The sequence below is a fragment of the Thioalkalivibrio sp. AKL8 genome (assembly GCF_000380525.1).
Lineage (GTDB): Bacteria > Pseudomonadota > Gammaproteobacteria > Ectothiorhodospirales > Ectothiorhodospiraceae > Thioalkalivibrio > Thioalkalivibrio versutus.
The window spans coordinates 1-111,592 of the sequence record NZ_AQYF01000008.1 but is presented as its reverse complement, the minus strand read 5'-3'; the positions used below and the strand labels follow the sequence as shown (position 1 = coordinate 111,592).

110 protein-coding genes, 1 tRNA gene, 1 pseudogene and 2 riboswitches (1 of these 114 cut by a window edge) are annotated in these 111,592 nt (G+C 67.5%); of the genes and pseudogenes, 73 read left to right on the top strand and 39 right to left on the bottom strand.

Going from position 1 to position 111,592, the window contains the following annotated elements:
- From glyA to G335_RS0107800, 9 genes are all read left to right on the top strand, one after another.
- Positions 1-995, top strand: the 3' portion of a protein-coding gene (gene glyA, locus G335_RS0107845) for a serine hydroxymethyltransferase (protein ID WP_018169395.1). Its footprint begins 265 nt before the window's first position; only the last 995 of its 1,260 coding nucleotides appear in the window; the start codon falls outside the window, past its left edge; its stop codon occupies positions 993-995.
- Between the two features lie 33 nt (positions 996-1,028).
- Positions 1,029-1,610 (top strand): transcriptional regulator NrdR, encoded by a 582-nt coding sequence (nrdR, locus tag G335_RS0107840; RefSeq protein WP_018176383.1) that lies wholly within the window; start codon positions 1,029-1,031, stop codon positions 1,608-1,610.
- Positions 1,610-2,785, top strand: a complete 1,176-nt coding sequence (ribD, locus tag G335_RS0107835) for a bifunctional diaminohydroxyphosphoribosylaminopyrimidine deaminase/5-amino-6-(5-phosphoribosylamino)uracil reductase RibD (RefSeq protein ID WP_018176382.1) — start codon at positions 1,610-1,612, stop codon at positions 2,783-2,785. The genes nrdR and ribD overlap by 1 nt, the downstream gene beginning before the upstream one ends.
- Before the next feature lie 362 nt (positions 2,786-3,147).
- Positions 3,148-3,831 carry a riboflavin synthase gene (locus tag G335_RS0107830; RefSeq protein WP_018176381.1) on the top strand — a complete coding sequence of 228 codons (684 nt, stop codon included), beginning with the start codon at positions 3,148-3,150 and terminating at the stop codon, positions 3,829-3,831.
- Positions 3,832-3,855: 24 nt separating this feature from the next.
- Positions 3,856-4,962, top strand: coding sequence for a bifunctional 3,4-dihydroxy-2-butanone-4-phosphate synthase/GTP cyclohydrolase II (gene ribBA / locus G335_RS0107825; protein ID WP_018169399.1), 1,107 nt, complete (start codon positions 3,856-3,858; stop codon positions 4,960-4,962).
- Positions 4,963-5,060: 98 nt separating this feature from the next.
- Positions 5,061-5,540 (top strand): 6,7-dimethyl-8-ribityllumazine synthase, encoded by a 480-nt coding sequence (gene ribE / locus G335_RS0107820; protein ID WP_018169400.1) that lies wholly within the window; start codon positions 5,061-5,063, stop codon positions 5,538-5,540.
- Between the two features lie 48 nt (positions 5,541-5,588).
- Positions 5,589-6,125 carry a transcription antitermination factor NusB gene (nusB, locus tag G335_RS0107810; protein WP_081620882.1) on the top strand — a complete coding sequence of 179 codons (537 nt, stop codon included), beginning with the start codon at positions 5,589-5,591 and terminating at the stop codon, positions 6,123-6,125.
- A gap of 25 nt (positions 6,126-6,150) precedes the next feature.
- On the top strand, positions 6,151-7,137 hold the full coding sequence (thiL, locus tag G335_RS0107805) for a thiamine-phosphate kinase (protein ID WP_018176378.1): 987 nt from the start codon (positions 6,151-6,153) through the stop codon (positions 7,135-7,137).
- A 20-nt stretch (positions 7,138-7,157) separates the two neighbouring features.
- Positions 7,158-7,679 carry a phosphatidylglycerophosphatase A gene (locus G335_RS0107800; protein WP_018146099.1) on the top strand — a complete coding sequence of 174 codons (522 nt, stop codon included), beginning with the start codon at positions 7,158-7,160 and terminating at the stop codon, positions 7,677-7,679.
- A 454-nt stretch (positions 7,680-8,133) separates the two neighbouring features.
- On the opposite strand, the gene codB is transcribed toward G335_RS0107800, so the two are convergent.
- Positions 8,134-9,396 carry a cytosine permease gene (gene codB, locus G335_RS0107795; protein ID WP_026304788.1) on the bottom strand — a complete coding sequence of 421 codons (1,263 nt, stop codon included), beginning with the start codon at positions 9,394-9,396 and terminating at the stop codon, positions 8,134-8,136.
- Positions 9,397-9,441: 45 nt separating this feature from the next.
- Entirely contained in the window at positions 9,442-10,020 is a 579-nt protein-coding gene (locus tag G335_RS0107790; RefSeq protein WP_018146097.1) for an NAD(P)H-dependent oxidoreductase, read from the bottom strand.
- 149 nt (positions 10,021-10,169) lie between these two features.
- Between G335_RS0107790 and G335_RS0107785 the strand changes: the two genes are divergently transcribed.
- Both G335_RS0107785 and G335_RS0107780 read left to right on the top strand, forming a co-directional pair.
- Positions 10,170-11,117: a sodium-dependent bicarbonate transport family permease gene (locus G335_RS0107785; RefSeq protein WP_018176376.1), complete on the top strand. Its 948-nt coding sequence runs from the start codon at positions 10,170-10,172 to the stop codon at positions 11,115-11,117.
- Between the two features lie 4 nt (positions 11,118-11,121).
- Complete coding sequence (locus G335_RS0107780; RefSeq protein ID WP_018169410.1) at positions 11,122-11,412, top strand: P-II family nitrogen regulator; 291 nt, start codon at positions 11,122-11,124, stop codon at positions 11,410-11,412.
- Between the two features lie 193 nt (positions 11,413-11,605).
- Here G335_RS0107780 and G335_RS0107775 read toward each other — a convergent pair whose 3' ends face one another.
- The 7 genes from G335_RS0107775 to dksA all read right to left on the bottom strand — a co-directional run bounded on the left by G335_RS0107775 (position 11,606) and on the right by dksA (position 18,653).
- On the bottom strand, positions 11,606-11,830 hold the full coding sequence (locus G335_RS0107775; protein ID WP_018146094.1) for a hypothetical protein: 225 nt from the start codon (positions 11,828-11,830) through the stop codon (positions 11,606-11,608).
- A gap of 342 nt (positions 11,831-12,172) precedes the next feature.
- The gene (gene thpR / locus G335_RS0107770) at positions 12,173-12,694 is read right to left on the bottom strand and encodes an RNA 2',3'-cyclic phosphodiesterase (protein WP_026304787.1); all 522 of its coding nucleotides are present in this window, start codon (positions 12,692-12,694) and stop codon (positions 12,173-12,175) included.
- 4 nt (positions 12,695-12,698) lie between these two features.
- Positions 12,699-14,060 (bottom strand): sigma-54 dependent transcriptional regulator, encoded by a 1,362-nt coding sequence (locus G335_RS0107765; RefSeq protein WP_018169413.1) that lies wholly within the window; start codon positions 14,058-14,060, stop codon positions 12,699-12,701.
- Positions 14,057-16,984, bottom strand: coding sequence for an ATP-binding protein (locus G335_RS0107760; protein ID WP_018169414.1), 2,928 nt, complete (start codon positions 16,982-16,984; stop codon positions 14,057-14,059). Before G335_RS0107760 ends, G335_RS0107765 begins: the two co-directional genes overlap by 4 nt.
- Positions 16,974-17,147 (bottom strand): hypothetical protein, encoded by a 174-nt coding sequence (locus G335_RS14265; RefSeq protein WP_018146090.1) that lies wholly within the window; start codon positions 17,145-17,147, stop codon positions 16,974-16,976. Before G335_RS14265 ends, G335_RS0107760 begins: the two co-directional genes overlap by 11 nt.
- Positions 17,148-17,239: 92 nt before the next feature.
- Positions 17,240-18,187 carry a tRNA glutamyl-Q(34) synthetase GluQRS gene (gene gluQRS / locus G335_RS0107750; RefSeq protein ID WP_018169415.1) on the bottom strand — a complete coding sequence of 316 codons (948 nt, stop codon included), beginning with the start codon at positions 18,185-18,187 and terminating at the stop codon, positions 17,240-17,242.
- Positions 18,188-18,200: 13 nt separating this feature from the next.
- Positions 18,201-18,653, bottom strand: coding sequence for an RNA polymerase-binding protein DksA (gene dksA / locus G335_RS0107745; protein WP_018146088.1), 453 nt, complete (start codon positions 18,651-18,653; stop codon positions 18,201-18,203).
- A gap of 168 nt (positions 18,654-18,821) precedes the next feature.
- On the opposite strand from dksA, the gene G335_RS0107740 reads away from it, so the two are divergent.
- A complete protein-coding gene (locus G335_RS0107740) occupies positions 18,822-19,592 on the top strand; it encodes an HAD family hydrolase (RefSeq protein WP_018169416.1) in 771 nt (256 codons plus the stop codon).
- 13 nt (positions 19,593-19,605) lie between these two features.
- Here the strand turns inward: G335_RS0107740 and G335_RS0107735 are convergent, their stop codons facing one another.
- On the bottom strand, positions 19,606-20,313 hold the full coding sequence (locus G335_RS0107735; RefSeq protein ID WP_018169417.1) for a MarC family protein: 708 nt from the start codon (positions 20,311-20,313) through the stop codon (positions 19,606-19,608).
- A 297-nt stretch (positions 20,314-20,610) separates the two neighbouring features.
- Here G335_RS0107735 and cysM point away from each other — a divergent pair, with 297 nt between their 5' ends.
- The 10 genes from cysM to kdsB are packed head-to-tail and all read left to right on the top strand — an operon-like array spanning position 20,611 to position 29,691.
- Positions 20,611-21,522 carry a cysteine synthase CysM gene (gene cysM, locus G335_RS0107730; RefSeq protein ID WP_018169418.1) on the top strand — a complete coding sequence of 304 codons (912 nt, stop codon included), beginning with the start codon at positions 20,611-20,613 and terminating at the stop codon, positions 21,520-21,522.
- Entirely contained in the window at positions 21,519-22,325 is an 807-nt protein-coding gene (locus G335_RS0107725; protein ID WP_018176374.1) for a 3'-5' exonuclease, read from the top strand. Before cysM ends, G335_RS0107725 begins: the two co-directional genes overlap by 4 nt.
- Positions 22,325-23,653 carry a 23S rRNA (uracil(1939)-C(5))-methyltransferase RlmD gene (gene rlmD / locus G335_RS0107720; RefSeq protein ID WP_018176373.1) on the top strand — a complete coding sequence of 443 codons (1,329 nt, stop codon included), beginning with the start codon at positions 22,325-22,327 and terminating at the stop codon, positions 23,651-23,653. The genes G335_RS0107725 and rlmD overlap by 1 nt, the downstream gene beginning before the upstream one ends.
- Before the next feature lie 27 nt (positions 23,654-23,680).
- Positions 23,681-24,319 carry a MotA/TolQ/ExbB proton channel family protein gene (locus G335_RS0107715; RefSeq protein ID WP_018146082.1) on the top strand — a complete coding sequence of 213 codons (639 nt, stop codon included), beginning with the start codon at positions 23,681-23,683 and terminating at the stop codon, positions 24,317-24,319.
- Positions 24,316-24,744: a biopolymer transporter ExbD gene (locus G335_RS0107710; RefSeq protein WP_018650355.1), complete on the top strand. Its 429-nt coding sequence runs from the start codon at positions 24,316-24,318 to the stop codon at positions 24,742-24,744. The genes G335_RS0107715 and G335_RS0107710 overlap by 4 nt, the downstream gene beginning before the upstream one ends.
- Positions 24,734-26,515: a lipid A export permease/ATP-binding protein MsbA gene (gene msbA / locus G335_RS0107705; protein WP_018176372.1), complete on the top strand. Its 1,782-nt coding sequence runs from the start codon at positions 24,734-24,736 to the stop codon at positions 26,513-26,515. Before G335_RS0107710 ends, msbA begins: the two co-directional genes overlap by 11 nt.
- Complete coding sequence (locus tag G335_RS0107700) at positions 26,505-27,641, top strand: glycosyltransferase N-terminal domain-containing protein (protein WP_018176371.1); 1,137 nt, start codon at positions 26,505-26,507, stop codon at positions 27,639-27,641. Before msbA ends, G335_RS0107700 begins: the two co-directional genes overlap by 11 nt.
- A 2-nt stretch (positions 27,642-27,643) precedes the next feature.
- Positions 27,644-28,666, top strand: a complete 1,023-nt coding sequence (gene lpxK / locus G335_RS0107695; RefSeq protein WP_018146079.1) for a tetraacyldisaccharide 4'-kinase — start codon at positions 27,644-27,646, stop codon at positions 28,664-28,666.
- Positions 28,667-28,669: 3 nt separating this feature from the next.
- Positions 28,670-28,864, top strand: a complete 195-nt coding sequence (locus G335_RS0107690; protein ID WP_018169424.1) for a Trm112 family protein — start codon at positions 28,670-28,672, stop codon at positions 28,862-28,864.
- 8 nt (positions 28,865-28,872) lie between these two features.
- A complete protein-coding gene (kdsB, locus tag G335_RS0107685; RefSeq protein WP_018169425.1) occupies positions 28,873-29,691 on the top strand; it encodes a 3-deoxy-manno-octulosonate cytidylyltransferase in 819 nt (272 codons plus the stop codon).
- Positions 29,692-29,754: 63 nt separating this feature from the next.
- Here kdsB and G335_RS0107680 read toward each other — a convergent pair whose 3' ends face one another.
- From G335_RS0107680 to G335_RS0107660, 4 genes are all read right to left on the bottom strand, one after another.
- Complete coding sequence (locus G335_RS0107680; RefSeq protein ID WP_018169426.1) at positions 29,755-30,615, bottom strand: PA4780 family RIO1-like protein kinase; 861 nt, start codon at positions 30,613-30,615, stop codon at positions 29,755-29,757.
- A gap of 476 nt (positions 30,616-31,091) precedes the next feature.
- Entirely contained in the window at positions 31,092-34,544 is a 3,453-nt protein-coding gene (locus tag G335_RS0107670) for an AAA family ATPase (RefSeq protein WP_018169427.1), read from the bottom strand.
- 7 nt (positions 34,545-34,551) lie between these two features.
- Positions 34,552-35,832 (bottom strand): metallophosphoesterase, encoded by a 1,281-nt coding sequence (locus G335_RS0107665; RefSeq protein ID WP_018169428.1) that lies wholly within the window; start codon positions 35,830-35,832, stop codon positions 34,552-34,554.
- A gap of 84 nt (positions 35,833-35,916) precedes the next feature.
- A complete protein-coding gene (locus G335_RS0107660; protein ID WP_018169429.1) occupies positions 35,917-36,663 on the bottom strand; it encodes an HAD family hydrolase in 747 nt (248 codons plus the stop codon).
- A gap of 127 nt (positions 36,664-36,790) precedes the next feature.
- On the opposite strand from G335_RS0107660, the gene G335_RS0107655 reads away from it, so the two are divergent.
- From G335_RS0107655 to G335_RS14490, 3 genes and pseudogenes are all read left to right on the top strand, one after another.
- Positions 36,791-37,375 (top strand): cytochrome b, encoded by a 585-nt coding sequence (locus G335_RS0107655; RefSeq protein ID WP_018169430.1) that lies wholly within the window; start codon positions 36,791-36,793, stop codon positions 37,373-37,375.
- Between the two features lie 13 nt (positions 37,376-37,388).
- Positions 37,389-38,984 (top strand): hypothetical protein, encoded by a 1,596-nt coding sequence (locus G335_RS0107650; protein ID WP_018169431.1) that lies wholly within the window; start codon positions 37,389-37,391, stop codon positions 38,982-38,984.
- A 363-nt stretch (positions 38,985-39,347) separates the two neighbouring features.
- Positions 39,348-39,552: pseudogene (locus G335_RS14490) on the top strand (hypothetical protein).
- A gap of 305 nt (positions 39,553-39,857) precedes the next feature.
- Here the strand turns inward: G335_RS14490 and fabA are convergent.
- Both fabA and G335_RS0107640 read right to left on the bottom strand, forming a co-directional pair.
- Positions 39,858-40,370 carry a 3-hydroxyacyl-[acyl-carrier-protein] dehydratase FabA gene (gene fabA, locus G335_RS0107645; RefSeq protein WP_018146069.1) on the bottom strand — a complete coding sequence of 171 codons (513 nt, stop codon included), beginning with the start codon at positions 40,368-40,370 and terminating at the stop codon, positions 39,858-39,860.
- Positions 40,371-40,462: 92 nt separating this feature from the next.
- Positions 40,463-40,777 (bottom strand): hypothetical protein, encoded by a 315-nt coding sequence (locus G335_RS0107640; protein WP_018146068.1) that lies wholly within the window; start codon positions 40,775-40,777, stop codon positions 40,463-40,465.
- 200 nt (positions 40,778-40,977) lie between these two features.
- Here G335_RS0107640 and G335_RS0107635 point away from each other — a divergent pair, with 200 nt between their 5' ends.
- The 9 genes from G335_RS0107635 (at position 40,978) to mnhG (ending at position 49,369) form a co-directional block, all read left to right on the top strand.
- Positions 40,978-42,312: a hypothetical protein gene (locus G335_RS0107635; protein ID WP_018169433.1), complete on the top strand. Its 1,335-nt coding sequence runs from the start codon at positions 40,978-40,980 to the stop codon at positions 42,310-42,312.
- A 110-nt stretch (positions 42,313-42,422) separates the two neighbouring features.
- On the top strand, positions 42,423-43,124 hold the full coding sequence (locus tag G335_RS0107630) for a TIGR04211 family SH3 domain-containing protein (protein ID WP_018169434.1): 702 nt from the start codon (positions 42,423-42,425) through the stop codon (positions 43,122-43,124).
- Positions 43,125-43,379: 255 nt separating this feature from the next.
- Positions 43,380-45,680, top strand: a complete 2,301-nt coding sequence (locus tag G335_RS0107625; RefSeq protein WP_018169435.1) for a putative monovalent cation/H+ antiporter subunit A — start codon at positions 43,380-43,382, stop codon at positions 45,678-45,680.
- A complete protein-coding gene (locus G335_RS0107620) occupies positions 45,677-46,102 on the top strand; it encodes a Na+/H+ antiporter subunit B (RefSeq protein ID WP_018146064.1) in 426 nt (141 codons plus the stop codon). The genes G335_RS0107625 and G335_RS0107620 overlap by 4 nt, the downstream gene beginning before the upstream one ends.
- Complete coding sequence (locus tag G335_RS0107615; protein ID WP_018146063.1) at positions 46,102-46,449, top strand: Na+/H+ antiporter subunit C; 348 nt, start codon at positions 46,102-46,104, stop codon at positions 46,447-46,449. The genes G335_RS0107620 and G335_RS0107615 overlap by 1 nt, the downstream gene beginning before the upstream one ends.
- The gene (locus G335_RS0107610) at positions 46,446-47,951 is read left to right on the top strand and encodes a Na+/H+ antiporter subunit D (protein ID WP_018146062.1); all 1,506 of its coding nucleotides are present in this window, start codon (positions 46,446-46,448) and stop codon (positions 47,949-47,951) included. The genes G335_RS0107615 and G335_RS0107610 overlap by 4 nt, the downstream gene beginning before the upstream one ends.
- On the top strand, positions 47,948-48,421 hold the full coding sequence (locus tag G335_RS0107605; RefSeq protein ID WP_018169436.1) for a Na+/H+ antiporter subunit E: 474 nt from the start codon (positions 47,948-47,950) through the stop codon (positions 48,419-48,421). Before G335_RS0107610 ends, G335_RS0107605 begins: the two co-directional genes overlap by 4 nt.
- A gap of 281 nt (positions 48,422-48,702) precedes the next feature.
- A complete protein-coding gene (locus G335_RS0107600; RefSeq protein WP_018146060.1) occupies positions 48,703-48,978 on the top strand; it encodes a cation:proton antiporter in 276 nt (91 codons plus the stop codon).
- Positions 48,971-49,369: a monovalent cation/H(+) antiporter subunit G gene (gene mnhG, locus G335_RS0107595; RefSeq protein ID WP_018146059.1), complete on the top strand. Its 399-nt coding sequence runs from the start codon at positions 48,971-48,973 to the stop codon at positions 49,367-49,369. The genes G335_RS0107600 and mnhG overlap by 8 nt, the downstream gene beginning before the upstream one ends.
- Positions 49,370-49,508: 139 nt before the next feature.
- On the opposite strand, the gene G335_RS0107590 is transcribed toward mnhG, so the two are convergent.
- A complete protein-coding gene (locus G335_RS0107590; RefSeq protein WP_018146058.1) occupies positions 49,509-49,958 on the bottom strand; it encodes a hypothetical protein in 450 nt (149 codons plus the stop codon).
- Positions 49,959-50,210: 252 nt separating this feature from the next.
- Between G335_RS0107590 and G335_RS0107585 the strand changes: the two genes are divergently transcribed.
- Genes G335_RS0107585 through G335_RS0107575 form a run of 3 tightly spaced genes read left to right on the top strand, consistent with a single transcriptional unit; the run spans position 50,211 to position 53,009 of the window.
- Positions 50,211-50,894, top strand: a complete 684-nt coding sequence (locus G335_RS0107585) for a metalloregulator ArsR/SmtB family transcription factor (protein ID WP_018146057.1) — start codon at positions 50,211-50,213, stop codon at positions 50,892-50,894.
- Between the two features lie 38 nt (positions 50,895-50,932).
- Complete coding sequence (locus G335_RS0107580) at positions 50,933-51,667, top strand: MBL fold metallo-hydrolase (RefSeq protein ID WP_018169438.1); 735 nt, start codon at positions 50,933-50,935, stop codon at positions 51,665-51,667.
- Positions 51,668-51,689: 22 nt separating this feature from the next.
- Positions 51,690-53,009, top strand: coding sequence for an MFS transporter (locus tag G335_RS0107575; protein WP_018169439.1), 1,320 nt, complete (start codon positions 51,690-51,692; stop codon positions 53,007-53,009).
- Between the two features lie 29 nt (positions 53,010-53,038).
- Here the strand turns inward: G335_RS0107575 and G335_RS0107570 are convergent, their stop codons facing one another.
- On the bottom strand, positions 53,039-53,497 hold the full coding sequence (locus tag G335_RS0107570; RefSeq protein WP_018169440.1) for a DUF6231 family protein: 459 nt from the start codon (positions 53,495-53,497) through the stop codon (positions 53,039-53,041).
- A gap of 105 nt (positions 53,498-53,602) precedes the next feature.
- Here G335_RS0107570 and G335_RS0107565 point away from each other — a divergent pair, with 105 nt between their 5' ends.
- From G335_RS0107565 to G335_RS0107545, 5 genes are all read left to right on the top strand, one after another.
- Positions 53,603-54,085 (top strand): Crp/Fnr family transcriptional regulator, encoded by a 483-nt coding sequence (locus G335_RS0107565; RefSeq protein ID WP_018146053.1) that lies wholly within the window; start codon positions 53,603-53,605, stop codon positions 54,083-54,085.
- A gap of 24 nt (positions 54,086-54,109) precedes the next feature.
- Positions 54,110-54,901 (top strand): YdcF family protein, encoded by a 792-nt coding sequence (locus G335_RS0107560; RefSeq protein ID WP_018176368.1) that lies wholly within the window; start codon positions 54,110-54,112, stop codon positions 54,899-54,901.
- Positions 54,901-56,979 (top strand): hypothetical protein, encoded by a 2,079-nt coding sequence (locus tag G335_RS0107555; RefSeq protein WP_018176367.1) that lies wholly within the window; start codon positions 54,901-54,903, stop codon positions 56,977-56,979. Before G335_RS0107560 ends, G335_RS0107555 begins: the two co-directional genes overlap by 1 nt.
- Before the next feature lie 88 nt (positions 56,980-57,067).
- Complete coding sequence (locus G335_RS0107550; RefSeq protein WP_038096101.1) at positions 57,068-57,697, top strand: YdbL family protein; 630 nt, start codon at positions 57,068-57,070, stop codon at positions 57,695-57,697.
- Positions 57,698-57,735: 38 nt separating this feature from the next.
- Positions 57,736-59,103, top strand: a complete 1,368-nt coding sequence (locus G335_RS0107545) for a YihY/virulence factor BrkB family protein (protein WP_018176365.1) — start codon at positions 57,736-57,738, stop codon at positions 59,101-59,103.
- A gap of 19 nt (positions 59,104-59,122) precedes the next feature.
- Here the strand turns inward: G335_RS0107545 and G335_RS0107540 are convergent, their stop codons facing one another.
- Entirely contained in the window at positions 59,123-59,554 is a 432-nt protein-coding gene (locus tag G335_RS0107540) for an SRPBCC family protein (RefSeq protein ID WP_018176364.1), read from the bottom strand.
- Positions 59,555-59,711: 157 nt separating this feature from the next.
- On the opposite strand from G335_RS0107540, the gene G335_RS0107535 reads away from it, so the two are divergent.
- The 3 genes from G335_RS0107535 to G335_RS0107525 are packed head-to-tail and all read left to right on the top strand — an operon-like array spanning position 59,712 to position 64,516.
- Complete coding sequence (locus tag G335_RS0107535) at positions 59,712-60,170, top strand: hypothetical protein (protein ID WP_018176363.1); 459 nt, start codon at positions 59,712-59,714, stop codon at positions 60,168-60,170.
- Positions 60,171-60,224: 54 nt separating this feature from the next.
- Complete coding sequence (locus tag G335_RS0107530) at positions 60,225-61,352, top strand: efflux RND transporter periplasmic adaptor subunit (protein ID WP_018176362.1); 1,128 nt, start codon at positions 60,225-60,227, stop codon at positions 61,350-61,352.
- On the top strand, positions 61,349-64,516 hold the full coding sequence (locus tag G335_RS0107525; RefSeq protein ID WP_018176361.1) for an efflux RND transporter permease subunit: 3,168 nt from the start codon (positions 61,349-61,351) through the stop codon (positions 64,514-64,516). Before G335_RS0107530 ends, G335_RS0107525 begins: the two co-directional genes overlap by 4 nt.
- On the opposite strand, the gene G335_RS0107520 is transcribed toward G335_RS0107525, so the two are convergent.
- From G335_RS0107520 to metG, 12 genes are all read right to left on the bottom strand, one after another.
- Complete coding sequence (locus G335_RS0107520) at positions 64,494-64,919, bottom strand: DUF1841 family protein (RefSeq protein WP_018169449.1); 426 nt, start codon at positions 64,917-64,919, stop codon at positions 64,494-64,496. The two genes, G335_RS0107525 and G335_RS0107520, sit on opposite strands and share 23 nt — an antisense overlap.
- 29 nt (positions 64,920-64,948) lie before the next feature.
- Positions 64,949-65,596, bottom strand: a complete 648-nt coding sequence (nth, locus tag G335_RS0107515) for an endonuclease III (RefSeq protein WP_018176360.1) — start codon at positions 65,594-65,596, stop codon at positions 64,949-64,951.
- A gap of 66 nt (positions 65,597-65,662) precedes the next feature.
- Entirely contained in the window at positions 65,663-66,100 is a 438-nt protein-coding gene (locus G335_RS0107510) for a hypothetical protein (protein ID WP_018146042.1), read from the bottom strand.
- 107 nt (positions 66,101-66,207) lie between these two features.
- Positions 66,208-66,909, bottom strand: a complete 702-nt coding sequence (locus tag G335_RS0107505; protein WP_018176359.1) for an electron transport complex subunit E — start codon at positions 66,907-66,909, stop codon at positions 66,208-66,210.
- On the bottom strand, positions 66,906-67,622 hold the full coding sequence (gene rsxG / locus G335_RS0107500; RefSeq protein WP_018176358.1) for an electron transport complex subunit RsxG: 717 nt from the start codon (positions 67,620-67,622) through the stop codon (positions 66,906-66,908). The genes G335_RS0107505 and rsxG overlap by 4 nt, the downstream gene beginning before the upstream one ends.
- Entirely contained in the window at positions 67,615-68,676 is a 1,062-nt protein-coding gene (gene rsxD / locus G335_RS0107495) for an electron transport complex subunit RsxD (RefSeq protein ID WP_018176357.1), read from the bottom strand. Before rsxD ends, rsxG begins: the two co-directional genes overlap by 8 nt.
- Positions 68,676-70,346 (bottom strand): electron transport complex subunit RsxC, encoded by a 1,671-nt coding sequence (rsxC, locus tag G335_RS0107490; protein ID WP_018176356.1) that lies wholly within the window; start codon positions 70,344-70,346, stop codon positions 68,676-68,678. Before rsxC ends, rsxD begins: the two co-directional genes overlap by 1 nt.
- Before the next feature lie 32 nt (positions 70,347-70,378).
- Entirely contained in the window at positions 70,379-70,963 is a 585-nt protein-coding gene (rsxB, locus tag G335_RS0107485) for an electron transport complex subunit RsxB (protein ID WP_018146037.1), read from the bottom strand.
- A complete protein-coding gene (gene rsxA / locus G335_RS0107480; protein ID WP_018146036.1) occupies positions 70,960-71,538 on the bottom strand; it encodes an electron transport complex subunit RsxA in 579 nt (192 codons plus the stop codon). The genes rsxB and rsxA overlap by 4 nt, the downstream gene beginning before the upstream one ends.
- A 165-nt stretch (positions 71,539-71,703) precedes the next feature.
- Complete coding sequence (locus tag G335_RS0107475; protein ID WP_018176355.1) at positions 71,704-72,411, bottom strand: hypothetical protein; 708 nt, start codon at positions 72,409-72,411, stop codon at positions 71,704-71,706.
- Complete coding sequence (mtnB, locus tag G335_RS0107470) at positions 72,411-73,031, bottom strand: methylthioribulose 1-phosphate dehydratase (protein ID WP_018176354.1); 621 nt, start codon at positions 73,029-73,031, stop codon at positions 72,411-72,413. Before mtnB ends, G335_RS0107475 begins: the two co-directional genes overlap by 1 nt.
- Positions 73,032-73,132: 101 nt before the next feature.
- Positions 73,133-75,172 carry a methionine--tRNA ligase gene (gene metG / locus G335_RS0107465; RefSeq protein WP_018176353.1) on the bottom strand — a complete coding sequence of 680 codons (2,040 nt, stop codon included), beginning with the start codon at positions 75,170-75,172 and terminating at the stop codon, positions 73,133-73,135.
- A 453-nt stretch (positions 75,173-75,625) separates the two neighbouring features.
- Here metG and apbC point away from each other — a divergent pair, with 453 nt between their 5' ends.
- From apbC to G335_RS0107445, 4 genes are all read left to right on the top strand, one after another.
- Positions 75,626-76,717 (top strand): iron-sulfur cluster carrier protein ApbC, encoded by a 1,092-nt coding sequence (gene apbC / locus G335_RS0107460; protein ID WP_018146032.1) that lies wholly within the window; start codon positions 75,626-75,628, stop codon positions 76,715-76,717.
- Positions 76,718-76,744: 27 nt separating this feature from the next.
- The gene (gene dcd, locus G335_RS0107455) at positions 76,745-77,311 is read left to right on the top strand and encodes a dCTP deaminase (RefSeq protein WP_018169459.1); all 567 of its coding nucleotides are present in this window, start codon (positions 76,745-76,747) and stop codon (positions 77,309-77,311) included.
- Between the two features lie 31 nt (positions 77,312-77,342).
- Positions 77,343-78,248: a carbamate kinase gene (locus tag G335_RS0107450; protein WP_018176352.1), complete on the top strand. Its 906-nt coding sequence runs from the start codon at positions 77,343-77,345 to the stop codon at positions 78,246-78,248.
- A gap of 95 nt (positions 78,249-78,343) precedes the next feature.
- On the top strand, positions 78,344-78,562 hold the full coding sequence (locus G335_RS0107445) for a hypothetical protein (RefSeq protein WP_026287977.1): 219 nt from the start codon (positions 78,344-78,346) through the stop codon (positions 78,560-78,562).
- Between the two features lie 32 nt (positions 78,563-78,594).
- Here the strand turns inward: G335_RS0107445 and G335_RS0107440 are convergent, their stop codons facing one another.
- The 3 genes from G335_RS0107440 to fnr all read right to left on the bottom strand — a co-directional run bounded on the left by G335_RS0107440 (position 78,595) and on the right by fnr (position 80,458).
- Positions 78,595-79,164 (bottom strand): DUF2058 domain-containing protein, encoded by a 570-nt coding sequence (locus G335_RS0107440; RefSeq protein ID WP_018169462.1) that lies wholly within the window; start codon positions 79,162-79,164, stop codon positions 78,595-78,597.
- Positions 79,165-79,236: 72 nt separating this feature from the next.
- The gene (locus tag G335_RS0107435; protein ID WP_018169463.1) at positions 79,237-79,734 is read right to left on the bottom strand and encodes a DUF2390 domain-containing protein; all 498 of its coding nucleotides are present in this window, start codon (positions 79,732-79,734) and stop codon (positions 79,237-79,239) included.
- Positions 79,727-80,458 carry a fumarate/nitrate reduction transcriptional regulator Fnr gene (gene fnr, locus G335_RS0107430; RefSeq protein ID WP_026313073.1) on the bottom strand — a complete coding sequence of 244 codons (732 nt, stop codon included), beginning with the start codon at positions 80,456-80,458 and terminating at the stop codon, positions 79,727-79,729. The genes G335_RS0107435 and fnr overlap by 8 nt, the downstream gene beginning before the upstream one ends.
- A 291-nt stretch (positions 80,459-80,749) precedes the next feature.
- Here fnr and G335_RS0107425 point away from each other — a divergent pair, with 291 nt between their 5' ends.
- The 17 genes from G335_RS0107425 (at position 80,750) to cobJ (ending at position 101,859) form a co-directional block, all read left to right on the top strand.
- Positions 80,750-81,988: a cyclopropane-fatty-acyl-phospholipid synthase family protein gene (locus tag G335_RS0107425; RefSeq protein WP_018176351.1), complete on the top strand. Its 1,239-nt coding sequence runs from the start codon at positions 80,750-80,752 to the stop codon at positions 81,986-81,988.
- 137 nt (positions 81,989-82,125) lie between these two features.
- On the top strand, positions 82,126-84,024 hold the full coding sequence (locus G335_RS0107420) for a hypothetical protein (RefSeq protein ID WP_018176350.1): 1,899 nt from the start codon (positions 82,126-82,128) through the stop codon (positions 84,022-84,024).
- 88 nt (positions 84,025-84,112) lie between these two features.
- A riboswitch (cobalamin riboswitch) is annotated at positions 84,113-84,360 on the top strand.
- A gap of 142 nt (positions 84,361-84,502) precedes the next feature.
- The gene (locus G335_RS0107415) at positions 84,503-86,368 is read left to right on the top strand and encodes a TonB-dependent receptor domain-containing protein (RefSeq protein WP_018176349.1); all 1,866 of its coding nucleotides are present in this window, start codon (positions 84,503-84,505) and stop codon (positions 86,366-86,368) included.
- A 3-nt stretch (positions 86,369-86,371) separates the two neighbouring features.
- Entirely contained in the window at positions 86,372-86,926 is a 555-nt protein-coding gene (locus tag G335_RS0107410) for a cob(I)yrinic acid a,c-diamide adenosyltransferase (protein ID WP_026287978.1), read from the top strand.
- A gap of 113 nt (positions 86,927-87,039) precedes the next feature.
- The gene (locus G335_RS0107405) at positions 87,040-91,593 is read left to right on the top strand and encodes a cobaltochelatase subunit CobN (RefSeq protein ID WP_026304786.1); all 4,554 of its coding nucleotides are present in this window, start codon (positions 87,040-87,042) and stop codon (positions 91,591-91,593) included.
- A 280-nt stretch (positions 91,594-91,873) separates the two neighbouring features.
- A complete protein-coding gene (locus tag G335_RS0107400; protein WP_012982206.1) occupies positions 91,874-92,317 on the top strand; it encodes a MotA/TolQ/ExbB proton channel family protein in 444 nt (147 codons plus the stop codon).
- Positions 92,314-92,604: a DUF2149 domain-containing protein gene (locus G335_RS0107395; protein WP_018176347.1), complete on the top strand. Its 291-nt coding sequence runs from the start codon at positions 92,314-92,316 to the stop codon at positions 92,602-92,604. Before G335_RS0107400 ends, G335_RS0107395 begins: the two co-directional genes overlap by 4 nt.
- 59 nt (positions 92,605-92,663) lie before the next feature.
- Entirely contained in the window at positions 92,664-93,278 is a 615-nt protein-coding gene (gene cobO, locus G335_RS0107390) for a cob(I)yrinic acid a,c-diamide adenosyltransferase (protein WP_018169472.1), read from the top strand.
- Positions 93,275-94,567, top strand: coding sequence for a cobyrinate a,c-diamide synthase (locus tag G335_RS0107385; protein WP_018176346.1), 1,293 nt, complete (start codon positions 93,275-93,277; stop codon positions 94,565-94,567). Before cobO ends, G335_RS0107385 begins: the two co-directional genes overlap by 4 nt.
- Entirely contained in the window at positions 94,564-95,418 is an 855-nt protein-coding gene (cobA, locus tag G335_RS0107380; protein WP_018176345.1) for a uroporphyrinogen-III C-methyltransferase, read from the top strand. The genes G335_RS0107385 and cobA overlap by 4 nt, the downstream gene beginning before the upstream one ends.
- A gap of 22 nt (positions 95,419-95,440) precedes the next feature.
- Positions 95,441-96,550, top strand: coding sequence for a cobalt-precorrin-5B (C(1))-methyltransferase (locus tag G335_RS0107375; protein WP_018176344.1), 1,110 nt, complete (start codon positions 95,441-95,443; stop codon positions 96,548-96,550).
- Complete coding sequence (locus G335_RS0107370; RefSeq protein ID WP_018176343.1) at positions 96,547-97,491, top strand: ABC transporter ATP-binding protein; 945 nt, start codon at positions 96,547-96,549, stop codon at positions 97,489-97,491. The genes G335_RS0107375 and G335_RS0107370 overlap by 4 nt, the downstream gene beginning before the upstream one ends.
- A complete protein-coding gene (locus tag G335_RS0107365; protein WP_018176342.1) occupies positions 97,488-98,261 on the top strand; it encodes an ABC transporter permease in 774 nt (257 codons plus the stop codon). The genes G335_RS0107370 and G335_RS0107365 overlap by 4 nt, the downstream gene beginning before the upstream one ends.
- A gap of 19 nt (positions 98,262-98,280) precedes the next feature.
- Entirely contained in the window at positions 98,281-99,675 is a 1,395-nt protein-coding gene (gene cobG / locus G335_RS0107360) for a precorrin-3B synthase (protein ID WP_018176341.1), read from the top strand.
- Complete coding sequence (locus G335_RS0107355) at positions 99,672-100,325, top strand: precorrin-8X methylmutase (protein WP_018176340.1); 654 nt, start codon at positions 99,672-99,674, stop codon at positions 100,323-100,325. Before cobG ends, G335_RS0107355 begins: the two co-directional genes overlap by 4 nt.
- On the top strand, positions 100,322-101,077 hold the full coding sequence (locus G335_RS0107350; RefSeq protein ID WP_018176339.1) for a precorrin-2 C(20)-methyltransferase: 756 nt from the start codon (positions 100,322-100,324) through the stop codon (positions 101,075-101,077). The genes G335_RS0107355 and G335_RS0107350 overlap by 4 nt, the downstream gene beginning before the upstream one ends.
- Positions 101,074-101,859, top strand: a complete 786-nt coding sequence (gene cobJ / locus G335_RS0107345) for a precorrin-3B C(17)-methyltransferase (protein WP_018176338.1) — start codon at positions 101,074-101,076, stop codon at positions 101,857-101,859. Before G335_RS0107350 ends, cobJ begins: the two co-directional genes overlap by 4 nt.
- Positions 101,860-101,872: 13 nt before the next feature.
- Here the strand turns inward: cobJ and G335_RS0107340 are convergent, their stop codons facing one another.
- The gene (locus G335_RS0107340; protein ID WP_018176337.1) at positions 101,873-102,673 is read right to left on the bottom strand and encodes a cobalt-precorrin-6A reductase; all 801 of its coding nucleotides are present in this window, start codon (positions 102,671-102,673) and stop codon (positions 101,873-101,875) included.
- Positions 102,674-102,677: 4 nt separating this feature from the next.
- Here G335_RS0107340 and G335_RS0107335 point away from each other — a divergent pair, with 4 nt between their 5' ends.
- Genes G335_RS0107335 through cobM form a run of 3 tightly spaced genes read left to right on the top strand, consistent with a single transcriptional unit; the run spans position 102,678 to position 105,168 of the window.
- Positions 102,678-103,922 carry a bifunctional cobalt-precorrin-7 (C(5))-methyltransferase/cobalt-precorrin-6B (C(15))-methyltransferase gene (locus G335_RS0107335; RefSeq protein WP_026304784.1) on the top strand — a complete coding sequence of 415 codons (1,245 nt, stop codon included), beginning with the start codon at positions 102,678-102,680 and terminating at the stop codon, positions 103,920-103,922.
- Positions 103,923-103,951: 29 nt separating this feature from the next.
- Complete coding sequence (locus G335_RS0107330) at positions 103,952-104,407, top strand: cobalamin biosynthesis protein (RefSeq protein ID WP_018176335.1); 456 nt, start codon at positions 103,952-103,954, stop codon at positions 104,405-104,407.
- On the top strand, positions 104,404-105,168 hold the full coding sequence (cobM, locus tag G335_RS0107325; protein ID WP_018169485.1) for a precorrin-4 C(11)-methyltransferase: 765 nt from the start codon (positions 104,404-104,406) through the stop codon (positions 105,166-105,168). The genes G335_RS0107330 and cobM overlap by 4 nt, the downstream gene beginning before the upstream one ends.
- A 289-nt stretch (positions 105,169-105,457) precedes the next feature.
- Here the strand turns inward: cobM and G335_RS0107320 are convergent, their stop codons facing one another.
- Both G335_RS0107320 and G335_RS0107315 read right to left on the bottom strand, forming a co-directional pair.
- Positions 105,458-106,021: a cytochrome c gene (locus G335_RS0107320; protein ID WP_018176334.1), complete on the bottom strand. Its 564-nt coding sequence runs from the start codon at positions 106,019-106,021 to the stop codon at positions 105,458-105,460.
- 34 nt (positions 106,022-106,055) lie between these two features.
- Entirely contained in the window at positions 106,056-107,171 is a 1,116-nt protein-coding gene (locus tag G335_RS0107315) for a porin (protein WP_018176333.1), read from the bottom strand.
- A 180-nt stretch (positions 107,172-107,351) separates the two neighbouring features.
- Positions 107,352-107,587, bottom strand: a riboswitch (cobalamin riboswitch).
- A gap of 211 nt (positions 107,588-107,798) precedes the next feature.
- On the opposite strand from G335_RS0107315, the gene G335_RS0107305 reads away from it, so the two are divergent.
- Positions 107,799-108,779: a cytochrome-c peroxidase gene (locus G335_RS0107305; protein WP_026304782.1), complete on the top strand. Its 981-nt coding sequence runs from the start codon at positions 107,799-107,801 to the stop codon at positions 108,777-108,779.
- Positions 108,780-108,843: 64 nt separating this feature from the next.
- On the opposite strand, the gene G335_RS0107300 is transcribed toward G335_RS0107305, so the two are convergent.
- A complete protein-coding gene (locus G335_RS0107300) occupies positions 108,844-109,293 on the bottom strand; it encodes a DUF4399 domain-containing protein (protein ID WP_018176330.1) in 450 nt (149 codons plus the stop codon).
- A 143-nt stretch (positions 109,294-109,436) separates the two neighbouring features.
- On the opposite strand from G335_RS0107300, the gene gltX reads away from it, so the two are divergent.
- The 3 genes from gltX (at position 109,437) to G335_RS0107285 (ending at position 111,210) form a co-directional block, all read left to right on the top strand.
- The gene (gene gltX / locus G335_RS0107295) at positions 109,437-110,843 is read left to right on the top strand and encodes a glutamate--tRNA ligase (RefSeq protein WP_018176329.1); all 1,407 of its coding nucleotides are present in this window, start codon (positions 109,437-109,439) and stop codon (positions 110,841-110,843) included.
- 42 nt (positions 110,844-110,885) lie between these two features.
- A tRNA-Ala gene (locus tag G335_RS0107290) sits at positions 110,886-110,961 on the top strand.
- 24 nt (positions 110,962-110,985) lie between these two features.
- Entirely contained in the window at positions 110,986-111,210 is a 225-nt protein-coding gene (locus G335_RS0107285) for a hypothetical protein (RefSeq protein WP_019568239.1), read from the top strand.
- A gap of 66 nt (positions 111,211-111,276) precedes the next feature.
- Here the strand turns inward: G335_RS0107285 and G335_RS14260 are convergent.
- Positions 111,277-111,592: hypothetical protein (locus G335_RS14260; RefSeq protein WP_196802248.1), on the bottom strand; the 316-nt coding region annotated here is incomplete at its 5' end.

The window sequence follows — 111,592 nt, the reverse complement described above, 5'->3', positions numbered from 1 at the left end:
ACTACGCCAACGTGCAGCCGCATTCCGGCTCCCAGGCCAACGCCGCGGTGTACATGGCCCTGCTGCAGCCGCATGACACCGTCCTGGGCATGAGCCTGGACGCCGGCGGCCACCTGACCCACGGTGCCAAGCCGAACTTCTCCGGCAAGATCTACAACGCGGTGCAGTACGGCATCACCGACGAGGGCCTGATCGACTACGACGAGGTCCAGCGCCTGGCCACCGAGCACCAGCCGAAGATGATCGTCGCCGGCTTTTCCGCCTATTCGCGCGTGGTCGACTGGAAGCGCTTCCGCGAGATCGCGGATAGCGTCGGTGCCTACCTGATGGTCGACATGGCCCACGTCTCCGGCCTGATCGCGGCCGGCGAGTACCCCAACCCGATCGACCACGCCCATGTGGTCACCTCCACCACGCACAAGTCCCTGCGCGGGCCGCGTGGCGGCTTCATCATCTCCAAGGGGCAGCCGGAACTGAACAAGAAGTTCCAGTCGCTGATCTTCCCGGGCACCCAGGGTGGTCCGCTGATGCACGTGATCGCCGGCAAGGCGGTGGCGTTCAAGGAGGCCCTGGAGCCGGAATTCAAGACCTACCAGAAGCAGGTGATCGCCAACGCCCGCGCGATGGCCGAGGTGCTGGTGGAGCGTGGCTTCGATATCGTCTCCGGCGGTACCGACAACCACCTGTTCCTGCTGAGCCTGGTCGCCAAGGGCATGACCGGCAAGGCCGCGGATGCCGCGCTGGGCCGTGCCAACATCACGGTCAACAAGAACGCCGTGCCGAACGATCCGCAGTCCCCGTTCGTGACCTCCGGCATTCGCATCGGCACCGCCGCGTTGACCACTCGCGGCTTTACCGAGTCCGAGTCCCGCGAGCTGGCCGGCTGGATTGCTGACGTGCTGGATGATCACGAGAACGAGCAGGTGATCGACGCGACCCGCGAGAAGGTCCTCGAGATCTGCCGTCGCTTCCCGGTGTACGGTCACGGCGAATAACCACCGCCAGTTGGCCGGCTGACGGGGCCCGGGATGCGCTGTCCGTCCTGTCATGATCAGGACACCCGCGTGGTCGATTCGCGGGTGGCCGGCCCGGAGCAGGAACAGATCCGTCGCCGGCGGCAGTGCCGTGCCTGTGGTGCGCGCTTTACCACCTTCGAGCGGGCGGAGTTCAGCCTGCCGCGGGTGGTCAAGCGTTCCGGTGAACGGGTCGCCTTCGACGAGGAAAAGCTGCGCAGCGGACTGCGCCGGGCACTGCACAAGCGCCCGGTGAAGACCGATGATGTCGAGCGCGTGATCGACGACATCAAGCGCCAGCTTTCGGCCGTCACGGCCCCCGAGGTGAAGTCCGACCGCATCGGCGAAATGGTGCTGGCGGCCTTGCACGGGCTGGACCATGTGGCCTATATCCGTTTTGCCTCTATCTATCTCAGCTTCGCCAGTGTGCAGTCCTTCCGTGAGGCGATCGAACGGCTGGAGGATGACCTCAGTCCGGAGATGCGCCGTTCGCAGATGCGCCTGATCGACGAGGAGGCGACCGGAAACGCCCCGGAATCCGCGGCGGACGGGCGGGCCACCCCGGAGACGGACGGCGGCTCGCAGGAGGGGATGTAATGGAAGCGCCGACGACCGAGCAGGTCATTGCCGACCGCCGGCACATGGCGCGCGCCCTGAAACTGGCGGATTACGGCCGCTTCACCGCGGATCCGAATCCGCGGGTGGGCTGCGTTATCGTGCGCGACGGCCGGGAGGTAGGCGCGGGCCTGCACTGGAAGGCCGGCGAGGTGCATGCCGAGGTGAACGCGCTGCAAGCGGCCGGTGAGGCCGTGCAAGGCGCGACCGCCTACGTGACCCTGGAGCCCTGCAGTCATCAGGGCCGCACCCCGCCGTGTACCGATGCGCTGATCCGGGCGGGCGTCGCGCGGGTCGTGATCGCGATGCTGGATCCGAACCCACAGGTATGCGGGGGCGGGATCGATGCCTTGCAGGCGGCCGGTATCCGGGTCGACAGCGGCGTGCTGGAGGCCGAGGCACGGGCGCTGAACCCCGGCTTCGTGCAGCGCATGGAGCAGGGGCGCCCCTGGGTGCGGGTCAAGCTGGCCGCGAGCCTGGACGGGCGGACGGCCATGGCCTCCGGCGAGTCGCAGTGGATTACCGGCGAGGCGGCGCGGCGCGACGTGCAACTGTGGCGGGCGCGGGCCGGGGCGATCGTCACCGGCAGTGGCACCGTGGTCGGCGATGACCCGCGCCTGAATGTGCGCATGAAGCCGTTTGATCTGGCTGCCCACGCCGGCTTCCCGGATGACCCGCGGTATCACGATCTGCCGACCCGGCAGCCACTGCGCGTCATCCTCGATGCGCGCCTGCGCACGCCCCCGGGCTCGCAGATCCTGCGTGACGGGCCGGTCTGGATCCTCACCAGTCCCGATGTGGTGGGCTCGCCTGCGGCGGATGCCCTGCGCGGCAAGGGTGCCGAGGTGCGGGCCGTGCCGCTGGCGGAGGAATCTGCCGAGGGCGGGCTTGATCTGGGTGCGGTGCTTACGGAGCTGGGACGGGCAGAGGTCAACGAGCTCCACGTGGAATCCGGCCCCGGCCTGGCCGGTGCGCTCGCCCGCGGTGGCTGGGTTGACGAGTGGCTGATCTACCAGGCGCCGTTGCTGATGGGCTCCAGCGCCCGTCCCCTGGTGGAGTGGCCACTGGCCCGCATGGCCGAACGCGCCGAACTCGAAGTCGTCGACACCCGCTGGGTCGGCGATACCCTGCGCCTGCTTGCCCGTCCGCGTTCCTAAGGGCTTGTTTGCATCACGAAGCGCACGACGACAGGAAGAGCGGGCAGGGCAAGTCGCAAGAGCGATCGACAGGAAGACGGGGAGGATGATGGAGCTCGAAGCGCGGCAATCCAACGCCTCGGCGCTGGATAAACCATAGGGCCCCTTGTTCGGCTTCGTTCTAAGCGCCTTCCGATCTGCAATCGCCATTGACCCTGCTTCGTGTCTTCGTGGGCTTCGTGATGGCCCTTGAAGGACTTGCGAGGACCGGCGTTGCCACTATAAACGCCCGGGTCGTGGTGCGAATTCATTAGCGTTTCCCTATGATGGGGCGCCTGTGGCCCGGCATTGTGCTCCGGACCCGACCGAACGAGTGGACATCCATGTTTACCGGAATCATCGAGACCCTTGGCAGCCTGGAGCGCCTCACCCCCAGCGGGGGCGATGTGCGCTTGCACGTCAATGCGACCGGGATGGACCTGTCGGATACCCGCCTGGGGGATTCCATCGCGGTCAATGGGGTCTGCCTGACGGTGACCGAACTGCCGGGTAATGGCTTTGCCGCCGATGTCTCGCGGGAGTCGCTGGATGTCACCACGCTGGGCCATCTCGGTCCGGGGGATCGGGTGAATCTCGAACGCGCGCTGGCGCTGGGTGATCGCCTGGGCGGGCACATGGTGTCCGGGCATGTCGACGGTGTGGGCGAAGTCGTGGCGATGGAGCCGGACGCGCGCTCCACCCGCGTGCGTTTTCGCGCGCCGGCGGCGCTGGCTCGCTACATCGCGGCCAAGGGCTCGATCACCATCGACGGCACCAGCCTGACGGTGAACCGGGTGGACGGCGCCGAGTTCGAGGTCAACATCATCCCGCACACCTGGTCACTGACCCGGTTTGCCGTGTACGCAGTGGGCACGCCGGTCAACCTGGAGGTGGACCTGATCGCCCGCTATCTGGAACGCCTGATGCTGGGCGATCGAGCGGCCGAGCCGGGTACCCAGGCGGGCGATCTGTCCGAGGCCTGGCTGGCCGAGCAGGGCTTTCCCAATCACTCCGGTTCGCGCGACTAACTGCGCGGCCGAAAGCAGGAATCTATGGAATTTTCCAATACCGAAACCATCCTGGAAGAGCTTCAGGCCGGACGCATGGTGGTCATCGTCGATGACGAGGATCGCGAGAACGAAGGCGATCTGCTGATGCTCGCCTCGCACGCGCGCCCGGAAGACATCAACTTCATGGCCAAGTACGGCCGGGGGCTGATCTGCCTGACGCTGACCCGCGAGCGCTGCAAGCAGCTGGCGCTGCCGTTGATGGTGACCGACACCAACGACGTGCACGGCACCAACTTCACACTGTCGATCGAGGCGGCCGAGGGCGTGACCACCGGCATCTCCGCCTACGATCGTGCGCACACCATCCGCACCGCCGTGGCGCCCAATGCGACGCCCGAGGACATCGTCCAGCCGGGCCACGTGTTCCCGCTGATGGCGCAGCCGGGCGGGGTGATCGTGCGGGCCGGGCATACCGAGGCCGGCTGTGATCTCGCGCGCCTGGCCGGGGCCGAGCCGGCCGCGGTGATCGTCGAGATCCTGAACGAGGACGGCAGCATGGCGCGGCGTTCGGATCTCGAACGCTTCTGCGCCGAGCATGACCTGAAGATGGGCACCATCGAGGATCTGATCCGCTACCGCATCGAGAACGAGAAGACGGTCCGGCGGGTGTCCGAGCGTCCGTTCCCGACCGAGCATGGCGAGTTTCGCCTGCTGGCGTTCGAGGACGAAGTGGACCACGAACTGCATTTTGCCCTGGTGCGTGGCGAGCCAAAGCCGGACCAGGACACCCTGGTGCGCGTGCATCTGGAGAGCACGCTGTGCGATACCCTCGGCTATGCCGGTCCGGATCGTGGCTGGCCGCTGGATGATGCCCTGCGCCGGATCGACGAGGCGGGCGCGGGCGTGGTGGTGGTGTTGCGCAAGCACGAGAGTGGCAATGCCCTGGCCCAGCGGCTGGAGAATATCGGTCAGCCCGCGCCGGAGGAACGCAGTGGGCGCGAGAACTCCGCCGAATGGCGCATGTACGGGATCGGCGCACAGATTCTCGCCGACTGCGGCGTCGGGCGCATGAAGCTGATGTCCGCGCCGAAGCGCTTCCACGGCCTCGGTGGCTTTGGCCTGGAGGTCGTGGACTACGTCCACGAGTAGCCCCGATGGCGGGAGCCGCGGTGCTACACTAGCGGCTCCCTAGCCCGATCGACTTACTGGACCGACAGGTCCGTCATCTGCCCAACCGGAAGCTCATCATGTCCGAGATCAAGACCCTGGAAGGCGTATTCACCGACGCCGCCGACCATCGCTATGGCCTGCTGCTGGCACGCTTCAACAGCCTGATCGTCGAACGCCTGTTGGAAGGGGCCGTGGATACCCTGAAGCGCCATGGGGTGCAGGAGACGAACCTGACGATCGCCCGTGTTCCGGGTGCCTATGAACTGCCACTGGCGGCGCAGGCCATGGCGCGTTCCGGGCAGTACGACGGTGTGATCGCCCTGGGCTGCGTGATCCGTGGTTCCACCCCGCATTTCGATTATGTCGCTGGTGAGGCGGCCAAGGGACTGGCCCAGGTGCAGATGGCCGAGGACCTGCCGATCAGCTTCGGCGTCCTGACCACCGACTCCATCGAGCAGGCGATCGAGCGCGCCGGCACCAAGGCCGGCAACAAGGGCGCCGATGCCGCCATGGGCGCGATCGAGATGGTCAGCCTGATGCGCCAGCTGCGCGGCTGATGCCGCAACGTTTACCCAGTGCTATCCGCTCATCCAAACAGGTCTGCCGTGACTGAACCCTCAGATCCCCGCCCCGAAGGTGGTGCCCCGCGCAAGGATGCCGATGCCGGCAAGTCCTCTCGGGCCCGGCGCCCGCGCAGCACGCCCGAGCAGCGCGCGCGGCATGCGCGTTCCTTCGCGCGCCGGCGCGCGATGCAGGCGCTTTATTCCTGGCAGCTCACGGGCGCCCACCCGAAGGATATCCTGGCCGAATTCCGTGACGACGAGGAACACGCCAAGGCGGATGCGGAGTACTTCCGCGAACTCCTGATGGGCGTGACCGGCGCCCGCGAGGCCCTGGATGCCCGCATGGAGCTCTACCTCGGCCGTCCGCTGGATCAGCTCGATCCCATTGAGCACGCCCTGCTGTGGCTGGGCCAATGGGAGTTGGCTGAACGCATGGAGGTGCCCTACCGCGTGGTGATCAACGAGGCCGTCGACCTGGCCAAGCGCTATGGCGCCGAGCAGTCGCATCGCTACATCAACGGCGTGCTGGACCGGCTCTCCGCCGACCTGCGCGGCCCCGAGCGTTCCGCCCCGCGCTGACCCCGGGCGGGTCAGCACCACGGCCATGGCCGGCCCCGAGTCCGAATTCGATCTGATTCAGCGCTACTTCGGCACGCCGAGCGCGGGCGCGGTTGCCGATGGCGTGCGTCTGGGCATCGGAGACGATGCCGCCCTGCTGGCCGTGCGTAGCGGCCACGAATTGGTCGTCACCGTTGATACCCTGGTCGAGGGCACCCACTTCTTTCCTGATCACCCGCCGGCAAGCGCCGGCCACAAGGCCCTGGCCTCCAATCTCAGTGACCTGGCCGCGATGGGGGCCGAGCCGTTGGGCGCGGTGCTGTCGCTGACCCTGCCGCGTGTGGATCATGACTGGCTGGCGGGCTTCAGCCACGGCTTTCTGGCGCTGGCCGAGGAGGTCGGGATCCCGCTGGTGGGCGGGGATACCAACCGGGGTCCGCTGGCGATCAGCGTGACGGTCCTGGGCGAGGTGCCCGTCGGCCAGGCCCTGCGGCGGGACGGTGCCCGGCCTGGCGATCGCCTGGTGGTTTCCGGTGCGCTGGGCGGAGCGGCCTGCGGGTTGGCCCACGAGACGCAGCGGCGTGCAGAGGGGAGTCCCGTAGACGCCTCGAGCCCCGCCTGCGCCCGGCTGTTCTGGCCCGCGGCGCGCCTGAGTCTGGGCCGTGGTCTGCGCAACCGCGCACGGGCCGCCATCGATATCTCCGACGGCCTGCTGGCGGACCTGGGCCATCTGTGTGCCGCCTCGGGTTGCGGTGCGCGAGTCGACTGGCCCGCCGTCCCGCGCGACCCGCTGCTGGCGGAGGGTTCCGAGCAGCATGCTCGCGCCTGCGCACTGGGCGGTGGCGAGGACTACGAGCTGCTGTTCGCCCTCCCGCCGGGGGAGTCGCTGGACCTGCTCGCGTTCAGCGTGGATGTCCCGCTGACTGTGATTGGCGAGTGCACCGAGGGTGCGGGTGTGGTGGTGGAGGATGCAAACGGGCAACGGCTGGACGTGGCGCGGGCGGGCCACGATCATTTCGCGAACACAGAATAAAGAATAGGGACAGGGGAGCCATGTCGGAGCAGAAGATCCGTAATCCGAAGATGCCATCGGTGAAGACCGTGTTCGGCGATCCCATTCACCTGTTGGCGTTCGGCTTCGGCAGTGGCCTGTCGCGCTGGGCACCGGGCACCACCGGCTCGCTGGGTGCACTGGTGCTGTACTTCGCGATCATGAATTTCCCGGAGTGGGCCTATCTTGCGATCACCGTGGTCGTGGTGATGGCCGGCTTCCATATCTGTGGCGAAAGTGCGCGCAAGCTGGGCGTGCACGATCATCCCGGCATCGTCTGGGACGAATGGGCCGGCATGCTCATCACGCTGGCGTTTGCCCCGGCGGGGCTGATGTGGGTGGTCGTCGGCTTCCTGTTGTTCCGGGTGTTCGACATCCTCAAGCCCTGGCCGGCGAACTACTTTGATGAAAAGTGGCACGACGGCCACGGGATCATGATGGACGACGTGGTGGCGGGCCTGTACGCCGGCTTCGCGCTGGTGATCCTGGGTGGGCTGTTCCAACAGCTGGTGGTCGAGGCTTAAGGAGCGCTGAAACGTGTTTCCCTGGACGTGATGGACTTGGCAGAGTCACATGCTGCCGGGAACCATGGGTACGCGCGGACGCCTCAGGGGCAGGCAACGACGCAAGGAGTGAGTGGCATGAAGTCCCTCTTTCGTTCCCTGGCGCAGGTTGCGGTCATGGGCGCCGTGCTGGCGTTCGGTGGCGCGCAGGCTCAGCCGTCGGGCGGGCCGCCGCCCGGGTCTCCGGGCGCCAGTGGAGACACGCCCGCGGCGGGCAATGGGCCGCCCGGGCATGGTGGGACCCCGCCGGGGCAGCGGCGCGGCGACTCGCGCCCCGATCGGCGCCTGGATCTCCCGCGGGCGCCCGGTTCATCCTCGGCGCCGACTCCCGACGATCCGCCGCTGCCGGACCCGTCCGACCCTCCGAAACCGCCGACGCCACCGGCACCGAACCTGCCAGGGCTTTGATCAGGCTTTAATCCGCACTTCCCTGGCGCGGGCGCCACGCGGCGGGTGAGGCGGGAGCCATCAGGACGGCATAGGCTGCCGTTGCCACTATGACGCCCAGCAGAGGAGGTACCACGGGTGCGTAGTACGCCGCGGCGGATCCCGCCGCGTACGCCAGCAGGCCGGGCCAGTGGAACCCGGGCAGGCGGGCCGAGCCCAGGCGGGGGTATTGCCCGCGATGGCGCAGCCAGAAGTCGGCGACGATTACGCCACCGAGCGGCGGGATGAAGGTCCCCAGCAGGATCAGGAACGGCACCAGATAGTCATGCATCCCGGCGACCGCGAGGGCCGTCCCGATTGCGGCCCCGAGCATGGTGACCAGCCGCCGGCGCTGGGTGCGCAGCAGATTGCAGCCGGCCACGCCGAAGTTGTAGATGGTGTTGTCCTGGGTGCTCCAGATGTTCAGCAGGAGCATCAGTACCGTGATCGTCACGAAGCCCTGCGCCAGCATCACGTGGACGATGTCGGCCTCGTGGTAGATCAGGGCGCCGAGCGCGCCGGTCAGCACCATTAATCCGTTCCCGAGCACGAAGGCCGCCAGGGTCGCGATGACCGCAATGCGCGGGGTGCGGGCGAAGCGGGTCCAGTTGGTGGCGAGGGTTGCACCGCCAACAAAGGTGCCGATCACGATGGTGAGGGCGGCGTGGAAATCCATCTCGGTGCGCGGGTCCTGACCAAGCAAGCCCCCGGGGCCGCCGGCGTCGCCGATCCCGATGAATAGCGTGAACAGGATGAACAGGAGCATGACCGGTACCGCGACGCGGGAAAGCCAGTCGAGACCGCGATAGCCGATCATCGCGGTGATGCAGAAGGCGAACCCGAACAGCACCATCAGTCCGACTTCCATCGGTTCCGGCAGTGCGGTGGTCTCGACCAGGATGATCGCGACGGTGGCCGTGCCCCAGGCGTACCAGCCGATCTGGGTGAACGCGAGGATGATGTCGGAGAGTTTGCTGCCCCATTCCGCGAAGCAGAAACGCCCCATCAGGACCGTGTGCAGTCCGCTCTTGCAGCCGATGTAGGCGAGCGTGGCCGCGTAGGTCCCCAGTAGCAGGTTGCCCAGTGCGATCACCAGCATCAGCTCGCCGAAGCTGAACGCCAGGCCCAGCGACCCGCCGGCCCACAGGGTCGAGGTAAAGAAGGTGAACCCGAACAGCACCACGGCCATGGACCAGAAGCCCTTGCGGGCATGGTCCGGTACTTCGCTTAGGGGGTGGTCGTTGTGATTCACGCGCACGGCCGGTCGGAAGACCGCACGAGTGTACCGGCCACAGGGTTACCGTGCCGCGTGTCCGAGCTCGCGCATCTTCTTCAGCCAGCGTTCGCGGGCGGCGGCATCACCGCCGTTCTGCCCGATCAGGGTGTGGCGGATCGGGCCGAAGCCGCAGAAGCGGAAGATGTTGCGTTCCAGGCTCTTCAGGCTGTGGGCCCCATAGAACCAGCGGTAGGCCAGCGCCGGCATGCCCATGGTGACCACGATGCGGACCGAGCGGCCCTTGAGGCGCGTGTGGCGCAGGCGGTTCATGTCGCCATCGCCGACGAATGCCGGGCGCAGGGTCTGTTCCAGGAAGCCCTTGACCAGGGCCGGCATATCGCCCAGCCAGAGGGGATAGATCAGGACGATGTGGTGGGCGACCTCGATCAGTTCCTGCGCCTCGAGGATCGCGGGCGGAACGGTCTCGTCGACAAACTCGGCCTGGTTCTTCAGCAGTGGAAAGTCGCGGTGGGCAATCGTCAGGGTGTCCACCGCGACGCCGGCCTTCTCGGCCCCTTCGCGGTAGGCATCGGCCAGCGCGTGGTCGAGGTGGCCTTCGGCCGGGTCGGGGTGGCCCTGCAGGATAAGGATGCGCGTCATGCAGCTGTCCTCGTGCCGGGAAGACTTCTCTTCAAGCCTAGATTAGATGACGGGGCTTGTTGCCACGCAATGGTTTTCTGTCGGGCGGGTCTCGCCTACGATTAGGGTGCGAGTTGCAGCGCATTGCGGCTTCAGCACACGGAGGCGAGATGGCATTCGATCCGGTTGTACTGTTCTTCCTGCTGGGCGCCATTGCGGGCCTCGCCAAGTCGGATCTGAAGATCCCGATGGCGATCTACGAGGCGCTTTCGATCTATCTGTTGCTGGCGATTGGCCTGATGGGCGGGGTCAAGCTGGCCGAGAGCGAGCTGTTGCCCTTGCTGCTGCCGGGGTTGGCGGTGCTGGCGGTAGGTTCGTTGATCCCGCTGATCGCGTTCCCGGTTCTGCGCTGGGTGGGGCGCATGCCGCGGGCGGACTCGGCCTCGATCGCGGCGCACTATGGCTCGGTCTCGGTGGTGACCTTCTCGGTCGCCGTGGCCCTGCTGGCTTCGCGCGGGATTGATTACGAGGGCCACATGGTGGTCTTCCTGGTGCTGCTGGAGATGCCGGCCCTGATCATCGGCATCCTGCTGGCGCGCATGGGCAGCAAGGGCCCGACGCGCTGGGGCAAGACCATGCACGAAGTGTTTTTCGGCAAGAGTATCTTCCTGCTGGCCGGCGGCCTGGTGATCGGTTTCATCGCGGGTCCCGTGCACATCGAGCCGCTGGAGCCGATGTTCTTCGACCTGTTCAAGGGCGTGCTTGCGCTGTTCCTGCTGGAGATGGGGCTGGTCGCCTCCAGTCGCATCGCCGACGTGCGCCAGTACGGCTTCTTCCTGGTGACCTTCGCGATCATGATGCCGATCGTCTCGGCCGTGCTGGGTACGCTGCTGGGGTATGCGCTGGGCATGTCGATGGGCGGTACGCTGTTGCTGGCGACCCTCTATGCGAGTGCCTCCTACATCGCCGCACCGGCGGCCATGCGTATCGCGGTGCCCCAGGCCAATCCGGCGCTTTCGATTGGCGCCTCGCTTGGGGTCACGTTCCCGTTCAATATCTTCCTGGGTGTGCCGCTCTATTTCTGGATGGCCCAGACCCTTTATTCGCTGGGAGGCTAGCGCGATGGAATCCGATGACATGCATCTGCTGACGGTGGTGGCCGAGGCGATCCTGGAGGAGATGCTGATCGACGAGGTGCGCGGCATGGGTGCGGCCGGCTACACGGTGACTGACGCGCGCGGCTGGGGCCGGCATGGCAAGCGCCGGGGCAACTGGCGCCAGGGTGGCAATATCAAGGTCGAGGTGGTGGCTTCGGCCGAGTTGTGCGATCGCATCGCAGCCCGGTTCAAGGAACAGTACGAGGCGGACTATGGTTTGTTGATGTTCACCGTCCCGGTGGCGTTGAAGAATTAGGGACGCACCGGGTCCGGGGAATCGAGTTTCCATGGAGTGAAGTGTTTCGCGGAATTTCCGGGAACTCGACTGTCACCCTTGGGGCGCGCGGGGTCTGGCTGCTATCAAGGGGGCCTGAATAAACGCCGTTACAGCCCGCAGGAGGCTCCCAATGACGAGATTTCGCAGCACGGCCCTGGCCATCGCGCTAGGTTCACTGTTTGCCGCCGGTTCGGCATACGCGCAGGCCCCGCAACATGGGGACCCACAGGGCGGAATGGGCCAGGGTATGCCGCCCGCCGAACAGGGTGCCCCGCCGGCCGGTGGTCAGCAGGTCCCGGGCCAGGGCGGCATGCCGCGCGGCCAGGGTCAGGAGCGTGGGCAGGGCATGCCTCAGGGGCAGCCGCCGGAGCAGCCCGGCCAGCGCAGGCAGGGGCAACAAGCTCCCGGGCAGATGGAGCGCGGTGGCCAGCCGGCACCGGGGCAAAGCGGAGCGCCGACTCCGCCCCAGGGGCAGGGCCAGCCGCCTCGGGGACAGGGTCAACCTCAAGGGCAGGGGCAGCCCCAGGATGCGCCCCCGCTGGGACAGCAGCGCCAGCCCCGGGGCGAGGATGCACCGCCGCTGGGCGAGGGAACACCGACGCGACCGGGTACCGGAACCCAGCCAGCCGATCCGGCAGACCCCGCCCAGCCAGCCGACCCTTCGGCAACGGATAACCTTCCGCCCCTCGATTGATCCGACTCTCGCGGCCGCCACTGGCCTGCCGCGCGGGTGGGCTGGTCAGGTCCGGGCGAGGATGCGGTAGGGCCCGGGATGGCCGTCTTTTCCCGACTCGATCAGCGCAATCGTGTCCGCCTGCCAGCGCAGGGGCGGTTCGATGCGTTCGGTGTCGGGGGGCGCGGCGTGGCGTCGCAGGGACACGTGGGGTCGGAAGGGGCGCGGCGGACCGAGGTCGATACCGCAGTCGTTGCACAGGGCATGTGCCTGCTCGGCGAGGTTGGCCAGTGCGGCGGGCGGCTCGGCAGGAGCGGCCCAGGTGATGCGCGGCCCGGTGAAGTGACCCAGATGGTCCAGGGTCAGGTCGATCGGCGCGCAGGCGAGTTCCGTGATGCGCCCGGCCAGACAGTCGGCCTGTCCGACCGGGATCGTTCCGGCGAAGGCCAGCGTCAGGTGCAGGTGATCGCGCGGGACCGGTCGGCCGGGGCCGTCGAGTTCCTGGCCGAGGCGGGCTAGTGTGGCGCGTGTGGGGTCGTCGGGCCACAGGGCCAGAAAGACCCGCCGGGCTGCGGGGGATGCGGCCACCGATTCAGCCGCGCGGGCGGGGGAGATTCTCACGCTGACGGCGTTCCCACAGGGTCTTGCGGCTGATGCCGAGGGCCCGGGCCAGCTCGGTCTCGGTCATGCTGCCCTGGTTTTCCTGCACGAAGTGCCGGAAATACTCGTTCAGGCTCGAGCCCTTGCCCTTGCGGGTCGGAAACGCGGGGTTGGGGATCTCGTCGTCCCGGGCCGGGGTGCCCGTCGAGAGTCCCATGTGGTCCGCTTCGATGCAGCCATCCGGGCTCAGTACCCACCCGCGTTCCAGGGCGTTCGCCAGCTCGCGCACGTTGCCGGGCCAATCTTGCGACTCCAGGGCCTGGCGTGCCGCGTGTGACAGTTGTGGCACTGGCCCCGAACCGGCCAGTGCCTCGAGGAAATGCCGTGCCAGGGGGATGATGTCCTCGCGCCGTTCGCGCAGGGGCGGGATGGACAATTCCAGGACCCGCAGGCGGTAGTAGAGATCGGCACGAAAGGCCTGTTCCTCGATCATGGCCTCGAGGTCGCGGTGGGTGGCCGCCAGCAGGCGTACATCCACCTTCAGGTTCTCGTTGGACCCGACCGGGCGGAGCTCGCCATCCTGCAGGACCCGTAGCAGGCGGGCCTGGGCCGCGGGTGCCAGTTCGCCGATCTCGTCCAGGAACAGCGTGCCGCCGTGCGCGCTCTGGATCAGGCCGGTGCGCGCCTTGACCGCACCGGTGTAGGCACCCTGGGCGTGACCGAACAGCTCGGCCTCGACCAGACCCTCGGGGATGGTGGCGCAGTTGACCGCGACGAACGGGCCGCTGGCGCGCGGGCTCAGCTCGTGCAGGGCGCGCGCGGCGAGCTCCTTGCCGGTACCGGACTCGCCGCGCAACAGTACGGTGGAATGGGTCATGGCCACGCGCCGGATCTGATCACGCAGCTGCTGCATGGCCGCGCTGTCGCCGACCAGGCCCAGCCCGGGGCGGGGAGACGCATTGCTACCCGCCTCGGCCGTTTCCGGGGCGGGGCGGTCGCGCTCGGCGCGTGCGCGCAGCGCGGCACGCAGGGTCAGCAGCAGGGCGTCGTGATCGAAGGGCTTGGCGATGTAGTCGGCGGCCCCTTCCTTCATCGCGTTGACCGCCGAGGGGACCGATGCGTAGCTGGTCATGATGACCGTGGGCGTGCGGGTGAACTCCGGCAGCAGCTCGATGCCCTCGCCATCCGGCAGGCGCAGATCCACCAGTTGCAGATCGTAGGGATCGGCGGCTGCGAGCGCCCGCGCCTCGGCCAAGTTTTCGGCCACGCCGACCTCGAAGCCGTGATGCTCCAGGAACCGCCGCACGGCGCGGCGGATCGGGGCTTCGTCGTCAACGAGCAGGATGCGGGTCATGAGTCGTCGCGTGGCAGAGTCAGCAGGAATCGAGCACCGCCCTCGGGGCGGTTGGCGGCCATCAGGGTACCACCGTGGTCGCGCACGATGCTGTAGGCCACTGGCAGCCCCAGGCCGGTGCCCTGGCCGGCCGGCTTGGTGGTAAAGAACGGCTCGAATAGCCGTTCCAGGCTGGATTCGTCGATTCCGGGGCCAGCGTCGTCGATGGTGATCTGGACATGCCGTCCGTGGAGTCGGGCCGCGATGGTGACGGTGGCGTCCTCGGGCGAGGCCTGCTCGGCGTTGGTCAGCAGGTTGATGAACACCTGCAACAGCGTGGCATGCGAGCCGCGGACGTGCAGCCCCGCGAGACCCGAGGTCGTGAACTGCAGGTCGTTGCGCCCGGCCAGGCGCATCAGGCGGATGGCCTCGGCCACGAGATCGTCCAGCGCGATGGTCTCGAAGTGTCCGGCCGAGGGGCCCTCGTCGGCATGGGCGAAGGTGATCAGCGACTGCACGATGGCGTTGATGCGTCGGGTCTGGGCCAGGATGTCGTCGGCGATGCCGTGGATCTCCTGCGGGTCGTCCTCCAGGGGCAGGGTCTGCGCCAGGGAGGCGATACCGGTCAGTGGATTGCCGATCTCGTGCGCGACCCCGGCGGCAAACCGGCCGATGGAGGCCAGGCGATCGCCGTGGGCGATCTCGGACTCGAGCTGGGCGCGTTCGGTCACGTCCTCGATCAGGACCACGCGGCCTTCCACCTGACCCTGGGCATCCTGCAGTTCGGAGCGGTGCAGGTTCAGGCGGCGGTTGCCGGCAGGCAGGTCCACGTTCAGTTTGTACCACTGGCGGTCCGGGCTCTCCAGGAAGGCGGTCAGCAGGCCGCTCCACGGACTGTCGAGCTGACCGATGTTCTGACCCACGGCGTCTTCCGTGGCGACCTGCGTGAGCTGCGCCAGGGCCTGGTTCCAGCCGGTGATCTCGCCGGTATTGGTAAGGCTGGCTACCCCCAGCGGGAGCTCGTGCAGGATCTGGCGATGAAAGCGGCGCAGGGCGTCCAGCTCGGCCGCCAGGCCGGACAGCGGCAAGGGGCGGGTCTCCAGCTGTTCCTCGATCCGCCGCAGGCTTTCGCTCAGGGTGTGGCGCCCGGCGGCATCCAGGCGCAGGTGCTGGTCGACGATCATGCGAGCCAGTACCGGCCCCAGCAGGCCGGAGAGATTGCGCTCGATGCGCTCGCGGAGGTGGCGCAGATCGCCGCGCGACCGCGTATGGCGTGGCAGGCCGAGATCATCCAGGGCGCGCTGGACCTCGTGGCGCGCGGTGCCCGGGCCCAGGGTGGCCGCCAGCGCGGTCTCCATCTCGGTGACGTCGCCCGCCAGCGGCAGGCCCGCGCCGGGGGCGGTGGATTCGTTGGGGCAGCAGGCCCGGCCGGCCTCGGCCTCCTCGGGGTTGGGCCGGGTCAGCAGCGAGCCGACGACGAACAGGACCGCGTTGACGCCCAGGCTCAGCATCAGCGCAAAGGTCCACGGGTCCAGCATCTCCGCGTGCAAGAGGCGTTGCGGGTCGGGCAGGGCGGTCGCGATCCCGGCATCCGACAGCAAAGGCATGACGAGGGTGAACGCCCAGCCGGCAATCCCGGCTCCTAGGCCCAAGAGAAATCCGACCCGGGTCGCCTGTTTCCACAGCATCAGGCCGATCAGGCCCGGCAGAAGTTGCGCCACCGCAGCAAACGAGATCAGCCCCAGCTGCGCCAGGCCCTCGACGACCTGCAGCAGGCCGTAGAAGGCATAGCCGAGCCCGATGATGAACACGATCCAGATGCGCCGCCCCCAAAGCAGGCGGGTGTAGAGGTTGGCGCTGCGCTCCTCTTCGTGCAGTCGGGTCAGTGGCGAGAGGTAGTTGGTGCCCATATGGGCGAGCGCCAGGGTGGTCACGATCATCATCGCGCTGGCGGCGGACAACCCACCGATGAAGACCAGCAGGGCGAGGCTGGGCGACTCCAGCAGCCCGGCGATGCCGATGGCGTAATAGTTGGGCGAGATGCCAAGCCCGGCTGCCTCCCCGGCCCAGTAGAGCACCGGCATCGGCAGGTTCAGCAGCAGCAGGAATGCGGGGAACGCCCAGGCCGCGGTGTTCAGTGCCTGCGGGTTGATGTTCTCGGTGAACAGCATGTGGAACTGGCGTGGCAGCAGGAAGGCGGCCGCGAAGGCCAGGATCATCATCGCGAACCAGCCGCCCTGGCGCACCGGCTCGTACAGCGCATCGACCGCCTCGGGATGGGCGGCCAGCCAGTCGTTCAGCCCGCCGAGGCCGCCGAACACGGCGTACAGCGCCACGGCGGCAATCACGAGGATGGCGAGCAGCTTGACGATGGACTCGAAGGCGATGGCCAGCACCAGACCGGCGTGCTTTTCGCGCGGGGCGATGTGGCGGGCGCCGAACAGGATCGCGAACAGCGCGATGGTGCCGCTGAAGGTCAGGGCGAGCAGATGCGGCGGGGTCTCCGCGGTCAGCACGGCGGCGGACTCGGCCACGGCCTTGATCTGTAGCGCGATGTACGGGAGTACCCCGGCGAGCATGAACAGGGCGACCACGGGCCCGGTGAAGCGGCTGCGGTAGCGAAAGGCGAACAGGTCGGCCAGCGAGGTCAGCTGCTGCTCGCGGGTCAGGCGCAGGAGGGGGCGCAGCAGCCAGGGGGTGGCGGCGAAGGCCAGGGTCACGCCGAGGTAGATGGTCAGGTACAGGTAGCCCTGGTCGGCGAGGAAACCAAGGTTGCCGTAGAAGGTCCAGGACGTTGCGTATACCCCCAGCGACAGACTGAACACCCAGCCATTGGCCGCCAGTCGGCCTACTCGGGGGACGCGGTCGGCCAGGAACGCTATGCCGAATAGCAGGGCGAGGTAGGCCACCCCGACCGCGTAGATCAGACCCAGGCTAAGGGTCACGGCGCCCGCTCCGGCTCAGTGCCGCGATGGCTACGACGAACAGCGCCCAGGCCGTGAAGGGCCACCACCAGGCAGGACTCAGGTAGGCAACCCAGAGGACCAGCGGGCTCAGAAACAGCAATGCGCCCAGCAGGGCGATCAGGATGGCGCGAGGGGCGTCCATCGTCAGCCGCTCGCAAGCACCTTGCGGTGCGCGGGCGAGCGATCCTGCGGGGCCGTCCGGGTTGGCGCGCGGGTGGAGAGCATGCGGCGAGTCTACACCGCGCGCGCGGCCCCGGGCAGTGCCGCCGGCAATGGCAGGTGGTCGCCGAGGGTGTGTCCCTGCAGGCGCTCCAGGGCTTCGGCCAGCTGGGCCTCCGGTGCGTCGGGTGCCTGGGCGTCGCCCGGGGCCAGGCCGATCACCGTCAGGGTGTCGGCCAGCTGCCGCCGGGCGGTATCCGCGTGGATGCCCTCGGCTCCGGTGGCCTTGGCCAGCTTGTCGCCGCCGGGCGCGACAAGGACCGGGTGGTGGGCATAGGCCGGTGGAGTGGCGCCCAGCGCCTCGTAGAGTTGCATCTGGCGCGGGGTGGAGCCGAGCAGGTCGATCCCGCGCACCACGCGGGTTACGCCCAGGTCCAGGTCGTCCACCACGGTGGCGAGCTGGTAGGCGACGATGCCATCCGCACGGCGGATCACGAAGTCGCTTCCGAGTGCCTCCAGATCGAAGGCGACCGTACCCAGAAAGCGATCCGCGATCGTCCAGTAGCGAGTGGTCGCCCGGGCACGCACGGCCCGTGGCTCGCGTTCGGGCGGCAGGCCGTGGCGACAGGTCCCTGGATAGATCGGCCCTTCCCAGCCCGGCCGCCCGCGCGCGGCCAGGTCCTTGCGGGTACAGCCGCAGGGGAAAGCCAGGTGCGACGTCAACAGGGTGTCCAGGGCGCGCTGATAGGCGGGACCGCGTTGGCTTTGCCAGGTGACGGGGCCATCCCAGACCAGGGCGAAGGCCTCGAGGGCATGGAAAATGGCATCGGCCGCCCCCGGGCGAACCCGGGGGGCGTCGATATCGTCGATTCGCAGATGCCAGCGGCCGTCGGTACTCCGGGCATCGAGCCAGGAGATGACGGCGGCCAGCAGGGAGCCCGCGTGCAGCGGGCCGGAAGGGGTAGGGGCAAACCGGCCGACATAGCGGTCGGCCCGGGTAATCCGTTCGGGCGTGACCGTCACGGCCCGGCCGGGATCAGGCGCGCTGCTTTTCCTTGATCTCGTCGAGCTGCTTGCAGTCGATGCACATGGTGGCCGTCGGGCGGGCCTCCAGGCGGCGAATGCCGATCTCCACGCCGCAGGTCTCGCAGTAGCCGTAATCGTGGGTGTCGATCTTGCGCAACGCCTCGTTGATCTTCTTCGACAGCTTGCGTTCGCGGTCGCGGGAGCGCAGTTCCAGGCCGAACTCCTCTTCCTGGGTGGCGCGGTCGGCCGGATCGGCAAAGTTGGACGCGTCCTGGCGCATGTGCCCCACGGTGCGATCGACTTCCTCGGCCAGCTCCTGGCGCCATGCCCGCAGCAGGCTGCGGAAATGCTCGAGCTGATCCGGATTCATGTAATCTTCGTCCGGCTTCGGCTCGTAGGGCGCAATGCCCCCGGCGACCATGTGCTGGGTGGAGGGCTTGTCGGTCTTTTCGTCAGCAGCCATGCGGGCTTTCTCCGGCTGGAAAAATGAGGCGCACTTAGTACCAGAGTCGGGCGGGCCGGGCAAGTCCCGTGCCATGACTGTTGGTGCCTGGTCTCGGCTGGATGCCGGGAATGTGCCGGCTCGCGGCCGGTTTTTCAGCGAGATACGGGAAAAGGCGGAAATAACGGGATGACGGAATTGCAGGCGCTGATTTTCGATGTGGACGGCACATTGGCGGACACTGAACGCGACGGTCATCGCGTCGCCTTCAACAAGGCGTTCGCGGATGCGGGCCTGGACTGGGACTGGAGCATCGCGCGCTACGGCGAGTTGCTGCGCGTGACCGGCGGCAAGGAACGCATCCGCCAGTACCTGTCCGAGGACCATCCCGAGGTCCTGAACGAGCCGGGGATCGATGCGCGTATTCGCGAGCTGCATGCGGCCAAGACGCGGCACTACGTGGCCCTGCTTGAGACCGGCGCGATCCCGCTGCGGCCGGGGGTGCGCCGGTTGCTGGACGAAGCGGAGGCCGAGGGTCTGCGCCTGGCGATCGCCACGACCACCACACCCGAGAACGTCACGGCCCTGCTGGAGGCCACGCTCGGAAGCGAGGGCCCGTACCGCTTCGAGGTGATCTCCGCCGGCGACATCGTGCCGGCCAAGAAGCCGGCTCCGGATATCTTTACCCATGCACTGGAGGCGATGAACTTGCCGGCGGAGGCCTGTCTGGCCCTGGAGGACTCCGACAACGGCGTGCGTTCCGCCCGCGGGGCGGGGCTGGAGGTCGTGGTCACGACGAACGACTACACCCGCGAGCAGGCGTTTGATGGCGCCTTGGCCGTGCTGGATGGGTTCGGTGAGGCGGATCAGCCCGCGACGGTCCTGGCCGGTCCGGCACTGGAAGGCTCGGTGGTGGATATCGCGACCCTGCGCGCCTGGGTCTCCGGGGCGAAGGGATAGCCGGCGCGCCGGCTCAATCGTTTTCGCGCGGCGGCAGGCGCGGGTCCTCGATCTCGGTCCCGTCGAGCATCTGGGTATCCAGCAGGAAGCCGACGGCGGCGTCGCTGACCCCGTTGATCACGAACTGCACGGCCAGGACCGCGAGAATCAGACCGAACACCTTGGTCAGGATGTCCTTGCCGGTATCCCCGAGGAATTTCACCAGATAGCGCGAATGGACCATCGCGTAGTAGCACGCGACCATGCAGGCCAGCACCGCCAGGAACACGAGGACCAGGTGATAGATGGTGGGGGCCTCGCTGGTCAGGATCATGACCGTCGCAATCGCCCCGGGCCCGCTCATGAACGGGATGGCTAGCGGGATGACCGAGATGTCCTCGGTCACCTGCCCCTTGTCGGCCTTCACCTCCTCGGCGGTCTCGCGCTCGCTGGCCGCCTTCTGCCGGATCATGCCGATCGCGATGCCGAACAGGATGATGCCGCCGGCGATACGGAACGCCGCCAGCGTGATCCCGAAAAGCTGGAAGATCACCCCGCCCAGCAGGGCAAAGGCGAACAGCAGGGCCGTGGCGACCTTGACCGAGCGCAGGGCGGTGGAGCGGCGCTTCTCCTCGGAGGCGCGCGGCAGCATTGCGGTGAAGATGAACGCGGTCGTCAGTGGATTCACGATGACGAACACCGCGAGGAAAGTGACGATCAGGTATTCGAGCAATACGAGCATGGCTCTAGCTTAGGCAGAATGCCGTACCTTTGCGATGTGCAGCGTGGAGTCGCCACTGACATTGTTGCGAGCACCGTCATTGCAAGGCCCCGCAGGGGCCGTGGCACAAAGGCGCGAAGCGCGTTGAACGGCCACAGGCTGGCCTGAACGGCGAGCGTAGCGAGTAATCTCTGGAATGCCGCACGCCGTCGGAATCCGGTGATTTCAGAGGGGGATCGCCACGTCGCGGTGTTCCACGCGATGACGGGGCGAGCATGCATGGGCATGGATCGGGTCCGATCGTTATACTCTGCGCGCATGAAGAAACGCCTGCACCCGGAATCCTTCCCGACCCTCGAGCACTTCGTCGGCAATACGCCGCTGGTGCGCCTGCAGCGCATGGCGGCGGATCTGCCGTCCACCGTGCTGGTCAAGCTCGAGGGCAACAACCCCGCCGGTTCGGTCAAGGACCGGCCCGCGCTGAACATGATCCAGGCGGCCGAGCGCCGCGGCGACATCCAGCCCGGCGATACCCTGATCGAGGCGACCAGCGGCAACACCGGCATCGCGCTGGCGATGGTCGCGGCGATGAAGGGCTATCGCATGATCCTGGTGATGCCGGACAACATGTCGGCCGAGCGCCGCGCCTCGATGAAGGCCTTCGGCGCCGAGCTGGTGCTGGTCTCGCGCGAGGAGAGCATGGAGGGCGCGCGTGACCTGGCGGACCGCATGGAGGCCGAGGGCAAGGGCCGGGTGCTGAATCAGTTCGGCAACCCCGACAACCCGGATGCGCATTACATCGGCACCGGGCCGGAGATCTGGCGCGACACCGAGGGCACGGTGACCCACTTCGTCTCCGCGATGGGGACTACCGGCACCATCATGGGCGTGTCGCGCTATCTCAAGGAGCGCGATCCGGAGGTGCAGATCGTCGGCGTGCAGCCGGCCGAGGGGGCGTCCATCCCCGGCATCCGGCGCTGGCCGGAGGCCTATCTGCCGACCATCTTCGAGGCCTCGCGGGTGGACCAGACCGTGGACGTGACCCAGGAGGAGGCCGAGGAGACCATGCACCGGCTGGCGAGTGAAGAAGGCATCTTCGCCGGGGTCTCCTCCGGTGGTTCGGTGGCCGCGGCGTTGAAGCTGGCGGCGCAGACCGAGGGTGGGACCTTCGTCGCGATCATCTGTGACCGCGGCGACCGCTACATCTCCACCGGCGTGTTCCCCGCATGAGTGCCCCGGTCCTGATCTTCGATCTCGAGACGGTCCCGGACATCGAGGGCGCGCGCCGTCTGCACGACTTCGAGGGGCTCGCCGATCACGAGGTCGCCGAGGCGATGTTCGCGCTGCGCCGTGCCCAGACCGGCTCCGAGTTCCTCAAGCATCCGTTGCATCGCATCGTGTCGATCGGCGTGCTCTATCAGGGCGGCGATGCGCTGAAGCTCTCCGCCTTCGGCCGCGAGGGCGAGGACGGCCAGACGCCCTCCGAGGCCGAACTGCTGCGGCAGTTCTTTGACGTGATCGACAAGCGCACGCCACAGCTCGTTAGCTGGAACGGCGGCGGCTTCGACCTCCCGGTGCTGCATTACCGCGCGCTGGTCAACGGCGTGCAGGCCCCGCGCTACTGGGAGCAGGGCAACGACGATCGCGAGTTTCGCTATAACAACTACCTGTCGCGCTTCCACTGGCGCCATGTGGATCTGATGGACGTGCTGGCGGGCTTCCAGGGCCGCGCGGTCACCAGCCTCGACATGATGGCCAGCCTGCTCGGCTTCCCCGGCAAGCTGGGCATGGATGGCTCGAAGGTCTGGCCGGCCTGGCGCGACGGGCGTCAGGACGAGATCCACGACTATGTCGAGCACGATGTGCTGAACACCTACCTGGTCTGGCTGCGCTTCGAATACATGCGCGGCAACCTGACTGACGCCGCGCTGGCCAGCCGGCAACAGCAACTGGCCGAGTACCTGGAGGGCAGTGGTGCGGCGCACCACCGTGAGTTCCTCGACGCCTGGCAGCCTGCCGGGACCGACACCTGATGGCACGCATCGACAAGACCCCGTTCGAGGCCCGGATCGAGGAGGTCACCCTGGACGGTCAGGGCGTGATCCGTCGCGAGGGCAAGGCCTGCTTCATCCACGGCGTGCTGAAGGGCGAGCGCGTGATGGCGGTGCAGACCGGGCGCAAGCGCCGATTCGACACGGCCGAGGTGGTCGACGTGCTGGAGCCGGCCGCGGGCCGGGTCGAGCCGCCCTGCGAGTTCTTTGGCCTTTGCGGGGGCTGCAAGCTGCAGCACGCCTCGGTCGAGACCCAGCGTGAAATCAAGGAGCAGGCCCTGTTCGACGCGCTGGAACGCATCGGCCACGTGACGCCGGAGGCGCACTTCGAGCCGCTGACCGCCGACACCCTGGGTTATCGCCGCACTGCGCGGCTGGGCGCCAAGCACGTGCCGAAGAAGGGCGGCGTGCTGGTCGGCTTTCGCGAGCGCGGCAGCCCGTATCTCGCCCAGATGACCCACTGCGAGGTGCTGCACCCGGCGGTGGGTGGGCGTATCCAGGCGCTGCGCGAATTGATGGACGGGCTGGAGGCGCGCGACCGCCTGCCGCAGATCGAGGTCGCGGTGGATGACGACGAGCGCGTGGCGTTGATCTTCCGCAACCTCGATCCGCTGTCCGAGGCGGATACTGAGCGCCTGTCCGACTGGGCCGAGGCCGAGGGCATCCAGGTGTATCTGCAGCCGGGCGGGGCGGACACGGTGGAGCCGCTGGCCGGGCCGATCGAGCCGCTGATCTACCGCCATCCGGACTACGGCGTGTCGGTGCCCTTCATGCCGACCGATTTCATCCAGGTGCACGCACAGATCAACCGCAAGATGGTGCCGCAGGCGCTGGAGGCGCTGGACCTGCAACCGGGGCAACGCGTGCTGGACCTGTTCTGCGGGCTGGGCAACTTTACCTTGCCGCTGGCACGGACCGTGACCGAGGGCGAAGTGGTCGGCGTCGAGGTGGACGACGCGATGCTGGCGCGGGCGCGTGCGAATGCCCGTGACCAGGGTATCGCCAATACCCGCTACGAGCGCGCAGACCTGGACGATGTCGAGGCGTTGAAGAGCGCCGCCTGGTTGCGCGAGGACTTCGACCGGGTGCTGCTGGACCCGCCGCGTACCGGCGCGGCCGCGGTGATCGAGGCCCTGGCGCCGCAGCGGATCGAACGCCTGGTCTATGTGTCCTGCAACCCGGCCACGCTCGCCCGTGACGCCGAGCGCCTGGTGCATCATCATGGCTATCGCCTGGAGCGGGCGGGGATCATGGACATGTTCCCGCACACTGCGCACGTGGAATCCATGGCCGTGTTCCGGCGCGCCTGACGCGCTTCGATATTTTAGGGGAATTGCATGCTGGAGATCGTACAAGCGGGTGGGTGGCTGATGCTGCCGATCCTGCTGTGTTCCGTACTGGCCGTGGCCATCGTGCTGGAGCGGCTGTGGACGTTGCGCCGCTCGCGGGTCGTGCCGCCGCGCCTGCTGACCTCGGTGTGGGAACAGATGCGCACGCAGGGGCTCAAGCTGGACGATATCCAGCGTCTGCGTGCGGGTTCCCCGCTGGGGGCGATCCTGGCCGCGGGTCTCGCGACCCATGACCGCGCCCGCCAGATCACCCAGGAGAGCATCGAAGAGGCCGGACGTCGCGTGGCCCACGATCTCGAGCGCTACATGAACACGCTGGGCACGATCTCGATGATTACCCCGTTGCTGGGCCTGCTGGGCACCGTGGTCGGGATGATCGAGGTGTTCACCGTGATCACCGAGATCGGCGTCGGCAGCCCGCGCGATCTGGCCGGTGGTATCTCGCAGGCCCTGATTACCACCGCGACCGGGATCGGCGTGGCCATCCCGGCGCTGGCCTTTCATCGCTACTTCCGTGGCCACATTGACGAACTGGTGCTGGAGATGGAACAGGAGGCCACCAAGCTGGTCGAGGTGATCCATGGCGAGCGCGAGGCCGGTGCGGTCGAGGGCGGGGCCAAGGCGTGAACTTCCGTACGCCAAGCCGGCAGGAAGAGCCCGGCGTCAATCTGACGCCGTTGATCGATGTGGTGTTCCTGCTGCTGATCTTCTTCATGGTCTCCACCACGTTCGATCAGCACGCGGACATCGAGCTGACCCTGCCCTCGGCCGACCGCGAGGCCGAGGCTGTGGAGCGCGCGTGGATCGACATCATCGTGGACGCGAACGGCAACTACTTCATCAACGGCCAGGAACTGATCAACCGCCGCGCGGAGACCCTGGAGCGCGTGTTGTCCGAGGCCCGCGAGGGCCGCGAGGACGACCCGGTGCTGATCCGCGCGGACGCCAATGCCACCCACCAGTCGGTGGTGCGCGCGCTGGATGTCGTCGGCCGCCTGGGTATCACCTCGGTCTCCATCGCCACCCTGGGTGACGCCGCCGATGACGACTGACGACCCGCACCCACAGCACCTCGACTCCGGCTGGGCGGTTTATCGCCGCCTGCTTGGCTACGCCTTTGTCTACTGGCCGCTGCTGGCGATTGCGACGGTGGCGATGCTCGGCATGGCGGCGACCGAAGCGGGCTTTGCCGCGCTGATGAAGCCGCTGATGGACGAGTCGTTCGCCGAGGGTGATTCACACCCGCTGATTCCGTGGATTCCGGTGGTGCTGATCGGCTTGTTTCTGATCCGGGGCGTGGCCGAGTTCGGTTCGGTCTACGCGATGCGCTACGTCGGGCGGCAAGTCGTCAAGCGCCTGCGCGAGGAGCTGTTCGAGCGTCTGTTGCACATGCCGGTGCAGCGCTTTCAGGAGCAGAGCAGCGGCGAGCTGATTTCACGCGTGACCTACAACGTGGAGCAGGTTGCGACGGCCGCCACGGACGGCTTCAGCACCCTGGTGCGTGACACCCTGACGATTATCGCGCTGCTGGCATGGATGTTTTGGCTGACCCCGAGCCTGACCCTCACGATCCTGGTTATTGCGCCGGTGATGGCCATTCTGGTGCGGGTGGTGACCAAGCACTTCCGGCGTATTTCGCATCGCCTGCAGTACAACATGGGCGATGTGACGCACGTGACGCAGGAGGTGATCGAGGGCCACCGGGTGGTGCGCATCTTCGGTGGCGAGACCTACGAGCGCGAGCGCTTCGAGGACATCAATGAGCGCAATCGCCGCCTGCACATGCGTATGGAGGGTATCAAGGCCGCTTATACCCCGACCATCCAGTTCCTGGTGGCGGCAGTACTGGCTTTCGTGATCTGGGTGGCGACCTCCGATTTCGGCGATGACACCGTCACTGCCGGCACCTTCGTGTCATTTCTGACCGCGATGCTGTTGTTGCTGAGCCCGATTCGCCGGCTTTCGATGATCAACGCGACCCTGCAGCGCGGGATCGCGGCCGGGCAGAACATCTTCGCCGTGCTGGACGAGACGCCGGAACGTGACACGGGGCACGTACCGCTGGATCGTGCCGAGGGGCACCTGGTGTTCGACGACGTCGCTTTTCGCTACGGTCCGGAAGGCCCGGACGTGTTGAAGGCGGTCTCCTTCGAGGTGAAGCCGGGCGAGAACGTCGCGCTGGTCGGTCGCTCGGGCAGTGGCAAGACCACCCTGGTCAACCTGCTGCCACGTTTCTATCACCCGACCGAGGGCCGTATTGTGCTGGATGGTCACGACCTCGAGACGATCCGTCTGCGCGACCTGCGCCGTCAGATCGCCTATGTCGGTCAGAACGTGACCCTCTTTGCGGATACAGTCGCAGCCAATATCGCGTACGGGCGGCCCGAGGCCAGCGAGGCGGAGATCCGCGAGGCTGCCCGGGCGGCGCATGCGCTGGAGTTCATCGATCGCCTGCCGGAGGGGATGCAGACCCTGGTCGGCGAGAATGGCACACGGCTGTCCGGCGGCCAGCGCCAGCGTCTGGCCATCGCCCGGGCGCTGCTTCGGGATGCACCGATACTGATCCTGGACGAGGCGACCTCGGCGTTGGACAACGAATCCGAACGTCAGGTGCAAGCCGCTCTGGACGCACTGGTGAGCACCCGTACCACGCTGGTGATTGCCCACCGTCTGTCCACTGTCGAGGGCGCCGACCGTATTCTGGTGATGGATAACGGCCGTGTGGTCGAGACCGGACGGCACGACGAGTTGATTGCCCTCGGCGGGGTTTACACGCTCCTGCACCGCCTCCAGTTCCGCGAGGAGGTGGGGGATGCGGGGTGATGCAGGAGGTTACGGCGCTCGGCGGTTTGCGGTCTGGAGCGCGACCTGGCGCGATTATCGTCGCGGTGAGGGGAACCGTGCGCGGGCCCGTCGGGGCTTCCTGACGCCACCCGACGAGCGGGGGCGGCTGGTCTGGATCAAGGCCGGCGGCACGCCCGAGGAGGTGCGCCTGGGGATCGAACTGCTCGGCGCGGTGCGCGACAAGCGCCAGGATGTACGCATCGTCCTGACCTTCGAGCAGGACTACCCGGAACTCTTTGAACGACACATGCAGCCGTTTCGCAAGGTGGGCGTGGGCTATGGCCCCTGTGACCGTCCGCGGGTGGTGCGCCGGGTGCTCGATCGTTTTCAGCCCCACGGCATCCTGCTGGCCGGCGGTCAGGCCCCGGTGAACCTCCTGCAGGCGGCCGAGGTCCCGGTGATCGCGGTCAATACCGAGCCGCCCGCCCGGGCAGTGCCTCCGGTCGTGCGCCACTGGCCGGTTGATCCGGCCGGGGCGGAGGCGTGGCCGGAGGCCGCGTTCGAAGCGGCCCTGGCGCCCGCCGACCCGCAGGCGCGATTTGTCGAGGCCCAGGCCGATGTGGTCCTGCGCGCATTGGTCGGGGGGAACGTGGAGCGCCTGTGGTGGTGGCACGGCACGTCGGAGCAGTGGCCCGCCTGGCGCACGGCCTGGCAGGCCTCTGGCCGGGGCCAGAGCGATATCCTGCTGGCGAGCCTGCGCGGGGATGCGACCGAGGCCGGGCTGCCCGGCGCGGATCTGGCGGTCTCGGCCTGGGATCGTTCGACGTTGGCGCCAGGGACTATCCTGCATCTGGATGACCGACGCTGGTTTGCCGCTGCGGCCAGTGCCGCCCATGCGGTGCATCTCGCGGCCTCGGATCGCCAGGCCTTGTGGCAGGGCCTGGCCGGCGGGGCGGCGGTGAGCCTGGGCGAGGCCCCGGCGGCGGCGTTGCCCTGCCCGGTTCTGGGCGAACCCACCGCGGTACTGGAGGCCTGGCAGCGGTTGAGCGCCGACCCGGCCGCGCGGCGTCAGCAGGGGGATGCGGCGCGGCGGCGCTTCTGGGACGAGCGGCGCCAGGTGGATGCCAATTTCGATGCTGTTCTGCAGCAGGTCTGGGACTGGTAGTCATGGGGTCGTTTCAGGCGTGGCTGAGCGCCCGGTTGTGGGATCAGTGGAGCCAGCGCGGGCCGTTCGCCGCGGCGATGTTCCCGTTGTCGTTGGCCTACGCCGGGCTTGCCGAGTGGAACCGTCAGCGGCAGGAGCAGGCGCGGCGCGATATCTCCATCCCGGCGCGCGCGGTGATCGTGGTGGGCAATCTGACCCTGGGTGGCAGCGGGAAGACACCGATGACGGTGTGGCTGGCCAAGCGCCTGCGCGCCGCTGGCTATCACCCCGGCATTGTCAGTCGCGGCTATGGCGGGCGTGGGGATGTGGCCGGGATCGCGGTGACGGCCGATTCCGATCCGGTGGTGGTGGGTGACGAGCCGTTGCTGATCGCCCGGCGCACGGGCGTCCCGGTGCAGGTGGATCGCGACCGGGTGCGCGGGGCGCGGGCGCTGACCGATCAGGGTGTGGACGTGGTGATCGCCGACGACGGCATGCAGCACCACCGCCTGCCGCGCGATATCACTATCCTGATGGTCGACGGGAGACGCCGCTTCGGCAATGGGCTTTGTCTGCCGGCGGGGCCGTTGCGGGAGCCGAAGCGGGCCCGAGAACGGGCCGATTTCGTGATCGTGACCGGTGGCGAGCCGGGTCCCGGCGAGATCCCGATGGAACTGGTCCCGTCCAGTCGGTTGCAGCGGGTGGACGGGGCGGAGGAGGCGCGCAAGCCCCACCGCTTTGCGCGGCGCGATGCCCACGCCATCGCCGGGATCGCGGATCCGGAGCGCTTCTTCCGCACCCTGGAAGCGGCGAAGATCGGTATCATCCGGCATCCGTTTCCGGATCACCATCGTTTCCTGCCGCATCAGATCCGCTTCGATGACGAATTGCCGGTTCTGATGACGGAGAAGGATGCCGTAAAATGCCGGTCGTTTGCGCAGGATAATCACTGGTACTGGCCGATCGCGGCCCGGTTGCCAACCACTTTCGAGCCGGCGCTACTCGCGCGTCTGGAGACGGTCAGTCGGCTCAAACACCTGGGGTAATGCATGGACAAGCGTCTGCTCGATATTCTGGTCTGCCCGGTTACCAAGGGTCCGCTCAAGTACGATCGCGAGAATCAGGAGCTGATCTCCGTCTCCGCCGGTCTCGCCTATCCGATCCGGGACGACATCCCGGTGATGCTGGAGGACGAGGCGCGCAGTCTCTCCGAAGACGAGAAGGAACGCTGGCGCGAGGCCTGAGCATCCGCATGACGGGCTTCGTTGTGGTGATCCCGGCACGCATGGCCTCCAGCCGTCTGCCGGACAAGCCGCTGGCTGCGGTGGCCGGGCGCCCACTGATTGCGCATGTGATCAGCCGTGCGCAGGAGAGCGCCGCCACTCGCGTGATCGTCGCCGCGGATGACGAACGCATCCTGGCGGTGGCGCGCCAGTGCGGGGTCGAGGCCTTCCTGACCGATCCCGCGCTCCCTTCCGGCACCGACCGCATCGCGGCTGTGGCCGCCGCCGAGGGCTGGGGCGACGAGTCCATCGTGGTCAACCTGCAGGGCGACGAACCGCTCACCCCGGGGGCGCTGCTGAATGACCTGGCGGCCCTGCTCGAACAGACCCCGCAAGCGGATATGGCCACCCTGGGCGTGCCGATCCGCTGCGCGGAGGATCTGGCCGACCCCAACCAGGTGAAGCTGGTGACCGACCGCAACGGCCGGGCCCTGTATTTCTCGCGCGCCCCGATCCCCTGGGACCGCGAGGCGCGCCGGGCGGGGCAGCCGCCCTCGGTCGACCATGCCATCCGGCACCTGGGGCTCTATGCCTACCGCGCCGGCTTCCTGCGGCGCATGAGTGCCGAGCCGCCCGCGCCGCTGGAACAATTGGAGCAGCTGGAACAGCTACGCGCGCTGGACATGGGGGCCTGGATCCAGGTCGGTCGCCGGGCCGAGGCGCACCCGCCTGGCGTGGATACCCCCGAGGACCTGGACCGCGTGGACGCCTTTTTTCGGGCACGGCCCGCGTGTAACGCGCAAGCGGGCTTCTACCGCCTGCCTGCGCGGAAGCCAGCTCGCAGGTGAAGGGATCGTTGCGGAGCTTCCGTTTCCGTCAGGACCCGGTTCGGGGATCGCGCACCCAGTCGCCTATTGGTTGTCGGGGTGGGTCGGGTCGAGGGCGGCCAGCAAGGCCTCGTGCTCCAGTCGCGCATCCTCGATCTCGTCGAGCACCCCATCCACGTCGGGGGTCTCTTCGCTGTGCACAAAGTGCCCCGTCAGGGGTGTTTCCGGCGTCAGGTCACCGTTGGCGAACAGGTCCCACATCTCGTGGGCGTACTGCGTCTCCAGCAGCGTGGGGTCCGCGCGGCCGAAGGTTGTGCGCATGTTGTTCACGTCCCGCTGCAGCATGCGGAATGCGCTGTTGTTGCCGGCGGCGTTGACGGCCTGGGGGAGGTCGATGATGACGGGTCCGTGCGCGTCCACCAGCACGTTGTACTCGGACAGGTCGCCATGGATCAGGCCGGCGCACAGCATGCGCTGGATCTGGCGGATCATGAATGCGAACCACTCGCGTGCTGTCTCGGGGTCCAGCTCGACTTCGTGCAGCTGGGGCGCGGTGTTGCCGTCGGCGTCCAGCACCAGTTCCATCAACAGGACGCGGTCGAATACGCCGTAGGGGACGGGCACTCGAACGCCCGCGTCGGCAAGGCGGTAGAGCGCCTCGACTTCCGCGTTCTTCCACTGCGTCTCCTCGACCTCGCGGCCGTGACGCCCACGTCGGGCCATGGCCCGCGCATCGCGGCTGCCGCGGACCTTGCGGCCTTCCTGATACTCGGCCAGTTTGTGGAAGCCGCGATGCTTGGCTTCCTTGTACGCCTTGGCACAGCGTGTCGCACCCCCGCTGCGGACGAGGTAGATGTTCGCCTCCTTGCCGCTTTGCAGCTGCCCGAGGACAGCATCAATGACGCCGTCTTCGATCAGCGGCTGGAGGATCTTGGGGATTTTCATAAGCGCGTACGGGGTTGGCGAAACGAAAGACGCCGACCTGGGGGAACCCCGGAGGCCGGCGTCGTGCGTTCCAAAACGGGTGGGTCAGGGCAGAAAGATCTTGGGTTTGCGCTTCTCCGCCTTGGCGGTGCGTTTCTCCATCAGTGTCTTTTCGGCCTTCTTCTTGCTGTCGCGCTTACGATCCATGGTCTTCATGGGGTGGGTCCTCTGGGGCGCCGGACGGGTCATCCGGCTGATTGCGTGCCCGTTTCTGCTGGCGTTTTTCTTCCTGCTTGGCGGCTTTCTTCAGCTCGCGCTGGCGCTTTTCGTATTGGTAGTTCGGTTTGGCCATAGGGCAGCAGGGTCTCCATTGGGGTGTCGCCAGCGAGGCGGGGTCACGAAGCGTTGTCTCTCCACAATAGCACCGAAACATCGCCGTGGGGGCGACCGCCCGAAGAAGGGCAAGGAGGTGCCTGGCGTTTTCGTCCCCGTGCGGTTCAGGCGGGCGGGTGCAAGCCGGCTTGCAGGGCGCGGGCCAGGGCCTGGCCTTCGCGGATGGCCCGCTCCGGTGTGGAATGGTGCGGTTTGAGGGTCGCGATCAGGCGGTGTTCGAGCTCGGTCTCGGTCAGGATTGTGTTCGGGTCGATATAGCCGTTGTCGGTGAGCCATTCGGACAGCCGTTCGCGGGCACTGCTCTGGAAGCGCTTGACCGTACCGTTCTCCAGTTCGCGCAGGAGCTGTTCGCCGTTGCCGTTCAGCTGCTTCGCCAGGTCGGAGACGGCGTCGATGAAGGTCGCACTGACCGCCTCGGAGGCCTCCAGGGCCTCGCGGTCTACCGGACGGCCGCGACCCTGGCGCCAGGCGCGAGTCCAGGCGCGGGCGGCCTCACTACGGGCCTGCAGCGTCTGGCATTCCGGGGGTTCCAGCAGGGAGTCGGCGGGGCCTTGTAGCAGGGATTCCAGCGCGCCCAGGCGATCCACCCCCAGCTCCAGCAGACGCTGCAACAGTTCCAGACGGTCCCGCAGCAGGTGAAACAGATGGATACCGGCCGGATCCTGCCAGGGGTCGATCAGGGGAATGCCCCCAATCCGCTGCGCGTAGTCCTCGGGCGCGTCGCTGCCGGGGGCGGGTACCGCTTCGGGTTCCGGAAGGCCCAGCTGCTCGTGGCTACCCAGCGCTTGCTGTCCCCAGCGGCGTGCGGCCAGGTCGATGATCTCGACGCTGGACTCCTGTGCCTGCCAGTAACGCGCGTCTTCGGGCTGGGCGGTCAGGTAGAAGACCTGGCGGCCGGCCTCGTGGGCCAGTGCCTGCAGGCTTTCGGCCACTGCCCGGAAGCGGTCCGGGTCCGCCGTGCCCAGCGCCTCGTCGAGGATGAGCGGGAGCGCGCTGCGCCCGCGTTCGGCCTCCAGCGCAAAGGCGATGCGTACGGCGAGCAGAAGCTGCATCCGCGTCCCGCTGGAGAGTTCGCTGAGCGACCGGGTGGCCCCGCTGGCGGTCTCGCGGGCGCTGAACCGGGCCGAGGCATGGGGCGAGAACTGAAGTTCGTAGTGATGCCGTGTGAAGCGCCGGAACCACTCGCGGGCCTGGCGCAGGGCGGCGGGCTGCACCGCCTGTTCGTGTTCCATCTCGACCTGGTCCAGCAGGAAGTTTCCGGCCGTGGCGAACAGGGCCTGGTCGAGTCGCTGGTTCAGGGCGTCGCGGGCGAGTTCGCGGCGGGCGCGGGCGGTTTCCAGCTGGCGTTCATGGCCGGCGCGGTCGATGGCCGCTTCGATGCGGGCGATCTCCTCGCTCAGCCGGTCGCGCTCCGCCGCCTGGTCACGCAGGGTCTGAAGTTGCGATTCCAGGGGTTCCGCGGCATCGGCCTCGACCGCCTCCAGTAGGTCCGGGCGGTCCTCGAGGTGGCGGCGGCGTTCGCGTTCACGTTCGCGCACATTACCCAGTTGCTCGCTTAGCTCCTGCCAGTCGGGCCACAGGCGTAGCCTCTCGCGCAGGGTCGATTCATCGTCATTCTCCAGGCCGGTCGCCGCGTACAGGGCGGCGATCTGCTCCCGAGTGCGGTTCGCGTCGGTTTGCAGGCGTTCGAGTTCGCGCTGGGCGGCCTTCTCCTCCCGCTGCGCGGTGTCCCGCGTCTGCAGCCGGGCCGCGAGACGGTCCAGCCGCTGGGCCAGGGCATCCGCCGAAGGCTCGGAGTCCGGAGGGGCCACGGCATATTGGGTGAGAAAGGCCATGACGGGTGCCCGGGTCGCCTCCAGCTCGGCTGTCAGGCGTTCCTGCTCCGCCCGGGCCGTGTTCACGGCCTGGCGGGCCCGGTCATGGTTCGCGGTCAGGTGGATCCAGCGCTGTAGCGAGGCATCCATGCAGGCGGGGTCGAAGCCGACCTGCCGGGCAATGTCCTTCAGACGCCCCTCTTCCCGGTCGCGGGCGGCGCGCCGCTCTTGCAGTTGCCGTTCGAGTCGGGCGCGGCGCTCCGCTGTTCGCCGCGCGCCCTCCGCGGTTTCCAGTTCACGCTCCAGGTGGGCCAGGCGCTCGCGGACCGCGTCGGCCGTCCAGTCCGTGGGCAGCGCCAGACCGGTATCGCGGAAGCGTGCCTTCGCAGCCTCGCGGGGTATGTTGTCGGTCGCCGGGCGAGCGGCGATGTAGGCGCCCCAGGCGACCGGGAGCGCGAGTACGGCGAAGGCGGGGTGTACCAGCAACGTCGCTGTGCCAATGGCGCCGCCCGCCGCGAGCAGGGCGATCCCGGCGGCGACCCGGCGCAGGCCGGTCCAGGGGGTGGGGCGCGGGGACATCAGCCAGTGCAGCAGCTCGTCGCGGCCGCGGCGCAGTGTGTCGGGGGTGGGCAGGGCGTCCTCTGTCGGAGGCAGGGAGGCGAGTTCGTCTTCCCGTTGCGCGATGCCGGCCTGCAGCCCACGCAGGGTCTCCAGGGACTGTTCCACCGAGTGGAGCGTGGCGGGGTCCAGGTCCGGAGCCGCCTCTGGCGTGCCCCCCAGTTCTTCGGTTGCCTGGTGCCGTGTCGCCTGGGCCGCGTGCAGCTCCCTTGTCGTCTGCTCCAGCCCCCTCTCCAGCTCCAGCAGCCTGCGGACCACGGGGCGTTGATCGTCCACGCAATCCGCATCCAGCTCGGGATCCGCCAGTCCGGCTTCCTCGCGGCGCTGGCGGGCGTCCTCCAGGCGTTCACGGGCCTGTTGTTGTTCGTGTTCCAGGCGCCGCAACTCGTCCTGGAGTGGGGCGAGGCGTTGCAGTTCGTCGCCGCGCAGCCGGTCCAGACCGGCAGGCAAGGCCGCCATCCGGGTCTCCAGCTCCCGGTGTTCGCGTCGGGCCCCCAGCAGGTCCAGGGCGCGTTCGTACTGATCGGCCTCGTGGGCAGCGCGCTGGGTCTGCTGGCGTTGCGCCTTCAGGTCGGTCAGGCGCTGTTCGTCGTGCTGCAGGCCGCGTTGCTGCTGACGGCGTTCGCGCAGTTCCTGTTCCGCGGCCGTCAGCGCCTGGGACTCGCTACGGGCGTGGGTCGTCTTCAGGGCCAACGCGGGATCGTCGCGCAGGGCGGGCAGGTCGTAGCCACCGGCCAGTTCGCGGGCCAGGCGCAGGCCGATCTCCTGCTCGGTGCCGTGGTCGGCGTTCAGCAGATCCTCGATGCGCAGGGTGTAGCAGTCGATGAAGCGATGATCCGGCAGTGGGGGCGCCTCGACGCGTTCGCCATTGCGGGACCAGGACAAGTCGGTCCCCAGCCGATGGGCCTGTAACGGGCCCTGGGCATCGACGAAGGTCGCCTCGATGTGGACTCCGGTCTGGCGCAGTTCCTGGGCATACAGGGCGGCTCGCAAGGCGCGCACCAGGCTCGATTTTCCGGACGCGTTGGGCCCGATGGCCACGTTCACGCCTGGCCCCAGGGCATCCAGGCGGAACCCCGGATGGATGCCCGGCAGACGGACGATATCCAGTGAGTCCAGTCTCATGCGGCCCTCACGCTTCGCTCTCGCGCTGGAGCAGCAGCCGGTCAAGGGCGTGCAGGGCGGCCGCTTCCAGGTGGCGGGCGATCGCCTCGTCATCCGGGACGTCGGGGGCGAGGGCGCGATAACGCGGGTCATGAATCACTTGGGCGAGCGGGTCGCGGGCCTTCTCCAGGAGTTCGCGGCGGGTCGCGTTGTCCGGGCCTTGCAGCAACTGCAGCTTGCGGGCCAGCAATGCGGCGGGGTCGCTGCCCGCGGCGAGTTCCGCCAGGTCCAGGGCGGGCAGGGCCTCCAGGCGCCAGTCATGGACGAAATACAAACGGCCGCCGAGGTCCTGCGGGGTGGCGCGCGGGTCGTCGGCGTACAGGCTGCGCTCCAGCGCATGGCGTTGATCGCTGCGTCCGGTCAAGCGCAGGCGGCAGCCGACGGCCGCAGGCCTGTGGCTCCAGGTCTCCAGCTCGGCATGGAGGGCTCCCAGTGCCTCGGTCACCCGGCGGTGGATATCGGCCGCTTGCTGCAGGCCATCCACGGCGATCTCGAGGGTATGCCAGGACAGCGGTGCCAATGGAATCTGTTCGATCGCGAGGTCGCCGCCCGGGGTGATTTCGAGACACCAGGGGCCATGGCGGCCGGGCTCGCCCGGATCCATGCCGGTCAGGGAGCCCAGATAGCCCATCGGTCGGGGCGCGGCGAGCGGATCGGGGCGGTGGATGTGGCCCAGTAGCCAGGCCTCAACCGGGGCGGCCTCCAGGTCGCTGCTGCGCACGGGGGCGTGCGGGCTGCGGGACTGGTCACGATCGCAGTGCAGCAGCCCGACGGTGGGGCAGTCTGTGGGGGCGGGAAAATCGCCTTCCAGCGGACTGGTGGTTACGCGCGCTTCGGGGAACGACCAGCCCGCAATCCGTACACGCTGATCATCATGGCCGCGCAGCTCGCGGGTGTCCCACTGCCCGCCGGCCCCCAGCAGCTCGAAGGCCGGCAGGGATTCGGCCAGCCGCGGCAGGACCTGGACGTCATGGTTGCCGGCGACGCCGAGTACCCGGATGCCCGCCTGGGTCAGGCGCTCGACACCCGCCCTCAGGTCGCGGTAAGCCTCGTAGAAGTCGTCCTCCTGTTCGACCACGTCGCCGGCCAGCAGCACTGCCTCGATGCCTTGTTCCACGGCATAGTCGACGCTGCGGCGCCACGCAGCGGCCGGGCCGAGGTTTGCGATGCCGAGCGCCTCGTCCACCGCGGGCGGGATGCGCGACGGCTGTCGGCCCAGATGGATGTCGCCCACGCACAGGAGCTTCATGGACGCGGGGAGGCGGTCGGGATCATGGGCGCAGTTTGGAAGAATCGCGGACCAAAGCCAATCCCGGACCGTGGCCGGGTTGGCTCAGGCTTCCATGCCGAGTTGCCGGGGCAGCTGGCCGAGGCGGCCGAGGGTCAGGCAGGGGCGGGGGTGACCGTGTTCCCAGGGGAGCGAGTCGGGGTTGAACCAGGCGGCGCGGAATCCGGCCTGTAGTGCTCCCAGGACGTCCGCGGTGCTGTCGTCCCCGACGTGCAGGATGGCGTCCGGCGTTACGCCCGCCTGTTCGCGGGCCTGGTGGAAGATGCGTGGATCGGGCTTGGCGGCCCCGGCCTCCCCGGCGGCGATGGCGAAATCAAAGTGTCGGCCCAGGGGTGTGCGAAAGACATCCGCGTTACCGTTACTGATCGCGCCCAGGCGGAAGTGGCGTGCCAGGGTTGCCAGCACATTCTGGGCCTCGGGATAGGGCGTGACCTCGTTGCGCGCCTCCCAGAACACCTGGAAGCCTTCACCCGACAGACGCTCCGGGCAGCAGCCACAGGTTTCGGCCAGTTCGCGCAGCCAGCGCTTGCGCAGGCGGGTCAGGTCGTGGCGCTCGTGGTCGGGGGCCGCGCGCATGAAGGCCGTGCGCGCCTGGATCAGGGCATCGGGACCGAAGCGCTCGCACACCTCGGGCGCCTGTTCACGAAGCCAGGCATAGAAGCGTGCCTCGGCGTGATGGATGACCGGCATCACCGGCCACAGCGTGTCGTCGAGGTCGAAGGTCAGGCAGCGGATACCGCCGGGTTCGAACGCTTGAGGTCGAAAAGGCGCGGGACGGGGTGTGTGGTTCATCCTTGCAAGGTTAGCGTGGAACCGTCACGACACGACCATTCGGATAACACCTTTGGGGGTACTCACGGCGTTCGGCCGTCGGAGTGGACTGCTACGCTGGGAAGGAAGCGACGAGGAGGTCTTCGACATGCAAACAACCAACGATTCCGGTGTCTGGCCGCGCTACAGTCGGGGCCAGCGGGTGGTGCACTGGCTGGTGGCGGTATTGGTGCTGGGCGCGCTGAGTCTCGGCGGGACGATTGGCTGGTTCGGTTTCGAGGGGTTGCAGGCGCGCTTCGGCGAGGATGCGACCAACACCATTTACACCTGGCACAAGAGCTTCGGGGTGCTGATTCTGGCACTGATGCTGGTGCGCATCGGGCTGCGGCTGCGTCATGGCAAGCCGCCCTACGCGGTGGCACTTGCCCGTTGGCAGCGGATTGGCTCGGAGGTGGTGCACGGGCTGCTCTATGTCCTGCTGATCGTGATGCCGGTGATCGGGTGGTGGGCGACCGCGGCCGGGGGCTATCCGGTCCAGCTGGGGCCGTTGATCCTGCCGGGCTTGTTCCCGGAAAACGAAGCCCTTTCGGAGATCCTGTTCGGCTGGCACCAGGCGCTGGGGATGGCCATCCTGATCCTGGCGCTCGGCCATATTGCGGTGGCGCTGTTCCACTGGCGCGTGCGTCGGGATGGCGTGATGCAGCGAATGACCTTCGGTTCGGCTCGGCGCTGATTCCGGGGCGCCGATGCTGCGATTGCTGCTGACCCTTGTTGCGCTGAATGCGGTGCTGCTGGGTCTGGAACTCCCGCGCTACGCGGGGCTTGCACCGTACTGGTTGGCCTGGGAGGCCGTGCTGCTGGTGGGCCTGTTCGCGCTTCTGCCGTCGGGCCGGCTGGCGCGGGGGTTGGCGTGGCTGGCGGGCGGGCTCCTGCTGGCGCTGGTGGTGTTGGCGTTGTTCGATGCCCTGACCCGGGCCAGTCTGAACCGGCCGCTCAACCTGATCCAGGACTGGATACTGCTGGATGCGGTGTACCAGTTGGTGACCGGGAATCTCGGCTGGGTGGCCACCGTGTTGTTGGGCATCGTCCTGATCGCCGGGCTGGTCGTGGTGATCTGGGGAGCGGCTCGGGGGCTGTATGCGCTGGGCAGCCGTGCCGCAGGCGCGCGGCGGGTGCCGCTGCCCCTTGCCGTTGGGCTGCTGGCGCTTGGCCTGGTGGGTACGGCCGCCGGCATGCGCGACGTGGCGCCCGCCGGAACGGTCGCGCCGGCGGCTGGGATGGTGCAGCAGCAGATCGCGGCGGGGCAGGCCGCCATCGCGGAGAACCGGGCCTTTCGTGCGCGGCTGCAGCAAAGCCGTGAGCAGGCCGGGGCACAACCGCTGCCGGGACTTGCCGGGGTCGACGTGATCCTGGGCCTGGTGGAGTCCTATGGCGTCTCCGCCGTTTTCGACGAGCGCTATGCGCCCGTGATCGTGCCGGGACTCGAGTCGATCGGCGACGATCTCGACGCCGCGGGCCTGCACGTGGTGACCGGCGTGCTGGAGGCGCCGATCGCCGGCGGGCAATCCTGGCTGGCGCAGGCCTCGCTGCTGTCGGGTCTGCAGGTGCGCTACGCCGGGCACTACGACGCGTTGCAGGCCGAGCCCCGCGATACCCTGGTGCAGGATTTCCAGACGACCGGCCACCGCACGGCCATGCTCGCGCCGGCGATCCAGCTTGACTGGCCGGAGGGCCGGTGGTTCGGCTGGGACCGGATGGTGGGCAAGCACGACTTCGACTACGCCGGGCCGCCATTCTTCTGGGTAACGATGCCGGACCAGTACACCTGGTCGTTCTTCGACCGCGAGGTGCGCGCGACGTCGGAAGACCCGGTGTTCGCGATGCTGGCGCTGGTCAGTTCGCATGCGCCCTGGACGCCGATCCTGCCGGTGCTGGAGGACTGGGATGCGATCGGGGATGGCGCGATCTTTGACCAGTGGGCCGACCAGGGGCCCGCGCCGGAGACGCTGTGGCGGGACTTTGGTCGCGTGCGCGAGTACTACGCGGAGTCGGTGCGCTACTCGCTGGAGGTGACCGGGGCCTACGCCGCCCGGTTTGCCGATGAGGAAACGCTGTTTTTCATGCTGGGCGATCACCCGGCGGCCGCGCTGATTACCGGTCAGGACGCCAGCTGGGCGGTACCGGTCCACGTGATCTCGGGCGATCCGGAATTACTGGAGCCGTTCCGGGCGCGCGGCTTCGTGTCGGGGATGCTGCCGCCGTTGGAGCAGGCGGAACATGGCTTCGATGCCCTGCGTGGCTGGCTGCGCGATGCATTTGGCGGGGCGCCCGGAAAGGACTGATCGAGTGGTGACTGTCGCGGTTTCTCGAGCCGAATGGCCGGGCCTGGTTAATCGTCTGGTGTTTACGGTGGCTTCTGTCCGGCCGCCTGCCAGGCGCTCTCTCGCGAGCGCACCGCGAGGTACTTCTTTGCTCGTGCAAAGAAGTACCCAAGAAACACGCCCGACTGCCGCGACCCCGGCCCGCTGTGCGGGCCGGGGTTTCCCTCGCTCCGAGGCTTTTCGCGGGCGGCGCTGAACTCGCTGCGCCTTCGGCTCCGCTCAGACATCCAGCGCCTTGAATCCCGCGAAAAGCCTCTCCACTCGGCGCGACGACAACGGGGAGGCAGGTCCAAACAAGGACTATCCCAGCGTTCTTGCCAGTGGATGATGGCTAGGTCTTCGAGCATCTTCGGCACGCTCGGCCTTTGGCCGTTGCGTGCCGCGCCCGCGCGGCGGGCGCCGGGGCTTTCGGGCGGCGATGCCTATGGTTAGGCAGAAGCGTGGGATACGGTCGGTTTTGACCTTCCCCTCCCGTATGGAGCCCCTTGCGGAAGGGTTCTCGGGCCGGAAGAAGGCGCTGGATGCCTGAGCGGAGCCGCAGGCGCAGCGAGTTCAGCGCCGCCGGCCCGAGGGCCCTGGAGCAAGGTTCCCGGGCGGAATCCGGGTGCCCTTCTTTAGGTACTTTCTTGGGCAAGCAAGAAAGTACCTCGCGGTGCGCTCGCGAGAGAGCGCGTGGCAGGCGGCCGGACGAAGGCACGTAAACACCTAGCGCCGAACCATGGCCAGCCAGCAACCGGCAGGCGTCGGACCCGAGCCACCGTAAACACCAGCGACGAACCGGGGCCAGCCCGGGCCTAATGGCAGTAAGTAGGGGTCGGGCGGGTGCCGGTGGGGTTAGAAGTTTTCGGTGGAGGTGAACAGGCCGACGCGGAGGTCGTGGGCCTCGTAGATCGGGCGGCCGTCGACCTTGACGATGCCGTCGCCGATGCCGAGGACCAGCTTGCGCGAGATCACCCGTTTCATGTCGATGTGGTAGGTGACCTTCTTCGCGGTGGGCAGGACCTGGCCGGTGAACTTGACCTCGCCCACGCCGAGGGCGCGACCGCGGCCCGGGTTGCCGAGCCAGGCCAGGTAGAAGCCGACCAGCTGCCACATCGCGTCGAGCCCAAGGCAGCCGGGCATGACCGGGTCACCGGGGAAGTGGCAGGCGAAGAACCAGAGGTCGGGGTTGATATCCAGTTCGGCGATCATCTCGCCCTTGCCGTACTGGCCGCCGTCGCTGTTGATCTCCAGGACGCGGTCCATCATCAGCATGTTGGGGACCGGCAACTGGGCGTTGCCGGGGCCGAACATGTCGCCGTAGCCGCAGGCCAGGAGTTCGTCGCGATCGTACTGATTCTTCTGCATGGGAGCGCCGCTCGGGGAAAAGGCCGGTATTGGACCGAAACCCGCGCGCAAAAGCAATTGCGGCGGGCGTGGTGGCGCTGACGGGCCGGTCGTCAGGCGTCGGATGGATACCGTAGCAGTTCCGCGAGGGTGAAGAAGCGATCGCCGCGCAGGTAGCCGGCCTGGATGTCGGCGGTCAGGGCCGTCGGGCGCCCCTTGCCGTCGCGTTCGGAGACCCAGGGCGCGGGCACGGTATCCAGGATGTGCGTGCAGGCCAGGCGCCCGTCATCCAGATGGCTCGCATGGACCTCGCCGGTGCGGCGGTCGCGGAAGGCCGGGAGCCAGCCGGCGGTGAACCCGGCATCCAGCCAGGCGGGGTTCTCTGTGCGGGCCGGTGCGGGTGCCGGCAGGAGGTCGAGGCTGAGCATCGCGAAGTCTCCGGGGATTTAATCCGGATATCGGCGCCGGCGCCGCAAACTTGAGTACGGATCCCTCCGCGCGCCGGCAGGCGTGGAGGCGTTGCGACATAATCGGAGCGCGAAGGCGGAGGTCCGAGTTGCGCTGGAGGGTGCGGGCACCGACCATGCCGTAAAACAATAAGCAAGGGGTCGTCGTGGCGGTCACTGTAATGCTGTGGGTAGTGGGGGTTGTTGTCGCGATTATCGTGCTCGATCTGGCGCGACGGCCGCTGCGGCGATTGCTGGTGGGCCTGACGGGTGGGATTACGCGCCTGGTCTGTGCCCTGCGGCGCCAGGTGCTGCATCTGCGCGATGCGGCTCAGCGCTGGCACCAGGCGCATCTGGCGAGGCTGGAGGCGGAGCGCGTCCATGTCGCGGTGCATGCCCTGGAGCGACGCTACGCTCGGCTGGTGGGCCATGATCTGGCCGAGATCCCCGATCTGCGCCAGCAGGTCCACGAGACGCTGCGCCAGCTGGAGGACGCCTACGCCCGCGACGAGGGGCGCTTGTCCGCCGAGCCGGGCTGGGTCAGCCGGCTGGAGGCGTTGGTGAGCACGCCCGTCGGCGAGAGCCCGCAGGGGCAGCGTCTGGCGCAGGACATGCAGGAAACGGTGCTGCGCATCGCTCGCCTGGGTATGGAGGAGCACCGCCAGATGGCCCGTGGCCTGTTGTCGGCGCGCCGCCGCATGGAGGCCCCGTTGCACGAGCTGACCGGGCGCCTGGAGCAAGTTCACCGGCGACTGGCGGACCTGCAGCGCCAGGGCGAACGTCTCGACAATGGTCTGACTCGTTGCGAGAGCCGCGACCATCCGGCGCACCGACAGTGGCCGGCGTATGCCCAGGCGGGTAGCCAGTGGCTGCTGGGCGCAGCCGGACTGGCGCTGACGGCTGTGGCAGTGATCGTGTACCAGCGCCTGTTCGACCCGGCCCTGGGCTCGCAATTTCCGGCGTCCATGGAGGCCGGCGGCGTGGCCTTTCCGGATCTGGTGGTCGTGATCCTGTTGGGGGCGGCCGCGGTCTGTGGCTGGCTGCTGGCCGAGGCGCGCGGTGTCTCGCGGCTCTTGCCACAATCCCTGATGGACGGCAGCGAGGGCGTGCGCCGCGCCCTGGTGGTGGTGGCTGCGGTGGCATTGGCCGCACTGGCGCTGGTCTCCGGGTTTGGCGGTTTCCACCTGGAGTGGGTGGCTTATCGCCAGGAAATGGTCGATACCCTGCTGGCAGGGGGCGAGGCACCCCCGGTGACGCTGGATCTGTTCGAACAGTCGGTGGGGGCGATCCTGGGGCTGGTGATCCCGCTGATCGTGGCGCTGGCACCGATCTGGCTGGTGGGCGTCCTGCAGGCGACCCGAGTGATGCTGGGTGGACTTCTGAGCTTGCTGCTCGCCGTGCTGGCCGGGGTCCTGTACCTGCTGGCGGTGACGGCGGCGCAGATCCGCCGACTGGCGCCGATGGCGTTTGACCTGCTCACGTTTCCGTCGCGGGTAGTGCGGGAGCAGTTCTTGTAAGGCTCGCGGCAATCGTTATGTGAACTCGATCAACCCCTGGCGTGGCCTGGCACGCGCTGCGCGGATACCGCTGTAGAATGCAGCGCCGTTGATCCCTGACGAATCAAGAGATGGCAGAAGACATGACGACGAATGGGTGGCCGATGCGCGTGGTAGTGCTGGTTCTGGGCGGATTGCTGATGGTGGCCTGGGGCGGCGCGGCTGCGCAGCAGACCCGGTACGTCAGCGAGGAACTGGAGGTTGGCGCACGGGGTGGTCCGTCGAACCAGCACCGGATCGTGAGTGCCGTGCGCGCCGGCCAGCCCGTGGCCGTGATGGAGCAGTCCGGTGACGGCTGGAGTCGGGTGCGCCTGCCCAGTGGCAGCGAGGCCTGGATCCTGACCCGCTACCTGCAGGACGAGCCGCATTCGCGCGAGCGCCTGGCCGAAGTCGAGGCCGAGCTGGCCGAGATCCGCTCCGGGGCGGATGACCAGGAGGGCCGGATCGCGGAACTGCTGGATCGGCGCAATGCGTTGACCGCGGAACGTGACGAACTGCAGGCACAGCTCGCGGAGATGGAAACCGAGCTGGAAGAGCTGCGTGATATCGCCTCGCGGCCGCAGGAAATCCAGCGCGAGAATCGCCGCCTGGAAGAGAACCTGATCGATGCCCGCGACTCCGCCGACGAGTATCGCCGTCAGGTCGAGGTGATGCAGGCGGACAGTCAGCGCAAGTGGTTCATGACCGGAGCGCTGGTCACGGTGGGCTCGGTGATTCTCGGGATCGTGCTTACGCGGATTCCCGCCCGACGCCGTCGCAGTGAATGGAGCTGATACCGGGGGTCTTGATCGGCGCTTTCCTGAGACCGGTTCTTCTCGTCTGAAAAGGCCGCTGTCAGCGTGTCTTTCGGGGCTTGCGCGAGGAACGTCACGTTTCTTGCGCGGCCTCGGCCGAGTCGGTAGGCTTCCGCGACCGATTTGACCCTGGTGCGCCTTGATCGGCTCGCCCCGTCAGGATCGGAAGGACCCTCACATGCGCGGTCGCGGCCGCGTGCCTTGGCCCGGAACTGAAAGGACTGAGCTGACCGGATGCTGTACGCAATTCTGTCAACGTTCCTGGTGGCGGCGTTTGCGCCCACGATCCACCGCCTGACCGGCCGCACCAGTGGCTGGGTGCTGGGCCTGTTGCCGGCCGGGCTGTTCGTCTATTTCCTGAGTTTCCTGCCGGCGGTTTCCAGCGGCGAATCCATCGTGCTGGCCTGGCCCTGGCTGCCGGGGCTGGATATCCAGCTCTCGTTCCTGGTGGACGGCCTGTCACTGCTGTTTGCGTTACTGATCTCGGGCATCGGTTTCTTCATCGTCACCTACGCCGGGCGCTACCTCGAGAAGGATCGCGATCTCGGCCGTTTCTACGTGATTCTGCTGGCCTTCATGGGGTCCATGCTCGGGCTGGTGCTGGCGGATAACCTGATCGCGATGTTCGTGTTCTGGGAGCTGACCAGTATCACGTCCTACTTGCTGATCGGCTACAACCACGAGAACGCAGACGCCCGCAAGTACGCGCTCCAGGGTCTGTTCGTAACCGTCGGCGGCGGTCTGGCAATGCTCGCCGGCATCATCATGCTGGCGATGGCCGGCGGCTCCTACGAGATCTCCGAGATCCTCTCCAACGGCGATGTAGTGCGCGAGCATGCGCTGTATCTGCCGCTGTTGTTCCTGATCCTGCTCGGGGCCTTCACGAAGTCGGCACAGGTCCCGTTCCATTTCTGGCTACCGCGCGCGATGGCGGCGCCCACGCCGGTCTCCGCCTACCTGCACTCGGCCACCATGGTAAAGGCCGGCATCTACCTGCTGGCGCGCCTGAATCCCTCGCTGGGCGGCACGGATGTCTGGTTCACCACGCTGGTGTTGGTCGGCTCGGTGACCATGTTCACCGGTGTGTTCCTGGCCTACCGCTCCACGGGCGTGAAAAAGGTGCTGGCGTATTCCACGGTGATGGCGCTGGGCACCCTGACCATGTTGATCGGTATTGGCACCGAAACCGCTCTGATGGCGGCGATGGCCTTCCTGCTGGCGCATTCCCTGTACAAGGGCGCGCTTTTCATGGTCGCGGGCATCCTGGATCACGAGGCCGGGGCCAAGGACTTCCTGCAGACCGGCGGACTGCGCAGCACGCTGCCGGTGACGGCGGCATTCACGGTCCTCGCGGCACTGTCGCTGGGTGGCGTGATCCCGCTGTTCGGCTTTGTCGCCAAGGAGCTGATGCTGGAGTCGGTGCTTGGGGCCCCGGGGTTGGTCGGCATCCTGACCCTGCTGGCGGTGCTGACCGCGATCCTCGGGGTGGCGGTCGCCGCGATTGTCGGCATCCGGCCGTGGTTCGGGCCGAAGGTGGACACGCCCAAGACCCCGCAGCACGACGCCCCGGTGGCCATGCTGGCGGGCCCCGCGGTGCTCGCCAGCCTGGGCCTGATCTTCGGCCTGGGGCCGGGGCTGGCCGACGAGGGCCTGATCAACGCGGCGGCGGCCAGCGTGCAGGGCGCGCCGGTCGACGGCTATCTGTCGCTGTGGCACGGCCTGAACTGGCCGCTGGCGATCTCCGCCTTCAGCCTGGTGGCCGGTGGGGTTCTCTACTGGCGCTGGGACCAGGCGCGCCGCGCGCTGGCCTGGGTCGATCGCGTCGCCGAATTCGGCCCGGAGAACGGCTATTTCAAGATGATGGACGGCCTGGTGTGGCTGTCCGAATGGCAGACCCGAGTGCTGCAGAACGGCTATCTGCGCTATTACGTGATCGTGATCGTCGTGGTGACCGCGGGTCTGGTCGGGGTCACCGCCCAGCTGTTCGAGGTCGGCGTCGGGTCGCTGAATCTCGAGCGCCTGAAGGTCCACGAGATCGCCATCCTGGCGGTCCTGGTGGCCTCCACGCTGTTCGCGGTGCTGACCCGCTCGCGACTGGGCGCAGTGGCGGCCCTGGGCTCGCTGGGCTTCACCGTGGCGCTGGTCTACGTGCTCTACAGCGCGGCGGACGTCGGCATCACCCAGGTGCTGGTCGAGACCCTGACCGTGATCCTGCTGGTGCTGGTGCTGTTCCGGCTGCCGGGCTTCCTGAACCTGTCGTCCACCGCGCTGCGCCTGCGTGACGCCGGGATCGCGCTGGTGATGGGCGGCATGATCACGCTGCTGATCCTGAGCACCGTGGATGCGCGGCTGTTCGACTCCATCTCGCAGTACTTCATCGACGAGTCGGTGCCGTCCGGTTACGGCCGCAACATCGTTAACGTGGTGCTGGTCGACTTCCGTGCACTGGATACCCTGGGCGAAATCTTCGTGCTGGCGCTGGCGGCGATCGGGGTGTACGCGATGCTTCGTTTCCGCGCGGAGGACCGCCGATGAACATGCATTCCCTGATCCTGCGCACCGCGGGACATTTCCTGCTGCCGCTACTGCTGCTGTTTTCCGTGTTCCTGCTGTTGCGCGGGCACGACGAGCCGGGCGGCGGTTTCATTGGTGGGCTGGTCGCGGCGGCGGCGATCCTGCTGTACCTGTTTTCGATGGATACCGAGTCGGCACGCAAGGTGCTGCGGGTGGACCCTCGGGATCTTCTGGGTGCCGGCATGGTCCTGGCGGTGATCAGTGCCATTCCCGGCGTGTTTCGCGGGCAGGCCTTCTTTACCGCCCAGTGGTGGGAGTTCACTGCGCCGATCTTCGGCGAGATGAAGCTCTCGACCGTGCTGATCTTCGATATCGGGGTGTACCTGGTGGTCATCGGCTCGGTGCTGACCATCATGCTCAACCTCGCGGAGGCGGAGGACTAATGGAAGTCGTCATGGCCTTCGTGGTCGGCGGTCTCTATGCCGCGGCCATCTACATGATGCTGCGCCGCTCGATCGTGAAGCTGGTGATCGGCCTGGTGCTGCTGTCGAATGCCGCCAACCTGCTGATCTTTACCGTCGCCGGCATGACATCGGGCGCGCCGCCACTGATCTCCCCCGGAGATACGGTGCCCGAGGGGGTCGCGGCCGATCCCCTGGCGCAGGCCGTGGTGCTGACGGCGATCGTGATCGGTTTCGGGGTGCTGGCGTTTGCCGTGGTACTGATCCACCGCGCCTACGAAGTGGTGCAGGCCGATGACATGGACCAGATGAAGGACACCGATCGATGATGATGTCCGTGGCCCTCCCGATCATCGTGCCGCTGCTGGTCGGTGCGTTGTCGGTGATGTTGTGGCGTTCGCACTTCGCGCAGCGGGCCCTCGGCGTGCTCGGTACCGGGCTGATGCTGGCCGTCAGCGTGTGGCTGCTGGCGGATACCTGGGAGCACGGGCACGTGGTGATGGAGATGGGCTCCTGGCCCGCGCCATTCGGTATCGTGCTGGTGTCCGACATGCTGGCGGCGATCATGGTGGTGCTGACCGGTATCATCGGCTTCGCCACGGCGATCTATTCGCTCTCCGGCATTGGCAAGATGTCGGAGAAGTTCGGATATTACCCGCTGCTGCATCTGCTGCTGGCGGGGGTGAATGGCGCGTTCCTGACCGGCGACATCTTCAACCTCTACGTGTGGTTCGAGGTGATGCTGGTCGCCTCCTTCGCGCTGCTGATCCTGGGTGGCGAACGCGCGCAGATGGAAGGGGCGATCAAGTACGTCACCCTGAACCTGCTGTCGTCGATGATCTTCCTGACCGCGATCGGCCTGACCTACGGGCTGACCGGCACCCTGAACATGGCGGATATCGCCGACAAGCTGTCCACCGTCGAGGACACCGGTCTGGTGACCGTAATCGCGATGCTGTACCTGGTCGCGTTCGGGGTGAAGGCCGCGGCGTTCCCGTTCTTCTTCTGGCTGCCGGCGTCCTACCACACGCCGAAGGTGGCGGTCTCGGCGCTGTTCGCGGCGTTGCTGACCAAGGTCGGGGTCTACGCGCTGTACCGCGTGTTCACGCTGATCTTCAATCAGGAAGTTGACTACACCCACGAGATCCTGCTGTGGGTCGCAGCGGCGACCATGCTGACCGGCGTGCTCGGGGCGGCCGCGCATTACGAATTCCGGCGCATCCTGTCGTTTCACATCATCAGCCAGATCGGCTACATGATCATGGGTCTGGCGCTGTTCACGCCGCTGGCCCTGGTGGGCGGGGTGTTCTACATCATGCATCACATCATCGTGAAGGCGAATCTGTTCCTGATCAGCGGGATCACGTTCGTGATGAAGGGCACCCACGAGCTGAAGCTGATGGGCGGGATCTACCGTACGCATCCAATGCTGGGGGTGCTGTTTCTGATTCCGGCCTTGTCGCTGGCGGGGCTGCCGCCGCTGTCGGGTTTCTTTGCCAAGTTCATCATCATCCGCGCGGGCATCGAAGCCGAGGCCTACTGGGTGGTGGCGGTCGCGCTGGTGGTGGGTCTGCTGACGCTGTACTCGATGATCAAGATCTGGGCCGAGGTGTTCTGGAAGGCGCAGCCGGAAGGGGTCGAGGGCGAGACGCTTGACGTCACGTCCGGCCCGATGATCTGGATGTGGGTCCCGGTGATCATGCTGGCGCTGATGACCGTGGCCATCGGCCTGTACGGCGAGCCGATCTACCAGATGGCTTTGATGTCGGCCGAGCAGTTGCTGGATCCGTCGCAGTATATCGAGGCGGTACTCGGGGAGGCCCGCCAATGATCGCGCTGACCTGGAACATCGCGCTGGCCCTGATCTGGGTCTTTCTGACCGGGACGTTTACCACCGGCAATCTGCTGGTCGGATTTTTCCTGGGCTACGTGCTGCTGGCCTTTGCCCTGCGTGACAAGCCGGGGTTTGCCAGCTACGCGCGGCGGGTGCCGAAATTCATCGGGTTTATCGGGTTTTTCCTGTGGGAATTGTTCCTGTCGAACCTCAAGGTTGCCTACGACGTGATGACGCCGACTCACCACATGGTGCCGGGCGTGATTGCCTTCCCGCTGGATGCCAAGACCGATGGCGAGATCACCATCGTCGCCAACCTGATCTCGCTGACGCCGGGGACGCTGAGCCTGGACGTCTCCACCGACAAGAAGGTGCTGTACATCCACGTGATGTACCTCGAGGACCGGGATGCGGTGATCCGCTCGATCAAGTACCTGGAACACCGCGCGCTGGAGATCCTGCGCTAGTGGGCCATGCGGTTAATAAGGTAACGCTCAGAGCCACTGTGCTGGCGCGAATCAAGGCGCGTTTCGCAGGGAATGGCAGCGTCCTTGCCAAGAAACGCAACGCCGAGTCGCGCCAGCACAGTGGCTCCCGAAGGGCCGTCGCACAAGCGCCGTGGTCCGCGTTCCGCTCGCTTGAATGGGCGAAGGCCAGTCCTGCGCTTGCGCGCCTTGCCCACAACGCTTGTGCGACGGCTGAGCGTTACCTTATTAACCGCATGGCCCACTAGGCGCGGGGAGGTCCGATGTTCGATATCGCTATTATTGCTTCCAATGCGTTGCTGAGCCTGGCCCTGGTGCTGGGGTTCTGGCGGCTGTACCTGGGGCCGACGCTGCCGGATCGCGTGGTGGCACTGGAGTTGATTGCGTCGCTGACCATCGGTTTCATCGCGGTCTACGTGATCTCCAGTGGCCGCACCCCGTTCATCGACGTGGCCATGGTGCTGGCGTTGACCGCGTTCCTGGCCGCAGTGGGCTTTGCCCGTTACCTGGAGAAAGGGGGGCACCGGGACGATGACTGAGTTCTTGACGGGGTTGTTTCTGGTCGTCGGGGCCGCGTTCATGGTGGTCGCGGCGCTGGGTCTGGTGCGCATGCCCGACCTGCCGATGCGCCTGCATGCCACCACCAAGGCCGGTGTGCTGGGGGCGGGTCTGATGATGGTCGGCGTGGCGGTTTACTTTGGCGACGGCGGGGTCACCACCCGCGCGGTGGCGGTGATTGGCTTCCTGCTGCTCACCGCACCGGTGGCCGCGCACGCGATCGGGCGCGCCGGCTACTTTGTCGGGGTGCCGCTGTGGGAGCACAGCAAGACCGACGAGCTGAAGGGCCGCTACGACGAGAAGAATCACACCCTGGCCTCGCCCCCGGAGATGCAGGACGCGAAGCAGGACGACGACGTCCCGCGCGCGTGAGCCCGCCGGCGCTCGTGCGCGGATAGCCGATCATCCGGGTAGGGGACATGACGGCGCGCCAGACACGAAAAAGCCGGGGCGCAAGGCCCCGGCCATGGGTACGGTCGTCGGAGAGACGATCGTGCCTGAATAGCGGCCCTCAGGCCGCGTGGGTTTCCTTCGCCTCGCGGGCGGCCCTCGCCTGTTCCGGATCGTAGGCTGCGCCGGACCAGAGCATCTCGTAGGCGATCTCCTCGTTTCCGTTCTCGCACAGTTCCAGTACCTGCTGGAACAGGGGCTGGAAGGTCTCGCTCTGGTGCGACGCTTCGTGTTCGTCGAAGCTATTCCAGAAGGTGATGATGAGGGCTTCCTTGTCCTTCATGGGGCTCTCGACCGCCTGGCCGATGGTGGAGCCTTCATTGGAGACGGAGCCGGAGTTCAGCGCGACAAAGCCGCCGACGAAGCCGGTATCCGAGTGATAGGTCTTTACGTTCTCGCACAGGACGGCCACACGTTCCTGCAGATCGTCGATGGTGTATTCCGGCTTGAGGATCACGCGGTTGATGGTGACGACACCGTCGGCCGGGAAGTTGTTGATCAGTTGGCTCATGACGTTCTCCTGTTGCAGGGGAAGTGTGCCCGAAGGCACGGGTTGCTCGTTAAGTTAGTAAGCAACTTCTAATTGAAGTTCCCGAGTAAACTACTCAGGAATAGGCGAGACCCCAAAATCACCCAGAAACCGGAGGGCCCGATCCAGCGCGCCCCTGGTGGTGGGAGGATTCCTCCGCGGCCAGATCCGGGTCATCACCGGACTTGCGTGCGATCCCTGGGTCATCTATCGTTCATTCCAATGAATATTGGAATGCACACTGTGTCCGGACGTGAACTCAAGGATCTGCTGTACGAACAGGTGGCCCGCATCGCGCGCGCCGCGGCCAGCCCGAAACGCCTGGAACTGATCGAGGTGCTGGTGCAGGGCGAAAAGAGCGTCGAGCAGCTGGCTGCGGATGCAGAGCTCAGCGTGAAGCTGACCAGTGCCCACCTGAAGGAGCTGCGCCAGGCGCGGCTGGTCGCGGCCCGGCGCGAAGGGCGCCATATGTTCTATCGCCTGGTGGATCAGCATGTCGCGGATTTCTGGGTAATGCTGCGCACCCTGGCGGAGGAGCGCCTGCTCGAATTGCAGGCCGCGACCCGCGAGATGGCCGAGGGCCCTGGCGAGCTGGCCCCGATGGCGGGCCCCGAACTGCTGGAACAGGCGCGTCGGGGCGATCTCATCGTTCTCGATGTCCGTCCCGGCATGGAATACGCGAACGCCCATCTGCCGTATGCCCGATCCATCCCGATCAGCGAGCTACGCAATCGGCTCGGCGAGCTGCCGACCGACCGACCGGTGGTGGCTTATTGCCGCGGTCCCTACTGCCTGATGGCCAGCGAGGCTGTAGAGATCCTGGCCGCGCACGGGTTCCAGGCGACCCGCTTCGAGGATGGCGTCGCCGAATGGCGCTATCAGGGTCTGCCCATTACCCAGGAATCGGAATCCAACTAACCCAGGGAGAGACCGGAAATCGGTCCAGGAGGCACGTCATGTTTTTCCATCAGCTGCCCACGCGGGAATCGTCGTTGTCCTATCTGTTCGGCTGTGGATCGCTAGGGAAGGCGATTGCCGTGGATGTGGTGGACGGCGATCAGGACTGGTTTCTGGAGCGGGCCCGCGAGGCGGGTGTCGCGATCACCCACGTGATCGATACGCATATCCATGCCGACCACTATTCCGGCGGCCGTGATCTGGCAAGGCGTGCCGGAGCCGAGTACTGCCTGCACGCGTCGGATCGCTCGGTGGTCGAGTTCGACTTCCACGCGCTGGAGGATGGCGAGCGGATCGCCGCCGGGAATGTCGAGGTCAAGGTGATCCATACTCCGGGCCATACCGAGGACAGCGTGTGCCTGCTGGTTACCGACAAGCGTCGCGGCGATCAGCCCTGGTTCGTGTTGACCGGCGATACACTTTTTATCGGAAGCATCGGGCGGCCCGACCTGGCCGGCCGCGAGCGCGAGATGGCAGGGCGCCTGTACGACAGCCTCCAGCAACGCCTGTTGGGTCTGCCGGACGAGCTGGAGATCTACCCGGGCCATTATGCCGGGAGCGTCTGTGGCGCAGGCCTGTCCGGCAAGCCCTCGTCCACCCTGGGCTTCGAAAAGCGCTTCAACCCGGGGCTTGGGATCCGCGACCGCGAGGCGTTCGTCGATTTCCTGACCCAGGACATCCCGCCGCGTCCTTCGGGGATGGATGCCTACGTTGCCGCGAACATCGCGGCCTGATCGGAAACAAGAGGGACTCGCCATGACGGACCATCACAAGGCCGCGGAGGCCTATGCCCACCTGACGCACGGGATCCGGGAGAACCTCGGGCAGTTCGGTCAGCAGCTGATCCAGGTTTTCTTCGTCGGCCTGACGATCGGGATGATGCGCACGGTCGTGCCGGCCCTGGCGGAGAGCGAATTCGGGGTGGCCGAGGGCTCGTTCATGCTGCTGACCGCGTTTGTGGTCGCCTTTGGCGTGGTGAAGGGGGCGCTCAATTTTGTTGCCGGTCGCCTGTCCGAACGGCTGGGCCGCAAGACCGTCCTGATGCTGGGCTGGGTGGCGGCGATCCCGATCCCGTTCATGATTCTCTACGCGCCGTCCTGGAGCTGGATCGTGGCCGCGACCGTGCTGTTGGGCGTGAACCAGGGCCTGGCCTGGTCGATGACCCAGACGGCCAAGATGGACATCACCCGTGCCGATGAACGCGGTTTCACCATGGGGATGAACGAGTTCTCCGGCTATGTCGGGGTCGCAGTGGCGGGGATCGTGACGGGCTACATGGCTGCAGCGTTCGGTCCGCGCATGGGGCTGTTGATTTTTGGCCTGGTAGTGATCGCGCTGGCGATCGTGCTGACGGTGCTGTTTGTGCGCGAGACCTTGGACTGGGCGAAGGCCGAGGGTGCGCGGCATGCCGCGGGGCAGTCCACTGGGCCCATCCCGCGGTATTCGAAGAATATCTCCGATACGCCCAGCACCTGGGAGGTGTTCACGCTGATGTCCTGGCGCGACCGGCGCATGGCCGCGTTCAGTCAGGCGGGGCTGGTCGAGAAGTTCGTGGATGCGCTGGTGTGGGTGTTCTATCCGGTGTTCCTCTACCAGCAGGGGCTCAGCCTCGCGGCGATCGGCTGGGTGGTCGGGATCTACGGGTTTGTCTGGGGCGGATCGCAGTTCCTCACCGGCCGCCTGTCGGACCATATTGGCCGCCGGCAGCCGATTATCTGGGGCATGTGGATCTGCGGCGGCGGGGTGGCCCTGACGCTGCTGGGCGAGGGCGTGCTGTGGTGGTCGTTCGCGGCGGCGGTGACCGGTCTCGGCATGGCGCTGCTGTATCCCAACCTGAGCGCGGCAGTGGCGGATATCGCGCACCCGAACTGGCGCGGTTCGGCGATCGGGACCTACCGCTTCTGGCGGGATCTTGGCTACGGAGTGGGGGCCTTCGGGTTGGGCATCGTGGCCCATATTGGCGGGTCGGTGGTCTGGGGTTTCTGGTTTGTGGTGATCGCGATGTTTGCCTCCGGCGCCGTGGTCTGGTGGTGGGGCGAGGAGACGCATCCGCGCCTGAACCCCGACGACGATTAGGCGTATGGCGGCTCGTCCGCCGGGCGCCGCTACCAGCGGCGCTTGTCCCACATCTCCGGGTTGGCCCAGAAACGGGCGTTCAGCCAGTCGGGGGTGAGCTTGTAGTCGTACAGGCTGGTGCGATAGACCGTGTGATCCGGCGCGGCCGCCTCGGCCTCCGGGTCATGGCGGAAGCCGAGGGCGAGGAAATCGTTCAGGCCCCAGCGTTCGTCGTCCCGCCGATGCAGGATCAGTACCTCGTCGGCCCAGCGGTCGCGCAGCCCGCCCAGGAGTTGCTGGCCCGTCGTGACGTCCAGTGCGCTCAGCGTATCCGGCAGCAGGACCAGCGGCACGCGCGGCCCGGGCGGGTGCTCGAGAAATGCCGCGACGCTCTCCTGCTCCACGCCCGGAGGGCTTTCCTGGCTATCCGTGTCGGCCACGAGCAGGACGGTCCGGCCGTCGCGCAGGCGCCGCGGCAGGTGGCGGCGCAGGGCATCGATGTCGATCAAGCGGTACCTCCCCGGTGGTCTTGGTCGCCCCGTCCCGGGGTCGCGTTCGTTATACTCTAATGTACTCCCACTTCTACTGCGGACCCGTCAGAAGGAAGCCTCTCCATGTCCAAGGAACTGCTGACCGAATTCCTCTCCAAACACCCGATCTCGGCGTCGCTGACGCCGGCCGAGGTCGAGATCCTTCTCGAATACCTGGAGGTGCTGGAAACCCATCACAAGCAGGTGATCGCCGATATCGGCGAGGTCGGGGAGTCGTTGTTCTTCGTGGTCAGCGGGACCGCCGCGCTGTACCACGACGACGGCAACCAGGAGATCGAGGTCGGGCGCATGCAGACCGGCGAACTCGCCGGGTCCATGTCGTTCTTTGACCGCGTGCCCCGCGGCGTGCGCATGCGCGCCCTGAGCGACAATACCCGCCTGCTGCGCCTGTCGCGCTCCATGTACGACCGCCTGCGCGTCGAGCAGCCGTACATCGCGGTGAACCTGCTGGAGTTCGCCATCATCAGCCTGGATCACCTGATCCGCCGGGTCTCCGAGGACGTGGCGACGTACGCCCACTACCTCTATTCCCCGGGCAAGAAGTAGGGCGGATCGCAGGCGGAGAGCGCCGTGCTCGCGTCCCTGCAGACGGTTGCCGAATACCTGTTGCTGCCCCCGGGGCTTGGGATCGCGCTGACCCTGGTCGGGGTCGCCTTCTGGCGCGCCGACTGGCGCGGGGGGCGGCCGTTATTGGCGATCGGTCTGCTGGCGCTGGTGCTGCCAAGCCTGAATGTTGTTGCCCAGCCACTGGCGCACGCCATCGAGCGCGAGCTGCGCGATGCCGTGGTGGCGGTGGGGCGGGCCGATGCCATCGTGGTGCTGGGCGGCGGACGCTGGCCCGGACGCGGCGAGGACGGCGGCCGCGACGCCCTGAACCCCCAGACCCACGAGCGTTTGCGCCATGCCGCCCGGCTGCACCGCGATACCGGGCTGCCGCTGCTGGTCTCGGGCGGGCGTCCGGGCGCGTTGCCCGGGCGGCGCTCCGAGGCCGAGCTGATGGCGGCCACCCTGCAAACCGATCTGGGGGTGCCGGTGCGCTGGCTGGAGAGCACCTCGCGCAACACCTGCGAGAACGCCACGCACACCCGCCAGCGCCTGCAGCAAAGCGACGTGCAACGGGTGCTGGTGGTGACCCAGGCCCTGCACATGCCGCGTGCCCTGGCCTGCTTCGAACGTGCCGGCCTGGCGGCCGACCCGGCACCGACCGGCTTTCGCGGCCCCACGAGCGATCCACGGCGGGTCGAGGACTTCCTGCCGACCCTCGAGGCCTTGGAGACGTCGCGCTTCGCGATGCGCGAATGGCTGGCCCGCCTGGCACGGCCGCTACGCGACCGTCTGCCGGAGCGGGGCGACCCGGCCTGATGCTCGCGCTGCGCCGTGCACCGGGCTTGTATGGCGCGGCGGCCGGGCTGGTGCTCTTTCTGCTGGCGGGTGTGGCCGTGGCCGCGGATGCGGAGGCGGAGTTCGATGGCGGCATCCAGCTGGATCTGCGGATCGAATCCCTGTTGCGCGACGATCTTGACGCGCATGGCCTGCGCACCCGTGTGCAATGGACGCGCGAAGGCCTGTCCCTGGCGATCCGCGCGGATCGCGTCGAACTCCCCGAGCCCATCGGAACCCTGCAAGACCTGCGCGTGGAATGCAGTGATCTGCAGGTAAGTCGTGCCGCGGTCCGCTGCGATACGGCGCGACTCTGGGGTGATGCCGGGGATCTGCACCTGCGGGGTGCCCCGGTAGGCCTGTATTGGGGGCGCGAGACGGGCGCGCTTGCGCTGGCGGGTGCCTGGCCCGGTTGGTTCGGGGCGCAGGGTGATTTCCACGTGCGGCTGGATCCCGCCCGCGGCTGGGATGTGCGGGCCGATCTCGCGGGGATCAACCTGGCGGCCCTGGCCGGGTCGGCGCGCCTGCCAATGGATTTGCCCGTGCATCTGGGGCAGGGCACGGCGGATCTCGCGCTGCACTGGCGTGAACGCGGGCGTTCCGAGGTCACGCTGACGGTGCATGATCTCGCATTCAGCGACGATCTGGGCCTGCAGGCTGGGGAAGAACTGGACGGCCGGCTGCGCCTCGCGGGCGATGCCGACGGCTGGGATGTTGATCTGGCACTGACAGCGGGTGTGGTGTTCGTCGATCCCTGGTTTGTCGATCTGGATGCCGAAGGTCCGCTGACCCTGGACGCCCGCGGGGTGGTGGTGGACGGCGAGAGCCGAGCGGTGCGAGCGGAGTCGCTGTCACTGGATTATGGCGAGGCGGCCTCGCTGCAGGGACAGGGCCTCGCCTTCGCGCCCGAACGTGGTCTGGATGGCCAGTTCCGGGGTGAGGTCGGGGCACTTGGCGTGATCTACGAGACCGTGCTGTCGCCGTGGCTGGTGGGGACAGCCCTGGGCGAACTGGATGCCGCAGGGCGTATGACCGGCGAGGTCGAGGTGCAAGCCTCCGAGCCGCACTACGCCCGGCTCGAATGGTCCGGGGTCGAGGCCCAGGACCGGCGTGGGCGTTTTGGTGTGAGCGGTGCGCAGGGCGAGCTGGACTGGTCCGCCACCGTGCCGGGTGGCCCCGGCCGGATCGGCTTTGATGCCGCCCATCTGTACGGCCTGCCGTTCGACGGGTTTTCCGCCCGGGTGCGTGCGCGGCCACAGGGGCTGGAGTTGCTGGAGGCGACCGAGATCCCGATCCTCGATGGGGGCCTGCGGGTCAGGGCCTTCAGCGTGCAGCAGACCGAGACGGGGCCGGACGTGCAGTTCCAGGGGGGGATTCGGGCGATCAGTCTGGAGTTGCTGACCGGGGTGTTAGGCTGGCCTCGCTTCTCCGGTCAGGTGGCCGGGATGATCCCGCGGGTGCGCCTGGAGGACGGTGATCTGAACGTGGATGGGCGGCTTCTGGTCCAGGTGTTCGATGGCGAGGTGGTGCTGCGCGATGTTTATATTCACGATCTGTTCGGGTACGCACCGGAGCTCGGGTTGTCGACGCAGATCCAGCGTCTGGACCTGGAACTGGTCACGCGGGCCTTCGATATCGGCCGGATCCAGGGACGGCTGTCGGGGCACGTGAACGACCTGGTGATGGTGGACTGGTCGCCGGTGCACATGGACCTGGAGTTGATGACGCCAATGGACGATCCGGGACGGCGGCGCATCAGCCAGCGGGCGGTGGAGAACATCACCGAGCTGGGTGGCGGCCTGCAGGCGGCGGCTTCGTCGATCTTCCTGCGCGTTTTCGAGAACTTCAGCTATCGCCGCCTGGGCTTTCGCTGCGAACTGCGCGGGGACGTGTGCACGGCCTCCGGGGTGGCAGATCGCCCGGACGGCGGGTTCGTGCTGGTACAGGGCGGTGGCCTGCCGCAGATCGAGGTGATCGGCTACAACCGCCGGGTGGACTGGCCGGAACTGATCGACCGCCTGGCGCAGATTCAGGGCGGCGAGGGGCCGGTCGTGCAATGAGTCAGTCGCGGTGTTTGGTTACGGTTCAGGATGATGGTGTAGATTGGGCACATGCGGGGTTTACCCGCCCGAACAAGGGATGACAGGCATGAAGGCTTTGTGGAGTGTTCCGGGACTGGCTCTGATGTTCGCGCTGCTCGCGGGCTGCGTGACCATCAATATCTACTTCCCCACCGCAGCGGCGGAGGAGGCGGCGCGCGCCATCGTGCGGGATGCGCTGCAGGTGCCCGAGGCCGAGCCGGCACCGGAGTCCGAGTCCGGTGTGCAGCTGCCGCCGTCGGAGCCGCGCCACACGGGCACGACGAGCGCCGCGCCGGTGCTCGTGTGGGTGCTGGAACGACTGGTGAGCCCGGCCGCCGCGCAGAGCCCGGACCTGCAGATCGAGACCCCGGCCATTAACCGCATCCGGGCCTCGCTGCGCGAGCGGGGGCCGCAGCTGGCACCGCATTTCCGCAGCGGTGCGATCGGTTTCGGTAACAATGCGGATGTGGTGATCCGCGATCTCTCCGAGGTTCCGCTGCGCGATCGCAGCACCGTGCAGCGACTGGTCAGCGAGGAGAACTCGGATCGGGATTCGCTCTACCGCGAGATCGCCCGCGCCAATGACCGTCCGGACTGGGAACGCCAGATCCGCGAGACCTTCGCCCGCGTCTGGGTGGAAGAGGCCCCCTCGGGTTACTGGTACCAGGACGGCAACGGACAGTGGCAGCAGAAGTAACGGCGCGTGCGGGAACCCCCCATCCACGGGAGTAATGCGTGGCCGGCATAGCCTGGGCCGAGCGCCTGGATTCCCGGCGCCGCCAGTTGACCGAGCTGGTCAATGACACGGATCTTTCGGCGTTGCCGCGCTGGAAGGCCGTTCCGCTCGGGATGGTACGCGGTGTCTTCGCGCTGGTGCGCGAGGTCTCCGAGGGGCAGCTGACGCTGCGCGCGATGAGCCTGGTGTTCACCACCCTGTTGTCGATGGTGCCGCTGCTGGCGCTGTCATTCTCGGTGCTCAAGGCCTTTGGTGCCCACAACGCGGTAGAGCCATTCTTGCTGGGCGTGCTCGAGCCCCTGGGCGAGCAGGGGGTGGAGATTGCCCACAATGTGCTCGAGTTTGTCGACAATATGCGCGTGGGCGTGCTCGGCTTCGTGGGTCTGCTGTTCCTGGTCTACACGGTCATCGCACTGGTGCAGAAGATCGAGCTGGCCTTCAACGCCATCTGGCGGGTGGAGAACAACCGCAGCCTGGCCCAGCGCTTCTCCAACTACCTGTCGGTGATTCTGATCGGTCCGGTTCTGGTGGTCTCCGCACTGGGGGTGACCGCTACCGTGATGTCGTCGGCGGCGATGCAGACGGTCGCCGGGATCGGGCCCGTCGGCATGCTGATCACCGAGATCTCGCGGCTGGTGCCCTATCTCCTGATCATCGCCGCCTTTGCCTTCATCTATGTGTTTGTGCCGAACACCCGGGTGAAGGTGATCCCGGCGCTGCTCGGGGCCGTGGTGGCCGGGTTGCTGTGGCAGAGCGTTGGCTGGGTGTTCGCCAACATGGTGGCGGGTTCGACCCGCTATGCGGCGATCTACTCCAGCTTCGCGATCATGATCATGCTGCTGATCTGGCTCTATCTCGCCTGGCTGATCCTGCTGATCGGGGCGAACGTCGCCTTCTTCGTGCAGCACCCGGAATACATGAACGTGCGCGGTATCCGCCTGCGCTTGTCCGGCGCGGGGCGCGAGCGCATGGGCCTGCACCTGATGCAGCAGGTCGGACAGCGCTTCCATGACGGGCATCCGGCACCGACGCTGGACGAGGTCGCCGCGGCGCTGGCCGTCCCGGGCAATGCCCTGGGAGGCTCCGCGCGCCGGCTGGAGGAGGCCGGGCTGTTGCTGAAGGCGGGCGAGGACGGGCAGCAGCTGGTCCCGGCGCGGGATCTCGACGCCATCCGTGTGGACGAGATCCTGGAGGCCCTGCGCGCGGACACCGACGACCGCGCGATCCGCCGCTTGCGTGGCAGTGCGGCGGTGGAGCGGACCCTGAAGGACGTCGATGTGGCGCGGCGGGAGCGTCTGGATGGACGCACCCTGCGCGATCTATTGAACGAGGCTGCCGGCGATTCCGGGGCGGTGGAAACCGCCTGACGGCTCGCCTGCAGGGCCGTCAGGCGCTTGGCGCCTGGGCATCCAGGCGCTGCTGGGCGCGGTCCATCAGCTGCCCCGATACGCGCTCCACCAGCGACTGGGCCACGCGTCGCACGGCGGCATCCAGGATCGGATTCAGCTTGTACTCCAGTTCGAAGTCCACCCGCGTATGGCCCTCGCCATCAGGGGTCAGCCGGTAACTGCCGCGATTGTGAATCCCGCGGATGGAGCGCCAGGCGAAGTGTTCGGGGGCGATGGCGCTGCAGACTTCGACGTCGAAGCCCATGCGCATGCCGGCGGCGCGAATGGTCCAGCGGTAGCAGTCATCGCCCAGCCGCTCGATATGTTCCACGTGGTCGCACAGGTCCACGAAATTGGGGACGTGGCTCAGGAGCTCGAAGACCCGATCCGGCTCGGCGCGCAGGGAGGTGGAGTGGCTGATCGTTCGCATGGCGGATTCGTCTTCGCTGGCGGCTCTTTGGACTAAGAGCCTGGCGCGGGTTCGGGGTTCCACGCAAGCGTGGGTCGGATCGGTTTCCACTGGCTTGTCGCATCCGGGGTGGGGGCCTACGATGTTCGCTTACGCTGGCGACCCCCGGATGCCCTTGATGTCCACCGCGCAACAATGTCCCGAACTCGACTTCCTGCAACGATTCGAGGCCGGGTCCACCGGCATCCTCTACTGGGAGCAGCTGGACCAACTGTGGGAGCGTCTGCGCGAGCGCGCGGACGCCGGATGGTATGTCTATGCGGTGGGCGACGACGTCCCGGATCAGCCGGTGCCGGAGGAGACCTTCCGGCGTTTCGTCGACGAGATCGACGCCCTCTTGCGGCGTGATCACGACGAGGATTACTGCGGGATCGTGTACGTCGATGACCGCGAGCATCCGGAGTTCGTGAAGATCTTCGATCCCAACAACCTCGGCTCCAGCTGCGGCTCCTCCGGGCTCCGGGTCCTGCCGGGCTGGGTCGTGTCGCGGGTGCCGCCGGTGGATCTCGAGGTCGCGGTGCCCCCCACCGGCAGTCGCCGGCGCTGGTGGCAGCGGCTGTTCGGTGGTGCACAGTGAGACCCGGGGCCGGGTTCTTGGTGCAGTTCGTCCGGGCGCGGCTGGAAGCGTAGCGTGAGCGGGTCTGTCTGGCAGGGCCTGCGCGCCCAGTCCCGGTTGTTCATCGCCCTGGGCATTCTGATCCTCGTGGTGGTCTGGATCGTCTCCGGGATGCTCGGGCGCGAGACGGAGGAGGCGCCGCGGGCAAGCGATCCCCAGCCCATGGCGGTGGCGGTAACGGCGCTCACGGCCCAGCCGGTAGAGCGTTTGCTGGTGCTGCAGGGGCGGGTGGAACCGGACCTGCGCGTGATGGTTCGCGCGGAGACCGCCGGCCAGGTCGCCGAATGGGCTGTGGCCCGTGGGGCGCGGGTGGATGTGGGGGATGAACTCGCGAACCTGCGCATGGATGATCGCGAGGCGCGGCGGCGCCAGGCGATTGCCCGGTTGCGCGGGGCGGAGAGCGAATACGAGGCGGCCCAGCGCCTGCACGACCAGGGGCATGTCTCGCGTACCCAGCTGGAGGCCCGCGAGGCAGAGCGCGAGGCCGCACGGGCCGAGCTCGAGGCGATCGAGCTGGATATCCGCAACACGCGGATCGTCGCACCCGTCGCGGGCATCGTGAATCAGCGCCTGGCGGATCGCGGCGACTTCGTCAGTCGCGGCGACCCGGTGGCGGAGGTGGTCGACAACGACCCGCTCCTGGCGGTGGTGCATGTCCCCCAGCACCAGATCGGGCGGGTCGAGCCGGGCCAGCCGGCGCGGATCCGTTTCCTTGATCGACGGCGTGCCGAGGGCGAGGTGCGGTTCGTTTCGCGCGTGGCCGAACCGGGCACGCAGACCTTTCGCGTCGAGATCGCCGTGCCGAACCCGGACGAGGCCCTGCCGTCGGGTATCAGTGCCGGCGTCGAGATCCCGACCGCCGTGGTGCAGGCGCACAAGCTGTCCCCGGCCTGGATGGGGCTGGATGACGCCGGGCGTGTGGGCGTGAAGACGGTCGACGCGGCGGATCGGGTGGTGTTCCACGCCGTGGAGGTGATCCGGGCCGCGGCCGATGGCGTCTGGGTGACCGGCCTGCCCGAACAGGCACGGGTGATCACCATCGGCCACGGTTTCGTGACGGATGGCGAGCGGGTGCGCCCGCAAGCGGCGCAGGTGGACCCCGGGGCGGCGGTGCCGGAATCGGTGGACGGGGCGGCGCCGTGAGGTCCCTGATCGCCTGGGCGGTGGTACATGCCCGGACGGTACTGCTTTTTCTTTTGTTGATCCTGGTGCTGGGGGCGACCGCCTACCACATCGTGCCCAAGGAGGCGGCACCGGAGATCGATGTCCCGATCTTCTTTGTCTCGGTGCCGTATCCCGGGGTCAGCCCGGAAGACGCCGAGCGCTTGATGCTGCGGCCGCTGGAGCGCGAGCTGCAGGCACTGCCCGGGGTGAACGAGATGCAGTCCTGGGCGGGCGAGGGCTTTGCCCTGGTGCGTCTGGACTTCGAGCCGGGCTGGGACAATCGCCAGGCGTTGTCGGACCTGCGCGAGGAGGTCGACCAGGTGCGCCCCGAGCTGCCGGCGGGGGCGGAGGAGCCGAGCGTCTCCGAGGTCGATCTGTCGCTGTTTCCGGTGCTGACGCTGAATCTCTCCGGGCCGCTGGACGAGCGGGCGCTGGTGCGCCTGGCGCGCGAGCTGCGCGACCGGGTCGAGGCGATCCCCGGGGTGCTGGAGGCGGATGTCGGCGGGGATCGCGAGGAGCAGATGGAGGTCCTGGTCGATCCGCTGGTGCTGGAGACCTATGAACTGTCCTTCAGCGAACTGACCCGCGCGATCGAGCGCAACAACCGGCTGGTGGCGGCCGGCGCGCTGGACACCGGGGCCGGACGTATTCCGCTGCGCGTGCCGGGCACCATTGATGATGTCGACGACGTGCTGGACACCGCGATCCGTGTGGAGGGCGATGCGGTGGTGCGGGTGCGCGATGTCGCGGAGGTGCGTCAGACCTACCGCGACCCCGAGGGCTTCACCCGCATCGATGGTCAGCCTTCGGTTTCCCTGGAAATCCGCAAGGCGTCGGAGGCCAATGTCCTCGAGGTGGTCGCGGCCGCCCGTGCGACCATCGAGGCTGCCCGCGCCGACTGGCCGGAAGCGGTGGAGGTGACCTATCTGCAGGACATGGCGCGGGATGTGGGAGACCTGCTGGGGGACCTGGAGAACAGCGTGATCACCGCGATGCTGATCGTGGCGCTGGTGATCCTGGCGATGATGGGGGCGCGGGCGGCGCTGCTGGTGGGAATGGCGATTCCCGGGGCCTTCCTCGGCGGCATCCTGGTGATCTACCTGATGGGTTTCACACTGAACGTGGTGGTGCTGTTCGGCCTGATCCTGGTCGTGGGCATGCTGGTGGACGGTGCCGTGGTGGTCGTGGAGCTGGCGGATCGCTATGTGGCCGAGGGCATGGCCCGGGCGGATGCATTCCGCGCGGCCGCCCAGCGCATGGCCTGGCCCATCACAACGGCCATTGGGACCACGCTGGCGGTGTTCGCGCCCATGCTGCTGTGGCCCGGCATGGTCGGCGAGTTCATCGTCTACCTGCCGGCCACCGTGATCGTGACCCTGATCGCCTCGCTGGCGATGGCACTGGTCTTTATCCCGGCGCTGGGTGCCGTGATCGGGCAGAGCCGGCCGATCAACGCCGCGCAGACGCGCTACGTGCGCGCGGCGGAGGAGGGACGCTACGACGAACTGCAGGGGATTACGCGCGCCTATATCCACCTGCTGCAATCCCTGGTGCGGCATCCCGGCTGGACGCTGGCGGGGACGGTCGCGGTGGTCGTGGTGGCCTACGCGCTGTATGCCACGCAGGGCCGGGGTGTGGAGTTCTTCCCGCAGGTCGAGCCCGATTTCGTGCAGGTCCAGGTGCAGGCACGCGGCGATCTCTCGGTATGGGAGGCGGATGCCCTGGTCCGCCAGGTGGAGGGCACTCTGCACGGCGTACCCGAGATCCGCCACGTCTACGCGCGCACCATCGGGACCCAGCTGGGTCGTCTGCAGGGCGACTATGCCGAGGACGTGATCGGGGTGATCCAGCTGGAACTGATTGGCTGGCGGCAGCGGCCACCGGCGGAGTCGATCATCGAAGACCTGCGCCGGCGGACCGCGGACCTGCCGGGGATTCGCCTGCAGTTCCGCGCCCAGGAACGTGGACCGAGCGAGGGTCGTCCGATCGTGCTCGAGGCCGCCAGCGCCGACCCCGAGCGGATTGCACCCGTGATCCGGCAGCTGCGCGCCGAAATGGACGCCCTCGGCGGGTTTGTGGACGTGACCGACGACCTGCCCCTGCCCGGGGTGGAGCTGGAGGTGCGCTTTGACCGTGAACAGGCGGCTCGCTTCGGGGTTGATGTCCCGTTGCTGGGCGAGGGCGTGCAATTGGTCACCAGCGGGATCTTGCTGGGAACCTACCGTCCGGACTACAGCGACGAGGAGGTTGATATCCGCTTGCGCTTGCCGGCCGCGCAGCGCCATCTTCAGCAGCTGGCGGGCCTGAACCTGCCGGGGGCCACCGGGCTGGTGCCGCTGGCCCATTTCGCCGAGCTGGTGCCGGTGCCGGCGACCGGCCTGATCAAGCGCCGCGATGGCCAGCGTGCGTACACCCTGGAGGCGGATGCGGGCCCCGGCTATCTGGTAGACGAGCGCCAGCGTGCGCTCGAAGGCCGGATGGCCGACCTGGAGCTGGACGCCGAGGTGCAGCTGCGCTTTCGCGGTCAGGCCGAGGAGCAGGCCGAGGCCACGAACTTCCTGCTGGGGGCGTTCGGGCTGTCGCTGTTCCTGATGCTCGCGATGATGGTGACCCAGTTCAATCGCTTCTCCCAGGCCTTTCTGGTGCTCTCGGCCATCGTGTTTTCCACCGCCGGGGTGCTGCTGGCGTTGCTTATGCGCGGGGAGCCCTTCGGTATCGTGATGAGCGGGATCGGCGTGCTGGCGCTGGCGGGGATCGTGGTGAACAACAACATCGTGCTGATCGATACCTACAACGAGCAGCGCAGGCTTGGGCTGGATGCGATGGAGGCCGTCCTGCGTGCGGCCGCGCAGCGGATGCGGCCGGTGCTGTTGACGGCGATCACGACCATCCTCGGCCTGTTGCCGATGGTGCTGGCGTGGACGGTGGACTTTGCCGGCCGGGACTTCTACGTGGGCGCGCCGGTCACCGGGTTCTGGGTCCAGCTGGCGACGGCCATCGCCGGAGGGCTGTTGTTTGCGACTCCGCTGACCCTGCTGTTTACGCCCGCCATGCTGGTATTGCTGGACCGTTGGGGTCTGGACCGACGGCCGGTATCGGTGGGCGGGTCGGGTTCCGCGGTCAGCGGCTCGCCAGGCGCTTGATGCACTCGAGGTAGGCATTCTCGTCCGGCGCGGCGTTGCTGCGCTGGGCTTCCCACAGGACCTGGCCCAGGCACTCCATCATCCGGTGCTCGGCATCCATGACGCCAAAGCGGGCGCACAGCCCCTGGTGCAACTGGCGGGTCCCGGCTGGGCGGTCGGTGCGCGCCTGGTCGCGCAGGCTCAGGTGCATCGCCATGTGCAGGAACGGGTTGGAGGTGCCGAGCTCCGGCGGGAATTCGCCGGTCAGCGCGGTCTCGCGGTCCTTCAGATAGTCGTGGTACTCGGGGTGGTCCGAGATCACGTCCACCAGTTGCTGTTCCAGATCGGACAGGGCCTCGCCGGCCTGGGCCTTCTGCCAGGCGTCGACGAACTGGGTGCGGATCTGGTCGCGGTTGCCGTACATGGGAGGTTCCTTGAAGAGGGTAGGTTTGTTCAGGCGCCGACAGGGGGCGGTGTCTTTGCCTTGTATTCGCACAGGTCCGCGATCGGGCAGCGCCAGCACTCCGGCTTGCGCGCCTTGCAGACGTAGCGCCCGTGCAGGATCAGCCAGTGGTGGGCGTCCTGCAAGTAGGCCTTCGGGGTCAGGCGCATCAGGCGCTTCTCCACCTCCAGCACGGTCTTTCCGGGGGCCAGGCCGATGCGGTTGGCGACCCGGAAGATGTGGGTGTCCACCGCGATGGTGGGGACGCCGAAGGCCGTGTTGAGGATGACGTTCGCGGTCTTGCGCCCGACGCCGGGCAGGGCCTCCAGCGACTCGCGGTCACGGGGGACCTCGCCGCCGTGGCGCTCGACCAGCATGCGGCAGGTCTTCATTACATTCTCGGCCTTGGCGTTGTACAGGCCGATGGTCTTGATGTGTTCCTTGAGGCCGTCGAGGCCCAGCTCGAGGATCGCCTCGGGCGTGTTGGCGACCGGGTAGAGGCGGCGCGTGGCCTTGTTGACGCCGACATCCGTGGCCTGGGCGGACAGGATGACCGCGATCAGCAGTTCAAACGGGGTGGCGTAGTCGAGCTCGGTGGTCGGCTCGGGGTTCGCCGCCTTCAGGCGCTCGAAGATGGCTTCACGCTTCGCGGCATTCATGGATGCGGGGGCTCCAAACAAACCGGCCCCGCTTCGCGGGGCCGGCAACTCGCGTAGTGACGTTGCTCAGACGTGGCGGAAGAGGCCGACATCCGGCGCGGCGTCGCGCGGGTTGGACTCGGCTTCCTTCTCCAGGTCCTTGATCAGCTTGGCGTGCTTCTCTTCGATGTCGTGCATCGCCTTTTCGTCCATCTTCGGGAAGATGACGTCACGGATGAACGAACCCAGCTCGTCCAGGCAGCTCGGCCAGTACTTGTCGTTCAAGTGGAACGCATGGTGGGCATGGGTGCCCATCGGGTAGCTGTCGAACTTGCGGATCATGGTGTAGGACAGGTCGCTGTCCTTCTCGACAAAGTCCTTGGCGAAGTCGTACCACCACTTGTAGTACTTCTCCTGGAGCTCGTCGTTGAACCCGTGGTTCTCGAAAAAGGCGGCGATCGTGCCGCGCGGGGCGAGGCCGTAGCGCGTGCCGCGCTTGCCAGCAAACGGGAAGTGTCCAGCCATGCCAATCTCCTGGGACGTTTGAATGTCCGGGGCGGTGGCCCCGGTAGAACGGATTCGTGGCGCCGGAAGTTTACCGGCTGACAGCCAGGAATCAAGGCCGGCGCCGATCAGGCGTTGTCGGGGCTCGCCTCGGTTGCGGTCGCGGTCTCGTCGCCGGTGGGGCTCGGTTCCGCTTCGAACTGGCTGTCGATCCAGTTCTTGGCGGCGATCAGCAGGCCCATGGCCATGAAGGCGCCGGGGGGCAGCAGGGCCAGCAGGAAGCCGTGCTCGGACGGGTAGAGCTGCAGGGTCATGCCGTGGCCCCAGTCGCCGAACAGCAGGTGGGCGTTGGCCATCAGCGTGCCCTGGCCGAGGACCTCGCGCAGGGCACCCAGGGCAATCAGCACGCCGGTGAAGCCCAGTCCCATCATCAGCCCGTCCAGCGCGGCGCGCGGAACCGAGTTGCGCGAGGCGAAGGCCTCGGCGCGGCCGATGATGGCGCAGTTGGTCACGATCAGCGGGATGAAGATGCCGAGGATCAGGTACAGCCCGTGAAACCAGGCGTTCATCGCCAGTTCGATGGCGGTGACGATGGAGGCGATGATCAGCACGTACACCGGGATGCGGATCTCCGGGCGCGCATGGTCACGGATCAGCGAGACCAGCACGTTCGATAGCAGCAGGGTCAGGGTGGTCGCGATGCCGAGGCCAATCGCGTTGACCATGGTGCCGGAGATCGCCAGCAGCGGGCACAGTCCCAGCAGCTGCACCAGCCCGGGGTTGTTGTTCCACAGGCCGTCGCGAATGATGTCGGTCAGGGTCGGGTTCATCGGCTTGCCTCGTCGTCCCCGTTGATCTCGCTGTCGTCCCCGTTGATCTCGCTGGTCGGGAGCGGTTCCGTGACGGAGCCGGTTTCCTCGGGCCGGGTCGCCAGCAATTCGTCACGGTGATGGTCGAAGTATTCCAGCGTGCGATAGACGGCGCGAACCACCGCACGCGGGGTAATGGTGGCCCCGGTGAACTGGTCGAAGACCCCGCCGTCCTTGCGCACGTGCCAGCCCTCGGCCGGTGGGTTGCCCAGTGAGCGCCCGTCGAAGCCGCGGATCCAGTCGGAGCGCTCGGCCTCGATGGCATCGCCCAGGCCCGGGGTCTCGCGGTGCGCGGAGACCCGCACGCCCTGGAGTTCGCCGTCGCGGTCGACGCCGATCAGCAGGTGGATATTGCCACTGTAGCCGTCCGGGGCGATCGCGGAGAAGACGATACCAACCACCTCGTCCTCGGCATCGCGGGCGAACCAGACCGGCAGGGGGCCTCCACCCAGCAGCTCGTGGTGCAGATCGATGGTGTCGTGGACCGGGTCGTTGCGGTAGTCGAGTTCCCCGGTCAGCTCCGCGATGCGGTTGCGATTGACCGCCATGCGGTTCTCCGCGATGCGCGCCTCGGTGGAGTCCTGTACCAGGGCGACGATGCCGGCCCCGGCGGCGGCAAACCCAGCGAGCAGGGCGGTCGCCAGCAGGATGTCCCGTGGCTTCAGGTTACCCATGGCCGTCCCCCGGTGGCGGTCCGCGGCGCTCGCGCCCGAAGATGCGCGGGCGCGTCAGGTGGTCCAGGGTCGGGGCGACCATGTTCATCAACAGTACGGCGAAGGCGACCGCATCCGGGTAGCCGCCCCAGGTGCGGATGACGAAGATCAGCAGGCCGATGCCGGCCCCGTAGAGGATGCGCCCCAGCGGGGTGGTGGAGGCGGACACCGGGTCGGTGGCGATGAAGAAGGCGCCGATGATCACCGCGCCGCTGAATACATGGAAGGCCGGCGAGGCGAAGGAGTCCGGGTCCAGCATCCAGAAGAAGCCGGCCGGGATCGCCACGCCCAGGATCACCGCCACCGGGATGTGCCAGTGGATGATCCGCCGGAACAACAGGTACAGCCCGCCGAGCAGGAAGAAATTGCCGATCCACTCCCAGCTGGTTTCGCTGAAGGTGCCGAACAGCGGGCTGGTGGTGATCTCGTTGACCGTGCGCCCGGCGCCCAGGCCCTCGCGCATCGCATCCAGCGGTGTGGCGCGGGTGATGGCATCCCAGTCCATGGCGGCCGGGAGGCTGCCGGTGAGGACCGTTTGCAGCGTCTGCCCGAGGCCCAGCGACATCTCGGACAGGGTGTCCGGGGCCGGCCACAGGGCCATTTCGCGCGGGAACGAGACCAGTACCACCACGTAGCCGACCATCGCCGGGTTGAACGGGTTGTAGCCCAGCCCGCCATACAGGTGCTTGGCGACGATGATGGCGAAGGCGATGCCGATCAGGGTGACCCAGACGGGTGTGAGCGGCGGTACCGCCAGCGCGAACAGCCAGCCGGTGACGATCGCCGAGTTGTCGCCCAGCGTGGGCATCACCGGGCGCTTGCGGGCGGCGACGATCGCGGCCTCGAAGGCCACCGCGAACAGCACCGCCAGGACCACATTGACCAGTACGCCCCAGCCGAAGAACCAGGCCATCGCGAGGGTGCCGGGCACCAGCGCCATCAGGACCTGCTGCATGACCCCGCCCACCGAGTGGGCCGGGATCATGTGCGGCGAGGATTCGGTGCGAAAGCGCATCAGCGGTTGCCCGTGTCCGTGGAATCGCGTTCGCCGGATTGGGCGGGTTCGGTGTGCGTCTCGGGGGTGGCGGCCGCCTTGTCCGCTTGCTCGGTCGCCGCGCCCTCGACGGCGTCCCCGGCCTTGGCGGCCTTGCGCGCTCGGGCGCGCTCGAGCGCGGCCTGGATGGCGGCCTGTTTGTCGCTGTTTTCGTTACTGTCGCCGTCGGCGCTGCTGTCTTTCTTCTTGAGCGCGGCCTTCTTCTTGGCCATGCGTTCGGCCTTTTCGCGTTCCTCGCGCTCGATGCGTTCCTGGCGGAACTCGTAGCGTTCGCGCGCGATATCCGACTTCTGGCGCTCCTTCTCGCGCGCCCAGATTTCGTTCTTGGCATAGCGGTAGTACTGCACCAGCGGGATGTTGCTGGGGCAGACATGCGCGCAGCAGCCACATTCGATGCAGTCGAACAGGCCGTACTCCTGGGTCGCGTCGAAGTCCTTGGCCCTGGCCTGCCAGTACAGCTGCTGCGGCAGCAGTTGCGCCGGGCAGACGGCCGCGCACTCGCCGCAGCGGATGCAGGGCATCAGCGGGCCGGGTGCGGGCGTGTCCTGCGGACGGGTGGCCAGCAGGCAGTTGGTCCCCTTGATGACCGGGATGGCGTCGTCGTGGACCGCGAAGCCCATCATCGGGCCGCCCATCACCAGGCGGTCCACGCCCTCGGCATAGCCACCGGCGGCGGCGATCACATCGGCGAACGGGGTCCCCAGCAGGGCCTCGACATTGCGCGGATGCTGCACGCCCGGCCCGGTGACGGTGACGATGCGCGACAATAGCGGGCGACCCTGGATCACCGCATCGCAGACCGCCTTGAAGGTACCCGGGTTGTTGCAGATTATCCCGATATCCGCCGGCAGGCCGCCGCTGGGGACCTCCTGGCCGGTGAGGACCTTGATCAGCTGGCGCTCGCCGCCGGTGGGATAGATGGATGGCACCGAGACCAACTGGACCCGCTCGCGCAGTTCGCCGGGGAGGGTCTCGGTCAGTGCCCGCATGGCCTCCGGCATGTTGTCTTCCACCGCGAACAGTACGCGCTCCACACCCAGCAGGTGGGCGACGATGCGGATGCCCTCGAATACCGCCTCGGGGGCGCTGCGCAGCAGCGAGTCGTCGGCGCTGATGTAGGGTTCGCACTCGGCCCCGTTCACGATCAGCGTGTGGATGCGCTGGCCGGCGCGCGGATTGAGCTTGACCGCGGTAGGAAAGGCGGCCCCGCCCAGTCCGACGATCCCGGCATCGCGAATGCGTTGGCGCAGCTTGCGCGGGTCGCGGGTGTCCCAGTCCAGCCAGGGCTCCATGCGGGTTTCGCCCCAGTCGTCGCGGCCATCGCTTTGGATGGTCATGCAGGGGGCGCTGAGGCCCGAAGGGTGGGGTACCGCGTGGTCGGCGATCTCTACCACCTCGCCGGAGGTGGGGGCATGCACGTGGGCTGCGATATAGCCCTTGGACTGGCCAATCCGCTGGCCCTTGGTCACACGGTCCCCGACTGCCACGCAGGGCTCCGCCGCCTCGCCGATATGCTGGCCCAGGGGGACGATCAGCCGGGACGGCACGCCCATCACCAGCACCGGGTCGCGGGTGCTGGCGTCGGTCTCTTCGGCCAGTTTCAGGCCCCCATGGAAGCGATGCAGCTGCATAAGCGTATTCTAACGGTTCGCGGGCATCCGGCTCAGCCGGACTGCCGCGAACCGTCCGCGATGACGTGGATGGGCCGTTCGATCGGCGAAGGGTTCGGCTCCGACCAGCGCCATTCGGTGATGTCGGTGCCGACCGGGACCATGGTGATGCAGTCCACCGGGCAGGGCTCGATGCACAGCTCGCAGCCGGTGCATTCTTCCTCGATCACGGTGTGCATCTGCTTGGCAGCCCCGAGGATCGCGTCCACCGGGCAGGCCTGGATGCACAGGGTGCAGCCGATGCAGATGTTCTCGTCGATGATGGCGACGGCCTTCTCCTGCTCTTCTTCCTCCAGCGGTGTGGGCTCGCGGTCGAGCAGGTCCGCGAGGGCACGCACGGTCGCCTGGCCGCCGGGCGGACAGCGGTTGATGTCCGCCTCGCCCGCGGCGATGGCCTCGGCGTACGGGCGGCAGCCGGGATACGAGCACTGGCCGCACTGGGTCTGCGGCAGCAGGGCATCGATCTGATCGACGACTGGGTCCGCCTCCACGCGAAAGCGCTGTGCGGCGAAGCCCAGAATCACCCCGAACACGGCGGCCAGGCCGCCGATCGCGAGGATGGCGTACAGCACGCTCACAGCCGAACCAGCCCGGAGAAGCCCATGAACCCCAGCGACATCAGCCCGGCGGTGATCATGGCGATCGCGCTGCCGCGGAACATCACCGGCACGTCGGCCACCGCGATCCGCTCGCGGATGGCGGAGAACAGGATCAGGACCAGCGAGAAACCGACCGCGGCGCCGAAGCCGTACAGGGCCGACTCGACGAAGTTGTGCGCCTCCTGGACATTCAGCAAGGCGACGCCCAGCACCGCGCAATTGGTGGTGATCAGAGGCAGGAAGATGCCCAGCACGTTGTACAGCAGGGGCGAGGTCTTGCGCACCACCAGCTCGGTGAACTGCACCACGGCGGCGATGACCAGGATGAAGGCGATGGTGCGCAGGTACTCCAGCCCGAGCGGGAGCAGGAGGTACTCGTTGATCACGTAGGAGCTGACCGCGGACAACGTCAGCACAAAGGTCGTGGCCAGGCCCATGCCGGTGGCCGTCTCGACCTTGCGTGAGACCCCCATGAACGGGCACAGGCCCAGAAACTTCACCAGTACGAAGTTGTTCACGAGGATCGTACTGATGAGTATCAGGACGTATTCCACGTTAAATCCGAGTCGTCAGGTCAACAATACAGTATCCGGGAGTGGTACAGCGTACTCAACCCCGAGGGCTTCGTGGGTACCCGCTTTCTGCGGGTTGACCCCGTCTTTGGGCGGCTTCCAGGTGTGCGGCGGACAACCTTCTTGTCAGCGGTCCTGAGTAAGAGACTAGCTGCCCTGCGCGCCCGCGGGCATGAGCGAGGTCAAGGACCGTACCGGATGCGCGTCCTGCGCATTCGGGTCGGCCTCGGGCCGGGCGGTCATTAGCCAGGCCTGGTGCGCGCAATCGAGCTCGTCGCCACGCGCGGACAGGACCAGCACCGTCTCGGGCGTGCGGCCGATCTCTTCCGCCAGACGGCGGTAACTGCCGGCATCCCGCCGGCCCCCGATCCGGGTATCGAACAGCCCGTCCAGGCACTCTTCCACTTCCGGGTGCGGGCTGTGGCGCAGCCAGTCGCGCTGCACCGGGGCCGGGGTTGCGCCGAAACTGTAGAGGGCGACGCCGGCCGCGTGCAGGTGCACCAGGGCTTCGGCTGTGGCCGCGTCCAGTTGCGGCTGCAGCGCGCCGGCCTCCAGCGCGTCCGCCCAGACCATGCCCTGCAGTTGGCGCACCGGGGTAATGTCCTGACCGCCGCGAATCCAGGCGCGGATCTGGGCGAGCAGGCCATCCGCGTCCAGCTCGCGCCCGGAGTAGGCGAGGATATCCGCCAGGGTGCGCTGTACGGCGGTGGACTCCGCGTGACGCTCGAGGAAGCCGGGCAGCGCCTCTTGGGCATGTGGCTCCAGCGTCTCGCGCAGCACGCCGGATGGGGCAAGGATCCCTTCGAAGGCCAGGATGATGGCCTGAGGCGCCGAATGCGCGGCAGAGGCGGCCATTACACGACGAGCTGGCGGGCCAGCGTCTCGCATTCGAACATGAACTCGAAGGCTTCGGTTCGCTGCATCGCCAGTTCTACGGTCTGACCCCAGGTGTAGAGGCCGTGCCCGCTGATCAGATACCCGGCGAGCTCCGGATTGCGCGTCATGGCGGCGTCGACCTGGGCGGCCAACTGCTGCATGTCCGGGTGATTGGCAAACACCGGGATCTGGAGGCCGCGCGAGGGGTGTTCGCAACCCGGGAGTTCGCGCAGGGCCTCGTAGTCGCGCAGCAGCAGCGTCCCGGCGACCTGGCGCGAAAGCACCGTGCCGTGGACGCTGTGCGTGTGCAGCACGGCCCCCAGCTTGGGGTCGTGGCGGTACATGATGATGTGCAGGAAGGTCTCGGGCCCGGGGTCTCCGCTGCCGGAGATCAGGTGGCCTTCCAGATCGACGACCATGAAGTCGTGCGCATCCAGCAGATCCTTGCCGCGCCCGGGAGCGGTAATGACAATGTGCTGGTCATCCAGGCGCGCGGAGAAGTGCCCGGTGCGCGCGGGGAGCCAACCGCGTTCCGCGAGTTCGCGTCCGGCGTCGGCCAGCAGGCGGACCTGTGCTTTGAATTCGGGGCTTTGTTCCATGCGTCCGGGGACCGAGAAAAGAGCGGCAGCTTACGCGAGCAACGGGCGCAAATCCATGGGCCGCGGGTGTTCTGCGTAAATCGCGCCGCCGGGGGCGGGCACTACTTGACGCGCATGCCGGGCCGGGCGCCGTCATCCGGATTCAGGATGTACAGCTCCGAGCCGCCCGGGCCGGCGGCCAGCACCATGCCCTCGGAGACGCCGAAGCGCATCTTGCGCGGGGCCAGGTTGGCGACCATCACGGTATGCTGACCGATCAAGTCCTCCGGCGCGTAGGCGGACTTGATGCCGGCGAATACCTGGCGCGTCTCGTCGCCGATGTCCAGGGTCAGCTTCAGCAGCTTGTCCGCACCCTCGACGTGTTCGGCGTTGGCGATGCGCGCGATGCGCAGATCCACCTGGGCGAAGGTGTCGAAGTCGATGGTCGCGGCGATCGGGTCCACGGTCGCCTCCGGGGCGGCGTTGTCGGTGGCGCTGGATGCCTCGGGCGAGGCCAGGGTGGCCTTCGACGCCTCCAGCAGCTTGTCGATGGTCTCCGCTTCGATGCGGGTCATCAGCGGCTTGAATTTCTGGATGCTGCGTCCGACCAGCGGTTCACGGCTGGCCCAGCGGGTGTCTTCCAGATTCAGGAACTCGGCGGCATCGGCGGCGAGCTTTGGCAGCACCGGGGCGAGATAGACGATCAGGATCCGGAACAGGTCCAGCCCCTGGGTGTTGATCGCCTGGACCTCGGCCTCGCGGCCCTCCTGCTTCGCCAGGACCCAGGGTTGGGCCTCGTCGATGTACTGGTTGGCCTGGTCGGCCAGGGCCATGATGCGGCGCATCGCCTGGGCGAATTCGCGCTTCTCGAACGCCTCGGCAATCGCCTCGCCCTCGGCAACGAAGGCCTCGTGCAGGTCGGGCCGCGGGAGTTCCGCGGCCAGTTCGCCGTTGGAGCGCTTGTTGATGAAACCGGCGCAACGGCTGGCGATGTTGACCACCTTGCCGACCAGGTCCGAGTTCACGCGCTGCACGAAGTCTTCGAAATTCAGGTCCAGGTCGTCGACGCTGTCGCCCAGCTTGGCGGCCAGGTAGTAGCGCAGGGATTCCGGGTTCAGGTGCTCCAGGTAGTCGCGGGCGCGAATGAAGGTGCCGCGCGACTTGGACATCTTCTGCCCGTTGACGGTCAGGAAGCCGTGGCAGAACACCGCCGAGGGGGTGCGATAGCCTGCACCGTGCAGCATGGCCGGCCAGAACAGGGTGTGGAAGTAGGCGATGTCCTTGCCGATGAAGTGATACAGCTCGGCGTCGGAGTCCGCCCCCCACCAGGCGTCGAAGTCCAGCCCCTGCTGCGCGGCGTAGGCGCGAAAGCTCGCCATGTAGCCAATCGGTGCGTCGAGCCAGACGTAGAAGTACTTGCCCGGCGCATCGGGGATCTCGAAGCCGAAGTAGGGTTTGTCGCGGGAGATGTCCCAGTCACTGAGACCGGTGTCGAACCACTCGTCCAGCTTGTTGCGGATCGCGTCCTGCAGGCGTCCGGAGCGGGTCCATTCGCGCAGGAAGGCCTCGAAGTCGCCGAGCTTGAAGAAGTAGTGCTCGGATGCGCGCGACTCCGGGCGCGCACCGCTGATCGCGGAGACCGGGTCCTTCAGGTCCAGCGGGCTGTAGGTCGCGCCGCAGGCCTCGCAGGAATCGCCGTACTGTTCCGCGGCGCCGCATTTGGGGCAGGTGCCCTTGATGAAACGATCGGGCAGGAACATCCCGGCCTCGGGGTCATAGGCCTGGTCGATGGTGCGGGTCTCGATATGTCCGGCATCGCGCAGCGCGGTGTAGATCTGCCCGGCCAGCTCGCGGTTCTCGTCCGAATGGGTGGAGTGGTAGTGGTCGAACCCGATGCGGAATTCGGCGAAGTCGGCCTCGTGTTCCTGGCGCACGCGGGCGATCAGTTCTTCCGGCTCGATGCCCTCGGCGCGCGCCTTGAGCATGATCGGCGTGCCGTGGGCGTCGTCCGCGCAGACATAGATGACCTCGTGACCGCGCGCGCGCTGGAACCGCACCCAGATATCGGTCTGGATGTACTCCACCAGGTGGCCCAGGTGGATCGGGCCGTTGGCGTAGGGCAGGGCGCTGGTGACGAGGATCTTGCGCGGGGTATCGGTCATTGCTTGGCTCGTTTGGGTGGCACCGGGCGCGGGTGCAGGGGCGCTATTGTCGGGTTTGGCTCGCGGGTTGTCGAGGCGTGCCAAGGGCTCCGGCATGTTGTCCACAGAAGCTGTGGATAACTCTGTGGGCAACCCGGTGGAATCGGTCGCGAGGCCTTGCCACACAAGGCCGCATGACAAATTGGTTAAAAAACGACCAACACATAAGAAAGGAGGAAAAACAGTATTTTGCAGAACAATGGTGCAGCGACTTAGATGCTTGTTCGCCTATCTTGGCCGATGTTCCCTATCTTCAGGTCCTTTGTGCATAAAACCGTCGCAAGGGCCTTGACACCTGCCTTGATTCGCGCCCGGGGGCTTCGGAAAGGACGGGTGGCTCGTGGTGCCATTGGCGTCGTGCACCGAGGCCAGTAGAATCGCGCGATCACTCCCAACATCGGATGCCACGTACCCATGGCCGAACTCGCGCGAGAGCAGATCGAAAACGCCCTGAAGACCGTTCAGGACAAGTACCTCGAGCAGGACCTGGTCGCCGCCGGCGAGGTCCGGGACATCCGCGTGGACGGTGCCCGTGCCGCGATCGATATCCAGATGGGGTATTCCGCTGCTGGGTACCACGACGAGCTGCGCGCCGCCATCCAGGGTGCCCTGGCGGGTGTGGCCGGGCTCGAGTCCTCCGAGGTCACCATCAGCACGAAGGTCACGACCCACGCGGTGCAGAAGAGCCTGAAGCCAATGGCGGGGATCAAGAACATCATCGCCGTGGCTTCCGGCAAGGGCGGGGTGGGCAAGTCCACGACCGCGGTCAACCTGGCGCTGGCCCTGGTCGCCGAGGGCGCGCAGGTCGGTATCCTGGATGCCGACATCTATGGCCCCAGCCAGCCGCGCATGCTGGGGATCAAGGACAAGCCGGAATCCAAGGACGGCAAGAGCATGGAGCCGCTGGAGCGCCACGGCGTGCAGGCGATGTCCATTGGTTTCCTGATCGACGAGGACACGCCAATGATCTGGCGTGGCCCGATGGTTACCCAGGCGCTGGAGCAGCTCCTGAACGAGACCAACTGGAAGGAGCTGGACTACCTGATCATCGACCTGCCGCCGGGCACCGGTGACATCCAGCTAACCCTGTCGCAGAAGATCCCGGTCTCCGGTTCGGTGATCGTGACCACGCCGCAGGACATCGCGTTGCTGGATGCGCGCAAGGGCCTGCGCATGTTCGAGAAGGTCGAGGTGCCGGTGCTCGGCATCATCGAGAACATGAGCATCCACATCTGCTCGAAGTGCGGCCACGAGGAATACATCTTCGGCCAGGGCGGCGCCGAGGGCATGGCGGAGGAATACGGCGTGGATCTGCTGGGCGCACTGCCGCTGGACATCCGCATCCGCGAGCAGGCGGACGGTGGCGAACCCACCGTGGTCGCCGACCCGGAGGGCCGCATCACGGAGATCTACCGCGAGATCGCACGGCGCACGGGTGCCAAGCTGGCTGAGCAGTCCAAGGACTACAGCAGCAAATTCCCCAACATCGTGATCCAGGACAACTGATCCGGTGCGCCACCAGGGACAGGCCCAATGAGCATCAAGGCGGACCGCTGGATTCGGGAGATGGCCGAGACGAAGGGCATGATCGAGCCCTTCGAGCCCGGCCAGATCCGCTACCGCGACGAGCAGCGGATCGTGTCCTACGGGACCTCGAGCTACGGCTATGACGTGCGCTGCTCCGATCACTTCAAGATCTTCACCAACATCAACTCCAGCGTTGTCGACCCCAAGGGCTTCGACGAGGGCAGTTTCGTGGACGTGCAGTCGGACTGCTGCATTATCCCGCCGAACTCCTTTGCCCTGGCGCATACGGTCGAGTACTTCCGCATCCCGCGCGATGTGCTGACCATCTGTCTGGGCAAGTCGACCTACGCGCGCTGCGGCATCATCGTGAACGTGACCCCACTGGAGCCCGAGTGGGAGGGCCACGTGACGCTGGAGTTCTCCAACACCACGCCGCTGCCCGCCAAGATCTACGCCAACGAGGGCGTGGCGCAGATGCTGTTCCTGCAGTCCGACGAGGTCTGCGAGACCTCCTACAAGGACCGCGGTGGCAAATACCAGGGCCAGCGCGGCGTCACGCTCCCGCGCACCTGACCCAACCCTTCAAGTACGGAGTAGGCCCGCCATGCGTATCGTGATCGCGCTGGGCGGTAACGCCCTGCTGCAACGCGGCGAGACCCCCTCGGCCGAGGCCCAGCAGCACAACGCCCAGCGTGCGGCGGCAGCCATCGCGGCCGTGGCGCGCGAGCACGAGGTGGTCGTCACCCACGGCAACGGGCCGCAGGTGGGGTTGCTCGCCAATCAGGCGGAATGCGATCGCATCGCCTGGCCGCTGGATGTGGTCGGGGCCGAGAGCCACGGCATGATCGGCTACATCCTGGCGCGGGAGCTGCATAACGCGCTGGGCCATGACCGGGTGGCGAGTCTGCTCACCCAGACCGAGGTCGACCCGAACGACCCCGCCTTCGACCACCCGGAAAAGTTCATTGGCCCGACCTGGGACGCGGCCCGCGCCCGCGCGCTGGCCGACGAGCGCGGCTGGGACGTGGCACCAGACGGCGAGGGCTGGCGGCGGGTGGTGGCGTCGCCGGAGCCGCAACGCCTGCTGGGTATGGAGGCCGTCCGCAGTCTCGTGGATGGCGGGTCGGTGGCGATCTGTGCCGGGGGCGGCGGCGTACCGGTCGCGCGTGACGGCGACGGGCGTCTATACGGCATCGAGGCCGTGGTGGACAAGGACCTGACGGCCGCGCGCCTGGCCGCGCATGTCGGGGCGGACTGGTTGTTGATGCTGACCGATGTCGACGGCGTCTACATGGACTGGGGCACACCGGACGCCCGGCGCCTGAAGGCGCTTCTGGTTACGGCCGTGGAGCCGGCGGCGTACCCGGGCGGTTCCATGGGGCCGAAGATGGAGGCTGCACGGCGCGCTGCCCAGGGCGGCATTCGGGTCGGGATCGGTTCGCTGGAGGACGCCGCGGCTATCCTGGCCGGGCAGGCGGGGACCCGGATCCTGCCGGTGGGCGCCGCCTGAAGCCCTTGCCGGAACCCCCGCCTGTTACACTCGATGTTGCACGCCCGCCGCAGAGTTTGCAGGCTTCGAGTACACATGGATCAAGAGTGAAGATGATGCGAGAGATTCAGCGAGCCGCCCCCCTGGTGATCGGTCTGACGGCCGTGGGTCTGCTGGCGCTAGGCTGCGGCAGCGGCGAGCCGGAGGAGTCGGCCGGCCCCGCCCAGGGCCTGGAGCAGGGCGGCATCACGCCGCAGGACATGTCCAGTGACGAGGCGCGGCGCCCGCAGCAAAGCGGCATGCCCGCCGCGGACGTGAAGCGCGCAACCGACTGATTGGATCGGTGACTGCGGGGATTCCCCTGCAGTCACCACATGAGGTCGTCGGGTACGACGTAGTCCTTGTACGGGTCGTCCGGGGCGGGTTCCGATCCGGTTTCGTCCTCGGCGGGGATGACCAGTGGCCATTCCGGATCGCGCTCGCGGATGCGGTCGGCGGTCTCTCGCGGGATGACCCGGAACCCCTTTTCCGGGCGCACATCCAGGCCGGCAAGCGCGGCGCGGCCATCGGCCAGGCGCTTTTGCAGGTCGGCGGTCACCGGGAGGTGGCGGATCTGCCCGCCCTGCTGGAAGTGATAATCCAGCGCGGCATCGCCGGTGGGGATTGGCGCCAGGTGGGTGCTCACTAGTTCGCGGATCTGCGCGTGGCGCGCCCGGCGTTCGGCACGCTCCTGCTGTTCGCGGTTCTTCTGTCGCGAACGCTCGGCCTGCTCGGCCTTGCGCGCCTCGGCAACGCCTGGCTCCGGACCGGTATTGCGGTCCTTTTTCTTTTTCGCGTTGCCTTTCTGGGCCTTGTGCTTTTGCGACTTGGCCTGGCGAACCTGTTTTTCGTCCACCAGCCCCTTCTTCAGGAGCTGACTGCGCAGATCTTCCGACATGAATCCTGCCGTGTTCGGTCAATGTGCGGGGAGCATAGCCGGAATCTGCCCTCGCGTGCAGCACGGCGCCGGTCAGGCCGCGGCAAACGCGCGCACTCCGTCGCGGATCTCGGCATCCGGCAGATCGGGGAACAGGGTGCGCAGTCGGCGCTGGGGATCGATGGCGTTGGCCCCGGTGCTCTGTTCGGCCTGGCGTCGGGCCTCTGCGAGCAGTTGCAGGCCGCCGAGGCGCTCGCTTTGCAGCTCCAGCGCCAGTACGGCGCGGTAGAGCGTGTCGCGTTCGGGGGTGTGGAGTTGCCGACGCAGTACGCGGAGGCGTTCGGTGGAGGATGCCTGCCAGCGCCGGGCCGTTTCCCGTAGTGCCCGCCATTGCGGGGTGCTCAGGGGCTGCGGGTACCACAGGGCAAACAACGCCAGCATCACGTCCACGCCAAAATCGTCCTGCCAGCGCATCAGGCGCTCACGCGCGACGGGGTCGGCCCAGAGGCTGGCGGCGAATGCCCAGAACGGGGCGAAGTCTGTGGCCAGTGGGTCTTCCCCTGGCTCCGGCTTGGGTCCGGGTTCAGGCACTGCTCGCGGCGGAGGTGAAGGTGACCCCGGCCGTGTTGCGCAGGCCGTCGGGCTGGAGGATCTCCAGATCCCGGGTGTGCAGGTTGATCACACCCTGGTTGCGCAGCTGAGTAAACAGGCGGCTGATGGTCTCCTGGGTCAGGCCCAGGTGGTTGGCGATGTCTGCCCGTGACATGGGCAGGTAGAACCGCTCGGGGGACAGGCCGCGGGCGCGATGGCGTTCCGACAGGACGATCAGGAAGGTCGCCAGACGCTGCTCCGCGGTACGTTGGCCGAGCAGGGCGTGCAGGCTTTCGTCCTGGGCCAGTTCCTGACTCATCACGCTCATCATGTGCTGGCGGAAGGTCGGCAGGCGGCCGGCGAGGTCGTCGACATGGCCGTAGGGCACGGCGCAGACGCTGGTGGACTCCAGCGCAATGGCACTGACCGGGTGCTTGCCGGAGTGGATCGCGTCCAGCCCCAGGAGGTCGCCGGCCAGCGCGAAGCCGGTGATCTGTTCGGTCCCGTCATCGGAGATCAGCACCGTTTTCAGTGCCCCGGTGCGGACCGCGTACAGCGCTTCGAACTTGGTCCCCATGGTGAACAGGGGCGCACCCTTGGCGATCGGCCGGCGTTGCTGGACGATTTGGTCGAGTTGCCAGAGTTCATCCTGGGGCAGGCCCATGGGCAGGCAGAGCTGGCGCAGGGTGCAGTGCTGGCAGGCTTGGGTGGGTCGTAGCGTCATGGGTGCAGGGTAGCCGTTTTTTCGACGTTGGGGAAAGCGATCTTCGGGGTATGCCATCGGGGATGGGAATGCGGTACTGTCCCCATGAGTTGTAGGCGATTACAGAAGGGTTTGCTGTCGGTCAGCCGGGCCGCACATCGAGATGGCTCGATGTCTTCTCCCTCCGGCGGCTGCGTGGACAATGCGAGACATCGGTTATTAGGCTGAGTCTAGAGTCTGCGGCACGGTCACGTTCGGCGTTACGCGTGGGGGCTGAGAGACCCGACCGCTAGAACAAGGACAGGGGTAGAGATGATCGAGCGGTTACTGGAGCAGTACATACGCTACGGGACCTTCGTGCTGCGGCATCCGGATGGCCGTGAGCAGCGTTTCGGGAACGGCGCGCCGGAAATCACCATGCAGGTGCATGACAAGGCGGCGTTACGCAAGATTGGGCGCGACCCGGGCTTCCAGCTGGGCGAGACCTACATGGACGGCCTGTGGTCGCCCGGCCCCGAGGGCCTGCAGGTGTTCCTCGACGTGGCCATGCGCAACTTCGCGCCGATGTTCAAGCAGCGGGTCAACCCTGCAGTGCGCATGCTGCGGGCCCTGATCGAGCAGGGCAACAAGGTGGCGCGCTGTTACCAGAACATCGCCCATCACTACGACGTCGATGAGTGGCTTTATCGTCAGTTCCTGGACGAAGGCATGTTCTACAGCTGCGCCTATTTCGAGCGCCCGGATATGACGCTGGAAGAGGCGCAGCAGGCCAAGTGCGCGATGCTGCGGAAGAAGTTGATGCTGGAGCCGGGCATGCGGGTGCTCGACATCGGTTGCGGCTGGGGCGGTCTGGCCTTCCATCTCGCCGAGCATGCCGGTGTCCATGTCGATGGCGTGACGCTGTCGAAGGAGCAGTTGCGGGTTGCCCGTGACGAGGCCAAGCGTCGGGGGCTCGAGGATCGGGTGCGGTTCCTCTATCAGGACTACCGCGAACACGACGATCAGTACGATCGCATCGTCAGCGTCGGCATGTTCGAGCATGTGGGCACGCCCAACTACGAGACGTTCTTCCAGCGCGTGCATGATCTGCTGAAGCCGGAAGGCATTGCGGTGCTGCACACCATCGGGCGTCAGGAACCACCGAGTACCTCCAACCCCTGGCTGAGCAAGTACATCTTTCCGGGCGGGTATACGCCGGCCCTGTCCGAGGTGATGGGCGCGCTGGAGCCCACGCCGCTGTACACCACCGATATCGAGTTCTGGCGCCTGCATTACGCCGAGACGCTGGCCGAGTGGTATCGCCGCTTCCAGAAGGTGCGGCCCGAGGCCGTCGAACGCTTCGATGAGCGTTTCTGCCGCATGTGGGAGTTCTACCTGGCCAGCTGTGAGGCCACCTTCCGCTGGTGGGATCAGGTGGTCTTCCACGTGCAGATGGCCAAGCAGCAGGATGCGGTGCCGTTGACCCGCGATTACCTCTATCGTGACGATGCCCCCGAAGTGATCTCCACACCGCCCGGGAAGGCCCGGGCACAGCCCAGCGACGCCGCCTGAAGGCGAGGCGAGGGGGGCGATCCGGGGCCGATCCCGAAAGTACTGCAAAACTCGGGCGAACCGAACGCGCATTCCCTACACTAGTGGTCACGTTGCGGCCATGCCGGCGGTAACCACCCATTCCGGAGCAGGGGCGCGTGTTCGGTCGCTTTCGTAAACGCAGGGAGGCACAGGGCCAGGAAAGCCCGCAGGCCGGCGGACCGTCACAGGAACACGTCCTGATCGAGGCGGCCGGGCGCAGCCGCATTACCGAGGTGGCCGCCACCGCGCGGCGTGTTCCCTGGTCGCTGAACTTCCTGCAGTTGCTGTGGGCCGCCGGGCCAGTCACGTTCCTGGCAATGCAGGGCGGCTACTTCCTCGGTTTCGGCCACGCCGCCCCGGCACAGAACTTCATCTTCTTTGCCGTTTACACCCTGCTGTTCGGGGTCATCGGCCTGGTCGCGCGTTTCGTTGCGGACGCCACACGGGGCAAGCGCCAGGAGCGCTCGCGCGATCAGCTGCGCAACACCATCGACTTGCTGCCGGATCTGCTGTTCGTCACCCGCGACCTGGCGATGGGCGAGATGACCCCGGACATGCGCCGGCGCAAGGCAGCCCAAGTCCTGCTGCACGAAGTGGATATCGCCCCCGAGGCCGTGGCGGTCGCGGTGCGCGAGATGACCGGCGATGCCAGCCTGGCGGCCGCCGCGGAGCAGATCGAGATTTATCGTCGCCTGGGTCTGCGCTCGCGCGTCGCGGATCTGGTGGATGCGACCGAGGACTCCCGGCTCGCGGCCCTGGAGAAGCTGCATCACGAGGCGCCGGAGGTTGCGGATCTCCTGCGCGACCGCTTGCGGGGCGTGGCGCCAACCCAAGAGGACGGTGTGCGCCGGGTGGATCAGTTCCTGGATCGACTGTTCTCCGCCGCGGACGCCGATGACCTGGCGCGCTGCACCCTCGACGACGTACAAGCGATCTTTGTCCTCGCCTTCGAGTTGGTGAACGGACGCCAGATCAAGCGGCTGAGCTTCGAATGGTCGGGGGGGTGGCAACTCGGGGCGGCCCTGGACCGACTGGAATCCCAGGGCAATCGCTTCCGTGTGGCCCAGGCCGGGGTGGTCAGCCGCCTGCGCTCGCTCGGCATCCTGCTATCCCAGCACGAGGCGTCGGGCCTGGATCCACAGGCCCTGCGCGAGCCGATCGTCAGCCTGGGTCGTCAGGTGCTGGAGGCGGTGCAGCGGTTGGAGGATCTCGAACCTTCGGAAAATTCTGCGGACGGCCAGCTCCTCGGTCTTGCCCTGCGCCGGGTCGAGGACTTGCGCGAGGCACGCGACCACCTGATGCAGTCGCAAAGCCGCTACACCAATGCGGTGGAACGCTGGGAGGCCCTGCGTCGGGCGCAGGTCGAGAAGCGGGGCGAGAAGCGCTGGTTCAAGCGCAGCGTGCGCGGTATCCGGGTGAGCGAGGAGCTGATCGAGCTGACCGACGACCAGAAGCTGAAACTGGCCAGCCACTTCTGCTCTTTCCTCAAGGAACACAAGATCGAGCGCGAGGGAGACCTGTTCTACTTTGGCGGCTCGGCGCTGGATGCGGAGACCGCCAAGCGGATCGGGATCCAGCTCGCCCTGATCATGGAGCCGCTGGTGGATCTTACGAACCCCAGTATCCAGCGTGCGATCTATGCCAACCCCGCGGCCTATCTGGGCGGGCTCTACGTCGGCATGAGCGCGGATGCCAAGGCAGGCCTGGGCTCGGCGATGGTGCGCAAGGTCCGCCAGGATCTCGGGCGCATGGCCGAGTGGCTGGCGCTGCGCCTCACGCGCATCTACAACCTGCCACTGAGTGACTCCATGCGCGATTTTCTGGTCAGCCACTATGGGGCCAATCGCGAGCGCCTGGACATGCTGGCGACCCATCCCGGGGACGAGTCGCACCCGGTGGCGTTACGCGCCGAGCGCTCGCCCGAGTTCGACGCCATGCTGCAGGACAAGACCTGGGGGCTGCTGCTCAAACGCGGTACCCGCTATCTGTATGCCGAGGAACGGCGCCGCCGCTGATTGTCTCCGACATGCGAGCCTGGGTAGCTCCTTTCGGGATCGCGCGGCGGGTAGGTTAGCGGCTGGTAATTTTGCGCCCAACTGTGTAGGGTTCGCTACGTTCCTCGGTGCCCGACCAATCACGGCTTGGCGGGTTAAACGGGAAGATCGGTGAGTCTCCGACGGGCCGCAAGGCCTGGGGACGATTCCGACGCTGCCCCCGCAACGGTGATCGAGCGAGAGACCGCCAGTCGGTTTCTGATGGTCGCGGCCAGTGCCACTGAACCCTGGGTTCGGGAAGGCGCCGCGCCGGAACGCTCGTCAGTCCGGAGACCGGCCAGGGAATGATCGCGCGGCATGCGGCGGGCATGCGAGGCGGATGATCGGGCCCGGCCGTTCGCCGGTCGTGGCCGATCCCCCTCGTGTCTGTCTCCCCCTGTCCGTGCGATCCCGACGAATCAACGGCGTGCGGGCGGCTCGCCGGGAGACAACAAAAAACATGAAACGCACAGCACTCTCCGCGGCCATCCTGCTGGCCACCAGTCCCGCCCTGGCGGACACACCGAATACCGACGATGCCCAGACGCTGGAGACCGTCCAGGTCACCGCCTCGCGCATCGCCCAGACGGTGGACGAGACGCTCGCTTCGGTGACCATCATCGACCGCGAAGAGATCGAACGCCTGCAACCCCAGCAGTTCACCGATCTTCTGGAGGGCCGCGCGGGGATCGAAACCTCCCAGAATAGCGCCTTCGGCAAGTCCACTTCTGTGTATACGCGTGGCACGAGTTCCGACCATACGCTGCTGTTGATCGACGGCGTGCGCATGGGTTCCGCGACGACGGGCGGCGCAAGCTGGCAGTTCCTGCCTCCGGAAGAGATCGAGCGGGTGGAGATCGTGCGCGGTCCGCGCACCAGCATCTATGGTTCGGACGCGATTGGTGGGGTCGTGCAGGTCTTCACCCGGGAAGGCCGCAAGGGCCCGCCAAAGGTCAATGCGTTTGTTGGTGGTGGCAGCTTCAATACCTGGGAAACGGGGGTGGGGGTCGCTGGCGGTACCGACAACACGAACTACAGCCTTTCGGTCAGCCATTTCGAGACCGACGGTATCAACGTCCAGGACGGAGTGGGCGATGAAGACCGCGATGGCTATGACAACACCTCGCTTGCCACCAAGGTCTCGCACCGGCTCGATAATGGAGTCGAGGTTTTCGGTAATGTGCTGTACTCAGAGGGTAGGTCCGAATTCGATGGCACCGAAGATGAAACCGATTTTCGGCATGCCGCCCTTCGTGCTGGCTTGCGAGTGGCTGTAACCCCCCTTTGGGATACCGAACTCAGTGTTAGTCACAGTCGCGATGAGAACGATAATTTCAACGATGGTGTCTTTTCGTCGCGCTTCAATACGAAACGCGACGGCGTGGATTGGCGAAACGATTTCGAGATAACGGACCGTGTTTACTTGATTGCCGGGCTTGATGCGTATGAAGACCAGGTGGATAGCACCGCCGATCACGTTGAAGATTCGCGCTACAACGTCGGTGCTTATTCCGTCGTCCAGGTTGACCTGGGTCGGCATGATCTGGAGGGCAGTCTGCGCTTTGATGACAATGAGCAGTTCGGTGACAAAGTCACCGGGCAGGTGGCTTGGGGGTTGCAGGTAACGGAACCCCTGAGATTGCGCGCTTCCTATGGTACCGCCTTCAAGGCTCCAACTTTCAATGATCTCTATTTCCCAGAGTCGTCGTCTTTGTTTGGGACATATCGAGGGAACCCGGGGCTAAATGCAGAAGAATCTGAAACGGTCGAGATTGGAATGCGTTACAGCATCAACGAGTCGTATCTCGACTTAAGCGTGTTTGAAACTCACGTTGATGGTCTTATCCAATACCAATGCGTTACCAATTGTAATGACCTCAACCCCGCTACGGATGTGAACGAGCCTCGAAATGTTAACGAGGCGCGGATTCGTGGGTTGGAAATCGAGGGCGGACACGATATCGGAGCATGGAGCTCTCGTGCTGCTCTGACGATACTGGATACAGAGAACCGAGACACTGGTAATGAATTGTCTCGCCGCTCTCCTCTGACTGTCCGCTTCGATCTGGACCGTCAGTTCCAGCGCATTTCCCTCGGAGGGTCAGTAATTGCGAAAAGTCGGGCAAAGGAAGATCTGTTTGGTGGGGATCAGGCACGTTTATCCGGCTATGGGCTGTTGAACCTTCGAGCGAGCTATCAGATTCATCCGGAATGGCAGCTTCAGGCTTCGGTCCAGAACGTGTTCGACAAGGACTACGAGACGGCGGGCGGCTACAACCAGCCGGGGCGTGCCGCGTTCGTGAAACTGCGTTATCAGCAGAGGTGATCCATGGGTAATCGACTGTCGAAGATTGCGACCCGTACGGGTGACGAAGGCCGAACCGGCCTTGGTGACGGCTCGCGGGTGGACAAGGACTCGCATCGCGTCGAGGCCTTCGGTGATGTGGATGAGCTGAACAGCGTGATCGGCCGGTTGCTGATCCATGACCTGCCCGAAGAGGTCCGGCGCTCGCTGGCGCTGGTGCAGCACGAGCTGTTCGACCTGGGGGCGGAACTGGCCGTGCCGGGCCATCAGGCGTTGCCGGATGCGTCGGTGGAGCGTGTGGACGTGGAGCTTGAGTCCTTCAACGACGATTTGCCGGCCCTGGAGGAGTTCATCCTCCCGGGCGGCGGGCCGGCCGCGGCCGATTGTCATATCGCCCGTACGGTCTGCCGCCGGGCGGAACGGCGTCTCGTTGCGCTCAATCACCACGAGGCGTTGCGCCCGGGTTCGCTGGCCTACATCAACCGGCTGTCGGATCTCCTGTTTGTGCTCTGTCGCGTGCTCGCGCGCCACGAGAACGGCGAAGAGGTCCTCTGGCAGCCGGCCAGCCGGCGTGGCTGAAGCGCTCTTCTGAGGGGCGCCGCTGCGGCGGCGCTCCAATCCCATTGCAGTGGTCGCTGGCGTGTCGGGTACACGCCTCGCGGCCCCTTGCGCCTGTTTTTCGGGAAATCTCCATGCGTGTTCGTTGCACGAGTCTGATTGCTTTGGCGTTTTTTCTGTTCGGGGTCGGGACGGCCGGGGCCGGGCCGCTCGTGGTGGGGGTTGTCTCCGATCGCTCGGCGGCGGAGGTCGCCGCCGGGGCGCATCGCTTCCTCGAGGCCCATCCGGAGGCCGAGGTCGTTCTGCGCACCCCGGAGCAGCTCACGGACAAGTCGGACGAGGCGGTCGCGGCGCTGTGGCGCGAGGCGGACGCGGTGCTCGTCGCGGCCGTCTTCGGGGATCAGGCCGCGCGCCTCGATCGCCTGTTGCGGGAGGCCCCGCCGCCCGAGGGAGCCCCGATCCTGGCCATCAACAGCGTTCGCCACCTGACGGCGTTGTCGCGGATCGACGGTGAGGCCGTACTCGCGGGGCTCGATGACGAGATGCGTACCGAACTGGCGGCCAACCCGGATCCGGGTGAGGACCCGCGCGCGCACCTGTCCCGACAGCAGGAGCGCTTCCCCGAACAGGCGGACTGGCTGACCGGGCGGGCGTTCTACCAGGGGCGCACGCCGGAGAACATGGAGGGGCTGATGCGCTGGCTGGCCGCGCGCGGCGGCCACGCGATCGACGTACCGGACCCGGACCCGCGCGAGACCATCCGCTACTACCGCCATGGCAGCTCCAGCCCCGATTCGGACGCCCTCGATCTGGAGGAGGGTCCGGCCGTGGCGCTCCTGGATCTGGATACCGGCGACCGGCCGGGCGACCGCGCCCTGCTGGATGCGGCCTGCGAGGCCCTGGAGAACCGCGAGATCCAGTGTTTTGTGGTGCTCGCGCGCTGGGGCGGGGCGAGCCGCGAGGCGGTCGAGACCCTGGAGAAGGTGACCGGGCCGGCGGATCTCGCCGGGATCGTGAGTCTGCAGGACTTCGTGGTCGGCGGGGGCGGCAACCGCGAGGCGGTGGCCGAGGCCTTCGGCGAGCTGGATGTCCCGGTGATCAAGGGCATCCGCCTGGCGGATGTGAGCGCAGCCCAGTGGCGGCTGTCGCACGAAGGCATCCCCTGGGACAAGGTGCACTACCACGTGGCCATGCCGGAGTTGCAGGGTATGAGCCAGCCGATGGTGCTGGCGGCCGCGGGCGCCCCGGAACAGGATGAACGCACGGGTGTGCGCCTGACACTGACCGAGCCGGTGGGCGAGCGCGTGGAGGCTTTGGCCGACCGGGTGGCAAGCTGGCAGCGGCTGCGTGCCCTCGACAACGCGCACAAGCGGGTCGCGGTCGTCTACTACAACCATCCGCCGGGTCGCCAGAACATCGGCGCGGACAAGCTGGATGTGCCCGAGTCCCTGCTGGAGATGTTGCAGCGGCTGGAGGCGGCCGGCTATGACCTGGGCGACAACGTGCCGGAGGATGCCGAAGCCCTGCTGGACATGATCCAGGACCGGGCGGTCAATCTCCCGGAGCAGGCAGATGCGCTGGACGCGATCGCCGGCCGGGTGGCCGCGCTCGATCGCGAGCAGTACCAGGCCTATTTCGACGCCCTGCCGGAGTCGATCCGGGCCGAGTTGGTGGATGGCCCGATCGGCTACCTGCAGGCGAGGCTGGAGGCGGCCAAAGGGGCCGACGAGATCGATTTGGCACAAGCCGCGCTGGAAAGCGGTGTCGGTGATCTGCGCCACATGCTCGAGAGCTATCCGCACGCGGCCCAGGATCGGGCGCTGGATCTGCTCGCACAATTCGAGGCGGCCTGGGAGGCCACGCTGGCGGGTGAGGACGCGCATGCGACGACCGAGCAATTGCGCAAGGCGCTGGTGCGCACGGGCATCCCCGGCCTGACCGGCTGGGGCGAGCCGCCGGGCGAGGCGATGACCCGCGACGGCGAGATGCTGTTCCCGGGGATCGAGTTCGGCAACGTGTTCATCGGCCCGCAGCCGCCGCGCGGCTGGGAGGTCAGCGAGCGCCTGCTGCACGCGAATACCACCTTCCCGCCGACCCACCAGTATGTTGGTTTCTACCACTGGATCCGCGACCACTTCGAGGCGGATGCGCTGGTCTATGTCGGCCGCCACTCGACCCGGGAATTCCTGCCGCGTCGGCGGGCGGGTCTGGCGGCAGATGACTACCCCGAGATCCTCGGGGGCGCCCTGCCGATCATCTACCCCTACATCGTCGATGGGGTGGGCGAGGGCATCCAGGCCAAGCGCCGGGCCATGGGCGTGATGATCAGCCACCTGACCCCGCCATTGGCGGCGACCGAGCTGTACGACAGCCTGCTGGAACTGCGCCAGCTGGTGGAGACCTACGAGGCCGCGGCTCAGCCGGATGCCGCCACCCGTTCGCGGGCGGTACAGACCCTGCGCGAACGTATCGAGGATCTCGGCCTGACCGAGACCATCGAGCGGGAAATGGCCCTGGGGCATCATCACGACCACGGGCACCACCATGACGACCACGGCGATCACCACGTGGGTCATGACGAAGAGCCCGACACCACCGGGCATGGCGAAGGTCATGCGGACGAACATGGCGACGAGCAGCGTGACGCGGACCATCACCGGGAACATGGGGATGAAGAGCACGAGCACGCCCATGAGCATGATCATGAGAACGAGCATGCGGATGAGGGGCATGACGAACACGCCACGACCCGGCTGTCCGAGATGGACGAGGAGTTGCTGGTCCACGAGATCGGCCACTACCTGACCGACATGCAGGAAGACCAGATGCCCCTGGGGCTGCACGTGTTCGGGCGCGACTGGAGCGACGAGGCCGTGGACACGATGCTTGAGTCGATGGCCGGTGATGGCGTGGTCGGCGACGACTGGGACGCGAAGCTGCGCGGATCGCCGGCCAGCGAGCGTGCGCATCTGCTGGCGGCCCTGGAGGGGCGTTTCGTGCCACCGGGCCAGGGCAACGATCCGATCCGGACCCCGGAGGTGTTGCCGACCGGGCGCAACTTCCATGCGCTGGCGGCGGATCTGGTGCCCACGCGCATCGCCTGGGGCATCGGCCAGGAACTGGCCGCGGACGCTCGCGAGCACGGCGATCCCGAGGCCGACGGCAGCGAGGCGATCATCCTCTGGGCGTCGGATACCGTGCGCGACGAGGGTGTGATGATCGCCTTCGGCATGGACATGCTGGGCATTCGCCCGGCCTGGAACAGCCGCGGGATCGTCCAGGGACTGGAACGCATGGACCTCGACGAGGCGGAGCGTGACCGCCGTCGCGATGCCCTGTTCACCACCTCCGGTTTGTTCCGGGACCTGTACGAGGACCAGCTGGTGTGGCTGGATCGTGCCGCTCGCCTCGCGCTGGATGGCTCGTCCGACATCATTCTTGCGGAATACCCCGAGCTGGAACCGGCACTGGAAGCGGCCCTGGCCCCGCTGGGGCAGGACCTGCGCGATCCGGGCGACGAGCCGCTGGCGCGTAACGATGTGGCCGCGCAGTGGGTGGAGGACACCCAGGCCCTGCGTGCGGCCGGGCTCGATGGCGCCGGGGCCGGGCAGCAGGCGGCCCTGCGCGTGTTCGGCTCCGCGCCCGGGGCCTACGGCGCGGGGGTCAACCGGCTGGCGGATCGCTCCGGCGCCTGGGAGGACCGCGCCGAACTGGGTGCGGCCTACCTGCGGCGCATGGGCCATGCCTACGGGGCGGATGAGTCCGGTGGCTCTGCGCACGAGGCCTTCGAGGCCCGTCTGGGCCAGGTCGGACGGACCTACCTCGGGCGGGCCTCGCATCTCTACGGCCTGCTGGACAACGACGACGGGTTCGACTTCCAGGGCGGTCTGTCCACCGCGGTCGAGAGCATCCGCGGCGAGGTGCCGGACAACCGCGTGCTGCAGCACGCCGATCCGGACGACCCGCGGGTGGAGACCCTGGGCCGCGCGCTGATGCGCGAATTGCAGGGGCAGAACCTGAACCCGCAGTGGATCGAGCCGCTGATGGATCACGGCTATGCCGGGGCCCGCACCATGGCCCGGGACTTCGTCGACAACCTGTGGGGCTGGCAGGTGACCAACCCGGAGATCATCCGCTCCTGGGTCTGGGACGAGGTGCACGACGTGTACCTCCAGGACCGCCACGGGTTGGGGATGCAGGAGTTCCTGGCCGACGGCCACAACGTGCACGTGAAGACCCACCTGCAGGCCGTGCACCTGGTTGCGGCCAGCCACGGATTCTGGGACGCCGATCCCGAGGTGCTGGATGCATTGTCCGAGCGCTTCGCGGAACTGGTCGCCGAGCACGGCCTGCCCGGCAGCGGTCACACGCGCCCGGATCACCCCATGCTGGACGAGGTGGCCGAGCGCCTGGACGACGCCGAGCTGCGCGCGGCCTTCGAGGCGGTGCGGGCGGCCGCGCAGATCGACCGGGCGGAGCCCGAGGCCGACCCCAGTCGCGTCACCGAGATCCAGCCGCTGGAAGACCCTACCGCGCAGGAGGCGCAGGAGATCCCCGAGCCGGCCGAGGCCGACGGCGGTCAGGAGACCGGCGACGAGGCGGCGGGCATGCCCTGGCTCCCCTGGCTGGTGGCTGGTGCGCTGTTCGTGCTGCTACTCGCCGGTATTGCTGCGGGCCGGCGGCGATAACCGCCATGGGCATTTTCGACCCTGTACTTGTAGGAGCCGAGCCCTCTCGGCGATTGCGGCGTTGGCCACGCCCCATCGGCCAGAGGCTGGCCTCCTACACGGGGCTGTACGGCCGCCGCGGGGCGGTAGGCGTAACCGCCACGGGTATTTTCGGCCCTGTAGGAGCCGAGCCCTCTCGGCGATTGGGGCAATGGTTACACCCCATCGGCCAGAGGCTGGCCTCCTACGCAGGACGGAAGGCCGTACGAATGGCTGAACAAAGGTTAATGAGGTAACGCGAATGTCGTTCTCGATCACGATGGAACTGATGGACACCGTGGTGCGCTGGCTGCTGGAGCCGGTGATCGTCGGCCTGCTGGTGCTGGTCGCGGTCGCCGTCTGGGAGCTCGGGCTGGCACTGGGTGAACGCTCCGGTGGGGTACGCCGTCTGGAATTGAGCGGCGATGCCGAACGCCTCGCTTACCGTGCCCGGCGGCGCATCGACCGCGCCGATCTGCTGGCGCGCATCGGCCCGATGCTCGGGCTGATGGGGACGTTGATCCCGCTGGGTCCGGGGCTGGCCGCGATGGGCCGGGGCGAACTGGAAATCCTCGCCCAGGCCGTTACGGTGGCTTTCAATACCACGGTGCTGGGGCTGCTGGTCGGCATTCTCGGCTTCCTGCTCGGGCGCCTGCGTCGCCGCTGGTATGACGCGGCGATGGAGCGTATGGAGGCGGCGGCATGAGGGTCCCGCACTACCGCGCCTCGCGCTTCGACGCGCCCGACGAGGAGCCGATGGGCCCGCTGGCCAATCTGGCCGACATCATGCTGGTGTTTGCCGTCGGCCTGATGGTGGTGATGGCCGCATCGGGCGGCGGGTTGGAGCCGGCCAGTGGCGGCGCCGAGATCGAGCCCGGGCGCGAGATCCCGGACCCACCCGAAGGGGCCGGCGAGGCCGGCTCGGGCTACGAATCCATGGGGCAGGTCTACCGTGACCCGGAGACCGGACGGATGATCCTGATCGGCGAATAGCCACTCTAGGCGCCGTCCGAATGCCCGTATGACGCAACGAATCAAGGAGTAACAGAACGATGAGCGAAGACACCGAAGCGGCTCGCGCCGAACGCCACGCCCAGCGCATGGCACGCAAGAAGGAGGTCGTGGACCGCAAGATCGCCGAGGCCCAGGAGGAGAAGGGGGTGTTCCTGATCCTGACCGGCAACGGCAAGGGCAAGAGCTCCTCCGGCTTCGGCATGGTCGCCCGTGCCCTGGGGCACGGCATGCAGGTGGGCATCGTCCAGTTCATCAAGGGGCAGTTCGCCACCGGCGAGGAGGCCTTCTTCCGCGGTCAGGACAACGTGCAGTACCACGTGATGGGCGAGGGCTACACCTGGGAGACCCAGGACCGCGAGAAGGATGTCGAGGCCGCCCGCGATGCCTGGGCGCATGCCCGCGACATGCTGCGGGACCCGAACGTCGATCTGGTGCTGCTCGACGAGCTGCACATCGCGCTGAAATACCAGTACCTCGACGTGGCCGAGGTCCTCGAAGAACTGGCCAACCGCCCGCCGATGCAGCACGTGATCACCACCGGCCGCGCCGCGCCCAAGGCGATGATCGAGGCGGCCGATACCGTCAGCGAGATCGGTGTGGTCAAGCACGCCTTCCAGGCCGGCATCAAGGCGCAAAAGGGGATCGAGCTGTGAGCGTGAGCTGTCCCGCCGCGTTCGTGGCGGCCCCGGCCTCGGGCCAGGGCAAGACCACGATCACCGCCGCCATCGCCCGCTACCACCGCAACCAGGGCCGGCGCGTGCGCGTGTTCAAGACCGGCCCCGACTTCCTCGACCCGATGATCCTGGAGCAGGCCTCCGGCCACCCGGTGGATGCGCTGCATCTGTGGATGGTGGGCGAGGCCGCCTGCCGGGCGATGTTGTACGAGGCGGCACAGACGTCCGACCTGATCCTGGTGGAGGGATCGATGGGGCTGTTCGACGGGGATCCCTCCGGCGCGGATCTGGCCCAGGCCTTCGGGTTGCCGATCCTGGCGATCCTGGATGCCAGCGGTATGGGGCAGACCTTCGGGGCGCTGGTGCACGGCTTGTCGACCTATCGCCCGGGCTTGTCATTCGCCGGCGTGATCGCCAACCGGGTGGGCAGCCCGGGGCATGCCCGGATGCTGGAGGACTGCACCCCGGACGCAATCCGCTTCTTCGGCGCCGTGCAGCGCAACGAGACGCTGAGTGTCCCGGATCGTCACCTGGGCCTGGTCCAGGCGGGCGAGATCGCCGACCTGGATGCGCGGCTGGAGGCCGCCGCGGCCGCGATCGAAGAGGCCGGCGTGACGGGCCTCCCGGAGCCCGTGACCTTTCATCCGGAAGCGATCGCGCCGATCACGGCGACCCTGTCCGGCGTACGCGTCGCGATTGCACGGGATGCGGCCTTCGCGTTCATGTATCCGGCCAATCTGCGTCTGCTGGAGAAGATGGGCGCCGAACTGCGGTTCTTTTCCCCGCTTGCCGGGGATGGGCTGCCGGAGGCCGATGCCGTCTGGCTCCCGGGCGGCTACCCCGAGTTGTATCTGGATCAACTGGCCGCCAATACCGCTCTGAAGTCGGACCTGGAGGCCCACCATGCGGCCGGTCGCCCGATCCTGGCGGAGTGCGGGGGCTTCCTCTATCTGCTGGATGAACTGGCCGACCGCGAGGGCCACACCGCGGCCATGGCCGGACTGGTGCCGGGCAAGGCCCAGCTGGCGGACCGCTTGCAGGGCCTGGGTCTCCAGGCGGCCCCGCTGCCGGAGGGCGAGTTGCGTGGACACACCTTCCACCACACCCGCTCCGAGGTCGGCCTGGAACCCTACGGCCATTGCTGGCGGGCCCGCGGGACGGGGTCGCAGGGGGAGGCGATCTATCGCGATGGTCGCCTGAGCGCGACCTATCTGCACGCCTGGTTCCCGTCCAACCCCGAGGCCACGGCGCAGCTGTTTCGGCCATGAGTGATGCGCAGCGGGATAATGTGACGCGGATCGGACCGGGGGCACGCGCCGGGGCCAGCATCCGGCTGGGCGGCGAGCGGCGGGCCGGCTGCGTGGATCTGGTCGGCGCGGGTCCGGGCGATCCGGGGCTGCTGACACTGGACGCGGTAGCCGCGATGCAGCACGCCGACATCCTGCTGCACGACCGCCTGATCCCGGATGCGATCCTGGATCTGACGAACCCGGAGGCGCAGCGGCTGTACGTGGGCAAGGCACGCTCACGGCACAGCTGCGATCAGGGGGACCTGAACGAGCGCATGATCGCGTTGGCGCGGGAGGGGCACTACGTGGTGCGCCTGAAGGGTGGGGACCCGTTCGTCTATGGTCGCGGCGGCGAGGAGGCGGCGGCGATCGCCGCGGCCGGGATCCCGGTCCGCATCGTGCCGGGGATCACCGCGGCGGGTGGCTGCGCGGCGTATGCCGGGATCCCGTTGACCCATCGCGATCATGCCTATCGCTGCCAGTTCGTGACCGCCCATCGCCGCGCCGGCGAGACCGATCTGGACTGGGCCTCGCTGGTCCATCCGCAGCAGACCCTGGTCGTCTACATGGGGCTGCACACCCTGGCCGAGGTCTGCGGCGAGATGATGGCGGCGGGCGCGGATGGCGCGATGCCGGCCGCGTTGGTGGAGCAGGGCACGCGCCCGACGCAGCGCGTCATCGAGGGCACGCTGGCGGACCTTCCCGCGCGGGTTGCGGATCTGGCCATCCAGTCGCCCGCGTTGCTGATCGTGGGCGAGGTGGTGCGCCTGCGCGAGACGATTGCCACGCCGGGCTTCGAGCCCGGGCCGGGGACGCATGAAGTCGGCTGATCGCTACAGTGCGGAGGGCGGCATGCGCCCGGAGACGTGCGAGACAACCGGGCGCCTGCGCACCGGCCTGACCACCGGCGTCTGCGCGACCGTGGCCGCCGTGGCCGGCGCACGCTGGCTGCTGGAGGGGCGGCGGCTCGAGACGGTTGAGGTCACCCTGCCGAGGGGGCAGGTCGTGCGCCTGGCGTTGAACGATCTGGAGCCCACCCCGGGTGGCGCGGTCGCCGGGGTCATCAAGGATGCCGGCGATGACCCGGATGCCACCCACGGGGCTCGGGTCTGGGTCGAGGTGACCCTGTGTGGTGCACCTGGCGTTGTGTTCATGGCGGGTGCCGGGGTCGGGACGGTCACGCGTCCGGGCCTGGTGTTGGCGCCGGGCGAGCCGGCGATCAACCCGGTCCCGCGACGCATGATGCAGGGGCATCTGGAGGCGCTTGCCGAGGCGACCGGTTACAGCGGGGGCTTCCGGGTCACGGTCGGGGTGGATGGGGGCGAAAGGATTGCCGAGCGGACCATGAACGCCCGCCTGGGCATCCTCGGCGGTCTCTCGATCCTGGGCACCACGGGGATCGTGCGCCCGTTTTCCTGCGCCGCCTATATCGCATCCATCCATCAGGCCATCGACGTGGCCCGCGCCAACGATTGTCCGCGCGTGGCCTGCTGTACCGGCGGCACCAGCGAGGCGGCGGTGCGTGAACGCTACGGCCTGGACGACATCGCGCTAATCGAGATGGGGGATCTGTTCGGGGCGGCGCTGAAGTACCTGCGGCGCCACCCCCTGCCCGCGGTGGTGCTGGCCGCGGGTTTCGGCAAGCTCAGCAAGTTCGCGGCCGGGCACCTGGATGCCCATAGCCGCAAGTCGCGCATCGATCTCGACGCCCTGGCGGAGGAAGCCGCGGATCTGGGCGCCAGCCCGGACCTGGTGGCGCGCATCCGCGCGGCCAACACCAGTGCCCAGGCCCTTGCGGATTGCCTGGAACAGGGCGTGGCGCTGGCCGACCGGATCAGCGCGCGCGCCTGGCAGCGAGCCCGCGGGATGTTGCCGGAGACCACGGCGCTGGAGGTCTGCGCGGTGGATCGGGCGGGGCGCATCGTCGGGTTTGCCGATGGCGCCAGGGGCCTTGCGCCATGACGGCCGCGGCGATCGCCCTGCAGTCGGTAGCCAAGCGCTACGCCGGTGGCCGGGTCGGGCTGGCGAACGTGGATCTGGAGGTGCCGGCGGGCAGCTTTTTCGGCCTGCTGGGTCCGAACGGGGCCGGCAAGACCACCCTGGTGGGGCTGTTGACCACGCTGGTGCGGGCGGATCGCGGTTCGATCCGGGTCTGCGGGCACGATGTGGCCACGCAGGCGGTGGCGGCGAAGGCGTGCATGGGCGTGGTGCCGCAGGAGGTGAATTTCAACAGCTTCGAGCCGGTGGGCGAGATCGTCGAGGCCCAGGCGGCCTACTACGGGCTGTCCCCGAGGCGGGCGCGCGAACGAACCGGCGAGGTGCTGCAACAGGCGGGTCTTCTGGACCGGCGCGAACAGTCGGCCTGGGGCCTGTCGGGCGGCATGAAGCGCCGGCTGATGATTGCCCGCGCCCTGGTACACCGCCCTCGCGTGCTGTTGCTGGACGAGCCGACGGCGGGGGTGGACCTGGAGGGGCGCCATGCAACCTGGGAGCTGCTGCGTGGCTTGAACGCGGATGGCGTGACCATCCTCCTGACCACCCACTATCTGGAGGAGGCCGAGAGCCTGTGCGACAGGCTGGCGATCCTGGATCAGGGCGAGATCGTCGCGCGCGGCGAGACCGGCGAGCTGCTGCACGGGCTGAACGTGCAGACGCTGGTGCTGGAATTGAATGCGCCTCTGGACGCGGCCCCGGTCCTGGAGGGGCTGGCGACCCGTCTGGTGGATGCCTGGACCCTGGAGATCGATCTCCCGCAGGGCATGGAGGTCAATGACCTGTTCGATCGCCTGGGCGGCAGCGGGGTCCGGGTCGCGGGACTGCGCAACAAGCGCAACCGGCTCGAGTCGCTATTCCTGCAGCGCATTGCGAAACGCGCGGACGCACTGCAAGGGGCCGGGGCATGAGACTCGCGGCCTACGCATTCGCCTATCGCGGGATGGTGGTCAAGCAGGTGCGCCGGTTCCTGCGGGCCTGGGTGCAGAACCTCCTGCCATCGGTGGTGACGACCGTCCTGTTTTTGGTGATCTTCGGTCATCTGATCGGGCGCGAGCTGGGCACCATGCGGGGGGTCGACTACGCCGATTTCATCCTGCCCGGCCTGATCATCCTGGCGGTTGCCACCAATGCCTACAGCAATGTGACGCTGGCGTTTTACGGCGCGCGCCTGCAGCGGCATATCGAGGAGCTGCTGGTCGCGCCGCTGCCCGCCTGGCTGATTGTGGCGGGCTTCGCCACCGGTGGCGTGATCCGCGGGCTGCTGGCCGGGGCGCTGGTGGCGCTGGTGGCGATCCCGTTTACCCATCTCCAGCTGCACCACCTGGCGGCCACGTTGGGGATCGCGGTGATCAGTGCCTTGCTGTTCGCGCTGGCCGGGCTCTTGAACGGCCTGTATGCGCGCAGCTTTGACCATACCTCCGTAGTGGCCACGTTCGTGCTGACCCCGCTGATCTACCTGGGAGGCCTGTTCTACCCGGTGGAACGGATGCCCGAGCCCTGGCAGTCGTTGGCGGTGCTGAACCCGCTGTATTACATGATCGAGGGCTTTCGCTACGGCCTGCTGGGGACCGGGTCCTTCGCCTGGGCCACGACCTTCTGGGTCCTCGTGGGGGCGACGCTCGTCGTCGGTGGGCTGGCCTGGGCCCTGGTGGCGCGCGGCGTGCGGATCCGGACATGAGCGCGGGCAGGGTGAAACCATGAGCGCCGATCGTCCGTGGGTGCGCCAGGCCTGTCCGGGGGTTGCCGCGCCGATGAGCACCGGGGACGGTCTGCTGATGCGGGTACGTCACCCGATTGGGGGGCTGGATGCGGAGCAGGCGCAGACCCTCGCGGAGGTGGCGCGGCGCTTTGGGTCCGGTGCTCTGGAGCTGACCAGCCGCGGCAATCTGCAGTTGCGCGGTCTGGACACGGCGGATCTGGAGCCGGCGCGTGCCGAGCTGGAGAACGCGGGTCTGGCCGATCGCGATCCCGCGATGGAGGCGGTGCGTAATGTCCTGGTGGCCCCGGTGACGGACATCGATCCGGAGGCGGCCATGGATGTACAGCCGGTCGCGCGGGCCCTCGCGCGGGCGCTTGTGCAGAACCCGCGTCTGCGGGCACTGCCGCCGAAGGTCGGGGTGCTGGTGGAGGCCGGCGGCGATTTGCCGCTGGATGGAGTGCCGGCGGACCTGCGGCTGGAGGCCTGTGCGGGGTTGGGAGGGGTGTGGTTTCGGGTGGCTGTAGGCGCGTCCAGTCGCACGGCCACGGTGCTTGGCTGGACGCGGCCGGAGAAGGTCGTGGACGTCGCCCTGGCGGTGCTCGAACGCTTCGTGGAATTGCGCGAAGGCGAGGTGGATCCGCCGGGGCGGGTGGCCGGCGCCGTGGCCCGGTTCGGCCCGAATGTGCTGACGCCGCCGGGGCTGGAGCGTGTGCTCCCGGGCGGGGACTGGGTCGCGGCCCGGATGCCCGGATGCGCGGATGCCGGGATGGGTACGTGCCTGAACGGGCGCGCCTTCGGGATCGCGTTTCCGTTCGGGGCCCTGCGCGCGGAGGCCCTGCAGGGGATGGCCGAACATATCCGGCCGCACGACGGACGCCTGCGGCTGACACCGTGGCGCAGCCTGCTCGTGACCGGGGCATCACCGGTGGAATCAGCCCGGGTCGCCGAGTGGGGCGGTGTGACCGACCCGAATGATTCTCGCCTGGCGGTGAGTGCCTGTATCGGGCAAGTGGGTTGCTCCGCGGGCAGTACGTACACGCGGGAGGATGCGGAGACGGCCGGGGCATCTGCCCGCGGGCTGCTTGCGGGTGGCGGGCATGTCCACGTCAGTGGCTGCGACAAGCACTGTGGGCGCCCCGCGAACGCACAGGTCCTGCTCACGGCGCGGGAAGGTCGCTACGACCTGTCGCTGCAACGCGCGCCCGCGCAGTGGGAGACCGTCCTGACGGGGCTGGGGCCGGGGCAGGTCGAACAAGCCCTTGCGGCCCTCGATACCCTCGCCCGTGAAGAACGTGGCGCGAATGAGTCGAGGGTCGAGGCCCTGCAACGGCTGGAGGCCACGGCATTGACCAGGCGTATGAACGCGAAGATGAACAACGGAGATTCAGCATGACGCAGAGCGATACGGCCGGGGCCGTACCCGACTATATCCGCGACGGGGCGGCCATCTACCGGGAGTCCTTTGCGATGATCCGGTCCGAGGCGGATCTCGACCGCTTTCCGGAGGACCTGGTGCCCCCGGTGGTGCGCATGATCCATGCCTGCGGCATGACCGATCTGCCGCGGGACGTCGGGTTTTCCGCCGGGGTGGCCCGGGCGGCCATGGATGCGCTGGCCGCCGGCGCGCCGATCCTGTGCGACAGCAACATGGTGGCGCACGGGGTCACGCGGGCCCGGCTTCCGGCGGACAACCGGGTGATCTGCAGCCTGCGGGAGGACGGGGTGGCGGCGGCCGCCGAGCGTCTGGGAACGACGCGTTCGGCCGCGGCGCTGGAATGGTGGCGACCGCATCTGGACGGCGCGGTCGTGGCCATTGGCAATGCACCCACGGCGCTGTTTCACCTGCTGGAAATGCTGCACCAGGGTGCGCCGCGGCCGGCCGCCGTGCTCGGTATACCAGTGGGATTTGTGGGTGCGGTGGAGAGCAAGGAGGCGCTGGCCAGCAGCCCGCTGAACCTCGATTACCTGACCATTTTCGGACGCCGGGGTGGCAGTGCCATGGCCGCGGCGGCCATCAACGCCTTTGCGAGTGACCGGATATGACGACATCCCCCAACCTGCAGGATTCCTCGGACGCCGGCTGTCTGTACGGCGTGGGCACCGGTCCCGGTGATCCCGAGCTGTTGACGCTGAAGGCCGCGCGGCTGATTGCGGAGAGCCCGGTGGTGGCCTATTTCTGTCGCCGGGGCGGCCGCGGCCAGGCGCGTGCCATCGTGGATGCCCATCTGGGTGCCGGGCAGCGCGAGATGCCGTTGGAGTATCCGGTGACCAACGAGATCCCGCATGGCTCCGACGAGTATCGCAGCCGCATCGAGCAGTTTTTCGACGCCGCCGCCGAGCAGCTGGCTGCCGAATTGGAGGCCGGGCGTTCGGTGGTGGTGCTGAACGAAGGGGACCCGTTCTTCTACGGCTCCTTCATGCACGTCTACCTGCGGCTGAAGGAGCGTTTCCCCACCCGCATCGTGCCCGGCGTGACCTCCATGATGGCCTCCGCCGCGCAGTTGCCCACGCCGTTGACCATGCGCGATGACCTGCTGACGGTGATCCCGGGCACCATGCCGATCGACGATCTGCGCCAGGCCCTGCAGGGGACCGATGCTGCGGTCATCATGAAGGTCGGAACCCATCGCGATGCGGTGGTCGGGGTCCTGCGGGAACTGGGGCTGGACGAGCGTGCCTGGTACGTGGAACGCGCGAGCACGCCGGAGGAGCGGGTCCTGCCGTTGGACGAGATCCCGGAGCAGGTGCCCTATTTCTCGATGATCGTGATTCCCGGGCGAGGGGTGCGGCGATGAGCGGGGATGACGGTCGGCCGCTCGGGCGGCTGAGTGTGCTCGGGGTGGGGCCGGCCGGGCCGGAATGGCTTACGCCGGAGGTTGCTGGTCGTCTTGAAGCGGCGACCGACCTGGTGGGGTACGGGCCGTACCTGGAACGCATTGCGGGCGCGCATCACCGTGTTCACGCCTCGGACAACCGCGAGGAGCTGGCGCGCGCGACGCACGCCCTGGACATGGCCGCCGAGGGGCGGGACGTGGCGGTGGTCTCGGGTGGCGATCCCGGTGTGTTCGCGATGGCGGCGGCCATTTTCGAGGCCCTGGAAGGGGCACCGGCGGGACGCTGGGAGGACGTCGAGGTGGACGTGGCCCCCGGGGTTTCGGCGATGCAGGCCGCGGCGGCGCGTCTGGGGGCGCCGCTGGGGAACGATTTCTGCGTGATCTCGCTGTCGGACAATCTCAAGCCCTGGTCGCTGATCCAGCGCCGGGTGCGGCTGGCGGCCGAGGCCGATTTTGCCATGGCCTTCTACAACCCGATCTCGCGCGCGCGACCCTGGCAGCTGGGCGAGGCACTGGGGATCGTGCGCGAGGTCCAGGGGCCGGACACCCTGGTGGTGCTGGCCACTGCGGTGGGCCGTGGCGAAAGCGAAGACGTGCAGATCTCCACCCTCGGCGAGGTGGACCCGACGGCGGCGAATATGAGCACGCTGGTGATCGTCGGCGCCACATCCACCCGCGTGTTGGAACGCCCTTCGGGCCGGCGGCACGTGTACACCCCGCGTTATGTCGAGGCGGCGCAATGAGCCGGGACCCGCTCTAGCCGTGGGTGTCCGGGAGCGCTTCCAGCCAGTCGAGTACCGCCTGCGGGGCGTGGAACCGTGGCACTCCGGGGGCGTCCGGCGGGCGCTCCACCATCACCACCGGGATGCCCCGTTCGCGGGCCGCTTGCAGCTTGGCGGCGGTGGCATCGCCGCCGCTGTCCTTGGTCACCAGAACGTCAATCGCGTGTTCCCGCAGCAGGCGCGCCTCGTCCTCGGCCGTGAATGGGCCCCGGGCATGGATCCAGGTGACTCGTGGCAGCGCCGGGGGCGGTTCGGGCGGGTCGATGGTGCGGATGACATAGTCCAGCTCGGGCGCGGCCTCGAAGGCCTCAAGGTGCTGGCGGCCGGTGGTCAGCAGCACGCGCCGGCCGAGTGCCGGCAGGGTGCGGCCGGCGGCCGCGAGATCGGACACGCGGATCCATCTGTCATCCGCTCCGGCCTCCCACGACGGTCGGGTCAGGCGCGCCAGCGGGATGCCGGTCTGGCGCGCAGCCGCGACGGCGTTGGCCGAGATCTGCCGCGCGAACGGGTGGGTTGCGTCCACCAGGGCGTCGACCGCGTGTTCGTGCAGCCAGCTGGCAAGGCCCTCGGCGCCGCCGAAACCGCCCGTGCGCCGTGGCAGCCGCGACGGGCCCGGTTTCCGGGTGCGCCCGGCCAGCGAGACGGTGGTCTGCAGCCGCGGGTGGCCGTCCAGCAGCGGCTCCAGGGCCGCGGCCTCGGTGGTGCCGCCCAGCAGGAGGACATGCCGCGGGCGCGGTGGCCGGGCGTCGTTGGAAAGGGGTGAACGGGAGGTCATGGAGATGCCAAGTGTAGCGACGCAGCCGGGCGGGACGCCATGGTTGCACATCGTCGGGGTCGGTGCGGACGGTCTGTCCGGACTGGCGCCGGAGGCCCGTGCGGCCGTGGCGCAGGCGACCACGGTGATCGGGGGTGCACGGCATCTGGAGATGTTGCCGGAGCAGCCAGGGCAGGAACGTCTGGTGTGGCCCTCGCCGCTGGAGACCGCCCTCGACTGGATCGAGGCGCGGGCGGGGCAGCCGCTGTGCGTGCTCGCCAGTGGCGACCCGTTCTGGTTCGGGGTGGGCGCGACGTTGATGCGGCGTTTCCCGGTGGCGGCCACCCGGGTGTTTCCGGCGCCCTCGGCATTCAGCCTGGCCGCCGCGCGGATGGGCTGGCCGTTACAGGAGACCCGCTGCCTGTCGGTCCACGGGCGCCCGCTGGAAGCGCTGCGCCCTTGGCTGCACGACGGCGCGCGGCTGCTGATCCTGAGCCGTGACGGCGAGACCCCCGGCGAGCTGGCCCATTGGCTCAATGACCTGGGTTTCGGGGCCTCGGCCCTGACGGTCCTGGAGCAGTTGGGCGGGGCCCGGGAGCGCATTGGCGCGACCACGGCGGCGGACTGGGGCGCTCGCGAGGTGGATCCGCTGAACACGATCGCGCTGGAATGTCGCGCCTCCCCGGTGGCCCCGACGGCCCCGGTGATCGCGGCCAGCGCCGGCCGACCGGAGGCGCAGTTCGAACAGGACGGGCAGATCACCAAGCGCGAGGTCCGTGCGGTGACACTGGCTCTGCTGGCGCCCGGGCGCGGCGAGTGCCTGTGGGACATCGGCGCCGGCTCCGGTTCCATCGGCATCGAGTGGATGCTGGCGGATCCGGCCAACCGCGCCCTGGCCATCGAGCCGCGCGCGGAGCGGCTGGAACGCATCGCGCGCAATGCGCGCGCCCTGGGTGTGCCGGCCCTGCAATGCATCCCCGGGCGCGCACCGGAGGCACTGGACGGCCTGGCGCCTCCTGACGCGATCTTCATCGGCGGCGGCCTGACGACCCCGGGGCTGGTGGAGCACTGTGTGGAGAGCCTCCGCCCGGGCGGGCGCCTGGTCGCGAACAGCGTGACGGTCGAGGGCGATGCGGTGCTGGCGGCGGCGCGCGAGCGCCATGGCGGCGAGCTGACGCGCATCAATGTGAGCCGTTCGGAACCGCTGGGTGCGATGTCGGGTTGGAAACCGCTGCGGCCGGTGACCCTGTGGTCCCTGCGCCGGAGTTGAGGGAAACACTGAACGGGGCGCTCGACCGGGTGATCCCCGGCGTCGGCTTCGCCTCCGCCTGCGCGGCCTGGGAGCTGGAGGGCCTGATCCGCGAGGTGCTGGCCGAGGCCCGCGCCGTGCTAAATGCAGCGCGCGTCGAGCCGATCGAGATCCGGCAGCTGGCGGCACCGGCGCACAAGAGCGACAGCCGCATGCTGGCGTCGGTGGCGCGGGAGCTGGAGCTGGAACTCGTATTTCCGTCTGCGTCTGCGCTGGTGGACTGCGACGAGGAAGTGCTTACGGAGTCGGCGCGGGCGCGTACAACCGCCGGGGTCGGGTCGGTGGCCGAGGCGGCGGCGCTGGCGGCGGCCGGCGAGGGCGCGCGTCTACTGCTGCCGCGGCGTCTGTCCGCGCGGGCCAGTTGCGCGGTGGCCCGGGTCGATACCCATCACGTATTCGCGGTGGCCCGGGTCGATACCCATCACGTATTCAAGGAGTCATCATGACGGTTCATTTTGTCGGGGCGGGCCCGGGCGCGGCGGATCTGCTGACGCTGCGCGGGCGGGATCGTATCGCGGCCTGTCCGGTATGCCTGTACGCGGGTTCGCTGGTGCCGGAGGCGGTGCTGGAGCATGCTCCGGAAGGCGCGCACATCGTGAATACCGCGCCGCTGACGCTGGACGCGATCATGGACGAGATCCAGCGCGCCCACGCGGCGGGTCAGGACGTGGCGCGACTGCACTCCGGGGACCTGTCGGTGTACAGCGCGCTGGGCGAGCAGATCCGCCGTCTGGAGGCGGCCGGGATCGATTACACGATTACCCCGGGGGTGCCGGCGTTCTCCGCTGCGGCCGCGACCCTGGGGCGCGAGCTGACCGTGCCGGAGGTGGCGCAGTCGGTGGTGCTGACGCGGACGCCGGGGCGGGCCTCGTCGATGCCGGAACGCGAACGGCTGGCGGCCTTCGCTGCGACCGGGGCAACCCTGGCGATCCACCTGTCCCTGCACAATATCGAGGCCGTGGTCGCGGACCTGCGTCCGCACTATGGCTGTGACTGTCCGGTGGCGATCGTCTTCCGTGCCAGCTGGCCGGACGAGACGGTGGTGCGGGGCTCGCTGGGCAATATCGTGGAGCGGGCAACGCAGCTGACCACGCGGCGCTCGGCGCTGATCCTGGTGGGGCCGGCGCTGGATCCGGGGGATTTCCGCGATAGTGCGCTGTACGACCCGGCGCATGTGCGGCGTTATCGCGGCATGGACAACGACTGATCGTCAGGCACCCAGTCAAGGGCCTGATTAGCACTGAAGCTCTGCAGAGGTTCCTTTCCCCCAGCGCAACCCGCAGCCCTGCAGGAGCGCGCTTGTGCGCGAATGCGGCGCTTGCCGAAGCCCGCCGCCGTGTTCGCGGGCAAGGCCGTTTCGGCATATGAAGCGCGCGGTGGATTCGTGCTAATCAGGATCAGGGAAGGGGCCGCCGGAAGATGGCGGCCCCGGCTGGCGGCAACGGGGCGTGCTCTGCCCCGGAAAAGGGGCTCGGGACGCCCCGTTTCCGCGTGGTTCAGCGGCGGCGGTAATTGTCGTGGCAGGCGAGGCAGTGGTGGCGCACGCTGTTCAGGGCCTTGGTGGCGCGCAGCTGGAAGGCCTCGTCCGCCAGGTCGTCGGCCGTCTCCACCTTCCGCTGCAGCCGTTCGGCGGCCTGGCGGTAGGACGCCTTGTACTCGGCGAAGTCTGGGTCCGCCCAGGCCGCGGGCAGGGCTCCTGGATCGCCGTCCCGCGCTGGTGTCTCGCGGTCGAACCAGGTTTCGATGTCGGCGGCCCGCCGTGCCAGCTCGTCGGCCAGATCGGGCAGACGCTCGGCGAACGGCGCGTCATAGCGCAGGATCTGCTCGATGCTGCGGTAGGTGGCCGAGGTGCCCCGCATGCTCTGCTGGCGGAAGCGCTGGAAGGCCTCGGTGGCGTCCACGCTGGCCGGGTCGTCCAGGGTTTCTTCGTAGCCTTCGCCCCAGGGGCCCGGCATCGGGACGGTGATCTCTTCGGCGCCCGTGGTCCCCGCCGATGCGAGCAGCAGGGCCAGCGGGAGGCCGGTCGTCAGCGACCGCCGGATGGATTTCGTTCGATTCATGGGGGCTCTCCCTGTTCGCGTCAGCCGTGGCGTGTCAGAAGCGGAACTGGTGCTGCAGGTGCAGTTCCCAGTCCGAGCGGTCGGCGTCGCGGTCCAGCCACATGAGCTGGGTCTTTTGCCGCTGGCCCCGGTGGTACCGGTTGAGCCCGGCGCCCCATTCGCGCTGCCAGCGCGCGTCGCCTTCCAGGTCGTCGCCGGCGTCGTGGCGCAGCACCGCGTGGCGCGCGGCCACTTCCAGCCCGTCCACCGGCAGCGACTGCGCGAGTTCGAGCTCGGCACCGAGGTCGTGATAGGACGACGCATGGTTCGGGGAGACGTCGCGGCGGAACGCGGCCAGCGAGAGCGAGGTGTGGCCGAACTTGATCACCGCGTCGGCGGTGGCGGTGACCCAGTCGGACCGCTGGCGGTCCACCGTATCTTCCAGTCCGCGGCTCCAGTCGCGCAGGTGGTTGCGGTCCGCTGCCTGAAGGCCGGCGCCCAGCGCCACGGTGCGCTCCACGGCGCGGCCGAGGGTAGTGTTGTCGCGCGGGATCTCGCCGACCGGTGCCCAGGCCCCGCGGGCACTGAACAGGTGGCCGGAGGTGGCGGGGCGGTCGTCACGCTGGTCCAGACGGCCACGGCCGTCGAACACCCCGGCGGCCCAGGCCCAGGCTTCGCCGTCACCGCCCAGTAGGGTCACGCCGGTATCGCGCCCGGCGGGGACCTCGAACTGGTTGCCCGGCACGCTGAGTTCGGTAAACAGGCGGTTGGGTCCGCCGATGTCGCGCGGCAGTCCGAAGGGTACGGTGAACTGGCCGAGGCGCAGGCCCAGATTGTCGCGGAACGCGTACTGCATCCAGATGTCGCGCATCGAGAGTTCGCCGCTGCTGAAATCCGGCTGCAGGCGAAAGCGAAGATCCGGGTGGAACAGAGTTCCCTGGGTGTCCAGCCAAGCGCGGCGGAAGTCGAACTCGCTAGTGGAACCGTCCGGGGCACGGGCGTAGCTGTAGCGGCCCTGGATCAGCGGATCCAGTGTCACCTGCAGGCCGTCTTCCGCGTCGCCGAACTCGAAGTTGGCCTGAGCCGGAGCGATGCTCGCGGCCGTCATCAGATACAGGGTGGCCAGGACCGGGATGGCATGTCGCACCGGTCGGAGATGGGTATCGTTCATTGTTGTGGTGCTCCCCTAAGGAAACACATGACCCATGTGCCCGTTCGCGCACATGGGTCATGTGTTTCCCTGGCGCGCGACCCCGCACGCCGTGGATGAAACGACGCCACAGGATGGGCTGGGAGCAGGGGAGGGCCGATCGATGAGCACGCCGGTCCTGGCCCGCCCGGCCGCCCACCGCGGCGTCGGTGTCCTCCAGGCCGGTCTCCGGACTCGCAGAGTGGATGCGCGCTGCATCCAGATGCGGATCGCCTTCCCGCGGGCATCCTGGGGATGCGCCGCAGTGGCATTGGATCCGCCCAACTCCGCCTACCGTTGCGGGGGCAGTGCCGGGCTTGCGAACGAGAGTTCGCGCACCGGCTTCCCGATTATCCCCGGCCAAAACAGGCCGGGGCACCTGAAGTCAAGGCGGACCCTACGGTGCCTCCGTTTGAGGGTCAAGGGCGCGTTGAGGCGGGATGGCGGGGGTATCCTTTGATCTGGATCAACGGAACGCTCGTTTTTGATCGCGTCCGGTTTTCCGCGTCGATAGGGTGGGTTTCATGGGATCTGGACCGAGTCTATATCGGTCCGCCCTGATGTTCCCCTTCAAGGAGACCTGCCATGAAGACACTTTCCGGATTCCGCATGACGGCGATCGCGGCCTGTGCGGCGATCGCGTTCGGGGCCTCGGCGCCTGCGCTGGCCGATACGGACTATTCGCAGTACCGCGACGTATTCGAGCCGCTGCCGGCGCTGCCGCCGATTCCGGCGGACAACTCGATGACGAAAGAGAAGATCGAGCTGGGCAAGATGCTGTTCTTCGAACCGCGCATCTCGAGCTCCGGCGTGATCTCCTGCGCTACTTGCCACAACCCGGCACTGGGCTGGGCGGATCGTATCCCGCGCGCGGTGGGCCACGATGGCCAGGTCGGCGAGCGCAACACCCCGACCGTGCTGAACTCCGGCTTCTTCACGGCGCAGTTCTGGGATGGCCGCGAGGATGACCTGGAAGGCCAGGCGCTGGGCCCGATCCAGGATGCGATCGAGATGGCGATGCCGCTGGAGGACGCGATTGAGCGTCTGGAAGAGTTCAACGAGTACCAGGAGAAGTTCCAGGCCGCGTATCCGGACTATGACGGCGACAACGTGATCAATGCCGATCACGTGGCCCACGCGCTCGCGACCTTCCAGCGCACGCTGAATACCCCGAACTCGCCGCTGGATCGCTGGCTGGTCGGGGACGAAGGGGCGATGAGCGAGCAGCAGATGCGCGGGATGAAGCTGTTTGCCGACAATGGCTGCGTGGCCTGCCACGCGGGCCCGGCACTGACCGACAGCAATTTCCATCGCATCCAGGTGCCGGGCTCGGAAGACGAGGGCCGGTATCTGGTGACCGGCGAGGAGAGTGATCGCTTCGCCTTCAAGACCCCGACGCTGCGCAACGTGGCGTTGACCTACCCCTACATGAACAACGGCGAGACCGCTACGCTGGACGAGGCGATCCGCATCATGGGGCAGGAGATGCTGGGCATGGAGTTCAGCGACGATGAAGTCGCGGATCTGGAGGCCTTCATGCACGCGCTGACCGGTGACATGCCGCAGTTCGAGATCCCGGCACTGCCGTAACCGACCGGTCGCCGCTGGCGATGACGAGCCCCCTCCGGTTTTGGAGGGGGCTTTTTTGTGCCGCCTATTCGACGGTGATGGTGATCTTGTCGGAGGTCACTGGCGGGTCGAAGCTGAGGTGGCGATAGTCCATGAAGAGCAATTGCAGGGTGTGAGTGCCCGGCTCCAGTTCGATCTCGCCTTCGGTCTGACCGCCTCCGAAGTGCCGCTTGTGGTCGGAGAAGGGAAGCGAGGTATCCAGGTCGACCTCGTCCAGCGGCTGGTTGACCAGCAGGTGATGATGCCCGGTGTTGTCGGCCTCGACACCGGCCGGCGCCACGCCCATGCCGCGCAGGCCCATCTGAATGGGCACGGGGCTCTCGACGGTGTCGCCGTCCTGCGGGCTGATGAAGTACACCTCGGCCCCTTCGGGCGCCGGAACGCGGTCCATGCTGGCGGCATTGCTTGCAGCCAGGGCGAATGCCCCAGTGACCAGGGCGATGGTCGCGAGGCGGGTGAGCGAAACGGATTTCATCACGACTCCTTCGGGCAATAGGGGCCCGTGTGCTTGCCTGTCTCGAGTATAGCCGGCGGAAACCGGGCTACCAGGTTATCGCCATGTAGCGTTCTGCTACCCTAGGCGCCTTTGCTCACTACCCGTAATCGAGTGTCCCGCGCATGAGTTTCCGTACCCGTTTTGCCCCCAGTCCCACCGGCTATCTGCACATTGGTGGTGCCCGAACCGCATTGTTCTCCTGGTTGTACACCCGCCATCACGGGGGCGACTTCGTGCTCCGTATCGAGGACACTGATCTGGAGCGAAGCACCGCCGAGTCGGTGAACGCGATCCTGGAGGGCATGAACTGGCTGGGTCTGACCTACGACCATGGCCCGTTCTATCAGACCGAGCGCTTCGACCGGTATCGCGAGGTGATCGATCAGCTGATGGCCGCCGGCCACGCCTATCGCTGTTACTGCTCGAAGGAAGAGCTGGACGCGATGCGTGAGGAGCAGAAGGCGCGCAAGGAAAAGCCGCGCTACGACGGCCGCTGCCGCGCGCGCACCGAGCCGCGCGAGGGCGTGGAGCCGGTCATCCGCTTTCGCACGCCGGACGAGGGCGTGACGGTCGTTGACGACATGGTGCGCGGCAAGGTCGCGTTCCAGAACCACGAGCTGGATGACCTCATCATCGCCCGCTCGGATGGTTCGCCGACCTACAACCTGACCGTGGTGGTCGACGACATGGACATGGGCATCACCCACGTGGTGCGCGGGGATGACCACCTGAACAACACGCCCCGCCAGATCAACATCCTCAAGGCGCTGGGCGTGGAGCCGCCGCGCTACGGGCATTTGCCGATGATCATGGGGCCCGATGGCGCCAAGTTGTCCAAACGCCACGGCGCGGTTTCGGTGATGCAGTATCGCGACGAAGGCTACCTGCCGGAGGCCCTGTTGAACTATCTGGTACGCCTGGGCTGGGCGCACGGTGACCAGGAGATCTTCGGGCTGGACGAACTGGTGCGCCTGTTCGATATCAAGGACGTGAACCAGTCGGCCTCGGCGATCAACCCGGACAAGCTCTTATGGCTGAACCAGCACTACATCAAGACGCTGGATCCGGACCACGTCGCGCTGGAACTGGGCTGGCACCTGGGACAGCTGGGGATCGATCCCTCCGAAGGGCCGGAGTTGCGCGAGGTGGTCATCGCGCAACGCGAACGGGCGCGTACCCTGCGCGAGATGGCCGAGAACAGTGTGTATTTCTATCGCGAGTTCGAGGACTACGACGAGAAGGCGGCGCGCAAGCAGCTGACCGCCGAGGCGCAGCCCGTGCTGCAAACCCTGCACGATGGCTTCAGCGCTCTCGGGGCGTGGGAGAAGGAGGCGCTGCACGAGGTGGTGGTGCACACCGGCGAGCGTCTGGAGCTCAAGCTCGGCAAGGTGGCGCAGCCCTTGCGTGTGGCCCTTACCGGCGGCACGGTGTCCCCGCCCATCGATGACACGTTGGTGCTCATTGGTCGCGAGCGCGTTCTGGCCCGTATCGACCGTGCGTTGCAGAAAATTTCCGCCGCAGCGGGTTGACACATTTGGGGGTGCTGGCTACAGTACGCGCTCGCCTGACACGGGGCCATAGCTCAGCTGGGAGAGCGCCTGCATGGCATGCAGGAGGTCGGCGGTTCGATCCCGCCTGGCTCCACCACTCAGGGGTACTGCGAGTTCATTAATGCATCGTTTTGGAGTCATATCGCTCTACGTTGGATTGGTGCTGGCAGTGATCGGATTGATCGGCGGATTCGGGCTGATGCTCACCGGGGAACAGACCTGGTCGAAGCCCCTCATCGCGCTGGTGCCGGTCGGGTTTTTGCTGGTGTTCAACGGTCTGGTGACGACGCTTCTGCATCGCGCACCAGGTAGCGAGGAAGACCGGCCCAAGGGCCCACCCGAGTAAGACGGAAGTAAGAAGAAGACGTTGCCTCTACGTCCCCATCGTCTAGAGGCCTAGGACACCGCCCTTTCACGGCGGCGACAACCCCTCGCGCCCCCGTGGGGACGCCACATTTAGCCGGTCGGCTGCGATGACGTAGCGGATCTGGCACTCCAGGGAGACCGGGTCAAGCTCGACCCGGTCGACCATTTCCCGTATTGCATGCTTCAAGTCTTGGCCTTCCAGCCGTGACAGCACTCCGTCCAGGAGCTGCTGCAGCTGGGCTTCGGTCATTTGGCGCGCGGCGGCCTGCTGCGCCTGTTCCCTTTCGTGTTCTGCAATGGTGTTGGCTACCTGCCTGCGCTCGCCTTCGAGTGTCTGCGTTTTGCGGTGGTATGGGGCGGGG

What these genes read in the sequence shown, in the direction of transcription:
- nrdR (WP_018176383.1), top strand. Translation starts at nt 1,029, where the DNA reads ATGCGCTGTCCGTCCTGTCATGATCAGGACACCCGCGTGGTCGATTCG.
- ribD (WP_018176382.1), top strand. Translation starts at nt 1,610, where the DNA reads ATGGAAGCGCCGACGACCGAGCAGGTCATTGCCGACCGCCGGCACATG.
- G335_RS0107830 (WP_018176381.1), top strand. Translation starts at nt 3,148, where the DNA reads ATGTTTACCGGAATCATCGAGACCCTTGGCAGCCTGGAGCGCCTCACC.
- ribBA (WP_018169399.1), top strand. Translation starts at nt 3,856, where the DNA reads ATGGAATTTTCCAATACCGAAACCATCCTGGAAGAGCTTCAGGCCGGA.
- ribE (WP_018169400.1), top strand. Translation starts at nt 5,061, where the DNA reads ATGTCCGAGATCAAGACCCTGGAAGGCGTATTCACCGACGCCGCCGAC.
- thiL (WP_018176378.1), top strand. Translation starts at nt 6,151, where the DNA reads ATGGCCGGCCCCGAGTCCGAATTCGATCTGATTCAGCGCTACTTCGGC.
- G335_RS0107800 (WP_018146099.1), top strand. Translation starts at nt 7,158, where the DNA reads ATGTCGGAGCAGAAGATCCGTAATCCGAAGATGCCATCGGTGAAGACC.
- G335_RS0107790 (WP_018146097.1), bottom strand. Translation starts at nt 10,020, where the DNA reads ATGACGCGCATCCTTATCCTGCAGGGCCACCCCGACCCGGCCGAAGGC.
- G335_RS0107785 (WP_018176376.1), top strand. Translation starts at nt 10,170, where the DNA reads ATGGCATTCGATCCGGTTGTACTGTTCTTCCTGCTGGGCGCCATTGCG.
- G335_RS0107780 (WP_018169410.1), top strand. Translation starts at nt 11,122, where the DNA reads ATGGAATCCGATGACATGCATCTGCTGACGGTGGTGGCCGAGGCGATC.
- G335_RS0107765 (WP_018169413.1), bottom strand. Translation starts at nt 14,060, where the DNA reads ATGACCCGCATCCTGCTCGTTGACGACGAAGCCCCGATCCGCCGCGCC.
- G335_RS14265 (WP_018146090.1), bottom strand. Translation starts at nt 17,147, where the DNA reads ATGGACGCCCCTCGCGCCATCCTGATCGCCCTGCTGGGCGCATTGCTG.
- dksA (WP_018146088.1), bottom strand. Translation starts at nt 18,653, where the DNA reads ATGGCTGCTGACGAAAAGACCGACAAGCCCTCCACCCAGCACATGGTC.
- G335_RS0107740 (WP_018169416.1), top strand. Translation starts at nt 18,822, where the DNA reads ATGACGGAATTGCAGGCGCTGATTTTCGATGTGGACGGCACATTGGCG.
- G335_RS0107735 (WP_018169417.1), bottom strand. Translation starts at nt 20,313, where the DNA reads ATGCTCGTATTGCTCGAATACCTGATCGTCACTTTCCTCGCGGTGTTC.
- cysM (WP_018169418.1), top strand. Translation starts at nt 20,611, where the DNA reads ATGAAGAAACGCCTGCACCCGGAATCCTTCCCGACCCTCGAGCACTTC.
- G335_RS0107725 (WP_018176374.1), top strand. Translation starts at nt 21,519, where the DNA reads ATGAGTGCCCCGGTCCTGATCTTCGATCTCGAGACGGTCCCGGACATC.
- rlmD (WP_018176373.1), top strand. Translation starts at nt 22,325, where the DNA reads ATGGCACGCATCGACAAGACCCCGTTCGAGGCCCGGATCGAGGAGGTC.
- G335_RS0107715 (WP_018146082.1), top strand. Translation starts at nt 23,681, where the DNA reads ATGCTGGAGATCGTACAAGCGGGTGGGTGGCTGATGCTGCCGATCCTG.
- msbA (WP_018176372.1), top strand. Translation starts at nt 24,734, where the DNA reads ATGACGACTGACGACCCGCACCCACAGCACCTCGACTCCGGCTGGGCG.
- G335_RS0107700 (WP_018176371.1), top strand. Translation starts at nt 26,505, where the DNA reads ATGCGGGGTGATGCAGGAGGTTACGGCGCTCGGCGGTTTGCGGTCTGG.
- lpxK (WP_018146079.1), top strand. Translation starts at nt 27,644, where the DNA reads ATGGGGTCGTTTCAGGCGTGGCTGAGCGCCCGGTTGTGGGATCAGTGG.
- G335_RS0107690 (WP_018169424.1), top strand. Translation starts at nt 28,670, where the DNA reads ATGGACAAGCGTCTGCTCGATATTCTGGTCTGCCCGGTTACCAAGGGT.
- kdsB (WP_018169425.1), top strand. Translation starts at nt 28,873, where the DNA reads ATGACGGGCTTCGTTGTGGTGATCCCGGCACGCATGGCCTCCAGCCGT.
- G335_RS0107680 (WP_018169426.1), bottom strand. Translation starts at nt 30,615, where the DNA reads ATGAAAATCCCCAAGATCCTCCAGCCGCTGATCGAAGACGGCGTCATT.
- G335_RS0107670 (WP_018169427.1), bottom strand. Translation starts at nt 34,544, where the DNA reads ATGAGACTGGACTCACTGGATATCGTCCGTCTGCCGGGCATCCATCCG.
- G335_RS0107665 (WP_018169428.1), bottom strand. Translation starts at nt 35,832, where the DNA reads ATGAAGCTCCTGTGCGTGGGCGACATCCATCTGGGCCGACAGCCGTCG.
- G335_RS0107660 (WP_018169429.1), bottom strand. Translation starts at nt 36,663, where the DNA reads ATGAACCACACACCCCGTCCCGCGCCTTTTCGACCTCAAGCGTTCGAA.
- G335_RS0107655 (WP_018169430.1), top strand. Translation starts at nt 36,791, where the DNA reads ATGCAAACAACCAACGATTCCGGTGTCTGGCCGCGCTACAGTCGGGGC.
- G335_RS0107650 (WP_018169431.1), top strand. Translation starts at nt 37,389, where the DNA reads ATGCTGCGATTGCTGCTGACCCTTGTTGCGCTGAATGCGGTGCTGCTG.
- fabA (WP_018146069.1), bottom strand. Translation starts at nt 40,370, where the DNA reads ATGCAGAAGAATCAGTACGATCGCGACGAACTCCTGGCCTGCGGCTAC.
- G335_RS0107640 (WP_018146068.1), bottom strand. Translation starts at nt 40,777, where the DNA reads ATGCTCAGCCTCGACCTCCTGCCGGCACCCGCACCGGCCCGCACAGAG.
- G335_RS0107635 (WP_018169433.1), top strand. Translation starts at nt 40,978, where the DNA reads ATGCTGTGGGTAGTGGGGGTTGTTGTCGCGATTATCGTGCTCGATCTG.
- G335_RS0107630 (WP_018169434.1), top strand. Translation starts at nt 42,423, where the DNA reads ATGGCAGAAGACATGACGACGAATGGGTGGCCGATGCGCGTGGTAGTG.
- G335_RS0107625 (WP_018169435.1), top strand. Translation starts at nt 43,380, where the DNA reads ATGCTGTACGCAATTCTGTCAACGTTCCTGGTGGCGGCGTTTGCGCCC.
- G335_RS0107620 (WP_018146064.1), top strand. Translation starts at nt 45,677, where the DNA reads ATGAACATGCATTCCCTGATCCTGCGCACCGCGGGACATTTCCTGCTG.
- G335_RS0107615 (WP_018146063.1), top strand. Translation starts at nt 46,102, where the DNA reads ATGGAAGTCGTCATGGCCTTCGTGGTCGGCGGTCTCTATGCCGCGGCC.
- G335_RS0107610 (WP_018146062.1), top strand. Translation starts at nt 46,446, where the DNA reads ATGATGATGTCCGTGGCCCTCCCGATCATCGTGCCGCTGCTGGTCGGT.
- G335_RS0107605 (WP_018169436.1), top strand. Translation starts at nt 47,948, where the DNA reads ATGATCGCGCTGACCTGGAACATCGCGCTGGCCCTGATCTGGGTCTTT.
- G335_RS0107600 (WP_018146060.1), top strand. Translation starts at nt 48,703, where the DNA reads ATGTTCGATATCGCTATTATTGCTTCCAATGCGTTGCTGAGCCTGGCC.
- mnhG (WP_018146059.1), top strand. Translation starts at nt 48,971, where the DNA reads ATGACTGAGTTCTTGACGGGGTTGTTTCTGGTCGTCGGGGCCGCGTTC.
- G335_RS0107590 (WP_018146058.1), bottom strand. Translation starts at nt 49,958, where the DNA reads ATGAGCCAACTGATCAACAACTTCCCGGCCGACGGTGTCGTCACCATC.
- G335_RS0107585 (WP_018146057.1), top strand. Translation starts at nt 50,211, where the DNA reads ATGCACACTGTGTCCGGACGTGAACTCAAGGATCTGCTGTACGAACAG.
- G335_RS0107580 (WP_018169438.1), top strand. Translation starts at nt 50,933, where the DNA reads ATGTTTTTCCATCAGCTGCCCACGCGGGAATCGTCGTTGTCCTATCTG.
- G335_RS0107575 (WP_018169439.1), top strand. Translation starts at nt 51,690, where the DNA reads ATGACGGACCATCACAAGGCCGCGGAGGCCTATGCCCACCTGACGCAC.
- G335_RS0107565 (WP_018146053.1), top strand. Translation starts at nt 53,603, where the DNA reads ATGTCCAAGGAACTGCTGACCGAATTCCTCTCCAAACACCCGATCTCG.
- G335_RS0107555 (WP_018176367.1), top strand. Translation starts at nt 54,901, where the DNA reads ATGCTCGCGCTGCGCCGTGCACCGGGCTTGTATGGCGCGGCGGCCGGG.
- G335_RS0107550 (WP_038096101.1), top strand. Translation starts at nt 57,068, where the DNA reads ATGAAGGCTTTGTGGAGTGTTCCGGGACTGGCTCTGATGTTCGCGCTG.
- G335_RS0107540 (WP_018176364.1), bottom strand. Translation starts at nt 59,554, where the DNA reads ATGCGAACGATCAGCCACTCCACCTCCCTGCGCGCCGAGCCGGATCGG.
- G335_RS0107535 (WP_018176363.1), top strand. Translation starts at nt 59,712, where the DNA reads ATGTCCACCGCGCAACAATGTCCCGAACTCGACTTCCTGCAACGATTC.
- G335_RS0107520 (WP_018169449.1), bottom strand. Translation starts at nt 64,919, where the DNA reads ATGTACGGCAACCGCGACCAGATCCGCACCCAGTTCGTCGACGCCTGG.
- nth (WP_018176360.1), bottom strand. Translation starts at nt 65,596, where the DNA reads ATGAATGCCGCGAAGCGTGAAGCCATCTTCGAGCGCCTGAAGGCGGCG.
- G335_RS0107510 (WP_018146042.1), bottom strand. Translation starts at nt 66,100, where the DNA reads ATGGCTGGACACTTCCCGTTTGCTGGCAAGCGCGGCACGCGCTACGGC.
- G335_RS0107505 (WP_018176359.1), bottom strand. Translation starts at nt 66,909, where the DNA reads ATGAACCCGACCCTGACCGACATCATTCGCGACGGCCTGTGGAACAAC.
- rsxG (WP_018176358.1), bottom strand. Translation starts at nt 67,622, where the DNA reads ATGGGTAACCTGAAGCCACGGGACATCCTGCTGGCGACCGCCCTGCTC.
- rsxD (WP_018176357.1), bottom strand. Translation starts at nt 68,676, where the DNA reads ATGCGCTTTCGCACCGAATCCTCGCCGCACATGATCCCGGCCCACTCG.
- rsxC (WP_018176356.1), bottom strand. Translation starts at nt 70,346, where the DNA reads ATGCAGCTGCATCGCTTCCATGGGGGCCTGAAACTGGCCGAAGAGACC.
- G335_RS0107475 (WP_018176355.1), bottom strand. Translation starts at nt 72,411, where the DNA reads ATGGCCGCCTCTGCCGCGCATTCGGCGCCTCAGGCCATCATCCTGGCC.
- mtnB (WP_018176354.1), bottom strand. Translation starts at nt 73,031, where the DNA reads ATGGAACAAAGCCCCGAATTCAAAGCACAGGTCCGCCTGCTGGCCGAC.
- metG (WP_018176353.1), bottom strand. Translation starts at nt 75,172, where the DNA reads ATGACCGATACCCCGCGCAAGATCCTCGTCACCAGCGCCCTGCCCTAC.
- apbC (WP_018146032.1), top strand. Translation starts at nt 75,626, where the DNA reads ATGGCCGAACTCGCGCGAGAGCAGATCGAAAACGCCCTGAAGACCGTT.
- dcd (WP_018169459.1), top strand. Translation starts at nt 76,745, where the DNA reads ATGAGCATCAAGGCGGACCGCTGGATTCGGGAGATGGCCGAGACGAAG.
- G335_RS0107450 (WP_018176352.1), top strand. Translation starts at nt 77,343, where the DNA reads ATGCGTATCGTGATCGCGCTGGGCGGTAACGCCCTGCTGCAACGCGGC.
- G335_RS0107445 (WP_026287977.1), top strand. Translation starts at nt 78,344, where the DNA reads ATGCGAGAGATTCAGCGAGCCGCCCCCCTGGTGATCGGTCTGACGGCC.
- G335_RS0107440 (WP_018169462.1), bottom strand. Translation starts at nt 79,164, where the DNA reads ATGTCGGAAGATCTGCGCAGTCAGCTCCTGAAGAAGGGGCTGGTGGAC.
- fnr (WP_026313073.1), bottom strand. Translation starts at nt 80,458, where the DNA reads ATGACGCTACGACCCACCCAAGCCTGCCAGCACTGCACCCTGCGCCAG.
- G335_RS0107425 (WP_018176351.1), top strand. Translation starts at nt 80,750, where the DNA reads ATGATCGAGCGGTTACTGGAGCAGTACATACGCTACGGGACCTTCGTG.
- G335_RS0107415 (WP_018176349.1), top strand. Translation starts at nt 84,503, where the DNA reads ATGAAACGCACAGCACTCTCCGCGGCCATCCTGCTGGCCACCAGTCCC.
- G335_RS0107410 (WP_026287978.1), top strand. Translation starts at nt 86,372, where the DNA reads ATGGGTAATCGACTGTCGAAGATTGCGACCCGTACGGGTGACGAAGGC.
- G335_RS0107405 (WP_026304786.1), top strand. Translation starts at nt 87,040, where the DNA reads ATGCGTGTTCGTTGCACGAGTCTGATTGCTTTGGCGTTTTTTCTGTTC.
- G335_RS0107400 (WP_012982206.1), top strand. Translation starts at nt 91,874, where the DNA reads ATGTCGTTCTCGATCACGATGGAACTGATGGACACCGTGGTGCGCTGG.
- G335_RS0107395 (WP_018176347.1), top strand. Translation starts at nt 92,314, where the DNA reads ATGAGGGTCCCGCACTACCGCGCCTCGCGCTTCGACGCGCCCGACGAG.
- cobO (WP_018169472.1), top strand. Translation starts at nt 92,664, where the DNA reads ATGAGCGAAGACACCGAAGCGGCTCGCGCCGAACGCCACGCCCAGCGC.
- cobA (WP_018176345.1), top strand. Translation starts at nt 94,564, where the DNA reads ATGAGTGATGCGCAGCGGGATAATGTGACGCGGATCGGACCGGGGGCA.
- G335_RS0107375 (WP_018176344.1), top strand. Translation starts at nt 95,441, where the DNA reads ATGCGCCCGGAGACGTGCGAGACAACCGGGCGCCTGCGCACCGGCCTG.
- G335_RS0107370 (WP_018176343.1), top strand. Translation starts at nt 96,547, where the DNA reads ATGACGGCCGCGGCGATCGCCCTGCAGTCGGTAGCCAAGCGCTACGCC.
- G335_RS0107365 (WP_018176342.1), top strand. Translation starts at nt 97,488, where the DNA reads ATGAGACTCGCGGCCTACGCATTCGCCTATCGCGGGATGGTGGTCAAG.
- cobG (WP_018176341.1), top strand. Translation starts at nt 98,281, where the DNA reads ATGAGCGCCGATCGTCCGTGGGTGCGCCAGGCCTGTCCGGGGGTTGCC.
- G335_RS0107355 (WP_018176340.1), top strand. Translation starts at nt 99,672, where the DNA reads ATGACGCAGAGCGATACGGCCGGGGCCGTACCCGACTATATCCGCGAC.
- G335_RS0107350 (WP_018176339.1), top strand. Translation starts at nt 100,322, where the DNA reads ATGACGACATCCCCCAACCTGCAGGATTCCTCGGACGCCGGCTGTCTG.
- cobJ (WP_018176338.1), top strand. Translation starts at nt 101,074, where the DNA reads ATGAGCGGGGATGACGGTCGGCCGCTCGGGCGGCTGAGTGTGCTCGGG.
- G335_RS0107340 (WP_018176337.1), bottom strand. Translation starts at nt 102,673, where the DNA reads ATGACCTCCCGTTCACCCCTTTCCAACGACGCCCGGCCACCGCGCCCG.
- G335_RS0107335 (WP_026304784.1), top strand. Translation starts at nt 102,678, where the DNA reads ATGCCAAGTGTAGCGACGCAGCCGGGCGGGACGCCATGGTTGCACATC.
- cobM (WP_018169485.1), top strand. Translation starts at nt 104,404, where the DNA reads ATGACGGTTCATTTTGTCGGGGCGGGCCCGGGCGCGGCGGATCTGCTG.
- G335_RS0107320 (WP_018176334.1), bottom strand. Translation starts at nt 106,021, where the DNA reads ATGAATCGAACGAAATCCATCCGGCGGTCGCTGACGACCGGCCTCCCG.
- G335_RS0107315 (WP_018176333.1), bottom strand. Translation starts at nt 107,171, where the DNA reads ATGAACGATACCCATCTCCGACCGGTGCGACATGCCATCCCGGTCCTG.
- G335_RS0107305 (WP_026304782.1), top strand. Translation starts at nt 107,799, where the DNA reads ATGACGGCGATCGCGGCCTGTGCGGCGATCGCGTTCGGGGCCTCGGCG.
- G335_RS0107300 (WP_018176330.1), bottom strand. Translation starts at nt 109,293, where the DNA reads ATGAAATCCGTTTCGCTCACCCGCCTCGCGACCATCGCCCTGGTCACT.
- gltX (WP_018176329.1), top strand. Translation starts at nt 109,437, where the DNA reads ATGAGTTTCCGTACCCGTTTTGCCCCCAGTCCCACCGGCTATCTGCAC.
- G335_RS0107285 (WP_019568239.1), top strand. Translation starts at nt 110,986, where the DNA reads ATGCATCGTTTTGGAGTCATATCGCTCTACGTTGGATTGGTGCTGGCA.